This is a genomic window from Caldivirga sp. MU80 (assembly GCF_001663375.1).
Classification (GTDB): Archaea; Thermoproteota; Thermoprotei; order Thermoproteales; family Thermocladiaceae; genus Caldivirga.
The window spans coordinates 1-104924 of the sequence record NZ_LCTF01000002.1; the positions used below are offsets into that span (position 1 = coordinate 1).

Consider the following 104924-nt stretch of genomic DNA (forward strand, 5'->3'; position numbering starts at 1 on the left):
CTGGTGAGACCCCGGGCGGCACCCTCATGTCTAGTTCCAGTTCTGCATAGTCTGGGACCATGTTTATCTTTGATCCGCCCCTAATAACCCCTGGGTTGAAGGAGACTGAGCCTATCACACCCCTTAAGTCGGCTTCACTCAGCCTTAACCCACCCCTTAGGGCACCCTCCAGGTAGACCTTGGCTGAGTTGTTAACCGCCTCCACTAGGTCCTGGGGTAACTTAATCCCCCTATTCACCTCCTCAATGATACCCTGCGCCGCCTCAATAGCCTTAATAAGCCTCATTATTGCGTTATCTCCAAGCACAGGTAGACTACCGTGGGCCGGCCTACCCCTAGCCACAAGCCTAACTTGGCTAAGCCCCTTCTCCGCTATGCAGTACCTACTGAAGCCCGTTGGCTCAGCCACTATGGCCGCGTCACCCATCAGGACATTATCCTTAACCAGGGCCTCAACCCCAGCATGACCCCCAACCTCCTCATCCGCCGTTGCGGAGAAGACCAGCGTCCCAGAACCCTTGCCCTCAATCACGTGACCCAACTCGGCGAAGACCATCATTATCACGGCTAGGCCACCCTTCATGTCCGTTGAGCCCCTCCCGTAAACCTTACCCTCAATTATTTTCCCCGAAAATGGTGGGTAAGTCCACCGGGATGTGTCGCCAGGTGGAACAACATCAGTGTGCCCATTGAGTATTAGTATTGGTCTACCACTGCCCACCTTAGCCACCAGGTTGGGCTTACCCTTAACGTACTCGTAGATGCTGCTTGAGAAGCCACGCGCACTAAGCCAGTCCCTAATGAAGCCGACAACCCCAGTCACATCACCAGGCGGGTTAGTGCTGTCTATTTGAACTAGGCGTGAGGTTAACTCGGCCAATTGATCACCCAAATTACCCCGCATCGTTAAGCTTATTGCACAGTATAATATAAGTTTTTCTTATTTATTTCATTAAATTAATGATCAATTTAATAAAGAGGTAACGCTTAAAAATTTGCTAAGAATAACTTATTTTTGATGGCCATCAACACCAGGAATGTGATTAAGGTTGTTTTACTAATGCTTGTGCCTTGGATATTCATAGTGTTTGCTGCGCCGCTTTACAATAAGCCCTACCCTGAGTTGGGTGGTTGGCCATTCCTATGGTGGTACCTCTTCGCCTGGGTCTTTATACAGCCTGTGATAACCTACATAGTGTACAGGTTTGTGGATAAGAAGGGTGGTGAGTCATAATGTTCACGGTAATTGACTACACGGTCTTCTTCACCCTAGTCGGCTTAACCGTGGTTGCGGGTTTTTTGGGCAGTAAGTGGAGGGCGCCCGACTTCAGTAAAATAGCGGAGTGGAGTCTTGGGGGTATGAGGTTCGGCTCCTTCATAGTCTGGTTCCTAATGGGTGCCGATATTTATACAGCCTATTCGTTAATATCAATACCGGGTGCGGCCTATTCCCTAGGTGGCTTCATACTTTACGCCGTCGTTTACGGTTCAGTGTCTTACCCATTCCTCTACATAGTGGCCACTAAGTTCTACAGGATAGCCAAGCGCCGCGGCTACATCACAGCGGGTGATTATGTTAGGGATAGGTTTGATAGTGGCGTATTGTCGCTGTTAATCTCATTAACAGGTATAATAGCGATGCTGCCTTACATTGCACTTCAAATAGTTGGGATAAGGTACGTGCTTGATGCCATGGGCTTCCCGGTGATTCCAAGCTTCATAATAGCCTACATAATAGTGGCGTTGTTTGTGGCGTTCAGTGGGTTAAGGGGCCCGGCCTTAAGTTCACTGATTAAGGATGCTGTACTATGGGCCGTGATATTAACAGTTGTTGTTGCATTAGGTATACGCTTCAGCGGCTTCGGCCCCATTTTCACTCAACTTGGTCCCTCACACTACCTGATACCTAGTAAGTTAATGGTGGGTTACATAACGTTGGCCTTTGGAAGTGGGATATCGTGGTTACTCTTCCCTAACCTACTGGTTGGCTTATTAGGCTCTAAGAGTGAGGATGTTATTAGGAAGAATTCCGTTTTCCTGCCACTTTACCAAGTTTGGCTAGTCTTCCTAGCCATAATGGGCCTAGTCGCCTTAGCTAAGAACCTAGTGCCAAGCGGTGTATCAAGTCTGGCATTCCCATCAGTGTTGAATGCGTACTTCCCAAGCAGCTTTGTTGCGATTGCATTTGCGGGTATTGTAATCGGGAGCATGGTTCCAGCTGGTCTTCAGAGCCTTGGTGCGGCTAATCTCATAACCAGGAACATTTACCTAGATTTCATAAATAGGAGGGCTAATGAGAGGCAGCAGGTATTTTGGGGTAGGGTAGCCGTGTTTATAATGATAGTGGCATCCCTAATATTTGCCCTAGTCCCAGCCGCAAGTGGCTTAATATTCTATCTACTAACCTTCTCATACGCCTGGCTACTGCAAACATTACCCGCAATAATACTCTCAATGTACTGGTATGACTTAGATAAGTATAGCGTGGCCGCTGGATGGGCTGTGGGTACTGGGTTAGTTACGTATGGTTTAGTCACAGTTAAATTCTCATCATCATTACTGCCATGGTTCTACTACATGTACGTTGGTCTACTAGGTCTCATAGTTAACCTAGCGGTAATGCTAATTGTTTATGCGGTGGTTAAAGTCCTTAATGTTAAGGTAAGTAGCAGGTTAACACCACAGGAGTTGGTGTAATTCTGCCCCACGGTTAAAGCCTTCAAAAGCAAGGCCTTTTCCATTTCCATGCCTAAGATTTCCATCCATACCGCATACATGTTGACTATGTAGGTCTATTTATTGAACGTAGTTGGCCAGTTGGCATATTTAGCCTAACATTTATTAGCTACCTCAGGTGACTATACTTGAAATGGGTGGAATATTCGGTCTTGTATCCAATATTAGACCCGTGGCACCCGTAATTAGGATTGGCCTAGAAAGGTTAATCCACAGGGGTATTGATGGTGCCGGTGTTGCCACGGTTTACAATGGGGTTATTCATGTTAAGAAGGATGCTGGGAAGGTGACTGATGTGCACAGTAGGCTTAATCTAGATGATTTACCGGGCTACGTCGGCATAGGCCACGTTAGGTCAGCCACACACGGCAGGCCCGTGTACGAGAACACACACCCAGTCCAGGACTGCACAGGCACCGTGGCCCTCGTCATGGATGGGGTTGTTTCGGATTACGACGAGATTAGGAAGAGGCTTATGAAGAGGCATAGGTTAGTCTCGAGGACTGATGCTGAAGCCCTAGCCCACATGCTTGAGGATGAGTTAAGCAGCGGTAAGTCAATGGCTGAGGCCTTATCATCTGTGACCAGGCAGGTTAAGGGGTATTACACGGTAGCCGTGCTTCATAAGGATGAGGAGAGGATCTACGCCTTAAGCATGGGTAACCCACTGGTCATAGGGGTTGGTGATGGGGAATACTTCGTGTCCTCGGAGGAGCAGGCCATACCGGTTAAACTGAACTCAGTCTACTTCATGGAGCCCAACCAACTGGCCGTGGTTAGTAGGGATGGGGTTGTCTTCCTCAACGCCTCAACACTGGGTAGGATTGAACCCACGCCCCAGGTGGCGTCTCAAGTGGTTGTGGAGGTTGTTAAGGGTTCATTCCCACACTACATGGTTAAGGAGATTTATGAGGAGCCTGAGGTTTTAGCCAGGGCCGTTAACCTACTCCAGAGGGAGTACCTGAACGATGCAGCTATGATAGTTGCCAAGGCCAGGAACATAATATTCACGGGTTCCGGCACCTCCTACTACGCCTCACTGATAGGTAAGTACTACCTCGAGGAGTTGGCTGGGGTTAGGGCTGATGCGGTTCCAGCCGGTGAATTCCCCTACATTGGGGCTAGGTATATTGAACCAGGTACGTTGATAATAGCCGTTAGCCAATCGGGTGAGTCAACGGACGTCATTAGGGCTATTAGGTGGGCTAAGAGGAAGGGGGCTATAATACTAGGCATTGTTAATAGGCTTGGCTCAGCATTAATGAGGGAGTCAAACGTCTACCTACCAATGGGTGCAGGGCCTGAGTTAGCTGTGCCAGCCACCAAGTCCTTCGTGGCCTCCGTGGTTATGATGCTTCAACTGGCCTACGCGGTTAAGGGTAATGTAGCCGAGGCTAGGGAGCTTGTCAATAAGACCATAGGCGTGTTAATAAACCAATTGGATAAGGTTAGGGATGACATCAGGAAAGTTGCCAAGTCACTTTCCAGCCACGGCAATGCATACGTCATATCAGGAGGCCCTGTTGGTTTACCCATAGCCATGGAGACCGCCCTAAAGCTTAAGGAGGCTGCTCAAATCCACTCGGAAGCATTCAGCTTCAGGGAGTTTAAACACGGCCCAATAACCCTGGTTTCGAGGGAATTCCCAACAATAGCCATAATGCCCGGCAACGACATAGACGAGGAGATCGTTAACGTAATCTCCGAGGTGTGGTCAAGGGGAGGGTACACGGTAGTCATAACGCAGAGAGGTAGGGAGGTTACGGGTGACCAGGTAATATACGTTGAGAGGGTTGGTAATAGGCTAATGGTGCCACTGGTTTACCCATCGGTCATCCAACTACTGGCCTACGAACTCGGGGTGGCGAGGGGCGTTGACGTGGATAACCCACACAACTTAAGCAAGGTAGTCACCACTTAAGGTAACTAGAAGCTTATGGGAAAGTGAAATAAATAACTACACATGGGTTGGTGCAATGAAGTGCCCCTACTGGGTTGTTAAGGGTGAGTTGGCTGGCTCCTGCGCACCGAGGGGTGTTAAGGATGTTGAGAACTGGGCTAGGATGGGGGTTAAGGCGGTGGTGTCGTTGATGGAGGATTTCGAGTTCGATGAATTGGGGTTCCCCCTCAGCGATTACGTTGATGCGTTAAGGAGGTTCAACATCAGGTTCCTGCACGCACCCACCACTGATGGCGAACCCCCACCCAGCGACGTTTTCATGGCCATTTTAAGGTGGATCAGCGATAGGGTTAATGGAGGTGAGCCCGTCCTAGTCCACTGCAATGCTGGTGTCGGTAGGTCACCCACGGTCATAATAGGTTACCTGATGTATAAGGGGTATAGCCTGAGGGATGCGTATAGGCTAGTGTCCAGTATTAACGACGAGGTTTCACTCAGCCTAACCCAGGCCCTAGCCCTGGAGAGACTTGAGGAATCCCTGAGAAGGCGAACCTAGCCTACATTATCCAAGCAACAAAAATGAATGGCAAGTCTTGCCTTTTATGGCGGGTTGTTCTACTGTGTGGTTCGTAGTAATGGGGTTTTAAATCAACGCTAGGCAGGGTATTCATTAACCCCACAATAGACGGAGCAACAACCAAACCCAAAGCAAAAACTAACCCGGGGAAGGGGGTCATTAACCTCTGCGGCACGTTTAAAGCCTAGGAGCCAGAGCATTAGTAAGTGGGTAGAAATAGGCTCAGGGATGTCTTCAACAGGATAATCTGGACCAATGCAAGGGATGAGTACGAGGTAGTCATAGTGTCCAGGGGGGAGCCCGGCAACGTTAAGGTCATACCCCTTAGGGGTTTAATTAGAGCTAGCAGGGATGGCGTAATCATAAGACTTGGAGGGGGTGAATCATTCATACCCTACCACAGGGTACTGCTGGTGAGGGGGATTAATGGGGTTGTGGTTTACGAGAAGGGTAAGGGGCATTAACCAGTTAACCAGCTTCTCAACAGTTCCCTAGCCCCCTTAACCACATCCTCGTTAACCCTAACCCCCATCTCACTTAGTCTCCTCACAAGTTCGCTCGGTTCTAGGGATAGGTCAAGCCCCATTGCAGCTAGGGCGGCGGCAACCTTAACACCATCAAGCCCACCCGTCCTAGCCAGGGCCTTGACGTTTAGGTACAGTTTAACCCGCCCCTCATCGACGCCTAGTTCACTGGCCACGCCTCCTAAACCAAGGCTCCTGAGGGCGTTCACTAAGCCATTAAGGTCACCGTACCTCTGCGTCACCAACCAGTCAACGTGGAGAACTAGTGCCGTTAGGTACTTCGTGAATAACCTACCTTTATCATCATCATTGTTGGCTAGTTGAAGTGCAGAGCCGTAGGCCACCTCAGCTTCCTCCGCGGCTTCTGGTATTTCCTGAGCGACGTTAAGTAGCATGTCCCCAGCCTCCTCGTAGTAATCCTGTTCCCCATCCTCAATGGCCTCAATCAACCTAGCCATTGCGGCGCACCTAGTGACTTCGGTTAAATACCCATCAACCCACCTAGCCGCTGAGGCGCATTGCAGGTAGGTTGACCTAGCCTCATCCAGGTTGCCGTGGGTTAGGTGATACCTGGCCAGTTCCATTAAGCCGAGCAGCCTAACGTTAACGGCATCGTCAAGTTCCCTTAACTCACTGTAGTGGTTATATGCGGCCGAGAGGTGCATCATGGCATCCTCGATTAACCTATACTCAGCCTCATGGTTACCCCTCTCATGCTCAAGTTCAGACGACTTAATGTCAATTAAACCCTCACCAAGCTCAATTAGGGCTTTAAGCCTTAGCGAATCCTCGCCCACAGCCACGTTAACCTTACTTCTAAGCAGCTCCACGGCCCTCCCCAACTCCCCATGCTCCATCATTAGTTCACTCAACCTGATGGCCAACCCAATGCTATTCACGTTAACCGGGTCTATGCCGGCTATCAACGCTATAACCTTGCCACTTGGTTTAATGCTGAGCAGCAATTCGGCATCGTGTTCACTAAGCCCCTTGCCAATATCTCTAAGCAGGTTTTCAGGTAGCTCGTTTAGGTGCCTAAGCAGTGTGCCTTTACTGGCTGGTAGCTGCCTAACATCCTTTATGATCCTGCTCCTAATGCACTCAAGGTCCCATAGGCACTCCTCAGCTAACCCCATACCCAGTTGTGGGTTTAGTAGGGGGTTTAAATAATCATTTACCTGAGTCCCATGCTTAACCATATTCTGCGTTATTAAATGTTTATTAATCAGAATTCGCTATTTAAGTATGGTTAGCGTGATAATACTGGCTGGGGGGTATGCCACTAGGCTTAGGCCACTTACCTTCACCAAGCCTAAGCCCCTACTCCCCATACTGAATAAGGCTGTGATAGATTGGATCCTGGACTCCGTCACAGCTATTAAACCAAGCAGCATCTTCCTGTCCGTTAGATACATGAGTGAGCTCATTGAGAAGCACATTAACCATAGGTGGGCTTCATTAATGGGTATTATTAACGTTGTTAGGGAGGATAAGCCCCTAGGTGACGGTGGCCCGGTCTCGTACATAGCCAGTAATTATAAGCTTGACGACATCATAGTGGTCTTCAATGGTGACATATTCACCAGGGTTAACCTGGAGGAGGTTATTAATGAGCATGTTAGCAAGGGCGCCTTAGCCACAATATGCCTAACCCAGGTCAGCGACGTATCGCAGTACGGCGTGGTCACGCTGGGTAAGGATAACCTCGTGACTGGTTTCGTTGAGAAGCCTGAACCAGGTAGCGCACCATCAAACCTGATAAACGCCGGCATATACGTGTTCAGTAAGGAGGCACTTAGGTACTTTCCAAAGCCTGGCGAATTCGGTAAGTTAGCCCTGGACGTCTTACCCAGGATAATTAAGGACCGTGGGGCCTATGGGTATGCCTTAAAGGGGTATTGGTATGACATAGGGACTGTGTCATCATACCTGGACGCTAATTTCAGGGCCCTTGACGAGTACTGTAGGGACTGCCCCATGCCCAATGGTAACGATGTTTCAATAAAGCCACCCGTCTTCATAGGTGAGGGTGTTTCAATAGGGCCTGGGGCTGAGGTGGGGCCTTACGTGGTTATCCTGCCTAATTCCAAGATTGGCGCCCATAGTAGGATTAAGTACTCGGTTATAATGGACAACACCACGGTTGAGAGGGGGGCTTACGTTGACCTCGCGGTGCTTGGCTCCGATGTTTTCGTGGGTAGGTGGGCTAGGATTGAGAAGGGGGTTGTTGTGGGTGATGGTAGCTACATCAGCGACCACGTGCTTATAAACAGGGATTCGATAATAGGCCCCTTCAGGGAGGTTAACCAAAGCGTATATGAGGTTGGCAGGATACTGCTTTAAACAACCCTAATGAATGTTCAGTATAATAGCAACTATAAGCAGAACCCAGCCTATTGCTATTAAAACCCCGAGAACCTTCTTAAAAGCAGACACAAACACCAGCAACAGGTATATAGCCGTTAATGATACCAACAGAGCTATGGCATTGCCGTAGGTGTTTGCTAGAGTTGGGTTGGCTTTAAACACCGTTTCCTGCAGTATGTATTGAAGTAGGTTAACTAACCCATTGTAGGCGTAGACGAACAGCTTAAATGCCTCGTTAATTATCACCACCGTGTTTATTGCCATAATAACTAGGCATTGCGGCTGCTTAATAAGTATTGCATTTAACGCTGAGTACTACTCAATTGTGTATATCACGTCGAGGGTTGCCCCATTAATCCTGTTCTTAACAGTCTTAACCACGTCCCTACTTGCAGCCACCAGTATTGATACACCCACTAGGCTTGCCCCAGCCTGCCTTATTATGCTAAGGAGGGCATCCACAGTCCTACCTGACCTCACTATGTCATCCACTATTATCACCGAGTCCTCCTTAGTCAAGAGTAGTCTAGGTATGTATAGGCTAACCTTCCTGGGGGGTGAGTCAGCCATGTATGCGGCCTCGTAGTGCTGCTCAAAGCCTGCATCCATGTACTGCTTAGCTATGGTTAAACCAGCGTTTAAGGCGTATGAAGCCGCCATGGCCAGTGGAATGCCGTCTACGGCGGCTGTTAGAACCCTGGTTACCCTTAACCCCGAGAAGACCTCAAGTATGTGCCTCTCGTAGAGTTTAAGCACCGTGGGGTTTAGGACTATTGAACTTAGGTCTATGTAATTGCTGTTAACCTTAATCAGCCTTGAAACGACATTCCTAATGTCTGCCATGGGCCTAAGCGCCTTGACTATATCAGCCGCAGCCTTGGCTGATGGTAAAACCTCCATGTTGGCGTAGCGGCATAGTGTGGATTCAGGTATCTTAAGCATACTAGCCAATTGCTTAAACGACAGCGAGTAAATGCCCCTAACGGCATTTATGTAGAATACGGCATCCAACTGCAGATTAATCCTCTCCCTCCTCATCATTAAATCAATTGAATACAGGGATTATTAAACCTAACTGATTCAATGACAACCAATAACGCTTAAAAACTAGGCTAGACGTAGGTTACTGGTGGTCGGCGCCGGCTAAGGTGGGCCTTTCGAGCCCGTGACCCGGGTTCAAATCCCGGCCGGGGCACCAGGCAAATGGCCCTTCTCCGCATTTCCCTTAATCCCCCTAACTAAGTTTACCTCCCGGGTCAGGTATTGGGAACAATTGCCAGGAATCCCTCCTAGGGTTATTCAACGTGTTTAGTTGTCTTTGTGTAATTAGTTTCCTAAGTTCATTAACCACCCTGTAGACGGATAACGGCCCCTCCATGGCGAAGGCGGTCACCATGCCCACCAGGTCAGCCCCTGCCTCTAGGCCCCTTAAGACATCACCTCCGCTCATGAATCCACCTAGGCCTATGATCAACCCGCCATACCCCATGCCTCTGGTTAATTTAATGAGCCTGGTAACTATTTTAAGCAGTGGCGCCCCACTTACCCCACCGTAGCCCACAGGTAAGTCTGACTTTACCATTATGGTGTTTGCTATTGTTAGGCCAAGGGGGTTATGGTTGATTATGGTTTTAAGCACCTTAACCTCATCATTAACGTTGGGCAGTAGGGGTACCTTAACCACCACCTTATCGTGTCTCTTAAGTAATCTTAGCAGGTTACTGAGTCTCTGGGGTTCGACCCATGATCCGCCGTATGTTGGGCTACTCACGTTAATCTCTATGAAGTCCACGCAGCCTAGGTAGGGGGTTAGTGAATCAAGCATTATTTTAAACTCTACTTCGCTAAAGCCCGCTAGGCTAATGCCCAGTAGCTTACCCCTGGGCCACCTTGGGCACTCGCCATTAAGCACCTCCCTTATGAACCAGAACCCCCTTGACGGAAGCCCCATGGCGTTCACCATGGCCTTTAACCCAGGGTACCTCCTCATCCTCGGCCTTGGGTTACCCCGCCTTGGCCTAAGGGTTACTGAGCCGATGGTGTGGAAGCCTACGGGTAGGTTGGCCATTAGGCCTACCAGTAGGCCATCCTTATCAACGCCAGCCCCAATACCCACTGGAGAGTCGAGAACCCTATTAACCAGCCTAGGCCTATAGGGGAGGTTACCCATTAACTTAGTTAAAACCCTCATCGCAGCTCTAACTGGGTATGTCCTTAGGATTAGGTTGGATGCATCGTGGGTTAGGTCTGGTGGTAGGTAGGCTAGGGGCTGGTTAAGCAGCATTATTAGTCCCCATTGCGCTGAACAGGTCCTTAATCGTCAATATTGACCAAGCCCTATACCCAGCCCTCCTAATGGCTTCAAGCCCACCCTCAAGCCTATCCACTATTACACCAACCTCAAGCACCCTTAACCCACTGCCCTCAAGCACCTTTATCGAGTCCATTATTGTGCCACCCGTGGTCACTACATCATCTATGAGGAGCACACCTTCTCCACCCTTAAAGTATCCCTCAACCCTCTTACCCGTGCCATGGCTCTTCTCCGCCTTCCTAACGTATATAACCCCCTTACCCAGCCTGTAGGCTAGCATGGAGGCCCAGGGTATGCTACCACTCTCAATACCCGCTATCAGGTCAATGGGGCCGCTTACCCTCCTAGCCATCTCCTCGATTATTGGCCCGTAGACCTCTGGTATGGATATGGCCATCCTCATATCCACGTAATAATTACTCTTCCTCCCACTGGCCAGTGTGAATTCCCCAAACTTAACCACGCCATACTTAACCAGGAGCCTGACCAGTTCAGTCATTTACCTTTCACCTGCCAATTGCGCGTTGATGTCATCTATGGTTAAGTATGTTCCGCAGTATAGGCACTGCAGGAGTGGTTGATCACTGCGGATAACCTTAAACGTGGCCACGGCGTCCTCCCTGGGCTGATTGGTTATGCACCTGGGGTTTCTGCACTTAACAACACCCTTAACTGCGTCAGGTAGCTTAACCTGGAACTTCTTAATCACTGCGTAATCCTTAATCACGTTTATGGTGGCTGTTGGGGCTATTAGGGATATTAAGTTGAGTTCATCATCACCCAGCTCCTTACCCTCAATCTTAACTATGTCCTTCCTACCTAGCCTACGGCTCTCAACATTCATGACAAGTGCAATCCTTCCCTCACCGCCCCTTAACCTAAGAACCCTAAGCACCATTAAGGCCCTCCCAACGGGTATGTGGTCTATGACTATTCCATCCCTAATCTTACTAACTATGAGTTCCTTACCCTTAACCTCAGTTGACATCATTATTCTCGAGGGTTGGTGCTAATTAACCTTTCGTTCATTTAACATCGGGTTAAATTAAAAACTATTGAATTATTTTAAGGCTGAGTAAAAGTGCCTTATGCGGTGACTGGATTGCCGGTTATGCCGTACTTCTTCCTCCACTCCTCAAATATCTTCTGCTCCTCAGGGGTTAATTGCCTAGTTATCCTATACCAGTCATTCTTAGCCTTAGATTCGGCTGGGGCATCACCACTCTTCCATATGCAGTTCACTGGGCAGACTGGTATGCACTCGAAGTCATCCTTACAGAAGTCCCATATTAACCTGGCCTTACCGTTCTCATTAAGTTCAAGGGCATTGTAGGGGCATACACTTATGCATGCGCCGCAACCGATGCACGTATCCATATCCACAACTACCCTCTGGTACTTGGCCAATTCAGGCCCAGTCACTGTTGACATACCTATCACTCTGGGGGTTGCCTGTGTTCTAAATAATATTTAATCCGTGGACTGCAACGTGCAGCTGCACATGAAGGTTCACGGTTAATTCACATTTAGCCAACGGAGTGAGACAACCCGTTATAAACCTGTTAACTGGTTTAACCCCATTAAACGTGGTATCAATAACACCCAGCATAATGTAGCCTAAACTCCACATCGATTATTTTTTAACACATTCCCTATACAACCCTAGCTTATAGTAGCACTACCTGAATGTACTTATCCCCCTTCCTCTTAACCCTGTACTTGTGTGTTGAACCATCCTTAAGCACGACGAGCTCCCCCCTAATACCCTTCTTAACCGCCCTCCAGCTTGTTGAGAAGTAGAACTCACCCTCAGCATACTTGGACTTAGCTATTGGGTAAGCCGAATTATTATACACTATTACTCCTGCACTCCACTCAGGCGCCTTCTTGGCAACCTCCCTAATGTCTAATTCACCACCCTCCCCCTCCTCTTCATCCTCTGAATGTTCCTCGTCCTCAGCCACCATTAAGTCTCAGCCGGCTTATTTATAACTGTTACTTAAAAGTTACTTTAAGCATGGTGACGGCTGCTGCATTAAACCTCGGTTAACGGTGACTTAACTAGGTGAGAAAGAAATTTAACCACAGTACATAGGGGTCAGGCATGAAGCTTAGTGGACAGAAGGCTTGGGGAGGTGAGGTCAATCTAGGTAACCTATGGCAGCTGATAGAGGGTAACACCTTGACACTGGTCAAGTGTGTCCCGGATACAAGCGATATTAGGCAGATTGGCCCCCAGGAATTTGAGTTTAAGATAATGGTTCAAATGGGACCCGTGAGGGGTACCTTCAATTCGAGGGTTAAGATAACCAGCATAGATAGAGACACGGGTAAGGTAACCATGACACTCAACTCTAAGGGCCCTGGGGCAGTCATGGATGCGTCGATAACCGCCATTATAGGTGAATCAGGGGTCACCTACGACGCTGACGTCAAGTTAACTGGGCTATTGGCGGCGGTTGGGGAGAGGATAATTAGGAATTACATTGATGGTAAACTTAACGAATTCCTAAACAATCTGGTGAAGCTAGCTAAGACGGGGCAATGTTAAGACCATTCTTCAACCCCTTAACCTTAAGCTTACGGTCTCGTCTATATCACACGCGGTTTTTATGAATTATAGTTATGAGTGAAGACGCTACTTTTCGATATGCAATATCATAATTGCCGCTTCTAGGATACCTAATGGTGCTGCTTCATAACTAATAAAATTGCAAATATTTACCCTTTCATGTATAGAATTTTTCTGTAAACATTAATTAAATACTTTTGAAAATAAAAATTATTAATTATGTAAGTGTTAAATTCGTGTGAGTGGGTTTGGGAAAATTTATTAAATGGCGACTTGATCTTGGTTCTGATGATAGACCTGGTATTGCTTATATTGTTTAAGGCTGGTGGATTACCTTTCATTAATTACACAGTCTACTTTCCATTAAATACAACGGTGATTAATGTTAGCCTTCCTGTTGTGCCCATTCCCGACACTATAGAGGCTGTTAATGACTCAACAGGCGCCCCTATACCCGTTAGCCTATATCCAAACGATACACTGGTTATCTTCGCCTTTGGCGGTGGCTACGTGTCAATTATGTATTACGGCAACTACACGTTTAACGGTAAGGTACTCCTCTACTCCTTTAACGTAAGCTCCACTACCAACGTGACCATAGTCTTCCCACCGTACGTAATACCATTTAACCTACCCTTAAGCATAGTTAGCTACAGGATCATTAATGGGTCAACGTTGGTGGTTACGCTTCCACCTGGACGCTACACGATACAGTACGCCTACGTACCCAAAGGCCTGTTAACCTCAACGACGACAACCACACCCACAACTACGGCATCCACCACGACCACTACCATGACTACTACATCCACAAGCACCAGCACCACCAGCAGCATTACCAGTAGCCCAACCAGTACAGTAACGCAAACGGCAGTGGTGACTTCATCTACGACTTCATCCATAACCACCACTAGCCCACAGTCAACATCAACAGTTACGTCAACGGCACCCAGCACCACTTCAACTTCAACCTCAGCCACTAGGCCGCCGCCTGTTAGTAACTCGGTCTCACCACTCTACATTACAGTGGCCGTAGCCTTGATAGTGATAGTGTCTGTGGTAGTTATGTTGAGTAGGCGTAGGGCCATTGAGGCTGTTGAAGGACGTAACCTCGATGATGTAGATAAGTTGATAATAGCGACCCTTAGACAGTACGGTGGCTCACTGTACCAGTCACAACTGCAGCAGTTGACTAACCTACCTAAGACAACCCTCTGGCGCCACGTCATGAAGCTTAGGGATATGGGCATTGTACGCGTGGATAAAGTTAATGGTTTGAATAAGGTCACGTTATTAACACCATAACCTACATAACTTCAGTGATTTTACCTTTTAAGGTAAGTGAACTTCGAGGCGGCAAACTATCAATGCCACTTGATACCTTTGGTGTTGGATGTGGGTGAGACTAATGCCTAGCGGACTCGCATTCGCCACGATGCCGATGGTAATGTCCTAAGCATATACTAACCTGGTGAGGGCTTTAAACCAATAGGAAGCCGTCTCTCTGGAGGCGGCGGAGGTGTTAAACCTCCACCATCTCCTTCTCGACGGTCGCCCCGAGCCCCCTCACCGTAGTGGCTCCCCAACGGTCACCCGCGGCTCCCAGCCACTGCGGACCTCGGAAACCCAGGGGTACGGTTAGGGGTGTTGGAGATGGGTTAATAACCCCATCGCTTTATCACCAATGGTAACAAACCCTACGAATAATCATGAAAAACCGAAACTACCCCTAGGAGCAGTTTTCCTTACCTTAGAGGGTGGTGAGCGGTTAACAAACTCTAAGAATGGGTAGGTTTACTGACTTCACTGCTCATTACTGTAAACATGTCTTCTATTGAATTAATGCTTTAAGAGTGTGGGGTTTAGAACCTAGTTGTGATAATTGAAACCTACGATACCGGTGGTAGGAGGCTACTAGTTGCTTTCACGGAGTCCAGCGTTGCCTACAGGGATATAACCAACGTGTACAGGTGGTATAGGGGTATATTCATACCTGGTATTGTGGCTGGTGTGGTTCTCGTAATCGGTTCAATAGCCTACTCCATATTAATGTATCAAAATACGGCGGTACGTTACCCCTATCAGCCTTACTACATACTAATAGGTGGCTTCGCCGCATCGATAATTATCCTAATTGCGGTGAGGTTAAGTAGGCCTAAGGTTGAGTGGCAGGCAACGGTTATACCAGCCGCCCAGGTGTGGGTCATTAACGTCTACTCTAAGAGTGGTATAGTTCACGTGTACAGGTATGGTTCACAGACTCCTGAGTTATCGCTAAAGTTAAGCGGTAAGGACTTGGTAAGGTTACTCAACTCCCTTGGGGTTGAGCCGTGGGTAAGGAAGGTTACAGTTTATGAGCAGTAGGTTGACGTTAATCAGCTTGATTGTTAACTTTTCACTGAAGTGTAAAATCTATGTAGGGCTCCTTCAAATCCACCATAGCGTTAACTACTAATTCAGCCAAGCCCCCGTAGTGAATGTTGTATAGTTCAGTGGCCCTGTAGTGGGTTAATAGGTCCCTTAACTCACCCTTGCAGTTTGAGCAGGGGGCGCAGACGTACTTAGGTATCTTGGGGTCCATGGTGTCTTTGAAGGCTTCGAGTATCTGCTTAAGCTTCATCCTGGATGCAACCTTAATCCTCCACTCAGGGAAGTTAAGGGAGGTCATTATTGCGAAGCCACTACCACCACCGCAGCAGTAATTATAAACCCCATGTGGCTCCATCTCCCTAAACAACGGCGCTACGGCCCTGAGAACCTCCCTCTGGGGCTCCACTATGCCTGCCAGCCTAACTATGTTGCATGGGTCATGTAGCGTAACCGGGAAGTTATTCCTGGATGGGTCGAGATTAAGCTTACCACTTTTAACAATATCCCTCAGTATCGGTAGGACACTCTCCCTAGGCACCCTATCACCACCCTTAAGTAGCCTATCTGCAACAACAAGCAGGGCCTTGGTTGCGTGGCCGCATTCACCGATAACTATCCTTTTAACCTCAAGCTTCCTAGCAACCTCAACATGCCTCATGACTATCCTGGATAACTGAACATCATCATACCACACCCCATAGTTAACGGCATCATAGCCGAGTAGTTCACTGCTAAGGGTCCAGCTTAACCCAGCCTCCTCAAATATTATTGCGTAGGCAGCTGGGTTCTCAGGCCATGAAATGTACTCCCCGGCGTTGTGTATGAGCAGTATGTCCGCACCCTTCTCATCAACAGGTATCTTAATTCTCCTGCCGAGTTTCTCGTAAATCAAGTCCTCCATGAACTTAACCATGTTCATGAAGGCCTTGGGGCTCATACCCGTTGATGAACCCGACTTAAGTTGAAGCACAGTACCCTTCTCATGTATGGCGGTGGGTGCTATGCCAAGTTCCTCGCTGAACAGTTTCCTTATCTCATGGGCTATTAAGCCATTGTCAATGCCGAGTGGGCAGACTTGGACACATCTTCTGCATAAGGTGCACCTGTAGGCTAATTCACCAAGCCTGAGTATAGTGTATGCGTTTAACTCAATACCGGGGCCCGGCTTTTTGGCTATGTACTTGTTGTAAATCCTCCTCAATACCTCAGCTCTATACGTTGGCCTGTATATATCCTTCCTCCCACTCGCCATGTATATGGGACATGCCTCTGCGCAGTTTTGGCACTTTGCGCAGTAGTCTAGTGAGAGTAGTAGGGGTTGTAGGAACGTCCAGTTACCCTCCTTTGAGGTCAATTTTCTTAAACCCTCAAGGAACCTTTTAACCAACTGCTCCTCCTCATCCCTATTCCTCGGCTTCCATGGAACGTCAATGGCCACGTAACCATCCAGCTCCGTGACGTAGCTCTTCACCCAATCCGATTTAGGCCCCGTCATTGGTGGTTCCATACCTGGTTTATCGTAGGGTGGTGGAAGTGGCATTAGGTCGTTAATGGTTAACTTAATTAGCTGATCACTAGGCTTACCCATATCCCTAATCCTCACAATATCCCCCTTCCTCATCAGGAACCACCCATTACGTTGCCTTCCCATGATTCACCATGTTTAATGTGTGTTGCATTCCACGGTAGCCTCAACGCTGTTAAATCCCCTATTTCATCATCAAGTTGACCTAAATTGGGTTCATCATCCCAAAGAACCTTATGGTACGTGAAGTACTTACCTATGAAGTGTGTTATTTTCGTGAACGGTATATAAGCTATAAGCACCTGGGTAAACACGACGTTAACTATTACCGCTGGAGGTAAGTACGGCACTGTTGATGCGCTTACCAGGCTTACCATGAATTCCCTCGCCAGGTTGAAGTATGGGTCATAGGTCCATGCAACCATTCCACTGATTAACGGTAACAATACAAGGATGAGGTTAAGGTAATCGGGCCATGTTGTGTAATCCCTCAGCACAGGGTTAATGAGCCTCCTGGTAAGTAAACCAACACCCCCTATTATCCCTAATACGTCACCAGTACCGCCAATAATTAAGGTAGCGTATAGGAGGAAGGTTGCCCAGGGGCTGCTTGATGGTATTGGTACATGCATGTAGGCGATTGTTACGGCTCCCAGGAGTATTAGTAGGAACCACACTAGTATTAGGTATATGCCTAAGTGGAATGAGTACGATAATGCCCATAGCCTCCTATTGTTGTTATAAATCCTCTTTATGAAGAGCATCTCCTTAAGCAGCTCCTTAAGTTCACCAATAGTGGAGACTTTACGCCCCCTACTCCACCAAGAAGCCTCCTCCAGGTAACCACCGCCATACTCAGCCTTACCTGCTTCATGGGGGACAGGGTAAAGTTCCCATCTAAGGTGTATGGGCATTGTTGACCACCTCCACCACCTATATGAAATACCGGCGATGAATATTAACAGGGTGATGTAGGATGAAAACTTAAGAAGCTGCGTAATCATGGTTAATCACCCTAACAGTCTTAGCGCTACCTAGGGCTGCCGCCACGTTCACTTTACTTACTGGGGGTAGGTTCATGCGTAGCCCTCATGTTAATTATTAAAATTAATTATTTCACTTGAGCCGTGAAATGGTGAAAGGGATGAATGGTGAGAAGTTAAGTGGTAGGTAGTCCTCGTGATGTAGCCTTACACTTGTAGATGCACATTACAGGTGCATTACACACCATATAGCCTATAGCATGAAATACACTGCTGTGGCGGTAAATATTCGAATGCGTAATCCTCCACAAGGTTCATTAGCTCACCCTCTAGTAGGCTCCTTCTACTGAACTTAACCCTGAAGTCTATGTAATCCTTACTTAGCCATACATCAATCAAATGCTTATCATTAATGTTACCGAAGCTTACTTTACCTAACTTAAAGCACCTGCCCATGAAGCACCTGGGTATTTCATGGCCATTAACTGGGAGGTTCAGGAAGACGCATGGCGACACCTCACCATTCACATTTATGAATACGGTCTCTGTTGGCTTCTCTGGGCATTCTATCAATTCCCAGCATGTTAATGAGTAGCTGAAGGCCTTAATGCCAAGCTCCTTAGCCCTCCTCATGGCCATGTCCACTATGCGTTTAACATGCTTTGACTCCTCCTCGTAAGGGTCGCTGAAAGCCCTCCATGTAATCATGTTCCTGCTAAGTACATAGGATAGGTTATCTAAGGTAACTTCCTCAATACCTAGCCCGCTGCAGAGTTCCATGAACTCTGGAAGTTCATGAATATTCATGGGAAGCATTATGAAACTTGCAATGACCCTAACATCACTACCCACACTCCTTTTCACAGCTATTAAATCCTTAACGTTCCTTATGATTTTATTAAAATCGCAGCCCCTTCTTATTAAGTCATGAGTTGCCGCGTGGGCCCCTGCAAATGAAATCGCTATCACGCTGATGCCCCTACTGAGTAGTTTCTCCGCATGGTCCCTATGCAGTAGGGTTGCATTGGTTGTAAAGCCGAAGTTCACCTTACCAGAGATCTCATTAACCAGGTCCATGAAGTTTGGGTGAAGCATTGGTTCACCCCACCCCTGCAGGTGCATGTACTCTATAGTCCTGACCTCGAGGGCTTCCTTAATTATTTTATGAAACAACTTAGGGTTCATAAATGTGGATGTCCACCTATCCCTAAGTATCGTCCTTGGGCAGTAAACGCAGTTTGCATTACATGAACTTGAGATTTCCACCTGCAGGATTCTTGGGAGTGAAGAATCATGTTTTTTAACTGAAATGGACACGCATACCTCCCCTACTTCGGTGGTGGTAGACCTGCGAAGAGGGCTATGGATAAGCCTAGGGCTATTAGTATTATTATAGTCAGGGACACCACGTAGGCCACAATCATGCGCCCAGCCCCTATCTCCCTAAATGTCCTGAACCTGGTTGTTAAACCTATGGACATGAATGTTAGTGCGAAGAAGAAGTATCTAAATAACTCAGTCTGGGGCGTTACACCGCCTGTCATGAACTTAGCCGCTGTTACTGTACCAACACTGAAGCCAATACCCCAGAGTATTAGCCAGGTCCCTATGTAACCGAGGACGAATTTGGGGAACCTGAACCATATTTGTATTGCTGGGACTTTCTCACCAGGCTTCCTCTCAACCCTCGTAACCCAAATCACAGCTAGTATGAACGCCCACAGGCCGATCCATATATCAATGAACACCTTATTCATAACAGCTGTGCTCATGACCCAGGTCTTATAGGCGGCAAGCCCAGGCTGAGCACTAATTAAGGCATCAGCTAACGCACCGCTCGCGGCAGCTGCGCCATCAGTCTTAACGGCAAGCCCCATCCAGGCGCCCGCGGCGTATGGTGCCCACTTTAGGATTGTGGCGGCTATGAATGGTAGTATGACTAGTTCCACTGCAGCGAATAGCACAATTATAGATGATACGGTTGCTGGGATTATACTTGGGGCACCTATTGCCGCGGCCGTGGCTATTGCGGCAGATACACCACATATACTGACACCCGACGCCAGTGTTACTGCCCACTTTGTGTCAAGCTTGAATAGTCTACGCGATACTAAGTAGGAAATGGGCCAGTATATTAAATAGGCGGCCACTATGGCTATTAAGGACCTCTCCACGAGCGTTACCGCCAGTGACATGTAACTAAGCGATGTGGCGCCCACTAGTGCACCGAGTAGCACTATGGCTGTCTTTATGTACCACTCAGTCCTTGCACCAGTCTCCAGTACAGTAGGTAGTTTCTTATAGAATACTAAATTGGATATTAAGAGACCAATTATTAAGAGGTATATTAATATGCCATCCTTACCCACAGGTATTGACCAGGTGATGTGCAACTTCGCGTATTGGTTAGGGGTTGCATTAAAGTAAGCATAGCCGAACAACCACCAGAAGCCGAAGGTTAGTATGAACATTATTGTAAAGCCAGCTACAAACCTTCTGACGCTATGCCCCATAGCCTTAGCTGCGGCGGTCAATATAGCTAAGAGGAATAGATAGAAGAATACTATACTTAGTATTGGATTAAGTCCCACATATGCCTTTGTCATGGTTGACTGCCCAACAACCACCACGCTCTTCAATGGGTCCATCCATGGGGCATTAACATTTGGAACCCAGCCAAGTAGGTAAACACCGTAGTAGCCTGGTAATGACAGGAAGAATATTAAGAGCCCTATCCAGAGTGCCCACCAATCCTCCTTCTTCCATAACGAACTCCAGGAGATAGATTTACTCATAGTAATCATTTGATGGCTTTCAAGCAGTCTTTTATACTTTACTTTAGTTAAAAGCAACCTAAGTCAGTCATAAATGAAATTTAAATATTCAACTACATCTATTATTATACTTATATATGTAATATTTCATTTATATAGTGAAATAATTTTTAACGACAAATTCATTATCACTATGAAAATTCAAGTATTAATAATCTAGGTATTGATTTAAATTGTTGATAACTACTGAATTATCATAATTATATTAATACTCATAGTATCATTTATAAGCTTAGCCCAGTCTAGTTTGCAGTAGGTCAGTGTCTGTGAGGTAAGTTTCACAACTGGGTCCTATGAAACCATCGGTAGCCATGGATCGTCCAGTGGTAATGCTAAGATCGCATTGAGTGAGGGTTTATTAAGGGGATTATTTCCAAGTTGCTTGGTTATCTTGTTTCCGAGATCCGTGGGGTTAGGGACCCCCGGCGACGGGTGGGGAGCCGCTGCGGTGAGGGGGCTCGGGGAGACCGCTGGGAAGCAGACAGTGGGAAAGCCATAAAACCGCCGCCTGCTGAGGGACAGTGAGGTATGAGGTTGTTTAAATGTAGTCTTTGCGGATCTGAGGTACCTTTTAGTGAAGTTGCCTATATTAGAGGTAGTGTTGTTATTTGCAAGAAGTGCTTCCCAACGTACTACGTCAAAAACTGCACCTTCTTGAGGAGAAGACTTGTCGGTGAGAATCCCCCAGCCTGTTCATTCTGCCAATATAGGAAGGCATGTGACTCCTACATAGAGTCTCTTAAGGAGTCTACAGGATGAGGAGCCTAATCTCCACCTTTTCATATGATACTAGGCTTTTTCATCATGGCAAGCGTGGTTGGGGGGTTTGTATCCTTACCACGTAGACCTCCACCGTCCTCCTGGGTTTCCTGTGGTGCCTATAGGTGAATGGTATTGTTAATTTAAATCCAAGCATAACCTCAACATTACAACCACACACCTTGGCCACGTTGATGATGTGGTTCTCGGTGCCGGCCTTATGCACGCTGTACGTAACTTTAGATAGGCTTAGTGAATTAAGCAGTATCTTAGTGTCAATACCCCTGGGGCCCCATATTCCAAAGGGTGGGTTTTGAAACACCGTGTCCATTGCCCTGGCTAGGGCCGGCATTGTGAAGTCCATGACCACTATGTCAACTAAACCCAATAGGTTCAGTTCACCAAGATACCTATACGCATCCCTTGCCGCATCCTCATCAATATCAATGCACAGCACCTGGGTTGAGCCAAGTAGTGCGGCTGCGGCTGAGAACCTGCCTGTACCGCATACTGGGTCAATAATCCTCTTCCCATTAACGTCACCCCTGAGGTAGGCTAGCCAGACGATATCAGCCACCATGCCGGCGTCTGTTACGTACTGCTCAAGGTTAAGCTTAGGCTTACTATAGCCACCTATACCCTGGATTATGATCTCAAGCTCCCTCTTACTACTGACACCATGCCACACCATACCCATTATTACCCATGGGAAGTGCGGAGGGGGATTAATACGAATTTTAAGCGCAGCTACCCATCGGCTTAAGTGACTGTGAAACCTTGCGGCAAGTCTCCTTAAGCTCCCTGGCTTTATCCTCAGGTGATGAGTCGTAGGTGAACGTCCATAGCCCCCACTCAACCCCAGCAGCATACTTAAGCTTGTTGGCGTCCCTAAGCATTGGGTAGAATTCAACGTGCATGTGGTATGATTCATCGTTCTTAACGGGCCCCTGGTGCAGTGCCATTATGTAGGGCATGTCCCTCACAAGTACGTTATCGAGGATTGCCGTTGTTACCCTAAGTGCATCGGCAAGTGTTGTTAATTCGCCGTCGCTTAACTGGGTCATCTTCTGCACATGCCTCCTCGGTATTACGTGAACCTCGTAGGGCCACATCGAGTAGTAGGGTTTGATGACGTAGTAGTCGCTATTGGCGTAGAGGACTCTTTCACTAAGCTTAACCTCCTCCTCAAGTACACTGCACAGTAGGCACTTACCAGTCCTCTTCATGTATCTCCTCATGTTCCTTAACTCGAGCCTAACCCTAAGCGGTACGTAGGGTAATGCATACATTTGGCTATGTGGGTGCGTTAAGGATACCCCAATCTCCTTACCCTTATTCCTGAAGAAATAGATGTACCTAATGAAGCTAACCTCCTCAAGCTCCCTCATCTTATCCCTAACACCCCTCAGCACCAGGGTAAGGTCCTCAAGGGGTATTTCGTGGAGGTCGGATAGGTCGTGCTTAGGGGTCTCCACTATGACGAAGCAGTAGCCCAGGGAGCGCCTGGCCCTAAAACCATCAACCTTATGTGCCTCAGGGGCGTTGGGGGTCAGCATTGGGAACCTATTGGGCAGTATTAGGAAGCGCCAACCCGTGCCAGTCTCCTCATTACCCTCGTCAAAGGGGCACTGGTTACTGGGTTGCCATGGCCTAGTCTCCCTAACGCTGGACACCATTACCCACTCCCCTATTAACGGGTTATACCTAAGCTCCATCACCATGTGCTAGTGCTTATTAAGCGCCCAGTTATATGCATTGTTAATGATAGTCTCATCAGCCCCAGGTAGGGTTGACTTATTTAACACGCACCAGGACTACAAGGGATTGCCTGTGATCCCAGCCGCCGTGGACCTTAGGACTTACGTTGAGGGTGAGTTAAGGATGGGTAACGTTGTTAAGGTGCGTTCAGTCAACATGGGTGAGGAGGTTGAGTTGAGGGTTGATGATAAGTTGAGCGTTGGATCATGGAGCAGCTACGTGCTGGCTGCATTAAAGGTACTTTCAATGCACGGCTACTACATAGGCGGCGCCGAGTTAACCATCAGGAGTGACGTACCCATTGGTTCAGGGTTAGCCAGCAGTGCGGCATTACTGGTGGCTGTGGTAAACTGGTTTAACAAGGCCTATGGATTAGGGCTGAGTAGGAGGGATATTGCGGAGTTCGCATATGAGGCGGAGCACAACGTAATGGGTATACCATGTGGTAGGCTTGACCAATACTCCTCATCATACGGGGGTTTGATAATACTTGAAACTAGGCCACCCTACAGGGTTGAGGAATTGGGGGTTAAGGGGCTTGACTTCATAGTTGTTGATTCAGGCGTTAGGCACAGCACCATGAGCGTCCACACCGTTAGGCAGAGGGAGCTTAGGGAGGCCTTAAGCATGCTCAGGGAGTCCATGCCTAGGGAGTACTGGGGTGAGCTTAGTAAGCCCCTTGAAGAGGTTAACTGGGACTTAATAGCTAATGCGACTAAGGACTACTTAAGCACCCTTGACGATACGCACAGGAAGAGACTTGAATTCACGATACTTATGAATGAATCCACGAAGAGGGCAATAGCTGAGTTAAGGAAGGGTGAGCCGGATAGGAGGGTCCTGGGTGAGGTAATGAATGAGCAGCATAGGCTACTAAGGGACCTGTACGAGGTCAGTATACCTGAGCTTGAGGAAATTAAGAGGCACCTGGACTCAAACGGCGCCCTTGGGTCTAAGATAAGTGGCGCTGGGATGGGTGGTTCAATGGTTGCGTTGGCTGAGAGTAGGGAGGACGCTAAGAGGATTGTTGAATCCATTAAGGGTAGGTGGAGGGCTTGGGTAGTATCCATTGATCAAGGCGTATCCTAACGCCTACCATTAGGTTTACTTTAAAAGGGGATTTAGGCTGGGTTAGCAATGGCCAATAAGGTTAAGATTGTCGCCACAATTGGCCCTTCATCGGAAAGGCCCGAGGTGGCCGGTAGGTTAATTAAACTTATCGATGGGGCTAGGGTTAACTTCTCACATGGGGACGTGAGTACTTGGGTGAGTAGGATTGAGTTAATCAGGAGGGTTAACCCAGATATACCGATACTAGGTGACCTACCTGGCCCGGGGGTTAGAACTGGTGAGATGAGTGACCTAGCCTTTAACAAGGGTGACATGCTAACCTTCAGGTTAGCCAATGAGGGCAAGGGCTACGTGCCAGTACCAGTTAGGGAGTTCTTCAACATTGTGGATGAGGGCGACGTGATAGTGATGGATGATGGTAGGGTTAAGCTTGAGGTGGTTAACAAGCGTGACGATGAAGTCTCCTTAAAGGCCCTAACCAACGGTATCATTAAGTCCCATAAGTCAATAACGGTGATGAATAAGGACTACCCCCTGCCGATACTTGGCGATAGGGATAAGGAGGCCATTAACGTAGCCGCTAAGTACAACCTGGAGTACCTTGGTTTAAGCCATGTGAGGAGTGTTGAGGATATTGAGAACGTTAGAGACTACCTGAGGAGGATAGGGTACTCGCCAGCCATAGTGGTTAAGGTTGAGACGGCTAGTGCAGTTAACAGGATTAGGGATATCGCCTGCAGCGCCGACTATGTAATGGTGGCTAGGGGTGACTTGGGCATGGTGTTTAACCTAGAGGAGGTCCCTAAGATACAGGAAAAAATAATCATAACCGCTCATTCATGTGGTAAACCGGTTATGGTAGCCACGCAGCTACTTGAATCCATGGTCAACAACCCTGTGCCAACCAGGGCTGAGGTGGTTGACGTAATGACCAGTGTACTTCAGGGCGTTGACTCACTGCTGCTCACCGATGAAACAACCATGGGTAATTACCCAGTTGAGGCTGTTGAGTGGCTTAGGAGGATAGTCAGCAATTACGAGGGTCAAGTCGCCCCAGGGCCTAGGGTTGACTTAAACGCCTTTGATGATAGGATGAGGTTCGCCCTGGGGATTGCCGGGCTAGCCGACAGCATCAACGCTAAGATAGTTGTCTTCACTAAGAGCGGTTTAACGGCGATAAGGCTATCGAGGTATAGGCCAAGGGTCCAGATACTGGCTGGCACACCCAGTGAGACCATTGCCCGTAGGCTTAGGTTACTGTGGGGTGTGGAGTCTAGGGTTGTTAAGGATGATGATTACGATAAAGGTATGGTCGACACGCTTAACGCCTACATTAAGGATGGCCTGGTGAACCAAGGGGACTTGGTCATATTGACCTATGGCCTTAGGCCGGATTTAAAGGAGTATGAGCATGTCATTAAGTTGATTAGGGCACGGTGAACAACACCACAGTGCCACTCTCAGTAATTTTATGAAAAATAACTAATTTAAACACCCTCAGCCTTAGTAGGTGCGTGGTGGATTTAGAGGATATAACAGTTAGGGAGTTGGAGTACCTAAGGGTCATTAATGAGGAGGATTCACCAATATCAATAACATCCCTATCCAGGAAGTTGGGTAGGTCGGCCTCAAGTGTGTACGAGGAGGTTAACCACCTAATTTCCAAGGGCTTAGTCTGCAAGGGCCCTGAGGGTGTCTACTTAAGTAGTGATGGTAAGATGCTCCTTGAGCTCGTTGACAATAGCCACAGGATAATTGAGACCTGGCTAGTTGGCCTTGGGTTTAGCGTTGATGAGGCGTGTAGACTGGCGTCAAAGATGGAGACCACCATGCCCATTGAGGTCCTCAGGAAGCTTTACGAGAAAATAGGTAAGCCGAGGTCATGCCCCCACGGTAAACCAATAACGTTCAGCAGTACAGTCATTAACAAGGCTTAATGCAGAGACCTAAGCCCTCCTGGGGGTCCTGGCCCCACAGGCAGTGCAGACGAGCACGTAAATCCTATCCTCCTTAACTAGGTACGTGTCGATGGAGCCGCAGACTGGGCAAGTTACGTAAAGCCTAATGTACCTCTCGTAAACGGCCTCTAGGGTTCTTGGGGTACGTTCAGCGTATATGACCAGTGACCCATTTGGATCAACATTGCCCGGCACCGCCAACTCCTTAATGAAGAACCTGGCCATGTGGGTGACGTCCCTGTTCAACCTATCGGCTATCTCCTTAAAATTCCTTATTATGGTTCTCCTGGGCTCAACCTCAACATTAAGCTTAGGTATCTCCCCCCTCCTCTCAACCCTGGGTGCCACTATCTTATACGCCCTCTCAAGCAGCTTGAGGTAAAGTGGATCAACGGACATAACCCCGGTTCCACTGGGTCTGCTTATAAAATACTCGTCAACACGGCTCCTTAACCACCGCTTAGCCAAGGTATTGGAACCTCGTCAAGCCTCCACCTCTGCCTAATTACACTATCCTCGATGCTAACCCTCACCCCACTCCTGTAGGCTAGTAAACCAGTCCACGCAATCATCGCCCCATTGTCACCTGCATACTCTGGAGGAACAACATGCAGGATGACTGAGTACTCAGAGGCCACCGTCTCCATTATACCCCTTAGGATTGGGCTCCTAGCCACGCCACCCGCCAACACCAATTCCCTCTTACCCAGCAGTGCTAAAGCCCTCTCGGTCACCTCGGCAAGCATGTAGTAGGCCGTGTTAACTATAGATAGGCAAACATCCTCAACTCTCCTCCCCTCCTTAACAAGCCTCACAGCGGCCGTGTATAAGCCGGCAAAGGACATGTCCTGCCCCTTGACGGTGTAGGGTAGCTCAAGCATGACCTTACCCCTCCTGGCACACTCCTCAAGGTGAGGAACACCTGGGTTTGGTAAGCCTAGGAACCTGGCGAACATGTCTAGGCAGTTACCCACGGATATGTCCATGGTTTCACCAAACACCCTATACCTACCCCCCGAGTAGGCGGTCACCATGGTGTGCCCACCCGAAACCAGGAGGACTAGGGGATCCCTAGCCCCCGTGGCCATTTTAGCCACCTCAATGTGGGCAACCCCATGGTGGACCGGTACCAGGGGCTTGTTAAACCTAGCCGATATGAACCTAGCCACAGTGGCCCCAACCCTGAGGGCTGGACCAAGGCCAGGGCCCTGTGAAAAGGCGACTGCGTCAATGTCGCTTAACCTAACCCCAGCCTTATCTAGCGCCCTATTGAGTAAACTAGACACGACTAGTATATGGTGGTCAGCGGCCTCCCTGGGGTGAATCCCAGAGCCCTGAGGGGGTGTGTACGTGTCGTTCTCGTTAGCCAATACGCCGTGTTCATCAACTATGCCTATCCCTATCGTGTGGGCTGTGGACTCAATACCTAGGATTATCACCAGGATTAACCATCTCTGCGCGCTATTTAACGCTTACCCAACTAAATTTAACCACCACTGCTTCAAGGCAGGTAAAGGTTCGTAAACGTTTATTAAGGTTCAATGGGTGACGTGCTATTGACCATGGAGCCAAGGGTGTTTAGCTAATCTAAGGATGGCGTTGACGTTACCTACCCCTACCAGTTGCCCTCTGCCTGGGGGCCTGGCCCTCGAATATCGTGTAGCCGCATTTACCGCAGTGCCACCTGGGCACGGGTTCCCTGTGGTAAGCCATAACGGAGCCGCACCTGGGGCATAGCCTCCTATTGAACCTAAACACACCCTTCTCCATGTCGATTATGTACCATGTGTGCGCCCTAGCCTTAACCGATGCCTTACCCATGGTTAACTTGGTTCAGTTCCCTTTTTAAAGATAGCTGGATCAACACCGTTTCTCAGTAGGTGGTGGTTTACGTTCACCGCCATCTACCTCTCAACGGTCGCCAGGGACTTCCCAGCCACTACGGATCTCGGAAACCCAGGGCAACCAATCAAAGGTATTAAGGCTAGTTTTATAAATTTTATAAATCTAACCAGGGATTTAGCAGTCAACGAAAAATAAACACCACAAACAATCATGAAAACCGAAACACCCCAAGTTAAGCAATATTTATAGGTGTAACCCAGTGCCCACCACGTGAAGAACCCCATTGAGGTTAGGAAGATTCAGATGGCTGGGAAGTCATCCCTAGCCGTGACCATACCCAAGAGGTGGGCTGAGGTACTTGGCATCAGTGCCGGTAATCCTGTTTACCTGGAGTTCAGGGGTTATGAGGTAGCTATTTTACCCGCCTTAATGGTTCATGAGATTGAGGTCCAGAGGATAATTGAGGTTAAGCCTAATGAAACCTCGGACTCGGTGATTAGGAGGGTAATCAGCGCATTTATCAAAGGTGCGCAGATAATTAGGGTTAAGTTCCTTAATGGCACCAATAAGGAGCTCATTGATGAGGTTACCAGGGAGATAAGTGTACGTGTGCCTATAGTTGAAACCATAAGCCACGGTAATGGGGAGATTAAGGTTACTGTACTGTCACCCACCAGTAGTATGCCCATTAAAAGCTTCATAAGTAGGATGAGTAACGTGGTCTCAGGTATGTTTAAGGACGCTTTGAGCTTGATTAAAATGAACCCTGAGGAGAGGTTAAGCATAGCTAGAGATATAATGGACAGGGATTACGACGTTGACAGGAACTACATGCTTATACACAGGTTGATAAACATGGCCGTGAACGGGGTGATAAACATCAGGAGCATTGAAATTGACGATAGGTCGGAGCTCCTATCCTGCCTACTCGTCTCGAAGTCGCTGGAGAGGTCAGGTGACCACTCTTGGAGGGTCGCCCAGTGGATGCTTGAGGTAGGTGCCGTTAATGTTGACGTAGCTGACACAATACTTAAGCTGGGGGATGAGGTAAGTAATCTCCATAAATCCGCAGTGTTAGCCTTCCTAAGCAAGGATGTTGATAAGGCGCAGGAGGTCTTGGACATGAGAAATGAGGTCACTAATGCGAGGGTTAAGGTTAATAACCTGCTTAAGCTACACGGCATAAGTGGGCCATTAAACTTGGTCATAGAGTCCATAGGTAGGTTAGCCGCCTACGCCTACGACATAGCTGAAATAACCCTAGACACCTACCTCTAACCCGGCCTGAAGCATGGGATTAATTGATAAGCCACTGGTGTTGGGTTATATTTGCCTAAAGTTTAAAAGTTAGGCCTATTAAGGTTCATGATGTCGAGCCTATTCGACAATATTAAGCCCCTTACCATTGGGCAGGAGAGGCTCATCAACGTGCTTAAGGATGACAGCAACGAGGTGGTCGGTGTCTTTGGCCCCACTGGGACAGGTAAGAGCTTCATAACCGTTATCTACGGCATATCGGCTGTGCTTGGCGGCAAGTTTAAGAGGTTGATAATAGCCAGGCCGCTCATAGATATAACCAGCGGTAGGTTGGAGTCACCTGAGGAGTTGGGTGACTTATACTACAGGGTTGCTGGCCAGTACCTCTACGACATAATGGGCGACATGGTGCCTAGGGATGATATGGAGAAGATGCTTAGGGATGGTAAGGTGATTGTTACTGATGTGAACTACCTGAGGGGTAGGACATTCGATGAATCCCTAATACTCCTAGATGATGCCCAACACGCACCACCTGAAAACGCCGCTGAGGTACTCATGAGGATGGGTAGGAACGCCAGGTTGATAATTGCGGGTGACCCAATACTACAAAGACCATTGGGTATTGAGAAGGATGGGGCAACATTGATGAGGGAGGTTTTGCTTAACGAGGAGAGGGCTATGGTGGTTGACCTGGGTTTGAAGGACATAGTTAGGCCGGGGGCTAAGAGGGGGCTTAAGCTGATGTTTGAGCTTAGGTTGAGGAAGAGGAGCCTAAGTGATGAGGAGAGGAAACTGGTGGACACAATAAGGGTGCATGCGCCGGACGCCGACGTGGTCACCGTGGCCAGCTTTAGGGATATTAAGGAGAGCCTTGAAATTAAGTCTGAAAACGCCCCAGACGCCCTGATAGTGGCTAAGGAGGGTTACCTAGGTAGGGTTGTGGGTAAGGGTGGTGAGAGGATTAAGGCCATTGAGAATGACTCAGGCTTCAGGTTAATAAGAACAGTTGAAATGAGCCTAGACTTCAGGCAGTGGATACGCACAATGCACCCTGTGGGTTGGATAACCAAGCACATAGTTGACGTGGACTTTGCGGGGCCTGAACTACAGGTGATGCTGAGGAAGGAGATGGGGGCCTTCGTAGGCCCTAGGGGGGTTTACATTAGGCTACTTGATAGGGCATTTAAGAGGCTACTCAACATAGGGGTTAGGGCCATTGAAGAGGGGCAGCCCTCCGAATCCAAGTAATTACCGCAAATTCGTCTATTGCCGTATAAATATTCTGCAGTTGAAAAAGTTTATCTACCCAAGCGCCAAGTCCCCCTCATGTCGATTAAGGTATCCCAACTCATAAGAGGAGGTGTGATAACGGTTGACGCATCAGCCACGATAAGGGACGCCGCCAGGGTAATGGCCAATAACAACATCGGCCTCTTGGTGGTTATGGATCGTGGAAGGATGGTTGGCGTGGTGAGTGAAAGGGATGTGGTTAGGGCTGTGGCTAGGGGTATTGATTTAAGCGAACCAGTGATAAATATATCAACCAGGGAGGTGATAACTGTTGGCGTCAGCGCCTCGCTTTACGAGGCAGCTGACCTAATGCATAAGTCAAACATAAGGCACTTAGTCGTTGTTGATGAGTCAAGAAATCCAGTGGGCGTATTGTCAGTTAGGGATATTGTCGGTGAGGTTGCCAGGTTAAGAACCTTAGCCGAGCAGGGTGCATCAGGCACCATTGAGGAACAGCCCATACCCCACACTGATTAGCACTCTTCATTAAGCCCTTAAAACCAATGCACGACTTAAAGTTTATAAAACCAAGGCATCCGACGCCCTGTGCCGCATAGGTCTAGGCATAAGCGTGGCAGTAGTGGATCAACTAGGCCAGCCACTAAGACCATACCGCCATGGCTAAGCTACTTCCCGGAGGACGTGGAGAGGCTTGTTGTTGAACTTGCTAGGAGGGGCTTTACACCGTCAATGATAGGTGTCATTCTTAGGGACCAGTACGGTATCCCCCTCGTTAAGGTTGTCACCAACAAGAGGATTACTGAGATACTGAGTGAGAATGGACTTAAGCCTCAGATACCGGAGGACCTAATGGCGCTTATTAGGAGGGCTGTAAACATTAGGAGGCACCTTGAGGAGCACCCCAAGGATGCTTCAGCCAAGAAGGGCCTGATATTAACTGAGTCTAAGATACATAGGTTAATAAAGTACTACAAGAGGACTGGTGTACTCCCCCAGGACTTCACCTATAGCCCAGAGAGGTTTGCCATGGCGACATAGGCGGTTTTTAACTTAATCCCTTACGGTGCTAACATTTAAAAGGGTGACCCTTGAAAGTTAGGGTATGCGTTACGTTAAGCTTGGTTGGTCTGGGGTTAAGGTTTCTCAAATATGCCTTGGTACATGGCACCTCCCCCCATTAAGGGAGAAGGATGAGTACGGAGTGTATAAGGTTGATGTTGAGGAAACGAGGAGGATTGTTAAGAGGGCCATTGACCTCGGGATAAACTTCATAGATACGGCTAACGTCTACCACGGTACAATGTCTGGACCAGACTACATCCATGCTGGCAATGCTGAAAGGATCCTTAGTGACATTCTCAAGGGTTATGATAGGGAATCCCTTGTAATAGCCACCAAGGTTAGGTGGAGGATGGCTCCTTGGCCTAATGGTGAGGGGTTGTCGAGGAAGCACATTAGGTGGCAGATCAAGGAGTCACTGAAGAGGCTTGGCTTGGATTACGTTGATTTATACCAGATACATGCACCAGATCCAGATACGCCTAAGATTGAGACCCTTAGGACACTTAATCAACTGGTGGAGCAGGGCCTTGTTAATTATATTGGTGAGAGTAATCACCCAGCTCATGACATTGTTGAGTTCATGGAGTTAGCCGAGAGGCACAACCTAGAACCCTTCACAACAATGCAGGAACCTTACAATTACATTGAGAGACAGATTGAGAGGGATAAGATACCCGTAGCAAAAAGATACGGAATGGCAATACTAGCCTACATACCCCTGGCACAGGGTGTGTTAACTGGGAAGTACGTGGACTTTGAGAATAAGACCTGGAGGATCCCTGAAATGTCTAGGGCCGACTACATAGAGGGTATGAGGCGTAGGTACTTTAACGATAGGAACCTTAAGATGCTCATAGAGTTCCACGAGGTGGCTAGGGAGTTGGGGGTAAGTGACGCACAGTTGGCACTAGCCTGGATGCTTAAGAGGGGTGAGGATCTTGGGGTGACGATAATACCGATAATAGGCGCCACCAGCGTCAAGCAGCTTGAGGATGACTTAGAGAGCTTGAACGTTAACATCAGCGGTGACGTTATGAAGAGACTTGAGGATATATATAAGAATTACACCCAATGACGTTCAGCCATGGGTGAAACCGTTTAAAGACCACCCTAATTAACCCAGTTATGAGCATTTCAAGTAAGGTTAGGGAGCTTGCCAACAGTATGCTTGAGGAGTCTAAGAAGCAGGTTTTAGCTAAGGTTCAGGATGCTAAGGGTAGGATCACTGAGTACATAGAGTCCAAGAGGAGGGAGCTTCTGAAGTTGGCTGAGGGTAGTTAGGCACGCTCTCCCAACGTTGATTGGTTTTTAAAGGGGTGCAGGCTGCGGCTTGTTGCTATGGTGGTTGATAAGCAGTTGATTAAGCAGGCTGTCAGGCAGATACTGCTGGCCATTGGTGAGGATCCTGATAGGGAGGGGTTGAGGAGGACTCCCGACAGGGTTGCCAATATGCTTGAGGAGTTGACAAGTGGACGGGAGGATAATGTACAGTACACGCTGTTCGAGGGGTCAAGCAACATGGTTATTGTAGCTGGGGTAAGGTTCTCAACACTGTGTGAACACCACCTACTACCAATGTTTGGCCTAGCCCACGTGGCCTACGTGCCTAAGGATCATGTGATTGGGGCGAGTAAGATACCTAGATTAATCATTAAGTACTCCAAGATGCTTCAACTCCAGGAGAGGTTCACTAGGCAGGTAATGGATGAGATATCAAGGGCCACTGGATCAATGGATGTCATGGTCCTCACTGAGGCTTACCACACCTGCATGATGGTTAGGGGTGTTAAGGTTCCCTCACCCTTGGTCTCAATAGCGTATAAAGGTAAGTTTAATGACCAATCCCTAAGGATGGAGTTCCTGGAGTACATAAGGCCCTTTAGGCTTAATAAACTGACGATATAAAGCGGCATATGTTTGGTTGAAACCGAGTAAAATATTTAATATCCAGCAGCACCCTTATCGACACAATGATTAACGACTACTTGAGGTTGATGAAGCCGCATGTGATATGGCTGCTAGTCCTCTCAGCGATAGTGGGTTACATAGCCGCAGCCCCCTCAATAAACCTAGTTAAATTAGTAGAGTTAACCGTGGTTGGCTTCCTATCCACGGGGGGTTCAGCGGCGTTCAACATGTACTATGAGAGGGATATTGACAGCTTGATGACAAGGACCATGAGACGCCCAATACCCAGTGGTAGGGTGAACCCGCAGGGCGCATTGTCATTCTCCATGGCCATTAGCCTAGTTGGCTTTACACTATCCTACGTGTGGCTTGGTGTATGGGTAACGTTAATGGTGGCTTTAGGTTGGTTCTTCTACGTGGTGCTCTACACAATCATGCTTAAGAGGAGGACCTGGCTAAACATAGTTATAGGGGGCTTCGCTGGGAATGCAGCCTTACTTTCAGGTTGGGTGATGGCTAAGCCAATTGATACTGAGGCTATCCTACTGTCAATGGTGATATACCTCTGGATCCCAGCCCACATATGGTCATTAGCCTACTACGCAAGGGATGACTACAGGAGGGCTAATGTACCAATGCTACCTGCCGTAGTTAGTGAGGAGGTGAGCGTCAGGGTTATATCAATACTTAACCTAGCTTCAATAGTATACATGCTTATTCTTTATTACGTATACATAAATAGCGTAATGGGCTATGCGTTAATCGCACCAGCAGCCCTAGCCGGTGTGGTAATAACAATTAGGGCCCTTGTTAAGCCAACTAACAGTAACTTCAGGACCATGTTTAAGACCTCGAGTCCAATCCTACTACTATTCCTAGTGGCAGTCATAATATCAAGAATTTAAGTAAAATGAACGTGAATGATTTAATTTTAATAACCGGCCTCAATGTACTTGTCCAGCAGCCTAATCCTCTTAGCTGGGTGTGGGTGATCTGAGAAGGCCTCCTCGAGTATTGACGGCTTATAATTCCTCCAATACTCAATCAGCTCATCAACATCAGACTCCGGTATCTCCTTCCAATCCTTAGGTAGTGGTGAGAAGAATAGCATGTGGCTTAGGTTTGAACCGGCATTCCTCCTTATCACCTTACCGATCCTGGGATCCACGCTGAGGTATATTTTAGCCAAGGCCCTCTGCAGGTTCCTGGCAGCCCCCGGTATTGTTATCGCAGAGTTAATGTCCGCATAGGCCTCCCTCATCCTGTTTAGGGCTAGTAGGAATAGGTTGAACAGGAAGCTTACGGCCAGTAATCCTAAGCCTATTAGCATCAACACTACCGGTGAATCGGATCCACGCCCCTCACCCCACCACGAGCCCCATAGCCCACTGAACCATAGGCTATAACCCAGCCAGTATATTAAGGCTGGTATTAGGCCTATGAACATCAGAAACTCGACATCCCTATGCCTCAAGTGGCCTAGCTCATGGCCAAGCACTGCCTTTATCTCATCCTTGTTCAGTATCTTAAGGAGCGGCGTGGTTATGGCAACCCTCTTACCGGCTATTGGGCTACCGTAGGCGAAGGCGTTTGGAAATGGCGCATCCGCTATGTAAACCTTAGGCGTCTTAATCCCATTAGCCTCGGCAACTTCGTTAACAATGTCCACTAGCCAACCGTACCTAGGGTCATCTGGGCTAACCTCCCTGGCGTGGTACATGGCGTTTATTATGTATGGTCCGAAGAGCCATTGGAGTATGTTTATGAAGAGTATGAATATTAAAATGCCCGTTATAGCGTACACCGTAAGCATTGTTGGACCATACAGAAGCGCCAACACGCCCAAGGCCAACGCTAAGCCAAGTCCAACTATCACCATGGCTACGCCAGCCATTGTTAACCTAAGCTTAACCAACTCCCAATCCATGACGGCAACTTAAGCTTTAACTCTTATAAACCTTTCTCACATCAGGTAATTATCTTAGTGTAGGGGATGGTTGATTCATCATGCGTGTATCTGCCTTAAATTCGCTCATGCTAATTTAACTTAACCATTTAATTAACATTAAAATAAAGTATTTAGGGCGTCTTAAATCAGTCAGCCATGGTTGACTCAATAGGGGGTAAAATAGCCCTAGTTACAGGTGGTTCAAGTAGGATAGGTAGGGTCATATGTAGGCGCCTAGCCAAGGAGGGGGTTAACGTGGTGGTTCACTATAATTCATCAATGGATGAGGCGTTGAAACTTAGGGATGAGTTGATTAGGCTGGGTGTTAAGGCATGGGCCATTAGGGCTGACTTGGCTAGGCCCAGTGAGGTAATGGGCCTGGTTGATGAGGCCTTTAGACAGGCTGGTGAGGTAAATTACCTGGTGAATAACGCCTCAGTGTTCCCCAGAGTTAGCATCAGGAACGTTAACTTCGATGACTTAAACCTGGTCACACAGGTTAACGCCTGGGCACCACTAATACTTAGTCTCAGGTTCTCGCAGATGGTTAAGGAGGGTAAGATAGTTAACGTCATTGACTCAATAGTTGATGGGTACAACTTTGAGAGATGCCGTCTCTCCGGAGGCGGTGGTTAACCCACCGTCTCCTTCTCGGCGGCTTTTTCGTGGATGCCGCCTCCAGCTGCGGGAGTGGTTGCCGCTAGTTGCCTAGTGGTTCACACCACTCCCCTCGCCGAAGGCGGCATCGAGATCCCCCTCGCCAAGCTCATCGGGTTCACTTATGCAATTAGTTACTGCAGAAAACTTTATAAGTTTTTCTGTATTTTTTGGTCTTGGTGTACATATGCCTGAGGAGTATGTGTTTCATGCTAGGGTGTCGAAGACTAGCCACGGCCTCCTCTGCATTTACATACCCAAGGAGTTGAGCGTGAGGATGAGGCATCTTCATGGGAGGCAGGTGGTTATCCGTGTTACAGTCCCAGACAGGTAACGTTGTGGATGCATTCGCAATGGTGAATTACGTTACCATTACTGGCAAGCTCCACCCGGCCTCAGGCGAGGACTACATGCGCCTAGTGAGACTGGCATGGGACTTCAAAAATGCTGTCCGAATAACCACTAGGATGATTGCTAAGGGGGTGGGAAGAAGCAATATTCTTAAGGAGCTTAGGGGAGTGCTGAACAAGGCATACGCCGACTCAGCGTATAAGCTAGCCAAGGCGATGGTTGAGGGGTGCTTATTCAACGGTTGCAATCCACTGCATATAGAGGTGAGGAGGCCCTTCATTGTTAGTGAGGGTGAGTCTTCAAGGCTTGGGAACAGAAACGTGAGGCTGGAGGACACGAACATAGTCAAGGTCAAGTACCCATACGATGGCTCATGGATAACGCTACGGGCTGAATTCGGGGAGAGGTACCTACCACTACTCAGGGAGTTAGCGGAGCTTGCTAGGCGGAAGAAGGTGAGTTATGGGGCTAGGATAGTCTTTAGGGAAGGCAGCATATACCTGCACTTATCAATCCCGATAAAGCTCTACCTCAAGTACTTCAAGAGGGGTGAAGCCAAGGGAGGGCTGGTGGCTGGCTTCGACATTAACAGCGATAGGGTGAACCTGGTAATCATTGATAGGTATGGGAGGATAGTGGACACTAGGACTGCGTGGTTCACCGAGGCGGTCTCACACGGTTTTTCGAGGAATAGGGCTAGGGCTTTGAGGCTCGGTGCATTGGCGAAACTGTTGAAGTACTGCTACACGCATAGCGTTGGCGTAGTAGTGTTTGAAAACCTCTCACTGATTAAGAGGAGGAGGTATACGAGGAGTAAGACGGGTAATAGGAAGATAACACTCTTCGCCAAGAGGCAACTAATACAGTACGGCGTAGTAATGGCGCTGAAGTACGGGTTCAAAGTCATCCTCACCAACCCAAGGGGAACAACAAACTCCAAGGAACACAGCGAAGTAATGAAAAAATACGGATTGGATAGACACACAGCATCAGCATACCTAACAGCCCTAAGAGGACTCACCCACCAACAGAAATAAACACCACAAATGATTATGAAAACCAAAACAACTCCACAACCCCCAGGTATAACGGTTAACGCCGTTGCCCCTGGCATAATACTACCCGCAGCCGATGAGGATGAGGGTAAGGTTAACTTAATGGTTAACCAAGTACCCCTAAGGAGGCGCGGTACGCCTGAGGATGTGGCTGAGGCCGTAGTGTTTCTCCTTAAGAGTAGCTACATAACTGGCCAGGTGATTTACGTGGGTGGTGGCGAACACCTTAAGCCAAGGGTGGTTTACGATGAGTAGCAGCTTATTTAAAATAAGCATTAGGGGGCTTAAGGTTAAGACCATTATAGGTGTTAAGCCTAGTGAAAGGGTTAAACAGCAGGAGGTAGTCATAGACGTTGACCTCTGGGCTGACTTAAGCAGGGGGGTTGCGGGTGACTCCATTGAGTGCACAGTGGATTACAAGGTTATTAAGGATGAGTTAATATCATACGTGGGTAACGTTGACTTCAAGCTAATTGAGACCCTAGCCGACAGGGTGGCTAAGGTTTGCCTACAGGACCACAGGGTGAGGATGGTTAGGGTTAGGGTTGAGAAGCCAGGCGCCTTAACCGGGGCTGAGGCGGCCAGTGTTGAGGTTGTTAGAAGCAGAGCTAGTAGGCTTGCGGATGCCTTCATAGCGGTTGGCTCAAATATAGACCCAGGCCAAAACGTTAAGAGGGCCATAGTCAGGCTTGTTAATGAATTCGGCCCCCTGGAGGTTTCTACGGTCTACCTAACGGAGCCAATACCCGAGGGCCAGCCACCCTACTACAACTGCGTCGTTAGGGTCAAAACGGCCCTAAGCCCCCTCAGCGTCAAGAAGATCCTGAGGGGCATTGAGGATGAGCTTGGGAGGGTCAGGTCCAGCGACAAGTATGCCCCAAGGACAATAGACCTGGATTTAATAGTCTACGGAAACCTCGTGATTAAAAACAGTGAATTAACAATACCAGACCCGGAGATAGCTAACAGGCCCTTTCTAGCAATACCACTATTCGAATTAGAACCAGACCTGGTTATACCCGGTTTAAACAAGTCCATTAGGGAGTTGGTTAAGGGAATTAGTAATGTGGGCATGAAGCCGCTACCCGAATACACTAGGGAGTTGAGGAAAATAGCCATGCATGCTAATCCACAGCAGGATAAATGCACCACAGCTTAAGGTACAGGGTTAAAGCTATAATAACAGAGTTAACTAGCCTGACCTCTCTCCGCCTTGAAGGGCGAGGCTTAACCATTATGTCATGCCCCACGTACCGAGTATATCCTGTCGTTACCTGGGCCACAGTAGATGACGGCTGGTTCAGGCTCAATGCGTTCACCAGTGGCTGGGTCTGTTGTGTGCGCTTCAAATAATTCCCTAGCCGTTAATTGCCTATACACAATCTTACCCTCACTCATGTTAACCACGTAGCCCCTCAACTCCTTAACTGGAAGCCCGGTGAGGTCATCAATCTCCCTCCTGAAGGACCTTAGGATAATGCTCAACACATTACTTAACCTAGCCGACTCCACGAACCACCTGTAAAACTCGGGCCATAGGTACGGGTTTGCGCCATACACAATCTCACTCGGCCCTATTCTCGTCATATCCCACTTAATCGCCTCCCAATCACCAGCCTTCTCCAGCCCCATGTCCATAGCCATTACGACTCCATCATCGAGGTCCCTCCAGGTGCTTGGCCTAGCTAATTTAGGGCCCGTTACTGTCAGTATTGCCGTCTCAATGACGTGGGACTCCAGCTCGGAAAGAAGCTTCGACAAGCCATCAACCTTGCCAGTCCAGCTACTTCTTTCACTCCTCGCCTTATTAACGAGGTTGTAAATCTCCCTGGACTCCTTCCTCACAGTCCTCTTAAAGAACTCTATTAATTCGTCAAATGTACCCTCGAACTCGTCTAGGTACTTGTGAGCGCCGATCTCCGCCTTGAAGATGAAGTGGTACCTATCTCCCCATAGGCGGAATCTGTCATACTCCAGTATTGAGAATGGGACGTAAACCCCAAGGGACTTCGCATACTCCCTAACCGCCCTCTCTATCCTACCTATCTCTTCACTTAACTTCCTTCTCCTCCTTAATTCCCTCAGTAACTCCCTCCTAAAGACCTCCAGTTGCCCCGGCTGCGCCTCCTTGAGGAATCTCAGGACGTCCTCAGCATCAAAACTAACCTCCCTACCTCTCCCAATGTAGATCGACTCCTCCGGAATAACAACCTCCCCCCTCCTAGCCTCCTCAACAGTCTCCTCAAGCCTATCCCTCACCTGCGCCACCAAGTCCCCATTCTCATCTAACTCTATACCAATTAAGTCGAGAACATAATCCACGTACCACTTAATCCTCCTCAAATCCCCGGCATCACGCCCCGGCATCTAAATTAAAAGTACTAACTAAGGCCTTAATAAACCATTGTCCTAGCGTACTAGATTCATCATGGCGACTTATTAAATTTTAGCATGACGGCGGGGACTGAGCAGTGATGCCGCATCTGTGAGGGCTTTGAAGGAATGAGCGGTAGTCTCAGAGGGTGCAGAAACCCGCCTCCTCAGGGCGGGGAGCCGTCAACAAGAACCTTTATAGGGGTTGCATTACCCGTATTGTTAATGACGCAGCCGCTTGATTGCGATGAGTACAGTAGGTGGATTAGGCAGGCGGAATACACTTTAAGGTCCATAGATGCGGACATGAATTCAAGTAATTACTCATGGGTATGCTTTAAGGCTCAGCAGACAGCTGAGTTAGCGCTTAAGGCATTATTAAGGGCCATGGGTAAGCCAGCCTATGGCCATAACCTGGTGGCTTTATTCAACGACCTAGTTAATTACTGCAGTAATGTGAGCGATAGGTTAAGGTTTTGCGTTGGTTATCTCGATAAGATGTACGTAACACCACGCTACCCAGATGCCTTCGTTGAGGGTGTGCCCTTTGAAAGGTACACGAGGGAGGAGGCCGTGGAAGCCTCAAATTGCGCTGGGCTAATCGTGAATTGGGTAAGGGGGTGTTCACCATGTCGTTAGATGAGGTAATTAGGGAGAGGGCCGTTGAACGGGAGCGCGTCATCAGGGGGCTGCGTATTTACGCAGATAGATTGAGGATTAGGCTTGGTGGGTTAACAATGATACTCTATGGTTCATACGCCAGAGGGGACTTTAATCTATGGAGCGATGTAGACGTGCTCATAATATCTGAATACTTTAGGGGGAGGAATTTCGTAACCAGGTGTATAATCCTTGATGATGCACCACCGAGACTTGAACCAATATGTTGGACACCTGAGGAAGCCGTCAAGGCATTGACCAAGCCCTGGTGGTGTGAAGCCCTTAAGCACCACGTAGTCATCGTGGATGATTATGGGGTAACTAGGTTGTTAAAAGCACACTAGGTTATAGCGACTACCCGTAGTCTTCGTAATGCCGTTGAATTGATAATGATAAGGAGCAGTAAACCTAGCCCCTTCAGGGTGGGGAAGGGGTCAAATAATACCCCCTCAGCTATCACTACCGGCATTCTACAATTATCCTCCTGGGTAATCATCTTCATGGGCTTTCTAACTTTTACTCAATTTCCCTAACTAAGTAATCAACCTGACTTTACCCGCGGCTAAAGCCGATCACTAAGACACCGCCAACGTTAGGTTCTTAGCAGTACTCACCAAGGTGCCGGAGGATAATGCAGTTATTATTAGGGGATTTACGGAAAAGGCTGAGAGGAAAGTGGGGAAGGGTAGAAATGAAAGTCTAGAGGAAGGATGAAGTAGGAGCCGTAGACCTAGGAGTTTCCCACCCAGCGGTGTTTATTGGTACTTTATTGAGACTTAATGATTACCACCTAGTGGGAAACGTGACCCTTGCTTACCGCAGTAACTTATTAAAATTAACACGTAATGCTTTAATTGTATGAGTAGGGTTAAGGTTGGTAGGATTAGGCATAGGTACTTCGCCTACGTGGGCAGGATAAGGGTGGTTACTGGTGGCGGTGAGACTAAGACTAAGGATAAAGGTGAGGGAGAGGGTTACGGAGGAGGTAGCACTACTCAATAGCGGCTTTGAAGCCCCAACCCCACAGTTGCTAATACCAATAAGTACAGCTAAGGCTCTCGAGCTGTGGCCCCCAACTGGTGAGTCTAAGGAATTAATCGTGGATACGGCAGGCGGTCCGTTGAGGGTTTGGTTTTACCCACGAATAGCCCTCGTCAAGGTCATTACCAGTGATGCAGAGTCTAGGGAGGTCCTCACGGACCTGTTGGTATCGCCACTAGCCGATGAACCGCTGATAAGCGATATGTTGGCTGAGGAGTTGGAAATCGTAGTTGAATCCTTTGGTAGGGGGCTATGGAGATTCAGGAGCGAGGCGCCAGGTAAGTTGAGACCCTCGGAGAGGCGCTAAAGCTATATTGTGCTTAAGCGTAAACAGTTGCGTGGGTTTAACCAGGGTTAAGGTGTTGGTTATAAACCCGGAGTCGGGTGCTAATGCCGAGGTTGAGTTAATAGTCGATACTGGGTCGATCTTCACCTGGATTGATGGGAGGGTGCTTGATGGTATTGGCATAAGGCCTAGGAGGGTTAGGTCGTTTAGGACGATCGATGGTAAGGTTGTGAGTAGGAGGGTTGGCGTGGCCGTCATTAGGTATGGGGAGTACGAGGGCGATGTCGAGGTTGTATTTGCCGAGGATGGCGATGCCCAAGTACTCGGGGTGACGGCTCTCGAGACCCTGGGACTGGAGGTGGATCCATTAACGGGTACGCTGAAGTATGTAGGACATTTAACAGTTTAAGCTAAGGGTATGTGCCGAGTTGTTTCGTACAATGCCCTACCTTTGTTAATTCATAGGTGTTTACGCATGGTGGTCATTGTTAATTCCGGGTGAAATACCGTAGCCAACATGGCATTCTCCTAAGCTGCAACTATGATCTCCTTAACCCTCGGGTGCCTAAGCTTCATGAGGGGATTTACATCCCTAAGCTCTAACCATCGCGGGCGCCCTTATGAACATGGTCCTCAAAGTGCCAACTGCATCAACGTTGACATTCACCTTGAAGGAGTCCCCTTGCTTACCGAAGGCATTCCCACACGGTTATATCCATAACACCAAGTATTGGTTGCCTCACCAACCACGGAGTCCCTATCCTTAGCTATGAATATGACGCCGGCGTAGGTGCCAAACGTTAGTAATCCATCAATGATACGTCCCCTCAAGGCATTGAGTAGCTTAGCCCTATTAACCAATGAACCTATTGTCGTTAATTCACTAGGTATTACCATTGCCCTTACATCACTCAATTGTTTAATCCTCCCCACCCTAACTACATTAACGGTCAACCCTATTCCTTACATCTTTAATAAAAGAAATAAGGCAGAGTATGGTCACGGTATGTCTATCCGACAATAATGGTTAAGCCTCGCCCTTAAGGGCGGGGTTGCACCAATACGTGGGATGGGCTCATAAACCCCAGCTCCGTTGAATTATTCAATAACCCTCAAAGAGGGAGTAACAATTAAGACCCCCAAGGTGAAAACCCACCCCTTTAGGCGGGGAGGGGTCATTTACTGAGAGTAATCCTTAATAATGCCTTTAAGTTTGGTTAGTCATATGAGTAGTGGCGTTCTTGGTCTGTCCCTGGTTCACTGGTCTATTTATTCAACGGTTTTTGATTTACCCTCAGAGTACTAAGTAGACTTGTTGGTCTGGGTTACTCGGTGGGTAGGGCTCAGTTTGTTGGTGGTGACGTGGTTGTTGAGTACCTCGTTGATGAGGCTATGAATAATGTTGTTGCGAAGAGGAGGTTTGAGAATGATACTATTAGGGTCCTGTATGACGGTGGTAGGAGGGCTATTGGTGTCATGGGTGGTAGTAAGGATTCCTTAACAGTGGGTCTTGCCGAGCTTTACAGGGCGTTGAATGAGTCTAAGGTGCCTGAGCCCCAAGTTACGGAACTCCTAGTGAGTTATACGGATAGACTTACGGTATGTCCCGATAGGAGCATCGAGTTTGGAAACTTCAAGCTCCAGCAGAGGGGCTATAGTGACGGCAATTATTGCGGGCCTTGCCTGGGCTATCATTTATTACTTCGCAGTATTGCAATTACCATGGTAGTACACCGAATTCATCAAAGTTATGGACGAACTTCATTGGAACTTAGCTATTGCCATATATAACCTAATCGTATGGGATTATGCCATAGGTACCCTGTATTGTATATTAACAATAATAATGGGGCTTTGCTGGTCGTACTGGGTCCTGGGGGTACCTCGCAGTTTTTGGTAGGGAGGCAGGGCTTTGGGTTAAGTTGAAGAGGGTCGGGTCACCAATGATTAAGAGGTGGAATCCGTGGCAAAGGGCTCAGCACATATTGGTGTTCATTACATTCGCCATCTGCGACTTCACGGGCTTCGTGACTTGGCTCGATATGAACCCATTATGGAGGCAGGTGTACATAGAAAGCTTGGTGAGTTTTAGCGGGTCTCTGCCGTACTTCCTATGGCCATCATTCAGCGGTCCCTATCAATTAATCCTATATTCACATAATTTCTGAAATAATAATGGGCTTCATCATGTTGTTGCGCTTTGGTTATTATGGAGCTGGGGTAATAGTTGACAAGATCAGGGGCTACAGCGTTCGGGAGAAATGGTTCCTTCTGCAAATATTCTCGCTGGTCTTTGTTAAGTACATGTTGCATAGGTCCATATGGTTAATCAATCCCAAGCATCCATTGCCAGAGTGGGTTCATAAGTACGACTCAGAGGAGCTGTTTGAGTACTGGGGCGAGTTTGCCGGTAGTATCATCATAAGTGTTACCGGCGTATTAATGGCGTTTTGGAGCCCATCAGTTGATGCCGACTTGGCGTTTATATTTCATACTAGGGAGGCGATACTTGCAGTTATGTTTTTGCTACTAGTCCACATGGCGTATACGCATCTCAGCCCAATAATATTCCCATATAACGAGGTATTCCACAGCGGTAAGAGCAGCTTGACGTGGTTAAGGAGCACTCAAGGTGGTACGAGCAATTAAAGAGGGAAGGCGTTGTGAAGGAGGATGAGTCAAAGTAAACCTGGTTGTTGAGAATTCACGTTTTAAAACCCTGTTATTATCGCTATTTATTATCACTATGAATAATAAAAAAGTATTTTAACACGGTTCATATAAGCATGGTGTGGTTAATCAATTAACTAATAACCAAGCACGCCTAAACGGCGTCTGTCTTCCTCAACAGAGTATTGATTGTTGGAATTGCCCCGTGATTAAGGATAGGATTAACGTGGCTGAGTTAATCTTCAGGAGGAACATTGCCATAACCAGGAGACTGAGGGAGTACATATTCAAGTTCTCCGATATACTAAGACGGAGCTATGGTGAGGATTACGTGTTCAAGATAATGGACTTCTGCGGTACCCATGAGTGGACTATAGTTCACTTTGGCATTAGATCCCTAGTACCCAACAATGTGGAGCTTGTGGCAGGACCTGGTTGTCCTGTATGCGTCACTCCATCATACTACATAGAGCAGACGATTAAGTTAGCGCTGGAGGGCGTGGTTGTGTATACGTATGGCGATGTGTTTAGGTTACCGGCTCTTAAGCCCGTAAATGACGCCCGCAGCCTTGCAGAGGCTAAGGCATTGGGTGCCGATGTTAGGATAGTGCATAGCATAGTCCATGCAGCCATTGACGCTGGGAAACATGGTAAGGATTCCGTGTTCGTGGGAATAGGCTTTGAAACCGTTGCGCCTGGTTACGCAGAAGCTGCGTTAAAGAACCTACTGCCGAGCAATCTTAAGTTAATGAGCCTGGTAAAACTAACGCCACCTGCTGCCTTCTATTCACTCGACATACTTAGAGAGAAGCCCAATGATTGCCCCGTCATGGGCGTCATAGCACCAGGCCATGTCTCAACAATAATAGGTGGCAAGGCCTGGACACCGATAGTTGAGAACTACGGTATACCAGTGGTTGTGGCTGGTTTTGAACCTAACGATGTTTTGATGGCAATAGCGGAGATCCTTAGGCAATTGGCTAGGAATGATATTAGGGTGGTTATTGAGTACACAAGGGCTGTGAAATGGGAAGGCGATGTGAAGGCTCAATCCTCAATTAGGACCGTGTTCGAGACCGTGGACTCAGCATGGAGGGGTATTGGTTATATACCCAAGAGCGGCTTAGCCCTTAGGCCCATGTTTAGTAAATTCGATGCATTTGAGTACTTCGGTATAAAGGACTTAACGCCTGAAGAGTGGAGATACGACTTACCACCTGGTTGTAAGTGTGCCGAGGTCACCCTGGGTAAGGCTAAGCCGACGGATTGCCCACTGTTCATGAAGCAGTGCACATCAGATCACCCAGTTGGACCATGCATGGTCTCCATGGAGGGTGCCTGCGCCGTTTGGGCTAGGTTTGGTGGGGGTGGTTTATCGATGGAGATAGCTAAAGACCTAGGCTTGGTGATGTGACATGTGTTGGGCTGTACCTGCCGTGGTCCTAGACATAGATGAAAAGAACTCCTTAGCCTACGTTGATATAGGCGACGGTATACCTAGGCCGGTGGTTATTGGTATAGCCAACGAGAGGGTGAACAGGGGTGACTTGGTCATGGTACATGCAGGCGTGATAATAACGAGGCTTGACCTAGATGCTATTAACCAATTCATTGAGGAGAAGAAGGAGTTAGCTAGGGAGTTGGCACTTATGGCTGGTGATGACCCTGAGAAGGCCGTTAGGGAGGTTGAGGAGGAGTTCGATAAGATATTTGAGATAGCCAGGAGGGCTAGGGAAGGAGAGAGGGGTGTTGTTAGGGAGATGTGGTGAGCGTGAGTTACATAGCTAAGAACATAAGGGTTGTGGGTATAGTACAGGGAGTTGGTTTCAGGCCATACGTTAAGTTATTGGCCGATAAATACGGGATCAAGGGTTTCGTTAGGAACCTCGGCGGTGGTGAGGTTGAGATACACATCGAGGGTCCGGGGGACTCCGTAAATTCCTTCATAAACGAGTTCCTCACGAGCAGGCCCAGCGCCATATACATTGAGGAGTATGAAATAACGGAGGCCAAACCCCTGGGGTATGGTGACTTCAAGATACTTGAGAGTAGGGTTGAGAGGAGCGCCATATCCATGATACCGCCTGACATGGCGATATGCGAGGACTGCCTCAGGGAGATTCTGGATAACAATAACCCCAGGAGGTATAGGTACCTATTCAACTCCTGCAGCTTCTGTGGACCTCGCTTCGCGGTGATTAAAGCATTACCATACGATAGGCACAATACCTCATGGAGTAGCTTTAGGATGTGCCCACATTGTGAGCGTGAGTACTGGGAGCCAGAGGTAGGTGGTATTAGGAGGTATTATTACCAGGGGTTGTCCTGCAAATACTGCGGTCCAGGGGTTAGATTACTAAGTATTGATGGTGAGCCCATAGGTACTAGGGATATTATTCACGATACAGCGAAACTCATTGATGAGGGCTACATAGTGGCTGTTAAGGGTGTTGGTGGTTACCACATAGCTGCCCTAGCCTCATTGGACGATGTGGTACTTAAATTAAGAAGGCGAAAGAAGAGGCCGACACAGCCATTCGCGGTAATGGCGCTTGACCTAGATATTGCAGGGAGGCTCGTCGAATTGAATGATAGTGCTAAGGATTTATTGAAATCGTCGCAAAGACCCATAGTCCTCCTACCTAAGAAGCCTGATACGCCAGTTTCAAAATACGTATCCCCAAACCTGGATAAGGAAGGCGTATTCCTACCTTACACTGCACTCCATTACCTACTGCTCAGCGAGGTTGAAGATCACTTCCTAATAATGACCAGCGGTAATGTCCACGGGCACCCCATGTGCGCAAGCATCAATTGCGTGATGAATAAGTTGAGGGGGGTTGTTGATTACGTACTTGATCATGACCTGGAAATTGCGCATAGGGTCGATGACAGTGTTGTTAGGTTCACGGGGGATAAGGTCGTGATTCTCAGGAGGTCCAGGGGCTATGCACCAATGTGGGTTAGGATTCGTAGGAGACTGCGCAGGCCCATTATTGCATTTGGCGCAGACCTGCAGATGGCTGGTGCAGTTGCGGTTGAGGATAAGGTAATCCTCACGCAGTACATAGGTGACCTGGACGAGTACGAGACCCTTGAGGACCTGGACAGGGAACTTTTGGTTCATGAAGACTTACGGTATTAAGGACCCATTATTAATGTGCGATGCTAACCCATCATACGCATCAACGTGGTTATGCCATAGGTGGGCTGAGAAGTACGGACTGGATTACGTGAGTGTTTATCATCACCACGCGCATGCGTTGGCCACGGCTGCTGAGTGGGGCGAAGTTGAGCCTTTCGTTTCAATAGCAATTGACGGTGTGGGCTATGGATCAGATGGCATGGTTTGGGGTGGTGAGGTGCTTATTGTAGATGGCGATGATTTCGTGAGATTCGGACACCTTAGGTACGTACCAATGTCAGGCGGTGATTTGGCATCAATGTACCCTGTGAGGATGGTTATCTCCTACCTATCCCAGTTCCTCAGTGATGGTGAGGTCCTCGATGCCGTGGGTAGGTTGGGCCTCACAACGAAGCTGCCAGGCGGTGAGTTGGAAGTTAGGGTTATTCTTAGGCAGTTACGTAATTCATTAATGACGTCAAGCATTGGAAGGTTCCTGGACGCAGTATCGGCATTGCTCGGCTTAAGCACGTACAGGAGTTATGAGGGTGAGCCAGCAATAGCTCTCGAAGCCCATGCCAGGGGTGGTTCATACATAGGCAATGGAGTTATTAGGGATGTCGTTGTGAGGGATGGTGGAGCTTACATAGTCGACACAGCGAGGCTCTTTAGGTGGGCCTATGAGGCTTTGATTAGTGGTGTTAGCACGAAGGATATAGCCTACACGGTTCAGTATGGTGTTGGTAAGGCTTTGGGAGATGTGGCGTGCATTGCAGCTAGGGAGGTTGGTAACCCAAGGATTTACCTGGCAGGTGGTGCTGCGGTTAATGATTATGTATATGCGGGCATAAACTCGGCAGTTAACAATTGCGGAGGTACCGTCGTGCTGCCACGTAAGGTGCCGCCTGGCGATGGTGGTATTGCACTAGGTCAAGCCTATTACGCGGCATTTAACAACAATATTTAAAATTCGGCACTAAATAATCAATGGACATGGAGTTTGATAAGTACATCAGGCTTGCCCATGGGTCTGGTGGTGTCGAAACCTCGGCAATCCTTGAAAAATTAATTTTCAGTAGGGTAGAGGAATCGCTTAAGAGAGTTGGTAATGGCGTTGGTATAGACTTCCCAGACGATGCTGCCGCCATACCGCTACCAAGCGGTGATTACTTAATAGTGACCATAGACGCCTACACCGTAAACCCACCCTTCTTCCCAGGAGGGGATATTGGCGTGCTGGCGGCATCCGGTTCAATAAATGATGTACTCATGATGGGCGGAAAACCCTTGGCGATGCTGGACTCGGTGGTTGTTGAGGAGGGATTCCCCATGGATGACCTATCGAAAATCATCGACTCATTTATAGACATACTTAAAAAAGAGGGTATAGCACTCATTGGTGGTGACTTTAAAGTAATGCCCAAGGGGCAACTGGATAAAATAGTTATTACTACCGTTGGTATCGGATTAGCGAAGAAACCCATTGTTGATGTGCCGAGGGTTGGCGATAAAATCATAGTTAGTGATTACGTAGGCGACCATGGCGCGGTGATCCTGGCGTACCAATTAGGTAGTGATGTGTCGACAGAGCTCCTTGAGAAGTCAAGGTTGAGGAGCGATGTTAGGCCCTTGACAAAGCTCATGTTACCATTAATCGAAAAGTATGGTGATTACATACACGCAGCTAGGGACCCGACCAGGGGTGGCCTGTCGATGGTCCTTAATGATTGGGCCAAAGCAAGTAATGCCATAATTGTGGTTGATGAATCTGCAATACCGGTACGCCCAGAGGTCTCATTCTTCGCAGGTATGCTCGGCATAGACCCCTTATACCTAGCCAGTGAGGGTGTCGCGGTCCTAGCGGTTGATCCACAGGTAGCGGATGAAGTAATGGCGTATATGCATTCACTGGGCTTTGTTAACGCCAGAATCATCGGTGAGGTTAGGAAGAGTGAGAAGTACAGTGGGTATGTCCTTATGAGGACAGTGTCAGGCGGATTTAGAATACTTGAACCGCCAAGAGGTGACTTAGTGCCGAGAATTTGCTAGCATATTTTGAGAAAAATGAACTATTAAATCGAATACTTTATTAGTTATATAGTCAAGCTTTTTCTTTAATTTCTCAGATAAATCACTAGATAACGTTACTAAATCTCTTATTCCTATACCAATAATTATTATCTCCTTAGGTGGACCTAAATTATACATCTTAGCAATATCTAGTAAATCTCTTAAACTCAATGTATGTGGCGCCTTAATACTATTCCCATAGTAACTATTTAAACTTAATATTAGCACCTCGCCCCAAAGTTCATCATTATCGACATACACACTATCAACAATAATCAGTAAATCAACTCCAATAATTAAATCTAGGAGGTTTATTCCAATCCTTTCAGTTATCACAACTTCTAAACCTAAGGATTCAAGATTCTCCCTTAATCTTTCTCCAACTAAAAGCCCTATTTTATCCTCTAAAAATAAACTATTTCCCAAAAAAATGACTCTTATCTTTTGCATATTTTTGAAGAGAAAGAAGATTATTTTTAATCGATGTTGCACGCTGTGGTAAAATTAGCATCAAGATATTTCTTACCTAAGTAACCACCTTTGGAATCGTAGAACTCTGCAACGAGCTTTAGCCCCCCGGGCCATGCATGTGTAGCGCATGCAAAGCATGGATCGTAAGCTCTAAATGCAATCTCAACCATATTAAGCATACCCTCTGAAATCTCGGTGCCTCTTACGAACATCTTAGCTGCTTTGTCAATATCTAAGCTTATCCTTGCGGCGTTGAACTGCGTAGCCACTAGTAAGTTAGCCTTCGTTAAAATACCCCTTTCATCACTCTCATAATGATGTATTAAGGTTCCTCTTGGTGCCTCGACTGCGCCAATGCCGATTGGCCCCGGTGTTTTAGTTGGTATGTTTAAGACCTCCTTGGATAGTATGTCTGGGTCTTCGAGTAATTCCTTTATTCTTTCCGCAGAGTAAATCATCTCTATCGCCCTAGCCCAATGCATAGCTAATGTGTAATGCACAGGTTTTTCTCCCATAAATTTAATCATCTCTTCAAACGCTTCCTGAGCCCTTGGTGTTGGCATAGAGTCTGAAACATTAAGTCTTGCCAACGGTGCTACACAAAGCACACCACTATCTATACCATCCTTAAAGCCGCGCCATCCAATAGTCTTAAAATACGGGAATTTAACGTACGTCCATGGTTCTACGTGTTCGGCAATATAGTTCAGGTAATCATGCGCATCAAACTTCGCAACTTCACGTCCCTTAGGATCTACAATCCTTATCTTTCCATCATAAAAGTTCAGTCTATTCTTATCATCAACTATACCCATGTAGTAAGTCTCTTCCCTATAGATATCACTCTTTAGATATTTTGCTACTTCATTATTTGTTTCTATAATTTTCTTAAATACATTCTCTGTCGTAACGGCTAACCAAAGTGCCTGATCAATAATTTCCTTAAGTTCCTTAACTACATCCTCGCTCAACGGTTTAGAAATACCACCGGGCCTACCGAAAGTTGGATGAACGACCTTACCCATTATTTCTTCATTGATTAATCGTAATTTCCTTCTTACGGAAATAATCTTAAGCCCTAAATCGCCAACCTTCTTTAATACACCTAGTATATTTCTTTCTTCCTTAGGTGCCGTGGGTCCTACAATAAAGTCTGGCCCGGCTAATACGTAGAAGTGTAATGCGTGATCCTCAAGCATGAATATGTTATATACTAACTCACGTATTTTCTTAGCCGCAGGCGGTGGTTCGGCATGGAATAAATCATCGAGTGCTTTTGTTGATGCCATGTGATGAGCTGTTGGGCATACACCGCATATCCTAGGCGTTATAATATTCGCATCCTCTGCCATTCTACCTTCAAGGAATTTCTCGAAACCTCTCAGTTCAGGTATTTGGAGATATGCCTTAATGACATTCTTGTTTTCGTCAAGCACGACTATGATCTTACCATGGCCCTCGAGTCTTGTTATTGGATCAATAATTATCTTTTCGAACCTTGCTGGCTTCATTTGTGTTCACCCCTTTTCAGATTAACTTTTAGTCTTGATGCTGGTAGCGTAAATTTATGGACAAGGCCTGCGGGATCCGGTATACCGTTATCTAAGGCTTTCTTTATCTCGTTTTCATCATTTAAATCTAAAATGCTTGCTATAAATGAGATTGCCTTAGCCCCATAATCAATGTGCTTATCTAACGGTCCATAACAACCTATACAGGGTGATCCAACCCTTGGACACTTGGCATTACAGCCACCTCTAGTAACTGGGCCTAGGCAGGGTATTCCCTGCACTAATAAGCACTTGCTTGGATCTATCTTCGTATTGTAAATTCTTCTGATCTCTTTTATAAGGACTTTATCAGGTTTTGTCTTATTTAGAGGGCATTCCTCACATAAAGCCCTCGTCGAAGCGCCAATCACTGACTTCCTTGGGGGTAGATTCCCGCTTAGTAGCGTCTCTAACGCCTTTAAAAATGTCTCTGGGGTTGGTGGGCATCCAGGTATATAATAATCAACATCGATGACGGCATCGAGAGGTAAAAGCATTGGCAACACCTCGGTTAATTCTATCTCCATACCCTCATTAGTTACGCTTTTAGGCCTTGGCATAACTCCTTTTTCCTGGAGTGTAGGCACTTCTGAGTAAACTCTAGAAAGTACTTCATTAATGTCGTAAAGGTTCGCAAGTCCTGGTATTCCTCCCCAGGAGGCACAGCTACCATAAGCAATAACGATCTTTGATTTCCTTCTGAGAAGCTTCACCATCTCCACGTGCTCCTTCAATCTCACACCACCATTTATAACAGCCACATCGATTGATTCGTCAGGTAGTTTCTCAACATCTTCTTTCTTAAAGTCCATGGCTACGGGCCAAAAAACTATTTCCAGGTTACTAATAATGTCTATCTTATCGCTAATAGCGTCGACTTGTGACTCCTCGCAACCACCGCAGCTTGCGAGCCAGTACAGAGCTACACGTACCTTCGGGCTCATTTAACCACCTCTTCCATAATCTTACGTACATAATCAAGACGTGGCTTTAAAGGACCGAGTTTTCTTAGTTTCTCGACTGTGTCGGTTGTGATTTCAACGAATTTCCTAGCCTCCGAGGCAGATATCCACTCTAGTCTAAGTCTCTCTGGTTCTATTCCTAGCTGCTCTAATAACTTCCTTAATAATAACATCCTTCTTAATGCTTTGTAATTACCTTCCATGTAATGGCAATCACCAGGGTGGCAACCCGACACTATGACACCATCAGCACCCTGCGCAAAGGCCTCCATTATGAACTGCGGATCGACTCTGCCCGAGCACATAACCCTAACTATCCTGATGTTATGTGGTGTCTTCATTCTACTGGTGCCGGCTAGGTCCGCGGCAGCGTAGCTGCACCAATTACATGTAAACATCAGTACCTTAGGTTCGTATTCGCTACTCATACTACCACCCCAGCAAAAGCCCTTACCTGTGCTAGAATTTGTTTATCCTTAAAACCGTTATGTTCCATGGCGCCTGATGGGCATGCGGCAGCGCATGTACCACATCCCATGCATAATAATGGATTAACTGTGGCAACTCTTCTTTCACCTACATACTTAACAGAAATTGCGTTGAACGGGCACATACCAACGCATATTAAACAGCCGCTACATAGTTCTTCGTCCACCTTCGCTACGAGGGGCTCCCTGAGTATATATTTCTTATTTAATAATAGTGCCAGTGCTTTGGATGCCGCGGCTGCACCGTGGATCACGCTTTCCATTACCCCCTTAGGACCTGCGGCTGCGCCAGCCAGGAATATGCCTTCAGTGGGGGTCTCGGCGGGTCTTAGTTTTAGGTGGGCTTCCCTAATGAAGCCATCGGCTGTACGGCTTAATTTAAAGATGCGAACTATCTCACCTGCGTTACTCGGGGTCATGCCAACGAATAAAACAACTAGGTCTGCGGGTATTACTATGTTTTTATTTATCGTGGCTTCTCTAACATACACCATTATCTTATCGCCCATAACCTCGACTTTGGGTGGTTCTTCGAACTTAACAAATACGACCCCATTCTCCAGGGCTTTCCAATATAACTCCTCCTCAAAACCATAGGTTCTAATATCCCTATAGAGAATGTATATATGAGAATCTGGGTTTTTGCTGAGTATTTTTAATGTGTCGTAAGTTATAGTTGAGCAGCATCTTCTGCTGCATGCATTTGTAGTTTTATTACCAATCAACGAGCCAACGCATGATATGAAGACTATGGTCTTAGGAACTTTACCGTCAATAATAAATCTTCCTCCAGTAGGTCCCTCCTCATCTAATAATCTCTCAAGCTGTAATGATGTTATGACCCTCCTGGTTAAGCCGTAACCAAATTCCCCCTTATCTGGTTCATAAGGTTCATGCCCTACTGCAATTATTATAGCCCCTACATTTAAATCGATGTATCGCTCCTTTACCGATAAATCTATAGCCTTTACCGGACATGCATCAATGCACTTTCCGCACTTGGTGCATGCATTTTCATCAATCACATACTTAGGTGGGTATGCCTCCTTGAACGGCAGGTAGATAGCCTTTCTCATGGTTAGTTTACCTTCATATTCATTAGGTACTTCGATGGGACATGCCTTTTCGCAATAGCCACATAATGTACAGAGGTCACTTATGTAAGTAGGTCTTTGGCGTATCCTTACCTTAAAGTTACCGACCCCTCCTTCAACCGAAATGACTTCGGCATTTGTTAATACTTTAACGTTAGGCATCTCGACTAACTCATCAATCATGGGTTTCACAAATTCCCTACCCCTAATTCCAATGGGGGCTATATTGACTAATCGAGTTACGAAGCCGCCTAATACGGGTCTTTTATCAATAATGTATACGGTAAGCCCAGCCCGTGCTAGCGTTAACGCGGCACTTAAGCCAGCAACACCACTACCTACTACGAGCACGCTATTAACTACCTCAGCCTTTACCTCCTCTAGGGGCTCTAGCTCTTTAACCTTAGCGATAGCCATCCTGACTAAGTCCTTCGCCTTTTCAGTGGCTAACCTCCTATCCGTGTGCGTCCATGAACAGTGTTCCCTTATGTTAACCATTTCAAATAAATATGGGTTAAGACCCGCCTCCTTAACGGCGTTTTTAAACGTGACCTCATGCAACGCCGGCGAGCATGCTGCAACAACTACCCCATTAAGCTTAAGGTTTTTGATGTCGTCCTTAATCATGTTTTGGCCGGTCTCCGAGCACATGAATGTGTAGTGCCGGGCAACAACCACGCCGGGGATTGATGATGCGTACCTAGCAACCTCCTCCACATCAACTATACCTGCAATATTAGTTCCACAGTGACAGATATACACCCCAATTCTTACATCTTTATCTCTCATGACCTCATCACCTCAAATGGAGTTTTTCTCCTGAGAACATGCTCAGTAACTCTTGCAGCAGCTGCACTACCCTGAAGTACAGCGTCAGGTATGTCTGTGGGATTTAAAGTAGCACCGATTACGAATATACCATCTACGTACGTGGATATGGGATCTCCAGGTCTTGTAATGACCCTCCCATTGCGAACAACACCTAGTCTATTCAGGAAACTTGGTATGTTAGGAACAATACCTAATGCAAGTACCACCATGTCAGTCTCCATGGTCTCTATGGTACCGCGCATAACATCCTCATACTTAACAATGAGCTTCTTTTTGCTTGGATCCTCGGTAATACCAGCAGTCCTTCCCTTTATAAAGCGTATTCCATATTCATTCTCGGCTCTGTTGTAGAAGTCCTGGAATCCCTTTCCATAAGCCCTTATGTCCATGTATAATATGGTAACGTCGACCTTAGGCTCATGCTCCTTAGCTAGGATTGCTTGTTTGATCGATGCCATGCAGCAATACGCCGAACAATAGGGATTTATCTTGTAATGCCTCGAACCAACACACTGTATAAACACTATCCTCTCAGGATGCGATCCATCCTTTTTGATTAATGCACCACCAGTTGGTCCTCTAGCATCAAGTATTCTTTCAAACTCAATATTCGTGTAAACCTCTGGGTATTTACCATACCCATAAATCGACAATTCAGGAAGTCTAGGGTCTATGAACTTATAACCTGTGGCAACTATTACGGCGTCTACAGTGAGGTTAAGTATTCTTTCAGTATCATTAAAGTTTATGGCATTGGCGGGACATACCTTCTCGCATATCCCGCATCCCCTCTTATAACGTAAGCGCAAGCATATGTTTGGGTCTATCACAGCTTTTTTCGGCACGGCCTGCGGGAATGGGATATATACAGCTGTTCTCGTACTAAGGCCCTCATTAAACTCATCAGGTGCGCCAAGCTTACCACGAGCAGTGCACTTCTCAACACACGTCCCACAACCGGTGCATTTATTTGTGTCTACATACCTTGGGCGTTGCTTTATGGTAAGCTTGAACTTATTTCCATTCTTAATAACATCTACAACCTCCGCAAGGGTTAACAATTCTATATTATCCTTCCTTAACACTTCAGCCATCTTTGGGGTTAATATACATGATGCACAATCAAGCGTTGGAAATGTCTTGTCCAGTTGGGCCATTCTACCCCCAATACTTGGGCTTCGTTCTATTAAGTATACCTTAAATTCGGTATCGGCTAAATCCAATGCTGCTTGAATACCAGCTATACCCCCTCCAACTACCGCCACCTCACCAAGCTTTGCCCCCTCCATAACGCTCACCTCTTAAGTAAATAATTTTGTATGATGTAGGTTTTCAATGCATGCATAGTCTCAGCCGGATTCGCACCCTTAGGGCAGTATTCTGAGCACTCACCGCAATGTAGACATAACAAAATCTCCTTCGAGTTTACTAAATCCTCTTCAAGACCCAGCATTATGTACCTAATGATTTTTCGTGAAAAAGGCACAATACCTAACACCTCAGCGATGGGGCAAGCGACCGTACATGTTCCGCAATTAAAGCATTTTATAAAATCGTCAGCACCAAGCTTCTTCATAAAATCCCTTATCTTGGTATATATCTCTGGTCTTACCTCTATATGTTTACTCATATAACGAACACTCGTCGTGTATTATTTACCTCTAGTCATATAAGCTTTGTTTCCCATGCCATGAAATAATATTTACATGAAATAAAATTTATATATTTTAATTTTAATTATCAAGAATCGAGAAACAATGGGGAATGTCTCAATAACGCCCGTGGGGGATCTTTTGGTCCTAATGTCTAAGTTTTTGGATAAAACGAATAATCCACTCGGTCTTACTAAAGAATGCTATGAATGGGAGGATGAGCATATATTTCCGCGAAGAGGTCCGAGCATTTTGTACACATCATGTTTTTACCAGATGATGCCTTATATGAAAGCGTTTGCTAAGGCTCTTAAGTTACTTGAAGGAATAGAGGGTATTCCTGTCCCAATTAAATTTATTCTTTATTTAAGTAGTAAAATAAATTTACACGATTTTATACCATTTTTCTTCTTAACTAAGGAAGAATTAGGTAGGTTGAAAAACACTGTACCGAAGATATTAAAGAATATAGCGATGATTATTAAGCAGTATGACCCTCAGGTTGCCTATCTCTATGAGGATGAACCATACAGTGGTGCAATTCTTTATGACTTAGGATTTGAGGAAGCATTTAAGGAATACGCCAGAAAGGTTGCGAATTACTTTAAGTCGTTAGGTATTAAGAGAATTTATACAATAGATCCCCATACTTACCATGCCCTTAAGTATCTATACCCAAAGTACGTGGATAATTTTGATTTTGAGGTTTTGCATTACCTCGAGATCCTTTCCGAAAAACCAGACCTCATTAAAACAAGAGACTCTGAGTTGGAATATGTAATCCACGACTCATGTATTTTGGCTAGATACGCTAACATGTCTGAGACAATAAGGAAAGCGTTGGATACTATGAAAGTGCGGTATAAAGAACCTATTAAGGCTGGACGAAGAACCAGGTGTTGTGGTGGCCCTATTGAGTCTATAAGTCCAAGTGCCACTAATATTCTTTCTGAAAGTAGGATGAAAATGCTGACTGAGGTTTCAAGGAACGTGTTGGTAATGTGTCCAATATGTTATATAAATCTAATGAGTCATGAAAATAAGTTTGGTGCACGAGTTTTCGACATAGCTGAATTACTTTAATCTTATAAGGATCTATAAAACCGTAAACGGCGAATTTATATGGTTAGGCTGGTATATAGTAGCATGGAAATAGAGCGTAGAGATCTAGCTGGAATTTTTATTAAGTATGATAATAAGAAGATTTGTATAGATATACTAACCGATATAAATTGTGATTATTTACTTTATACCCATAATCATAGTAATCATGCGCCAAGCGTGGAACTACTCCATGATAGGCATGTAATTTCGCCCTTTTATGGAATTAAAGTACATCCCGGCGATACCATAAAGCTTAGTTCAAATATTGTAATTGAAATTGTCAACGCTTACAATATTACTAAGATAGTAAATGGTTCGATACCTCACCCTAAGGGTTTTGGTGTTGGTTACGTAATTAACATTGACGGGAAGGTTCTTTACCACATGGGTGATACGGACCTAATAGAGGAGGTGGCTGTGCTTAGGAATAGAAAGATAAATATTCTCTTTGCACCAATAGGCGGTAATACAGTAATGACGCCTGAGGAGGCTGCCGATGCCGTGATGCTCCTTAGACCCACCATCTCAATACCGATACACTTCACGGATAGGGGGTTTTTCGTGAAGTTCAGGGATATAGTGCAACCATACACACAGGTAATATTGCTGTAATGCCACCGTAATTAAACATTTATAATCCAGGGATAACTTAATAATCCGTGGGTAGAGCTAGGAGGGTATCACTGGCTTTAGATGAGGAGTTATTAAGGACAGTCGACGGCTTAATGGTTAAGCAAGGCGAGATCAATAGGTCTAGGTTCATAAACTCATTACTTGCCAACGCCCTGGCAGGCATTATAGAGGAGACAACCGGGGGTTACGTACTCTCGCTTGTGGTGTTGATGTACGACCATGAGCTTGGTGATGTGGAGAAGAACGTGACGGATCTACAGCACGAGTTCAAGGATTTAATTAGGGTCACAACGCACGTCCACGTTGGTGACAGGGATTGCGTAGAGGTCATACATGCCATGGGCGAGTACGGTAAGGTTCAGGAGCTCGTGAGTAGGCTCTCGGCAATTAAGAAGGGCATTAAGTTCATGAGGGTAATTAATATACCTCTCAAGACCCAATAAGTCCCTTAATAACTGGGTCCTCAACAATACCCCAGAGATGCTGCTTAAGCCTCATCCTTAACTCATCAACTGGTATGTCTGGCAACTCCCTCGTTATCACAACCCTGCCTGGATCAGCTATGGGACCCACCTCAGCCCTAATGACCCTCCTAACCGTCGTCTCATCAACATCACCCTCAATTAGGACAAACGGCACCTCGAACTTCTGCTCATCCAATGAGCCTGCAACCACGACCTTCCGCACGCCTGGGACCTTCCTAAGCGCGGACTCCAAATCACCTGGGCTAATCCTATAACCATTTATCTTCATTACAGCGTCAGACCTACCCACTGCGTAGATGTTCATGTCGTAATCCATGAGTGCGTAATCACCAACGTAGTAAACCCCATTAACCCACCTCCTAACGAATTCGATTGGGTACTCAATGGGCATTGCAGGCCATGGAGACCTAGTCACTAAGTACCCAACCGTACTCCTTACGCTGTTACCTAGCCCATCAACTACATCAAAATCAAAGCCAGGTATTGGCGGCCCCACCGAACCCGGAACTAGTGGGACGAAGGTGTAATTAGGTAGGCTACCTGTTACGAATGTGCCAAACTCGGATTGTATGAACATGTGTATTATCGGAACCCTACCACTTAACTTACTCGGTATAGAGTCTATCGTGGGTACAGTACCCGTGCCCACGTACTCATAAGCCCAACGCCAAACACTAACCTCGAGAGGCTCAGCCGTGGTTAACACAAGCCTCAGCATGTCAAGGTTATGTGCCCTCAATAACCCAGCGTCCTGCCTAGAGAGTATCCTTAAGGCACCACCTGTCGTTAAGAACACGGTTACGGCATACCTCTCAAGTATCGACCACCACCTATCCCAATGTGGGTAGTCAGGCCCACCCTCGTAAATCACCACGGTTGATCCAACCATGAACGGACCAAATAGAACGTAGGTTATACCCGTTATCCAACCTGGCATTACTGTGCATAGGTAGGTGTCACGTGGCCTAAGCCCCATCCACCTCGTCGTTGAGTACGTCTGCGTTAAGTAGCCACCAACTCCGTGAGTCAACGGCCTACTGCCGTTATCATACCCAGCGTGAATGCCGAATAATGGATCGTTAGCATCATGAACGTAGGCCTCGCCAGGATCCATCGTCGGAACCTCGTCTAGGTAATAATCACGTCCTTTAACAAGCCTCACATCAATATTAAGCCTCGGTATTACAACAACCTTTACGTCCAAAGCTAAATCACTCAACGCCTTATCAACGGTGTCCTTAACCATAATTGGCTTACCCTTCCTTGGAAACGCATCGACAGTAATCAATACCCTGGGCCTCCTATTCATTAATCGCCCCCTAAGCTCATAGGCGCCGAACCCCGTGAAGACAAATTCAAAGGGCGCGCCAAGTCTCACGGAGGCTAGGGCCGCGGCTATTACCTCGGGAATTGGCGGTGCGTAGAGCATGACCCAATCATGATCTTTTACCCCTAATCCGCGCAATACCTTCGACATCGAGATGACTAGGTCGTGAAGCTCGCCGTAGGTTAACACCCTGGCGATCTCCTCCTCACCCTCCCAAATAATTGCAACCTTGTCCCAAACCCACGTATTCCTATGTTTCTCAATGATGTTCCTATACGCACTTAATTTACCACCGACGAACCACCTCGACTCAGGCCCCTGACCAACAAGTACCTTGTCCCAGGGTCTCTCCCAAATTAATTGCTTAGCCTCCCTGGCCCAAAAGCCCGCTAAATCCCTAATACTGTCGCTGTGTATTCTCTTATACTCAGGAAAGCCTATGGCCTTGTACTTCATGGTCGGCGGCACAATCCTACCACCATTAAGTAACTTCTCGAGTACTTTCTTCATCACCGTTGAAACGGCACTAGGGTTTAATGAGTATTTTTCACGGAAATGAGTACACTACTTAAATAAGGCTTCCCTGCTTAGTGGCTGTGCATGAGTGGTCGCTTGCGGCAGCCATAGTAGAGAGCGTGGATAGGTGGGCCAGGGATAATAATGTTGATTCAGTAATTAAGGTCGTGGTTGAGATCCCGACCATAGCAATGATAGATCTCGAAGTACTTAGAGATGCCTTCAACATGCTCAAGCAGGAATCGAGACTTGTAAATGCCGAGCTGGAGGTTAGGCAGGTAAGTCCTAGGTTTAGGTGCAGAGCCTGCGGTTACGTGTTCTCCGAGAACGATGTAAATAAACAACTAAAGGAATTAATGGGTGAGTACGGTGAGGAGTACCCGCTGCACTTAATGCCCGACCTAGCACCAACACTCCTTAAATGCCCCAGGTGCGGGTCTCACGATATTGAAATGCTGGAGTCCCAGATAAGGGTTGTTGAGGTGGTTACGAAATGAGGGTAGAATCAATAAGTACGGAGCCTTTAAGGGAGTTAGCGAGGAAGAGGTTGAGCGGTAAGGTTGTTGTGGCCGTAATGAGCGGTAAGGGCGGCGTAGGCAAATCAACCATAGCCTCGTTAATAGCAATATTGACGGCGCGGTACGGCGAAACCACGCTCGTTGATTTAGACGTACATGGCACGTCCATACCCAGGGCCATGGGCGTTCAGGATAGGATGCATGAGGTTAGTAAGGAGGGGATTGAACCAATAAAGGTCCTCGACAACCTAGGTGTCATAAGCATAAGGGGTATAGTAGGGTCTAAGTACGTAGTACTGCCTGGGGAGCGCGAGGGCAATGTTATGGAGGCTTTACTGGCATTCGCAAACTATGGCGATTCAAGGTTCGTGATAATCGATATGCCGCCCGGGATGAGCGATGAGTTGCTGGTCCTAGGCAGGGTGACCAGATTCACGCCTATTATAGTCACGACACCATCAAAGCAATCACTATACGTTGTTGAGGACTTAATAAGGTACTTAATCGATGCCAAGCAACAACCCAGGTACCTCATAGTAAACATGTCCTACATACAACACGGCGCAAGTATCATAAGACCCTTCGGGGATGTAGGTATGGCTTACGAACTAGGTAAGAAATACGGTTTAAGCATCATAGAGCTACCCATAGACCCATCGCTAGAGAACTACATAGGCTCAATAATTAATTACAGGGGAGAGCTATTGAGTAAGCTGGAGCAGATTGTGAGAGCAATCATTGAGAAATGACGCCTTTAATTACTCAATCATCGCTATGTAGGGTTTACCTAAGTAACTATGGGTGATTAAAGACACGTAATTACCGAGCTTAAGGTGTGAAATTGCACGGTCCACATCCGTAAACAATATTGACGCTATAGCATGTATACCAATCCCCTTCAACGCCTTAGGCAGTACGCTCACGCTAGGCCCAGCAACGATGTTGAGGCCCCTGGACATTCGTAATAATGCATCTAACGTGAAATTGAGCAGCGCCATGCCGGTGATCACATTAACCCTGCACTTAGGCACGAGTAGGAACTCCTCAACCTCTGAATAAGCATCGCCCCTCATTAATTGGGACTTCTCAAAAACGTAGCACTCAATACCGCGTTTACGTAACTCACGCACCAATGGGTCGAGCCTACCAATAATACAGACGGGCCCCTCCGTTATTAAATTCAGAATCCCCTTGTCGAAATTTAGCTCCTTATCGAAGCCCCTATAAATCATTAAGTATTGAGAAATTGCGTTGACGGTGGCTAACCCGAGGACCCTATTAAGCGTATTTAAATCAATAACCATGTCAACAAGTCTATCGATGCTTGGTGCCTTGACGATCCCAACCCCATGCACTTCCTCATGGGGTATGTGCGCCATACCCAACGCCTTCCTGCCAAACCGATCCTTAACGACTACGTAAGCCGCCCTGAGGCACACGCAATAATCATCTATAGAAAGTTCTTCGCCATAAATCTCACCAACCACGCGCTCGGCTATGGTTTGAATAATGGGCTTAAGCATCACGTGCGCAATCCCTATTTAACCCCAATAAATCACTTACATACTCGTCATTGTACGCCTCAGTTACGCTCATGGTCTCGGTTATGCCATTCCGCAAAACAACCACGGACTTTGCAATCGAGAGTAGGCACGGATCATGGGTGGCGATTATCAGTGTTTTCGAATTACTTAATAATTGTTTTATTATTGATATTATCCTCCTCGCATGCCTCCTTGAGAGGAATGCCGTCGGTTCGTCCAGCAGGACGACCTCTGGGTCATGCACCAGGGCTGAGGCTATTGTAACGAGCTTCTTCTCACCATAACTTAACCTGAGGGGGTTTCTATCCAGTAGGTGCTTTATCCCCAGCAATTCCGAGACCTCAGTGATTCGCCTCCTTATGTAATCCTCGCTAAACCCCATCTGTCTTATTGTGTATGCTAACTCATCATAAACGGTGAAGTTGAATAATTGGTCGTCCGGGTCTTGAAATACGACACCCATTATACCCCTAACATGCCTTATTTCTTTAAATATATCCATACCATTAAAAAGGACCTTGCCCCTCTCGGGCCTTAGTAACCCCGCCATTATCATTAAAAGCGTTGTTTTACCACTGCCATTCTCGCCAACAATGACCGTGAGACCGTTGGTAATTTTGAGGTTAACGCCCCTAAGTACGTAATCGCTAAGTCCTGGGTACCTGAACCAGACGTCCACGAGTTCCAGGGCCACGCTTCTCATCGATCCTACAGCATCGGTGTTGGTCCCCATGGGATCACCATCAACGTTACATAGATTATGAATGGTGTGAGGATTACCATTAGTATTAGGTAATCACGCTTGCTTAGTGTAAATGCATAGGTAGTACTATAGCGTGCACCAGGACTCCTCGCCTCAATAGCCATGCCCAGTCTCTGTGATCTTTCAATTGAGCGCAATATTAAGTCACTAACTACGGTAGAGAGGATGCGCCAAGTCTCACTGCGGCTACTCTTAATGAGCCTAACCTCCCTAGCGGCGAGCATCTTCACGGTCTCCCTGGCCATTATGGGTATGTAAAGCAGAAAGAACATCAACGACCTAGTTAAGAAACTGGGCATTCTTAAAATAATGAGCGCCCTCACAATATTCATCCACCCCAGATACGACACAGTACCTACAAGCACGAGCGTCGATACGGAGACCCTGAGAATAAACGCCACTATTTGGTAAATAACCAAGTACTTAATGCCAGGCAGGCCCAGCTTATATAAATCATTAACAATGGCAGGTAGAGCCACGATTAACGTGAAGGATGTGGCTACTGTGAAGGGCTTGATTAACCTTAATAACTCAACACCAAGGGCTAGTAAAAAGGATATTGATGATATGGCCGTTAATAATAAAAGCAATAAGTTATTCGTTGACGAAGCCGCCACAGTTAATGCTAACCCTGCAACGAGCGTCAGGGCTGGGTTCGTACGTACATCACTGCCGAGCATTAGGTCCTCGTAGATCCTCGATAGTTCATCGATGAATAATTGAAGAAGAGAGCTTCGATAATTTTTAAACAAGAGCTTCACCTCCCTTACTTTCTACCTCCTGCTACGTTTATTATGCACCCAGTTAATTAAGTAACCAATGCCCAGTATTATTAAGAAGCCCATGACCCCGGCAATGGCGTACCCAACCATGTCGGGTAAGCCGGGTACTGTGTAGTCTATGAATGGGGTCCAATTAATTTGATACCTTATGTCCTTAAGGTGTAAGAGGTCACCAGCAACATCCAGGGGCTCATGATACCCAACCAGGTTTGCCAAGTAAACGCCAAACAATGGGGACAGCGCTATCAACACTATTATAGGGATTAACTGCTTTTTACTAATCATGACGCCCTCACCCCAACCTTCACCACCTGCGTCAGCTCAGGGTGCTTGGTGAGTAGGTATTGGGCTACAAAGGCCGTTATCGCCCCCTCAACAATACCCAGTAATGCATGCCACGAAGCCATGACAGGTAGGCTTATGTATATACCGTATGGAAACCACGGGCTAAGACCTATTTCAGTACCCGCCGCGGCACCCGCAATGGTTATACCAGCCCAACCACCGAGAAAGGCCCCTAGGAAAATACCCCTGCTACCTCCTACATACCTCGTCACTAACCTATAGATTAGATAGCCAACCCAGACGTCTATTATGCCCATGTTCAAAACATTAGCGCCTAACGTCGTTATACCACCATCATGAAACACCAGGGCTTGAACCAACAGCACTAGGAACATTACGTAGGACGCTAAGTAGGGCCCTAAAACAATAGCCGACAACGCACCACCAACGAAATGCAGACTTGTACCCCCTGGAATGGGCCAATTGAGCATTTGGGCAACGAATATGCCGGCAGCGAAAACCGTCATTAACGGTATTACCCTGGAAACATCGTAGTTTGCCCTGACACGCCTATAGGCGTAGATTAAGTAAGCTATAGTTACCGCGTAAGTACCCGCGCACCAAATGGGGTCGAGGTATCCATCTGGGATATGCATCGTTGCTACGCTGGTTCTGTATTTATAAACTTTATTATCATTATTGTAATAATTTACTATGTAAATATTATTACATAATTATTTTCAATTTGTTGAGAAATGTATTTATGTATAGGATTGAAAATAATGCATGTGTCGTCTATAATAGATTTGATTCGATTAACTAAGGATTTGTTGAAGGGCGATGTATCGATTAAGATTGACTCGGGAGAAATAGCATTTAGGGGTGCTAGGTTTGTACTTATTGATGCGGAGTTGGTTAGGGAGTTATGGGGCATTTACTATAACTACTTCGGCTCAGCAACTGCCGTGCTCTTCGAAAGCCTTGACGAGGCCACGGGTAGGGTATTAAGGAGGAGGATTGGTCTTGAGAGATTCAGTAATGTTAAGGATGTGCTTGAGTATTTAAAGGATGCGGTGAGGCTTGGCGGTTACGGCGTAATGAAGTACAGGGTTAAGGACCAGGCGGTGGAGATCGTTGTGGAGAACCTGCCAATAGATCTTAGCTTCAGTGATGAGTTTAGGAATGCGATATTCGCATTCACGAAAACCATGATCGCTTCACTACTCAATGCTGAGGTGAAGAAACTCTCGGCCGAGGGCAACAATAAATTAATTATAGAAGCAATAATGAAGTAATTTCAAATTAAACGGTTATGGGTCACGAAGGTCTTGCATATTTATAAATCCTCAACCTATATATTGTGTATGAGATTGCCCATGTCGCTGTAAATATGAATACGATTATGACCCCTATAAATGACCATAGGGTCTCACCATTTACCGCGGCTATCCAATCCCAGAATGGCCCAGCTAGGTTGAACTCCGATTGTACCAATCCTAGTAATTCAAGGGTTCCCACTACCCAAGCCACCATTATCGATATCAGGGTCATTGTTAGGTTGTACCAAAGCTTCCTGAGGGCGTCCCTAAACGCCCAGTTGTAGGCGTAGTTCATGAAGAAGCCGTCCGTGGTGTCCGTGAGTACCATCCCGACGGTGAAGAGCATGGGAAACACCAGTAGGTACCAGAGTGGGATGTTTACGAAGACCCCCGCCACCGCTGCGGATATCGCCAATGTGGCAACCTCGGTCGCGGTGTCGAAACCAAGGCCGAACAGGAAGCCTATTGGGTACATGTAGTAATCCCTGTCGACTATTTTAAACAAACCCCTGAAGAACTTATTCATGAACCCCCTCCTCATCAACGCATCCTCAAGCCTAGTCTCATCAAGCCTTCCCCTCCTGAATTCCCTATATATGTCGTAAATCTCCAGCAGCACTAGGAAGTTTAGGAACCCTATTATGTATAGGAAACCACCACTGACTAGCGTACCGATTATTGAACCGTAGTTCTCAAATAAGGCTAGGTTCTTCACTATGTACCTAGTGGCAACCATCAATGCTATAGCCATCAATACAACCACCGTGGAGTGCCCGAGACTGAAGAAGGTCCCCGTGAACAGAGACCTCTTCCTCTCCTGAACCAATTTCCTAGTTGAATTGTCTATGGCCGCTAGGTGGTCTGCGTCGAGGCCATGCCTGAGCCCGAATAGGTAGGCTAGAATGCCAAGTATGGCTAATGTGACGGCACCATGGATATGGGCCACATTGGCTAGGGCCGAAAGGGCCTTACCAGTTAGGGCAATGTTGTGCGTTAACTGAATAAGGTCATAGAACCAAAGCCAGGCAAGCCCCGTAGCGATTAGTATTGCAGCGTATGTTGAGCCCATTATAACCCAAGCCTTCCTTGATACTTCATCCCTCATTGCATGCCATGTCACTCTACTTCTTAAAGAAATTATTCTCACATTTGTGATAAGTAATTACGTAATACTTATTACGAATAAATGTAATACATAACTGAGTAATGGTTAAATGGCCATGCGCCACGTAATTTCACGGAATGCGTTATTTCTAAAATTCACTGCATTTCTATGGCAACTACCGTTGCCTCACCGTCTCATGGCGTAATGCAGCCGCGTTCCTTTTACCTCCCGTACGCATTAGGGCTGATATCAATGTTGTCACTATCCTGGCACCACTGGCGCTGAGTAGGTGTCCTAAGGCTATTGCTCTGCCGAATATGTTCATTGTTCTCGTAAGGTATTCCCCAACTCCTTGCGATGGGCAAGCATACTAACTACAGCAAAGGCTTTGTCTACCTCAAAACATCAGCATCACTTATTGACTAACTAAGAGTAGCTAAAACACAGAGACAGATCCTAACCTCCTATTCCTTTGGCAAATGTGCGTAACATTTAGGCTCATTTATAAAGGGGCTGTCTTGGTTATTGGGTTCAATATGTATGGTTTTAAAACATTAGCCTGTAACTCTGGGTAGTGAAATGTTGTGAATAGTACTCTGAATAGTACTCTGGGAGGAACTCTATTTAATCTAGAAACCTTGACCATCAACTCACCCGCAGGTGATATCAACTTAACAATATCACCATCCTTAATACCTCCCTCGCCATATCCTCACTATTCATCTCAATAACAGGTCCTCTCCAGGTGACGATTCTAAACCTAGCCTTACCCCTACTTTCCTGGTTAGTTGAACCCTCCTCTCCGTGTTTGTAAATGTTTCATAATTCTCCAGGGCAGATGATGCTGCAGGTAACACGACATCTGCGTACTCGGCTGTTTCCGTAAGGAATATGAGCTGTGTGGCTAATGACCAGGCAGATGGCTCGTGGCACAGCGTAGCTGATTAGTCAATATTATCCGAACCAATTGCACACTTCATAAGTTTCTGGAATGCATAAAGACTCTCGTTTGTGCTTCTATACACTTATTATTCCACCTACTGCTGCAGGACCGTATTTACTAACTATCTATTTTCTTAATTCGGGAGACTATGATATTAAAGGCTTCATCCCAGCTAACCTCCATAAAATACCTCATGAATACCCTTACCACCTAATGGACCCTTAGGAACACTCAACAGCCGCAGGTAATACCTATCTTACTATCAGTTTTTGCATAGGTATGCATTCTAACATCAGATCTTAAGTTCTCAAATGCGTAGGTAATCATAATTGCTAAGATCTAAGGCTCTATTACTTAAAAGCTACGGCGTAAATCACATAAGAACTCAATCCCGCGGCACATCGATTGGAGCCACGTACCTCTTAAGCAACACCAGGGCTATTAGGACTGGTGGAATTAGGACAAGGAATGTTGATCTGATACCTATCAGGTCGGCTATGTATCCTGTAATTGTGGGTATGATAATCCCTATTACCATCATCATGGAGAAAAATAGGCTATTGGCTGCATTTCTTTGCTCGGGCTTAAAGGCCCTTGATATCGAGACCACGGATAATGGGTAGGTGGTGCCGTGGGGTATTCCAAGTGCGAGTAATGCAATGGCGTATATCAATGGGTTATTTATTAGGGCTATTGCCAATACACCCATGGTTGTTATAGCCACTGCGGATGCCATGTAGGGCCATAGCCTCCTGGCAGGCCTTATTGATAGATATAATCTACCTAGGAATGAGGTTACGAAAAACACCGAGAATAATATCTCAATCTCTGAGTAATCAAGGCCGAAGGATTCCCTGGCATAGACACCTCCAAACGTCATTAAGAATGAGAAGACCACATTATAAGTTAATATGTTGAGTACGGCCGCTATGAAGCCTGGATTATTAACAACCTGCCTAAACCCAGTACTTTCACGCCTAACCTCCTCCTCAGGAAACCTTAGCATGAATGCCGTTACCACGCCTATTATTGGAAATGCTGTGAAAAATATGAAGGACTCCCTAAGGCTACAGTACTTAAGTATTAAGGACTCTATTGCAGGGCCTATAATCAATGCCGTACTCAGGGATAGGGTGTATATGTTAAGCAGTCTCTCCCGATCAACTCTGTTGGGTAATAGGCTTGCTGAGGTTATTACATTGGGCATGAGGAAACCAAGCACAAAACCAGCCATAGCAGATAGGGCCCATATGGATACGGCACTTGAGAGGGCAAAGAGGGGGAATACTATGGCGTAGATTATGGACGAAACTATGAAAACAAACCTTCTCGTGCCAGTATGTAACTTTGAATTTATGATACCACTACTCACGAATGTCATCAACGATACTAAGGCGGAGATAAGCCCAACCAAGGTATTACTGAAACCAAAATCATACCTCGCCAAGAGCGGTATAGTGGTTATCAACATATTATTAGAGGCTCTTATTGCTATGGTCAGTGGAAGTATTGTAGATACAGCCTGAAGAAGACCTGCATAATACTGACCCTTCGTCATTCGCGGTCTACACCATACTTATCGGCAATACTTAATTAACCTATCTGCATCACGATTGATTGGTTAAATATCCTGTAATCAACCTTAGTCTTGCTATGAAAAATCATTTATTGGGGTTAACGCATCAAGTTGGTGAGTCAATGTATGGCAGTGTTTCCTTCAGCATCTGTATGGCATCATCTCCGGCATCTTTTAACACTATACCATTACTAAACTTATAGACTAAGACCTTAACACCGAACTGCTATTGAAGAAACGCCCTTACTAAATTCGCTTCATAGATATCATCTTTGCTGAACATAATGGAAAATACACATCCTATACGCAACACCAAGACTTCAGTACCTCATAACCACCAGCTCTCCTCACATCATACAGTAACTTATCAGGCACCATAACACCAACCTTTGTTACATTCATAATCACACCATCCTTAAGCATTGCCGGGAACCAACCTTAACCGTACCAATGGCTACGCCATCAAACGGGTACGGTCTAGACTAGGTGAAGCCCCTCTCCCTCAGCCTATCCTTGAGCTCTAGCATGCCATAGAAGAAGTCTCTAAGTTTCTCCAGGTACTCAAAGGATTGGTTCACCACATCGATATAGTGTTGGCAAGGAGTTACTTATTTTTGTTAAACGTTTAATAACTATTGCTTGATGAATTCTTTCAATTTGTTGATTAACTTGAGCACGTAATCCCTATGGAGTTCAAAGGTCTCCTTGCTCATGAAGTTGTTGTAGAAATTAGCATGTAGTCTTTCGGCCATGCCGAAGTAAAGTACCAATTCCTTATCACTAGTCTCTTCGTATAGGTTCTGCACTATTACGTCATAGTCCCTATGGCTATAGTGCTCCCAACCCCTAACCTCGGCTATTGCATTGAGCAGTGAGGCGACTGAGCCCCAAAGCTTCTCGCTGGCCTGAATCAAATCACCCCTCGCATACTCCTCCTCAGCCCCCCTCAGGAGTGCCTCATGAAGTTTCAGGTATACACTTACCCTCTCCTTTGGGTCAAGCCTCTGCACTATTAAGTCTGCTAGGAAGAGCTCTGGGCTCATACCCCTCTTCCTACTCTCCTCACTTATCAACCTCAGTAATTCCTGCACACCAATACTTAACCTTTAAGTTTATAAGCCTTGAAATAATAATGTAGCTATCAAAATAATTTACCACATATAATTATAATGTGAAGAGCACTGCAATGACTTAGGGCCTTACCAGAGCCCTAATACTCATTACATTATCCCCTGTTTTCTCTCCTATGCCATACACCAATTATTTAATCCTCTAGCATACTAATCCCCTCGTAACGTAGTTGATGCCTGAGGTTAAGGCTGAGCACCGTGGCGTAGTCTCTGAAGGGTAATAATTACATGAATGTTAGTAAGATTTATATCCCACGTACAGCGTATAGGGTTAGGTACTACATGGCTACTCAGGGGAATGAGACAACTCATGGTGGGAGGGGTAGGATAGGCCACATATATAGGTTGAGGAGGGGTAGGATAGGCCACATATATCCCCTGAGGTGGAGATATGGCCGTGAGGGTGAGGCTAAGGCTTAGGTCTAAGACCTCGCAAGAGACCATTGAGACCTCCGCCCTGGTCAACAGTGGCTTTGAGGCCGAGAGTCCACAACTCCTCATACCCACATCGCTGGCTCGGCGGCTCTCGCTCTACCCTCCACCACCTACATCAAGCGTAATTGAAGTTGGGACTGCGGGTGGCCCGGTGAGGGTGTTCCTTGTCAGGGAGGCTTTACAGGCCTGGGTTGTTACCGGCGATAGGGAGGTGGGCCCTAAGCTCGTTGATGTAATGATATCACCAACGGAGGAGGAGGTTTTGATAAGCGACGTGCTGGCTGAGGAGTTCGGCATAGTTATATTGGCTGCTGGTTCAGGGAAGTGGAGGTTCACCGATGACCCTCCGGATAAGGTAAGATACAGCGAGAGACCCCAATACTGGTGAGTTAATAGTGCGTTTAATCGGAAAAGGTGCTGGGGTTAGATTAAAGATTTAATTAAAGATTTAATCGATTTAATCTTAGTGCCTTTTCTGCTATTTCAACCACGTTATTCAGGGATCTTAGGAATTACCTTGATCCTAGAGGCTGCAAGCCTTGCCCTTTCCCTAGCCTCCTCAACAGTATTCCCGACGGCTAAAACCACGCCCATTCTCCTACCCCTATACGTGCTTGGTTTACCGAAAAGCCTAACCTGAACGCCTGGTATTGCCAAGGCTTCCTCAATGCCTATGAACCTCGGTGCGTAGCCCTCGTTATCGGCAATTATTACATGTGATGCTGCTGGGGTTACGAGCTTAACTTCGGGTATTTGAAGCCCCAGCGCTGCCCTGACATGTATTTGGAATTCATTTATGTCCGTGCTCACCAGCGTCACGAGCCCGGTATCGTGTGGTCTAGGCGCAACTTCGCTGAATAGTAGCCTACCATCCCTCGTTAGTATCAGTTCCACGCCGTAGATCCCGAGTCCACCCAACTCATCTACAACCTTAGTCGCTATTTCCCTAGCTGTCCTTAACACCGTTTCCTCGGCGGTTGGTGGGTGCCAGGACTCCACGTAATGGAAGACCCCCCTGGGCCTTTGATGTTCAATGGGTATCAGAGTCCTTATCTCAGCCTTGTCCCAAACCCTGTGCCTATACGTCAATACCGTGAACTCCCTATCTATCTCCACGAACTCCTCTACCAGTAACTGTTTACTTACTCCTCTGGCGTGTTGAATGGCTTGCTTAAACCCCTTCTCGACCTCATCCCTATTTCTGATAACCACGTGCCCATGTCCACTTGAACTCATCTCAGGCTTTACTAGGCATGGGTAACCCAAATCCCTACAGGCGCTTTCCACGTCGCTAGGTGACTCAGCTATATGGTACCTAGTCGTCGGTAACCCCAGCTTCTCAGCGGCCAGAATCCTCAATTCCACCCTATTCATGCATACCTTAACTGCCCTGGCGTTAGGCACCACCCTGAACCCCTCCTCCTCAAGTTTCATGAGAGCGTCGGTGTTTATGGCCTCTATCTCGGCTATAATGGCGTCCGGGGCCTCCCTCCTCACCACCGCCCTAACGGCGTCCCCATCCATCATGTTGACCACATACCTCCTGTGGGCTATGTGCATCGCGGGCGCCATATCGTACCTATCCACAGCTACAACCTCAACGCCAAGTCTCTGGGCCTCTATGGCCATCTCCTTACCCAACTCACCACTACCCAGCAGGAGAACCTTCCTAGCCCCCTCCATTAGCGGTGTGCCGAACTCCATCACCACCCCCTCGATAAGCTCTCCTTAAGACTCAACCATAGCTTCAAACCACCCTTACCATGCCCCCTAGGCACCAGTGCATCCTCAGAGGCCCTCTCAGGGTGTGGCATTAAACCAACCACATTACCGTCACCACTAGCTACGCCGGCGATACTGTTGATAGACCCGTTTGGGTTCTCGCCGTGGTAGGTGAATACAGCGTTGACGCTAATGGGATCGTCGATGTAGTACCTTCCCTCACCGTGGGCTATGGGCATTGAAGCCACCTCGCCGTCGTTATACATGGCGGTGAAGGGTGTCTTGGTATTGAGTACCTTAACCCTAACCCACCTCGCCATGAACCTGGGTGGGTCGTTGGGTAACAGTGCACCTGGCAATAGCCCTGACTCGACGAGTATCTGAAAGCCATTGCATATGCCTAGGATGGGCTTTCCATCACTGGCCATTTCCCTAATCTCCTTTAGAGCTGGGCTTCTTGAGGCTATGGCCCCTGCCCTGAGCCAATCACCATAGCTAAAGCCGCCTGGTATTACAACCGCATCGTAACCCTCGCCTTCGAATTTCTCATGCCACACTACGTCAGCCCTAAGGCCCACTACCCTATTGAGCACATGAGCAACATCTAAGTCCCCGTTAGTCCCCGGGAACCTAATCACCGCTACCCTCATCCTCAACACCCAACATCAGTAATTCGTGGACCGTTGGGTTGTAGATCCTAAGCCTATAGCATAGGTCAGCCACTGCCTTAACCGCCCCCTCGGCGTTTGGTGCTGAGATTACGAAGCCCAGGTACTTGCCACTACGTACCTTTAATACGCCACTGAGGCCTGATGCCGTAACCACATCCTTAAGTATTGTCTCACCCTCAGGGTCCCTTGAACCCTTGAGGGTTATGGCTACGTGAACTAGGTACCTTCCACCCTTAACCCCATTCATGGGCATTGTTTAGGTGAATAATTAAAAATTTTATAAATGTTACGCCTAATATTTATGATATATTTAAATAAACAATTAAATGTAGAGTAGTCATGAGTAGTCGTAGACTATGGGCCCCCTACCAGGCACCCAATCCACCCTAACCTTACCAAGTCCATGCAGCCGTCTCCATGTGTAAACCTGCCTAATGGTCTCAGCCTCGGCAATCCTCCTACTCACAAGCTCAGGGCTCCCAATGTCTAGCCTATGGAACAGTTGCCAATCAGGCGATGAAACCTGGGACACGCACCTTTCAACAGTGCTATACGCATCCTGGTACGTGTTGCCCAGGGCCATTACCTCCACAGCTCTTGAACCTAAAGTCCTGTAGGCACCATTAATCCTCTCGATGGAGCCGTAGAATAGGGAACAGCCTAGTTTGGCTATTGCACTCTCATTTATGGTTATTGTCCTGTTAATCGCCATATCCCTATTGTGTGGGTAACCCACGGGCGCCACAGCCTTAGTTATAGCCACAGTGTTATCCCTGAAGCTATACTTAACGCTGGATAACCTACCCTCAACCGCAGCCTCAATCAACTCCAGGAGGTCGGCCTCAAGGAGAGCTAGGGCATTTGTAACCTCCGGGTCACCGAACCTACTGTAGTACTCAATCAGTGTTGGTCCGTAAGTCGTAAGCATGAATTGACCTGAGAGGACGCCTACATACCTATCACCAACCTCCCTTTGCAACGCCTCTATCGTCCGCTTGACAATATCGACACTCTCCCAATACTCATCATCTAGTAGGAATGGCAACCTAGGTCCTGGCCCCACAATACTTCCCATACCACCGCACTCTGGTCCTACATCGTAATCAAAGGCGTGTGGGTGATCCTGGATTGGCGGTAGCGCGATAATGCTGTAGCCATCGGTTATGACCTGTACTGTATACTCAACCCCCGTCACTGCTTCCTCGATTATTATCAAATCCTCAATATCGCTGTATTTGGAGACGGACCTCGCGGCGTCGATGACTTGCGATGCCTTGGCCATACCCATTGCATCTCTGAGGTAGGCTAGGTTTTCCCAGAAGACCCGGACACCCTTACCACCAGCTTGTCTAGCTGGCTTTATGGCTACAGAACCAGCGTTTTTAATGTACTCCACCGCATCTCCTGCATCCTTAAATGCCCTGAAGGCTAGTCTACCTGGTATTTTATGCTTCCACATCAACTCCCTAGCAAATGCCTTGTTCTGCTCAATCACTGCTAACCTACGGGGTACCCCGAAGGTTGGTACACCCATTTCAATGGCCTTATCAGCGGCGCCGGCGAATTGAGACTCCTCTGGCCCAATCACCACAATGTCTGGGTTAACCTCATTGATAGCCTTAGCAACGCCCTTGGCATCCAGGCTACTAATGATGACGCGGCCACCCGTTTGCCTTACAATAGACTCAATACCAGGGTTCCTATGGGTCATTAATGCATGTATTCTCGGTTCGTGAACGCTATCAGCCAGTTTAACGGCTATGGCGTGTTCACGGGCCCCATCTCCGACTATCAACACCTCATCTTTTAACATAATTAATTAAATAATTTAGCATTTATAAGCTTAACTCGTACGAAACCATTAGATTAAATGATAAAATTTATAAACGCGCTAGGGGAGTAACCTGGTGAATATGGTGGAGTTGATTTATGAGGGGAAGGCTAAGAGAGTGTATAGGCTTAATGATGATGAATTAATCATAGAGTTTAAGGATGAGGTAACTGCACTTGATGGGTTAAGGAGGGAGGCGGCTGCTGGTAAGGGTAGGTTGGCGGCTGCCCAGACAGCCTTTTTCATGAACTACCTAGAGAGGAACGGCGTAAGAACACACTTCATTAATTGGGATGGTGATAGGAGGATAACCGTTAGGGCCTTGAGGATGGTGCCGATAGAGGTTATTGTTAGGAATTACGCCTACGGTTCATTCCTGAGGAGGATGCCAATGGTTAAGCCATTGACTAGGTTTTCAAAGCCGCTGGTGGAATTTCACCTAAAGAGTGATGAGCTTCACGACCCATTATTAACTACTGATGATTTAATTGAGGCGGGGTTATTGGGGAGGGAGGATCTCCAGGAAGTCATTAACACATCACTTAAGGTAAATGACCTATTAATGGGGCTACTGGGCATGCATGGCCTTACCCTCCTTGATTTTAAGCTGGAGTTTGGCTTTAGTAGGGATGGTAGGTTGCTGTTGGCTGACGAGTTGAGTGGCGATACGATGAGGATCCTTAAGGAGGGTAGGCACCTGGATAAGGAATTGTTTAGGAAGGGCGCTTCAGCAGTGGATTTGGTTAAGGCATATGCTGAGTTAAATACACTGCTTGGAATTAGTTGAAGGCTAAATCTTAACCCTTAAGCCGTTCCATAGGTTAAGGCTTAAAACACCCTGATAATCCTCAGTAACCATACCGAGGACCCAGGGGTTAAGGTTCCAACGCCTAACGGCCTTAACCACATCATCAACGTTATTTGGGTCAGTAATTAACACCAGCCCAACACCCATGTTAAACACCCGGTACATTTCACCCCAATCCACACCACCAACACTTTGAATCTCCTGGAAAATGCAAGGTGGCTCGGGCATTTCGAGACTAAGCCCCTGGCCCGGCCCCAGAACCCTCCTCAGCTTCGTGAATGCACCACCGGTTACGTGTACAGCCCTCTTAATTAGCCGTGAATCGTATAGGTCAAGGATTAGCCCACTGTAATCGGCAGTCGGCTTAAGTAAGAGGTTTGAGAGCTCCTCACCGCACACTTGGTCATTAAGCCTGTACTTACCTAGTAGTACCCTGCGTGCCAGTGAGTAACCGTTCATGTGGAGGCCATTTGATGAAACCCCAATAACCACATCACTGGTTTTAACGTTTCCCGTAGGTCCAACCCTAATGCCAAGCACGGCGCATGCCACGTCAATCCCATTCACCAGGTCCGGCATTATGGCGGTTTCACCGCCAAGGAGCATGGCATTGACCTTACTTGAGGCATCAATAATCCCATCGATCACACCCCTGACAGCGTCCACATCGTTGTCCCTTAGGGCTACGTAGTCGACCACGGCAAGTGGTTTTGCGTTATCGCAGGCAACATCATTAGTGTTACCTATGACGCAGTCCCAGCCAAGGACCTTAAACCTGTGGGTGGCCAAGGCTATCATGGACTTCGTACCCACGCCATCAACGTGGAGCGTGAGTTGCATGTTATTGAGACTTAGGAACCTGGTGAAGGCCCCCTCGCTAACCTCAATGTTCAATTCCCTCGCTAACCGCCTTATTGAGTCGATGGCGTAGTTGTGCATTTCGTGATGTGCATTGAGATCAACCCCAGCCCTCCTGTAGGTCCAACCCACGTTAATCACCGTAGGAAGCATTCTAGGCATAACTCCTCCATTATCCCAGCCTCCCTGGCTGCATTAACCAGGTCGTCAATTGAGACCCAGGTTATTGAGTCAACCTCAAGGACCTTAATCAACTCCTCATCAATGTGAAAAACCCTTGTTAACAGCATCTCCGTTGGCGGCATGGTGACACCGTAGGGGCATGACTTGGTTATCCTGGGGCTGGCTATGCCCACGTGAACCTCCTTAACCCCAGCCCTATGTCTCAACACCTGCGACACCTCCTTAATGGTTAAGCCACTTAACAGTGAGTCATCAATAAGTAGAACTCTCTTGCCCCTTAGCTCCTTAACGACAGGAGTTATCTTTAGGTGCACCGTAGCCTGCCTCATTGTGGCCTCATCTATGAGCGCAGACCTGCGCCTCTCTATGTTCATTAAAGCCAGTTCCACGGGTTTACCTAACGCCTCACCGACCTTCAATGCGTAGAGGATACCCGTATCTGGTACACCAATGACTATGTCCACATCCCTTGCGGTTTTACCCCTTAACCTAGTGGCTAGTCTCCGGGCTAGGGCTTTCCTAAATGCATAAACGGAGTATCCATTAACCTCAGAGTCAGCCCTGCTTAGGTAGATTAATTCAAGGGGGCATAACCTAGGGTTCTCCACATGGTTAACAACCCTTGTTTCCCTAACCACGTACCTGGAGATGTCTATTACCGAGCCGGGTCTTATGAAGGTCCTGACTGCACCACCCACTGCATTTATGGCCGCCGTCTCATTGGAGATGTAGGCTAGGTCGAAGCCATAGGCACCTAAAGCCAGGGTCCTACGCCCATCAACAGATCTATAACCCACCAGGCGACCGTTGCTTGTTAAGGCCAGTAATGTCAAGCTCTTTTCAATTGCTCTACCGTTAAGGACTATATCACATACCTCACCTTCACTGATCCCCTGCCCCTCGTAGCAGTAAGCCACATCCACATCACCGCACTTAACGACCCTAAATAGTGAGTCATCAGTAGTGGAGCAAGCTATGCCGGCCCATCCATTAACATCAATATCGCCTACCTCGTCGAGTTTCTTCGCCGCTAGCCCACTATTGGTTAAGACGGAAACCCAGTGGGTTTCACCCCTATGTCTCAGCGCCAGTAACCCATACTTAAGCACCTTACCCACATCCCAGCCATCATGGAATGATAAAACCCCCAGGAACCCAGCCGTACCCATAGTGCATCACCTGGTGAAATCCCCCTCAACCTCATCGATGTTGATGTTGAATGGGTAATTGCCCGTGAAACATGCGGTGCAGACCTCATCAACGCCTATGGACCATAACAATTCATCCACGGTGAGGTAGATAAGTGAATCCGAACCAAGGGCCTTCCTAACATCCTCAATGGCCTTACCATGGGCTATTAACTCACGCCGTGTGGGGAAGTCCATACCCATGAAGCACGGGTACCTTATTGGTGGTGAAGAAATCCTCACATGAATGGCCCGTGCACCATAACCCCTTAACTTAGGTATCAGTAGCCTTAGGGTATCACCCCTTATTATTGAATCGTCAACGACGACGAGAGACTTCCCCCTAATCCCCTCCTTAATGACCCCGTAAAGCTCCTGGTTTCTCTCCATGGGCGGCTTGATGAAGTTCCTACCAAGGAACCTATTCTTCACTATTAAATCCTCCATGGGCTTACCCAATGCCCTTGCGTAGCTCTGGGCTGCTACCCTAGCTGATTCGGGTATTGAGGTCACTGTATCAATATCCTTAATTGGCTCCTTCCTAGCCAGCGATAACCCAAGTCTCTGTCTGACGCTGTACACGCTTATTCCGTTAAAGTAAGAGTCGGGTCTCATGAAGTAGATGTACTCAAGGGCGCAATAGGCCCTTTTAACACCCCTGGTTCCATCCCCATAAACCTCAGCATTACCCCTGGGGTTAATCACCACGGCTCTTCCAGGCTCCAATTCACGCCATCTCATGCCTAACACCTCAAGGGCGCTAGTCTCTGAGGCCGCGGCAATGCCATCGTCGTTGAAGCCAATGCTCAATGGCCTTATCCCCCAGGGATCCCTAATTAGCAGTAGCTGCTCCTTCCATGCAGCGATTATTGCATAACCCCCCTTAACTGTCGTGAACAGTCTCCTAACCGCCCCATCAATGTCGTGCCTCATTAACAGGTGCCTTAGGTACATTGCCAAGACCCAAGCATCGTAATGATCATTGGTAACCTCCAGACCCCAGCCCCTCATTATCTTGACCAGTTCCTTGTAGTTGGCTATGGTACCATTAAAGACCATTGCCATGTCGCCTAGTACTATAGGCTGGAGCTCCATACCATAAGGTCCGCTTGTCGAGTACCTGGCATGGCCTAGGCATAACGTAGATGCCAGGTTGCCCGTATTACCAAGTTTCATTAAAACACCGTTAACATTACAGGCATACGACACACCCTCCTGGCCCCTATGCATGTGCCAGGGTGCCATCTTAGCCACGTAACCTGGGGCTTTGGAACCCGAGAAGGCCCATATACCGCACATTAAAATACACCCCATAGTGATGAGTAATACCCCATTACTTCGCTCACCCTCAACGAGGCTAGTTCATCACCCATCCACAGAAACCTGGCTGAATCACCCCCGGAGACGCCTATTACAGCGTGGGGTACACCCACCTCCCTAAGGATACTCATTACCTCGCTGGCGTGGTGGGTTTCGATCACATACCTTGCATTGGTTTCTGAGAAGGCCACCGCCACAGGGTCCATGGTGCCGTTGGTAGGGGTCTTCGATAAGTCGACGTTAAAACCTACGCCACCGGTGGCTGACATCTTTAACAGTGTTGTTGCCAATCCCCCCAGTCCAATGTCCATGCAGGAGTTCACGAGTCCCCGCTCAATTAACCTAAGTACAACCTCAGCGTTACGCAGTTCCTCCTCCGGTTTGGGCCTTGGTGGTAAACCCCTAACCATCCCATGAACCCTATGCAGGTACTCGGAACCGCCAAGCTCATTATCTGTTAATCCAATCACTATAAGTGATCCATTACCCTTAAGCCCACCGCTGATGCTCCTATCTATGTCATCCAATACGCCAAGCATGGCCACGGCGACCACGGGCTTTATCACAGTGTTTGCCGTTGAGTCCTCATTGTAGAAGCTCACCTTACCGCCAACTATGGGTACCCCCAACGACTTAGCTATCCATGAAAGGCCCTTAACCGACATGACGAAGTACCAGTACCTATCAGGTAATTCAGGATTCCCCACGTTTATCGAGTCCACGGCTGCTATGGGCCTGCCGCCGACGGCAACCACATTCCTATACGCCTTAGCCAGCGAATTAGCCGCCCCAATATATGGGTCTAGGAATGAATACCTGGGGTTTGCATCAGCCTTTATGGCAAGGCCCAACTTCCCGTTGTCACCATCCTCCTCAAGGACCCTTAAAACGGCTGCCCCAGCTTGCCCTGGCTTAATTACGGTCCTAACCCCAACCTCATGGTCATACAGCGTGTAAATGGGTTCCTTAGAGGCTACATTGGGGCTAGACAGCACCTTAATCAAGGCATCCCTAAACGGTATTGGCGTTAACTGAGGTAGCTCCCAAAGGCCCCTGAGCCAGGCTGGTTCTGAGAGTTCATGGTTAGCCTCCGGGGCGCCTGTGATTAACTTAACCGGCAGGTCAGCTACCAGCTCACCCCTGTAATACACCTCGAACCTTCCACCTTCGGTTAACTCACCTATTACGTCGTAATCTACACCATAGCTGCCTAGCAGCGACTCCACTTCACGTAATCGCCCTGGGTCCACCACCACTACCATCCTCTCCTGGGACTCGGAGACGAGTATCTCCCCTGGGCTTAACTCATCCCTAAGCCTAATCCTGTCTAGGTAAACCCTAATGCCTAGGTTAAATTGTGAAGCCAACTCACTCAACGCCGTTGCTAAGCCTCCACCGCCCACGTCCTTAATGGCCTTGATAAGTCTCCTTTGGGCTAGTTCTGTGATTACGTCTATTAGTAGCTTCTCAAGTAGTGGATTACCAACCTGCACGGCTGACATTTCATCACTCCCACCTAACGCCTTTGAGGCGAAGGAGCTTCCAAGCATACCATCCTTACCCGTATCATTACCAATTACCATAACCACATCGCCTGGGTCTGCCTTACCCCACACAACTTGCCCCTCAACTCCAACGCCAAGGCATGTGATGAGTACTATTGGGTTCCTGGCGAATGACTCATCGAACCACACCTCACCCCCAACGACGGGAACCCCAATCCTATTTCCATAGTCGGATATACCCTTGACCACACCCCTGGCTATCCAAAGTGAGTAGCTATCGCCTGGGTCACCGAAATGTAGGTTATTAAGTAGTGCAATGGGCCTTAAACCCGTGGTTAAGATATCCCTAACAATACCACCAACACCCGTGGCCGCCCCATCATATGGGTCTATGGCTGATGGGTGATTATGGCTCTCTATCTTAAACGAGATGAAGACTTTACCAACCTTAATTAGGGGTGCGTCTAGGCCAGGCCCCCTAACAACATGAATGGACTCTGAGGGTAGCTCCCTCAGCCACCTTCTGCTACTCTTGTATGAGCAGTGTTCACTCCACTCGGCCTCGAATATGAGCAGTTCCACTTCATTCGGCTCCCTGCCTAGGGATTCCCTAATCGCCTTGATTTCATGGCTCTTAAGCGTCGTGTTAACCGTATGTTTAATTGATTGATTTAATTGACTACTTTCCACAAAGGGATTATGAGCGCAACTTTTTAAAGCTTTTCTTTAAATGGGAAAATAATGAGTCAGGTAAAACCATTAGTCGGGGTAATAATGGGCAGTAAAAGCGACTGGGACGTGATGAAGGAGACCGTGGATGAGTTGAGGAGGCTTAACATACCCTACGAGGTTAGGGTTGTCTCAGCACATAGAACACCAGAGCTCATGTTTGAGTACGCTAGGACGGCTGCAGATAGGGGCCTTGAGGTCATAATAGCGGGTGCTGGTGGTGCTGCTCACCTACCTGGAATGACATCATCACTAACCCCATTACCCGTAGTGGGTATTCCCATAATGTCTAGGCAGTTGAACGGTATCGATTCCCTCCTATCCATTGTCCAAATGCCGTATGGAATCCCCGTGGCCACGGTAGCCATAAATGGGGCTAGGAATGCTGCATTATTAGCCGCCAGGATACTGGGTATTAAGTACCCTGAGTTTAGGCAAAGGGTTATCGAATTCATGAATACCATGAGAGATGAGGTGTTAAGGACGGTGTTGGGGGATGCCTAACAGGGTGCTGGGTATCCTAGGTGGTGGACAGTTAGGCCTCATGATGATCATCGAGGGTAGGGCACTAGGTATCAGGTTTTATGTCTATGATGAACATGGGAATGCGCCAGCACTTCAAGTTGCTGATAGAGCGTTTGTGGGTGATGATTGGCGGGAATTGGTGCTAAGTAGTGATGTAGTCACGTTTGAGTTCGAGCACGTGAACCCAAAGGCCCTTGCTAATGCGCATGAACTCGGCAAACTAAGGCCAAGCATAACCTCGGTCATGGTTAAACAAGATAAGATAAAGGAGAGAGAGTTCCTAAGGGAAATTGGGTTACCGACACCCAAGTTCAAGATTGTTGAATCAAGGGATGAACTGAAGTCAATCGTGAAGCGGTTAGGTAAGTGCGTGGTTAAGGCCCCCTACGGCGCCTATGATGGAAAGGGGCAGTACTACATTAACAACCCCAGTGAGTTAAGTGAGGTCCCCAATAAATACCCACTGCTGGTGGATGAGTTTGTGAGGTTTAGTAGGGAAATATCCGTGATACTAGTTAGGTCAGCCAGCGGTGAAACCAAGTTTTACCCTGTTATTGAGAACTACAACCATGAGGGAATTTTAATATACAGCATAGTACCTGCTCAAATACCCGATGAAGTGGGGGCTAGGGCATTAAGCCTGGCTAAGCAGTTGGCTGAGGCATTAAACTACGTGGGGGTACTGGCGGTTGAGTTCTTCGTAACTAGCGATGGTGATGTGTTGATAAATGAATTTGCACCCAGAGTTCACAATACGGGCCACTGGACACTGCTTGGGTCCATCACGAGCCAGTTTGAAAACCACGTGAGGGCCATACTAGATTATCCGCTTGGTGATACGGAGTTACTGAGACCCTCGGCCATTGTTAACATACTCGGTAAACCGTGGGATGAGGACATGGTGAATAAGATACTGTCAATACCGGGCACTAAGATTTGGTGGTACAATAAGGCTGAGGTGAGGCCCAGGAGAAAGATGGGGCACGTTAACATAATAGCCAACTCAATAGGCGAGGTAAGGAAGAGGGTCTTTGAGGTAATGAACATAATATACGGTGAAGAGACCGAGAAAATACTAAAATCACCATGGCCCAAGCCAGACATGTAAAATAGCCATGCCTCACTGCGAAATACTTAATTATAGGGCATCTAATCAGCCTCGGTTATGGAATACACCATCCACCTAGGGGATTTTGAGCCCTTCATTAATGCCATCAAACAGGGCTTCATCTTTACCCTAACAATAGGCACAACTGACGTAAGCCTAATCCCTGGCATCACAATAGCCGGAGCAAAACCCGAACTAACGCATTTTACGCCCGCCGCAGACGCCGAGTACCTACTGCTCGGTAAGTGTAGAGTGATCAATACCGTACCAATGACCCCTGACGGTAAGCCCACGCCGGCGCTCATTACGAGAGCCGCGCTTAGGCTCATCAATGCGGGCGTGCTCGTTGTTAATGCCGGCTCACGCGTCAAGCCGTTGATACCGCATGTGGATTTACAGGGTGAACCGGGTCTCGACATAATTAAAAGCGATGCCCTTAGGAGGAATGTTGTTGAGAGAATGGTTGATAATGGATTGGTGCTTGGTGAGAACCTAGGTAGGTCATTTAGGGTCCTAATCATTGGTGAGTCCATCCCCGCTGGCACAACAACTGCTATGGCGTTCCTAGTAGCTATGGGTTATGATGCTTGGCACAAAATGTCGAGCGCCTCACCGACTAATCCTAGGGAGTTGAAAATAAGCGTTGTAAAGAGGGCGCTGGAGAGGGCGGGTGTTTCAAAGGCCCTTGACGACCCAATTCTCGCGGTCTCGAAGGTTGGCGATCCCGTGATACCTGCCATGGCCTCAATAGCCATTGGGGCAGCTAGGGCTGAGTCCCACGTAATACTGGCTGGGGGTACGCAGATGGGCGCCGTACTAGCCTTCATAAAGGCCTTCGATAAATCCGCGCTGTCGAGGCTCGCCATAGCCACAACCAGGTGGTTAATTAATGATAAATCGGCGGATTTGGTAGGGCTCGTTAAGGAGATTCACCCAATACCCGTGGTATCCTCAAACCTAAATTTTGACGATATGCCCTATGAGGGCTTAAGGGCGTTTGAGGAGGGCTTCGTTAAGGAAGGGGTCGGCGCAGGCGGCTCGTTGGTGGCTGCATCAATAATGGGCTTTGACCTGGGCAGGGTCAAGATGGCGATATTGAGGGACTACGAGGAATTACTGAAAACGCTTAGGGTGCAGGGCATGTGAAACCTAATAAATTCGCCGCATGGCGGTAAAGCGTGGTTATTGACCTAGCCGAAGTAGCGAAGACACGTGGATGCAATGAGTATTGCCTGAATATAGCTAGTAGGCTTAGGGCACTCATTCTACGTAAGTACCAGGATAAATTCAGGCTCGTAATGCTCTTCGGTTCCCTAGTTCGCGGTAGGTTTACGCAATTGAGCGATATCGATATTGCGTTGAAGTGGGGAATCCCGAGAACCTAGTTGATGTATTACCACCATTCATAATCGATGCGGCGCTGGAGTTGGGTGTTGTTGAGGATAAAGAAACTCCCTAAAGGGAGTAGAAGGTGTTTTTCATAAATTCCCCGTAGCTTTGTGGTAAATAAAAAGCAACCCTTAATAATGCATTTCATGCATTAAAGCGTGGATTTTGACCTGGTTAGCATCGCTAAATCACGTGGATACTATGAGGACTGCCTAGGCGTAGCTGGTAGTCTTGCCCTTATTCTTGGGGGTATCACGGCTCAGTGCCCGTGGGGGGCTAGGTCTGGACTCACTGCCATCCCAGGTGCCTTACCTTCGGCAGTGGGCTAGTAACGAGGGCGAGGAGACTGTTTATAGATGGTTCCCTATAACTATCAGATGTGTTGAGGATAGCCGTTAGGCTTTATGAATTTTCACTAAGTAGGGGTATTGATTTTAAAAGTTGAAATGCACGGTTGCTTCACAATTGCCCTGCGGCTAACCTATAAACTGGGTCACTTATGGCGTATTCGCCACCTTTCTCCTCGATTACACCAAGTCTGATTAATGTGCCTAGTAGTTGCGACACAGTGGCTGGGTTTATGCTTCTCCCCTCGTGATCCTCAAGCCTGTGCCTAATAACCCTCCACGGCGCTGGTCCCTGGGCTAGGGTCCTCAGGATGATGATGTACCTACTGCTCCTCAACGCAGATATGAGGCTTCTCAACTCCTCAAGGGCTAGTGATGAGGCTGCCCTCAGTATTTCATCGAAGTCCCTCATGTTGTTCACGGAGTATGAGTAGCCGAAGTAGGTTAACCAACCTATTATGCCATCAAAGGCGTCCACAGCCCTCCTCATTAAATCCCTGGGGCAGTTAACCCTAACCTCACTAAACCCCCTCTCAAGGAAGTCCAGAGCTTCATCTGGGCTAAGCCTCCTAGTCCTCACCTCCAGGTAAGCCCTACCAAATAAGGGTGACCTTGGGTTGTTTAAGCCCAGGAAGTCATACATTAAGCCGAATTGTGAACCAGAGACCAGGAGCTTTACGTTAGGCAGGTTATCGTATATGTAAGCGAATAACCTATCAAACCTAAGCCAATTCACCCTCCTCAACTCCTGAGCCTCATCAAAGGCCACTATGACTGGCTCACCGATTTCATTAAGCCTAACGAATAAGTCACTGATGCTTAGTTTCCCCTTACCCCTGAACCTAACCCTAATGCCGGGTGGGTTTAGGGAAACCTCAATACCATTAAGCCCCTTAAGGGCATCACGCACCTTACCGAGCATGGAAGTCCTCTTAAGTATAAAGTCGTTTAGGGATTTCGCAATTAAGTTCACTAAGTCACCGTAATTGGCATAGATGCTTAACCTAACGTCAATGTAAAGGTAATTGATGCCTGACTCATTAAGGGCAACCCTCATTAACGAGGTCTTCCCGGTCCTCCTTAGGCCAGTTACAGCAATTAACCTACCACTACCCCTTAAGGCATTGGTTAGGTTCGCTAGTTCATAGTTGAAGTTGAATAAATCCTCCCTCCTTGACTTAGGCTCTAAGCTAAATAACATTTAGGGTACCCAAAATAATTAGGGTACCCTAAATGCTAATAAACCTTTGCGCCTCCTAGGCGGTTAAACAGTATGGCTAGGGGTTGCGTGCCTGGTGAGTTAATTGGTAGGGTTATTAACCTGTTTAGGAATGCGCATGCGATATACGTGTACGGTGGTTCCCTTGACTGTAGTGGTGGTGACGTGGACGTGGCAGTGTTCACCAATAACCCACCAGTTGAGCTACCGAACCTAAGTGGTGTTGACCTGCAGGTCTTTAAGAAGCCACGAAACACGTTGTTCTTCGCCTACGTTGTTGAGACTGGGTTACTGGTCCACGGTAAGCCGCTTCACATTGATGTTAATGAGGCCGTGAGGAATGAGGTAGGTAAGATTGGGGAGAGGGTCTTAACCTTCAGGAACAGTGATGATGAGGTCATGGTTTGTAAGTCGCTTAAGGAGTTAATGTTCCTACTGGCGGCGTTAAGGTGCGGCTTAGATGGTTCAAGCAACTGGTACAGGATGAGCCACTGCCTCATGAGCATGGGCATTGAGACACCGCTTGAGTTTAAGAACTGCCTAAGCCCACCAAGCCTAGGCACATTGAGGACCATTGGTGAGCCTGTGCTTAACAGGGTTATCAATGAGTTAACGCAACTCACGAATAGACTGAGACTTGAGGTGTAGGGCCTTAGGTCTGTTTCCTATAGGAAACAGCTTCCTCATAAATCTGTTTCCTATACTTACCGTGGGGTTTGAGGGTTTGCTTAGGGAGGTCATTGAGGAGTGGTTTGCCTTCAACATACCCACGGTCCTGCCCAGGGACACTAGCCCTAGTTGGCCCTAGGAGGGCTGGTAAGACGTACTTCATGTACTGGATAGCGCGGGACCTGGTAAACAGGGGTTGGCCACATAGGAGTATAGTGTATCTGGACTTTGAGGATGTTAGGTTAATGGGCATTAGGCCCTCGGACTTTGACTCATTCATTAAGGTTATTAATGAGGAGGCTAAGGCTTGGAACGGCAGAGTGGTACTACTACTTGACGAGGTTCAGAACATACATGAGTGGGGTCGTTGGGTTAGGACACTTCTCAACAGGGGTAGGTACCTAGTTGTTGTTTCAGGCTCCTCGTCTAGGCTTAGGGCTAGTGAAGTCTCCACGGAGCTTAGGGGTAGGTACATTGAGAGGTTGGTTCTACCCTTCTCCTTTAGGGAGTTCCTTAGGGTTAGGGTTTTCAAACCGATTACCTAAGGGTGCCTGAAAGGCATGGAGAATTACTAAGCCACTTAAGGGACTACGTACTCAATGGCGCATTACCAGAGGTGGTGCTTAAGCCTGAACTAGCCGGTGAATTGGTTAAGGCTTATAGGCAGACCATAGTTTACAGGGATGTAATCGACAGATACCGTATAAGGGATGCATCATTCTTCGAGACGTTCCTTGAGCTAGTTGAGGATAGCTTCGGCAAATACGTATGACCCCCTCCCCGCCTCTTTGAGGTGGGGTTTCACGCTGGGGGTCTCGAGCGTTACCCCCTCTTTGGGGGTTGCTAATGTTTATAAACCTATCCCACGTAGTGGGGCAACCCCGCCCTGAAGGGCGAAGCTTGGCATGCCTGTCAATAACGAGGCTAAGTAACTACTTCAAGAGTCTCGGCGTTAGGAAGAGTAAGAGGACCCTAGCCAATTACCTAAGGTGCCTCGAGGAATCATACTATGCAATACTCATTAGGCGATTTGGGTTTTCCAGGAAGGCCAGCATCCAACAGCCTAGGAAGGTTTTCCCAATAGATACGGCCTACTTCAGGAGGAAGTCAATGGGGAGTATGATGGAGTGTGCTGTTGCGGTTGAATTGATGAGGAGGGGGTTAGCCTACTCATACTTTAAGAACGGCGATTACGAGGATGACTTCGTTGTTGAGACTGAGCCTAGGGAGTTGATTCAAGTAACCTATGCCTCAGCCATGGATGAGGTGGATAGGAGGGAGTTGAGGGCCTTACTGAAGGCTAGGCAGGCGCTGGGTGGTGGTAAACTTAGGATCATAAGCTGGGACCTTGAGAGTGAAGTGGAGGTTGAGGGCCTCAGGGTCGCCATAACCCCACTGTGGATGTGGTTGATGAATCCCAGTACATAGTTTAATTAGACTCATGCATATGTTTAAAACAATATCCTTCAATTGTATAGATGTGAGTAATACTAATTTTGATGTCAAGTACCAGGGGATACCTGAAGTTAATCTGATGGTGTTTCTTTAAATTTGAAGAGGTTTAGCGGTGGGCATGGTCTTAGCCATATCCTTAGATCTCTTATACACATTAATACTAGTAGGATTGAATGAAGTAAAAATAATGTTAGGCGGCTCCTATACTTAGGTGGTTAAACTTTACCTTTAGATGTATTATCAGAATAAAGACTTAAGGACTTAACACCAATGCATTACATATAATTGGTTTCACATAGCATATCAATCCCTCATTAATCGTGGGTAATGTTGTTGGTAATTGCCTATCCCTCGTTGAAGTGTTCATCCAGTACCCAAATCCTTATAATCTACTACTCCGTGGGTGGTTCAATAGCTAAAGTCATTGTGGACTACACGGGACTGGCCATGCAGTCCCTATCAATAATAGCGGCATTAATAGAGGCATATAGGTTATTAACAAAGTTAAAAATATTTACCTCTATACCTGCATGCTGCCCATAATTTCCCTATACCTTCTATTAAACCACCTATCGACGTAACGCCTGATTAGTGGGTAAAGTGGCCTAATGAGTGAACCGGCCACGCGGTAGGTGAAGCCTGGCACAACATCACCGTTAAAGTTTGGGTCATCTATCTTCTCAGCAATCCTCCTAGCCACGTAGGTTGGATCCATCACCGGCCCCATGGGACCCTCCCTAGCCCTTAAAGCCGTTGGGCTGACTATGGTGTTGTTGTGGAAGTTCGTCCTCATGTAGCCTGGGTAAACGCCAATTACCCTAATGCCAAGCGGCTTAAGCTCAATCCTTAATGCATCAGTTATGTTAGCCAAGGCGGCCTTGGTTGAAGTGTAGATTCCAAACCAAGGTACTGGTATGTGGGCTGCAAGGCTAGTTACATTAACCACGCAACCCCTCTCACCGGCTAAATCACCCAGGAAACCCTTAATGAGAAGTATTGGGGCAATGTAGTTTAAGTTCACTACCCTTACAATATCCGTCTCATTAAGCTCACTCAACGGCCCATAAATACCCATGCCTGCGTTATTGACAAGCACATTGACCTTAACCCCAAGGTTCTTCACCTTACCCACTAGTTCACTTATCTTGCCCAGGTCAGATAGGTCTTGGTCAATGGCCCAGGCATCCACATTATACTTACCCTTCAGTTCACCGGCCAGTTCCTCTAGGGTCTCTCTCCTCCTACCCACGAGAACTAGGTCATAGCCCTTAACTGCTAATTCCCTAGCCAATCCCTTACCAAGGCCTGAGGATGCGCCAGTAACCAAGGCAACTCTACCCATCGCAGGTTCGGCTAAGTAGAGGGGAAAGGAAATTTAAACATTAAGCATGGTTACTTAACATAGGTTAATGAGATACCTACAAGCAATTTCATCATTAATAAAAGATGCTCACATGCGCTAAGATTAGCGTTACTCATCCCTCTCTTAATCACCAAGTTTCCGTGAAAATTCAAATTTCAAGTTGCCAAGGAATGGGTAATCGAATTTAAATGCAGCCAACAACTCCGGGATCATGATTTCCTTCAAGAGTTAAATGTTAAATTAGAACTTGAATTAATGCTTAAATAAGAAGGATGCTAAGTCCCTGCTATGTACGTGGGCAATGTAAGTAATGTTCCCCAGCAGGACGTGTCAAGTATACTTAAGGGGACTAGGGGCTTTTACGTGCAGTGGCTGGTGACTAAGGATAATGGTTCATTTAAATACGCCGTTAGGAGGTTTGTGGTTAAGCCCAACGGCTACATGCCCCTTCACAACCACAAGTACACCGAGGCCGTGGTTATACTCAAGGGTAAGCTTAGGGTTAAGGGGGATGGCGTCACCTATGAGCTTGGACCTGGGGACTTCTTCTTCACAGGCCCCTATGAACCACACTCCATTGAGAACATTGGTAATGAGGATGCGGAGTTCATATGCGTGATATCGTATGAGGATGACATGACCCTGAAGCCCCTTCTAGGGGCGGGGTAAGGTTTTTAAGTCTGGTTGTTTGTTTTTGTTGCGGATGTTGTGTAGGGCTGTTGCTGTTGAGCTTGAGGTCACTAGAGAACTCAATAAGCTACTCTACTCCGTTGAAACCATGTACCTTAACATTGTTCGTGAGGTTGTTGAGTACGCTGTTGTGAACAATGTTACGAGTGCAACACAACTTCAGAGGTTGTTCTACAGCAAGTATAGGAGTGAGTACCAGGGCTTGCATGCACATTTAATAATTCAAGCAATTAGACAAGCCGCAGAGATCGCCAAGTCATTCATGGAGAGGAGGAGGAAGGGCTTGGTGGACAAGCCCTACCCAGAGGTTAAGGCTGTGTCGATTAGGTTTACAGAGCAGGCATGGAGTTATGAACAGTTCGTTAAATCAATAGCCCCAGTCAGGCTTAATCTATCGTTACTTGGCGAGAGAAGGGAGGTTTGGCTCAGACCACATAAACGTTTCTGGCTTTACTGGTGGAAAGTGTTGAATGGGGAAGCAGAATTAGCATCAACGCTGATTATTAGGCGTAGGTTGAATAAGTGGTACGCAGTATTCATCTTCGAGTTGAAGCCCAGGGAGGAAGAGCCAAAATCAATTGTTTCATTCGACATCAACGAGAACACCGTGGCTGTTGGTAAAATCGACTTAGCATCTACAGTTGGTATGGTGGTTAATTGGAACAGGCAATACGTAACGCCACAATTGTATGAAATAAGGACAGACTTCGGTAAACTAGCCAAGAGGTATGAAAAGACTAGGAATATGATTATCGATAGGCTCAAGCCACTGTATGCATTACCAAACGGTAAGTACGTGAACATAATGAACACCAGGGAGTTTAGGAAGCGTGTTAAGAGGTTGAGGGAGAGGGGTAGGAAGGTTGGTAGGGTTAGGCAAATCGCTAATGAATTAACAAAAACACCGGCAATCATTGTAACAGAGGAGCTTGGCGAAAATCCGCAGGAATCGATGATTAATGAAATTGAGAAGGATGAGTTAAGGCATAGGATTAAGCAGACGCCGTTCAAGAGCATTGAGAAGGCGGTTGAGGATAAGGCCTTGGAGAGGGGTTCAAGGATATTCCACGTATCATCCTACAGGAACAGTAGGGTTTGCCCGATACACTTCACAAGGCTTGGGGAGACCAACGACTGGCACACCCTAAAATGCCCATTTGGGCACCTCGTGGATAGGGATCATGCCTCAGTCATGAACATGGCTTGGAAGCTAACACCAGAAGCGTGGACAAAAGGCGTATGGTGGGACTTGAAGAGTCTGAGCAAGAACATGAACTGGAGAAAGCACGAAGGAAAATCAAACCCACTTGTTCCGTACGAAATCGTGAAGTACATACACGCCACACTCAAGGAATTCAAGGCCAGCTTTGAACAAAGCCCCGCAGTGCTGGCCCGGGGCAGCCCCATGAACCCAGCCGGAGAAGCCAATGAAGACTGGGCAAGGAAACCTCCCCGTTTTAAGGCAACACCCACCCCTCAGGACGGGGAGGAGGTCAGTATGCCTAGTTCCCTGGCATACTCGTAAGCCCTCCTCATCTCCTCCTCAGTAACCCTCCTATTCAATTCCCTGTACCTACTTAGCCTTGGGACTAGGTAGTCTGGGTGATACTGATCCATCACATTTACTATGGCCCTTGGGCAATTGTGCGCTATCCACCTTAGTACTGGCCTGGTGCAGCACTCAACATGCCCAGGCAGGACCAGGTGCCTTATTATAATGTCCTCGTCCCTATCACAAATCATCTTTAGATTCCTCGACACAACCTCAACGTACCTAGGTGCTACTGAGTACCTTAATGCGCATTGGTCATTGCCATACTTGAAGTCCGGTAGCCAAATGTCCATTAGGTGAATGATGAGTCTCATGCCTTCGGGGGTTAGGTATAGGTTACTGTTCCAAAGTTGAGGTACATTGATGCCCTTCTCAGCCAGTATCCTCAGGGATGGTATTATTACGTGTAGGTTTGGGGTTGGTTCACCCCCAACCCAGTTGATGTTTCTGGCCTCGGAGGCCCTAAGCTCAATTTGCATTGAGGCCAAGTCGGCTTCATCAACCTCAATCCCGTTCTCTGGCCTCTGTGAAATATCCCAATTCTGGCAGTAGACGCACCTCAGGTTACACCCTGTGAAGAATATTGTTCCGCTGGGCACTAGTGATGCTTCTTCACCTATGTGTATGAAGTATGATGCAACTCTAGACCTCCGATCAAGCATACAGGCTCCCTTACCTTTAGTTCTATCTATGCCACACCTCCTCTCGCATAAGTTGCAGTTCCTAATGATCCTACTGACAAGCTCGATCTTAACATCTAAGAATGACGACTTGGGTAAACTGGACTTAATAATGCTTGACCTTGGCTTAACCCTCTGCTCACCCCAGGCCTTATCAAACTCCTCACCCACCTTATCGTGGAGTCTCCACAACTCCTCGGTACTCATCGACCTGTAGTCCTCATTAACCTCGAGCCTGGCTGCTATGTGGAATTTAGCGGGGGCTTGGTCATTCATGACTACGTAGTACCAGCTTAGCCTATTCCTAATCAAAGGATTGTCAAAGGCCACTACGGCATCCGGCCTATATAGGCGCCATATGCTTATATTCAGCCTATTCATGATACCTCTAGGCCATATAAACTGGGAGGCCCTTAATTACCCTTGCTGCTAATCCTCACCTCATTGCTTCATTAACAAGCCATGCCTTCGGTGAATTAGGCATGGTTATTGTTATAAAGCCCCGTCAACTATTAACCTATGCCTAGGGATTTGTCGGAGGTTTTCGTGGATTACGCCATAAACATTAAGTTCGATGACTTACCCATTAACGTAGTCAATGAGGTTAAGAGGAGGGTGCTTGATAGCCTCGGCGTAGCCCTTGCCTCGTACACTGCTGAGCCAGTTAAGTACGCTAGGTCAGCTGCATTGGGCTTCAAGGGCTCCGTACCCATAATAGGCTCCAGTCAATCAACTACAGTAGACTGGGCCGCCTTCATAGATACACTCATGGTTAGGTACCTCGACTTCAACGATACCTACCTATCCAGGGAGCCCCTACACCCCTCCGACATGGTGGGTACCGCCTTAGCCGTGGGTTCATACTCTGGGTCAGGTGGTAGGGACTTGGTGACGGCTTTAGCCATTGGCTATGAGGTTGGGGTTAGGTTGTGCGACTCAGCTTCACTTAGGGCTCACGGGTGGGATCACGTTAACTACACGGGCATTGGGCACCTCCTGGTTACTGGTAAGTTAATGAGGGTTGGTAGGGAACAGTTCATAAATGCCATGGCCATACACACAACCTCCCACCTATCAACTAGGCAGAGTAGGGTTGGTGAATTATCCCACTGGAAGGCGGCAACCACGGCTAATCAAGCCAGGAACGCGGTCTTCTCAGTAATAGCTGCGGCGCATGGTTTAACAGGGCCTGATAAGCCCATGGAGGGGGAGATGGGGTTCATTAGGCAGCTCCTCGGTGGGGAGTTTGACTACGGCCCCATTAAGGATCTTGAGAACCTGGCTAAGCCCTCGGCAATACTGAGGACCTACATTAAGCCCTACCCTGTCGAGTACCATGCTCAATCCGCCGTGGAGGCGGCGTTGAGGATTAGGGGCGAGTTAGGGTTAACAGACCCTAATGAAGTGGAGCTGATCAACATTAGGACGTTTAAGGCCGCCTACGACATTATTGTTAAGGATCCTGAGAAATGGGATCCAAGGACCAAGGAGACCGCTGACCACAGCCTAATGTGGGCGGTCGCAACGGCCCTAGTTAACGGTGACCTATGGTTAAACCACTATGAGCCAGGTAGGATTAGGGATCCAAGGGTCCTAGGCCTAATAAAGAGGACTAGGGTTGAGGTTGACCCAGAGTTGGATAAGCTCTACCCCCAGGCGACACCAACGGTGGTTACGGTTAAGCTTAGAGGTGGTAGGGAAGCTGAGGCTAGGGTTGATTACCCAAAGGGCCATCCCATGAACCCCATGAGTGATGGTGAGGTTGAGGATAAATTCAGGAGGTTAACCACTGGTCTTCTCACCAAGAGGCAGCAGGATGAAGTGGCTAAGATGGTTTGGAGCCTTGAGGAGCTTAAGGATGCGAACACGCTCATTAAGGCACTCCTCATATGAGGATGCATTTTTAGCCGCAGTGGTTGAGTCTTTAAACTATATTCCTAAAAGCTCAAGCTATGGTGAGTAAGGATACCTACATTGCGGTGCTGGCCGGCATGGGAGGATTCTCAGACGGCTTCGCACTACTGCTAGGTGGCTCGGCGCTACTATCCCTAAGCCATTACTTCAGGCTAACGGCGGGTGCCGAAGGTTTGATAATATCGGCCCCCTTCCTGGGCTCGATAATAGGTGCAGTGGCCTTCGGTAGGTTAGCTGACTTACTGGGTAGGAGGGTAATATTCCTAAACGTACTTCTCTTCTTCCTCCTAGGCTCAATGATCAGTGCCCTAGCCCCCTCAATACTAGTGCTAATAGCAGGTAGGCTAATGGTGGGGATGGGTATAGGCGGTGACATACCGTCAGGACTAGCCTTAGTGGCTGAGCTATCAGATAGTAGAAAGAGGGGTGGTTTATTGGCCATCCAAAGTATACTGTGGGGGCTTGGGGGAGCATCCGCGGCCCTAGTGGCCCTACCTCTACTCTCCCTCAGTAACATAGCGTGGAGGCCATTATTTGGCTTGGGCGCCATACCACCCCTGGTTACCCTTGTGTTGAGGAGGGAGATCAGCGAGAGTTGGGTTTGGAAGGTTAAGAGGAGTGAGGTAGAGGTTAGGATTAGGAACAGAGGTAGGTACGCATTAATGTTAGCCTTCACGTCAGCGTCCCTCTTCGCCTGGACCTTCATACTGGCTATATTCGCTAATTATACGCCGTCAATAATGGTATCAACCATGGGGTTGAGTAAAGCCTACGCCCTTTTAATTGGTGGCGCCCAGTGGCTTGGCTTCGTGGCCGGTGGATTAATGGTTTTAAGGTACTGTGATAGATTGGTAGGAGGATATTGCTAATGCCAGCGACGGTGGGTGAGGCCGCCCTGCTCTATGCCTCAATCTTCCTATTAAGGAATCCATTATGGATCTCGCTAACACTGGTGGTATTATGGATCCTAGGTGGCGTGGGTTACGTGGTGAATAGCGTATACTCAGCTGAGCTATTTCCAACACTACTCAGGGGTACGTCAAGTGGAGTTGCATTCTCAATGGGTAGGTTAGGCGGCTACGTAAGCACGTTAATACTGCCGATGCTTCTTCTTTCAATAAGGTTGGCTGGGGTCTTTGCGCTACTGGCGGTTTTAATGACCCCACTGGCCTTAACATGCCCATTAATTGCGCCGCGCAGTGAGGGTAAGGGTATTGATGAGCTGGAGCGTGAGTACTATTGACTACCCTTAACGTACCTAAGCATGCTTCCCTGCTCCCTAAGCTTACTTACTATTGCCTTAACCCTATTTAACAGCAATGCCAGGTCCTTCTCATCATACTTCCTACACTCCTTCTCGTAAACCTCATCGTCAGGGTGCCTTTCGTTGCTTAGGGCCTCCTCAATAGTTCCCTTAGCCACGACCTCATAAACCCTAGCCTCAACCTTACCCTCAGTCTGCCTAACCACACGCCCAACCCTCTGTATCATTTGCCTAGGTGAGCCGGTTCCAGAAACCACTATGGCCACGTCCGCATCAGGGACGTCGATTCCCTCATCCAGTACTGTGGTGGTTACGAGGACCTTAATGTTGCCTAGTCTAAACCTCTCAAATATCTCATCCCTATTGCTGGTCTTGGACGTTATCAAAGCCACCTTAGCCCCAAGCTCCCTCTTAAGCTCCTCGTAAATCTCCTCAGCCTGCTCAATGTACTGGGTGAAGACTATGACCTTACTGCCCAGTGACTGCTCAAGCTTAGCCAGTTGAACAGCCACGGGTACCTTAGCCTTAGCCTGGGCTGCCGTGTTCCTGAGCATTATTGCGTTATCCTCCCCAATCGACCTATACTCCTTAAGCTCCTCCTCGCTAAGCTTCACGTAAACCCTGAAGTGCCTAATGGGTACCACAAGGCCTGCATGGACCATATCCAGGTAGGTGACCTTATGCACAATGCCACCGCTGGTTAGGTAAATCAACTCCTCGTTGCCATCCTTCCTGGTTGGTGTGGCTGATAGGGCTAGCCTGTAGGGTGCAGTTAACTTAAAGGCCACGTTCTTAAAGGTCTCTGCCGGTACGTGGTGGCACTCGTCGAATACGGCTAGGTCGAACCTATCCCTAATCTCGTCTATTTTCTTAACTGCCGAGTTGTATATGGCCACGGTAACATCCCTAACATCATCAAAGCCCCCACCTAGCCTACCAGCCTCAACCCCAAGCATCCTTCTAATCCTCTCATACCACTGGTTCATCAACTCCTCGGTGACCACTAGGACTATTGCGGGGGCCTTGACGGTGGCCATGGCCTTCAGGGCTATGTAAGTCTTCCCACCACCGGTGGGTATTACCACAGTCCCCCTGTAGCCATTCTTGACCCAGGCATCTAATGCATGCTTCTGGAAGTCGAGGAGGGTGACGTCATCCTTAGGGACCTTAATCTGCCTAGGCCTCCACTCAACTTCCTTAACCACGTAGCCCAGTTTCCTGAGCAGTGAGGCGATGGTCTGTTTCTCGAAGACTGGGAACCTAATTACCCACTTATCTCCCTCTCTGTAGACATCACCTCTACCTATGACTGGTATCTCGTACCTATTTATGTTGCCCTTCCTATCAACCGTGTTGTAGGGTACTCTAATTTCCCTAAGGCTACTCATAAGCCCCTTAGCGAGGAAGTTCAGGGTTACCTTACCATTCCCCAGTATGGCCAGTCTCCACTCAATGCGCCTCCCATAGGTCTCCTTCAGTGAATAGTCGCTTAGCAGTATCCTCCTAGCCTCCTCAGCGGCGGCTTCATCCTTAACCCCAAGTTTCTCAAGGGCGTTAGCTATGAGCTTACCCACGTACTCTTCGAAGGAATCAGCCTCAACGTAACCACCCTCCATTATTAACCTAACCACGCATGGTAGGTTAACCCTGTTCCCCATTGAGCATTGCCTAAACTCCTCGGGGACCTTTGGGACCTTGACCGAGGCCTTGAGTAGTGGTTGAATGAGGGTTTCATACTCCCTTGCGCTTAACCTGAGCAGTTCCCTTAACCTCTCAAGGTCACTTACCTTGCTTAGCCTGCCAACCCAGGTGGTGCTACCGCTATCCCACCTGAACCCCATCCTCTTCAACTCGTCCTTAACCTTAACCACCGTGCCCCAGCTCCACTGCCTCTTAATCAAAACGCCGTTGACGTCTACCTTAAACTCCACCACTGGGTAACCATTGCCTAAGCCTAAGTTATAAACCTATGGCTAAACTCGCCCAGTATTAGTGCGCTATGCCTCGTAGGCCCTCCTCAACTCGTCCCAGGGTATCTTCCTGCCGCACTTGGGGCAGTACTCCCAGTCCTCGTTGAGCAGCGCACCGCAGTATGGGCACCTATACTCCCTCGGCTTCTCAACCTCTGCCTCGGTGCGTTTAACCTCCTCAACCTTAACCTGGGCTTCAAAGTACTTACTTACGTACTTCTCCCAAATCCCCCTCGGATCTCTGGCGTATATCCTAAGCCTACGGTACGGTATGGTGCTGGTTGGCTTCTTAAGCGTTATCTCAACGAACCTCCTCCTCTCATCCACGGTGACACTGTCCGCGTCAAGGGGTGCCTTTAGTACGTAGAGGTCGTCGAAAATGATGGCGTCCTTGTAGAAGGCAATACCCTTGGTGGGTATGTATGGTATGTTCTGCATCATTGACGTGCTTTGGCTTAGGTAGGGTAAGCCTGTGTACTTAGCCACCACGTAGAACACGGCGAACCATATGCCGAACATTATTAGGTAGGTTATGAAGTACCTGAGGAACTCGAGCGTAGATTGGGCCATTGATGGGTAATTACCTAGGAGTATTGATATTGCGGCTGATATCCTGTTGAAGAGGGCTGAGTAAACCACTAGGACTGCTATGAGCAAGGCTAGCATTATCCCCAGGTTCAGGAACATCTTCTTGCTTAGGGCTGAGTACTCCCTGGGTAGTTCATAGTCCCTCTCCATGGCCTTCCTAATATCCTCACCGGTTAACCTACTCAAAGCCTGCCTCCTCCTGTACTGCTCACTCTCACTCCTATTCTTGGAATAGGACTTATAGCCCATGAATATGGATGCGCCGAATATGATTATGAAGTAGGCTATGAAGAGGCCTATGGATATCCAGTAATTCCTAATGACCTGGCCCCAGGCGAAGATGGCTGCGAAGGCAACTGGGGTAACTACCCAAAGCAGGTACATCATTGGCTTTGACATTGTGGTGTATGACATGGTTAAGCATCTATATGGTTCGCCTCGTTTTAAACTTTTCCACAAATTATTAATCCCTTAAGCCAGGTGTTAACCTAACCACAACCCTGTGCAGCGCCTTAACCTCATCCGGAAAGTCGCTTAGGCTTACTCCACCATTCTCAACGGCTTCATTAACCCATGGGCAATCCTTCGAAACAACCACCTCCCCAGTCCTTGGGTTGTAGAGCAGTGGGTACATTTTACAAGCCAGCGGCTTAACCGGGTGTATCGTGCATAGTTTACTTTCCCTATCGTAAAATGGGCAATAACCCAATATAACCCACCTATACATTGTGACCCCATTAACCTTAACTTCCTTGAACGTTAACTCAACTCCCCTCTCCCTGGCAAGTCTCCTAAGTCTCCTAGCCTCATCGCTGAATACGAGTGGACCCTGCTCCTCACGCTCAAAGAAGCAGCAGTTGTCGCAGTGGAGACATGTGAATTTAGCCACAAGTACCCCTAAGCAGGCCCTTAATAAGCAGTTTAGGCCCATTGAGATAGGAGAGGTATTTCTAGGGATTTGCGAGAAGAATTTTAATAACACCTAAGTTAACTGAACTAGGTGGTGAAGGATTTGTTAACCATTAGTAAGGATAGGTACATAGGGGCCGTGGACCTACCCATAAGGATATTCAATACGGCCACTAAAACCGTTGAGCAGTTCAGGTTGATGAAGGCTGGGGTGGCTAGGGGCTATGTATGCGGCCTAACACCGTATGATGAGGCCCACGTTGGTCATGCAAGGGTGGCTGTGTTCTTCGACCTATTTAGGAGGTACCTAGAGTACCTTGGGGTCAACGTTAGGCTTGTCACCAACTTCACAGACATTGATGATAAGATCATTGAGGTTGCTAGGAGGGAGTACGGTAATGACTTGGTTAGCCGCTGGTATGAGGTGCCGTCGAGGTACATTAAGAAGTACCTGGACTACATGGATGCGTTGTACGTGAAGAGGGCCTACGCATACCCCAAGGTGACCGAGAACGTGCAGGACATGGTCAAGTGGATTGATGAACTTGTTAAAAGGGGTGACGCCTACGTTGTGGATGGGTCTGTCTACTTCGACATAACTAAGGTGCCCAACTACGGCGAATTCTCAGGACAAAAGATAGATGAGTTAATGGCCGGGGCCAGGGTTGAGCCGGAACCCGGTAAGAGGAATCCACTGGATTTCGCCCTATGGAAGTCCTGGAAGCCGGGTGAACCCTGGTGGGATAGCCCATGGGGGCCTGGTAGACCTGGTTGGCACCTGGAGTGCGTGGTGATGTCATCCAAATACCTCGGCGTACCCTTCGACTTCCATGGAGGAGGCCAGGACTTAGTATTCCCACACCACGAGAATGAGGTAGCCATAGCCAAGGTTTACTATGGGCTTAGGTTATTCGCCAGGTACTGGATACACGTGGGGTTGGTTAATGTTAAAGGTGAGAAGATGAGTAAGTCGCTAGGTAACATAATACCTATAGGGGATGTGCTTAATAAATATGACCCAGAGGCCATTAGGCTCTACTTCCTCAACACCCACTACAGAAAACCCATTGACTTCAACTTCAGCAGCATTGAGGCCATGGAAAACGTGCTCAGGGGTATTTACGCAAGCCATGACTACCTACTCCAACTCATGGATGAGGCCCCGGAGAGGGGTTCAGGTGATGATGAGGTTGTTAATGAGGCCTTCAGGTTCATGGTTAACTTCGAGAATGCACTGAATGACGACTTAAACACCCCAGCCGCAATATCGGAGTTGGTTAACCTAAGCAACTACATAAACTCCAGGGTCGTTTACCAACCTGAGAGGGTTTCAAAGTACTCAATATCACAGTTGCTGAACGTGCTATCCTACATGGGGCAGGTCCTCGGGGTTCTTAACAAGGTCACGGTTAACCCAACGTTGGTGAGCATAATAAACACCATAATCAGGGTTAGGCAGAGTTTGAGGGAGAGGAAACTTTACGACGCCGCTGACTTAATCAGGGATGAATTGGGTAAGTTGGGTATTGTGCTGGGTGATTACGGTGGCAGGACGTATTGGTTCGTAGATAGGAGGAGGATTAAACTACCTTAACCACCCTGAACCCTCTCAAAGACCAGTAGGTCATCTGAGAATTTCACAACACCTCTCCTCTGAAGCTCCCAAAGCACGTCAACAACCATGGGCCTCAACCTGGCCTCATCATCCTCACTCAACTTAACCCCCCTACCATACTCCTCCATAACCTTATTAACGAATTCAATGGTCCTAACCTTATCCCCAGGTTTAAGTCTACTCAACTCCTCACCCACAATCCTACTAATGGTCTCAAACTCACCGCTGGACACGACCCTGAGGGGGATTGCTGCTTAATAATCCATTCTGCATTAGGAACCTAGAGGCCGTAGGTGGGAAGCAATTTAAATTGGTATTACTAGAAGTGGTTTGTGCATTACTACGCTGAGGTGCATCCAAGGGTTAGTGGGAATTTAAGCCTAGTGAGGAGCCTTGAGGGTTACGACGGCTTCAACATACCAGACTCACCTTTCGGAAACCCCGCGCCATTGCCATTGGTGGCCGCATGCCTAATCAGGAGGGTTTACGATGAGAAGAGGATTATAGTCAACCAGAGGCTACTTGACATAAATGAACTTCACCTGATCTCAATAGCCCAGGGTGCCCTCCTGATTAGCGCTGACGTAGCCTTAACCAGGGGTGATAAGCCGAGGGTTGGTAGGGATGTAGGTTACCTAGCCTCCGAGGAGGCCCTGGGGCTTCTGAGGAGGAGTGTGAGGGGTATTAGGGTTGGGTTAATGCTGAGCATGAGGTATGGTAGGGGACTCATTGAGGAGAGGATGAGGGTTGGAGCTGATTTTTACCTAGTCCTAAGGTTAAGTAGGCCGGATGAGTTAAAGGGTCTTGAGGTAGGTAAGCTAATACCCTACATCATAGTTGAGACTAAGAACAACGTGGACATCATCAGGAAGATTAATCAACCCCACTTCAAGGAGGATGAATTGAAGGGCCTATTCACCGAGTTGAGGGATCTTGGCGTTGAGGGTGTTTTATTATCAACACCGGGGGATCATAAGGCCTTAATTGGGTTAACCAGGTACTTCGTTTAACTTCACCTAATGGGCATGTTCCTATCCCTCCACGTGGCCACATTCTCAAGCACAATCATGGTCTCCGACTTAACGACATCTGGGTGGGTTGGCAGGTACTTTATTAGGAAGTTTGAGAGTTGCCTAAGGTCTCTGGCCCAAACCTTAAGTACAATGTCGTATTGCCCAGTCACCACCTGCGCCTCCTCAACCCACGGGAGGTCCCTCTCATTATCTGAATCGTATATTATCCTCTCGGCCAGGGCAACTTGACTAGGCTTAGTAGCGCCAGGTACCCTCCTAACGGTTAGTAGGACGTATGCCTGTATGTTGTAACCCATTTGGGCTGGGTCTATGATAGCCTTGTAGCCCAGTATGGCTTTACTCGACTCAAGCCTAGCCAGCCTACTCATTATCGTTGTCCTAGGCTTATTAAGCACCTCTGCCAGCCTTGAGACAGTAATTCTCCCATTCCTCTGTAGGTAATCCAGTATTCTGGCATCCAACTCATCCATCATTAGCTAGCCTAGGTTGGGAGATTAATTAACGTTATTGCTTCACATAGACGACCAGTGGTCATCCTGTCCCTCAACCTTAGCCGAACCGCGTATGAACTGGATGGGATTCTTGACACCGCAACCTAGGTTTGTTGGGCATAGGCCTAGACTATTCAATTCCTGGCATGAAGGTGGTATGTAGAACTTCTTACCACCCCTAAGCCCAGCCAGGTGCTCCACCTGGTACCTGGCTATCTTCTCGTTATAATCAGCGGCATGCTTGAAGGGTTCAAGGGCTTCCTCAACGCACTCCTCCCTCTCCTTACCCTCGGCTACGCATTTATGAAGGAGGTAGGTGGCTAGGGTGAACCTGGCCATGTGGCTTGGGTTACCACCAGCCTTAAGCTCGTTTAGGACAGCGGTCACGCAGGGTGGGTCACCCCTCGGCGCCACCCTAACGCTTGGCCTGTGCCTAACCTGGGGTGACGCCCCCTCAATGGCCTTTAACCTATCCCTAACCGAGTTTATGAGCGGGGTGAATAGGTCTATGTTAGCATTAAACCTATTAATCATGGCCATTACCCTGTTTTCAACGGCCTCCTCAAGCACCCTGTAGGCATCGTGTTGAGTTAGCAGCACGTACCCGTGTATAATTGGCCTAGTGCCCAACACCCAATTTGGGTCATTCCTGGGGCTGTTCCTTAGGTAATCCCAAATGGGCATTGCGTAGAGGAAGGGCTTAAGCATCAGCACCTGACCCTGAACACCCCCAACCCTCCTAGCCACCGTTGAGGCTAATTCACCGACGCCTATTACCCTCAACCCAAGTTCATTGAACAGACCCTTAATGCACTCAAGACTCACCCCACTGACCCTGCTAATGGACTCCACACCCCTTGAAAATACCTTACTCTCTGAGTCGGCTATCCTCCTCCAAACCCTCCTATCCATTGACGCGGCCAGCGCATAGGCAATGTACCTAACCATGGGTGCATCCTCAGCGTTGAGGCTGAGTTTAGCCCCCTCCCCCTCCTTAATGAGGGTGTTAAGCATGTTTAATGCCCCCTCAACAATCCCCCTAAACCCCTCACCAGCTAGGTCACTGACCTTAACATTAGCCTTCTCAATAATCCTCCTGCCAATACCGGTAAAGGGGTATTGCCCAATCAACCTAACCAGCTCACCACATTGGGCTACGCTCACTAAGCTGGAGGAGCAGAATCCCTTTAATAGCTAAGTGATAATTAACTTAAAGTATTACCCAACTCACCCATTGAAGGCTCCATGTCAGTGAAGGTAATAGACCAGTTGGTTAATCATAATCTACGCCATTAAAGGATATCTCAATGCACATAATGGCTAGCTAACATTTTAAGGTAAAGGCATAGTTAAGTAGAGCTGAACTAGCCAGGGAGGGTAAAACCTCTAACGCCTTATTAAGTAACCCAACCCAGCTAATAAGGTTGTTTCCCTGGGCAACTGCAATAAAACCTTATAAATTAAGTGGAGGACACATTTCCTCAATGAGGAGAACTATCCTCATTATCGCCATAATCGTAATTGCAGTAATAGCAGTCACATTTGCAGTAATGTACTTAGTAACTCCGAAGCCCAATGTGGTAATCATGGCTAAACCATACAGCGAATTTAAAATATGCATTAGAACCCCATCTGGTCTAACAACAATAGTAGTGTCTCCACGCGCTATACTTGAGAAAGGATCGTTAACCGGCGACGTTAAAGTTAGTTACTCTTGGCGTACATACTATGTAAAGACCTTATTACCTAATGGCACGGTTATCACAATCATGGTTAAACTACAATTGGTTAAGCTCCAGGTCGACGGCTCCAATACCTATGTGCCACCAGGCTTCTTACTGCCGCTCAATGCTAGTATTTCCTCTGATAATATACTTAATACTCCCTGCCTTGGTTATGATGTAAACTGGGTTACTGGTGTTTATCTTGGGAATAATCATTATTACAACATTACCGTAATTAAGGGCGTGGATGTCCTGGTTCAAACCGTGAATTTAATCCGGTTG

General features: G+C 47.5%; 120 protein-coding genes and 2 pseudogenes. 64 read left to right on the forward strand and 58 right to left on the reverse strand.

The genetic code is table 11. The annotated features are described in order from the left end of the window. The coding region (locus AAX04_RS00555) for an ArgE/DapE family deacylase (protein ID WP_066792720.1) at positions 1–904 on the reverse strand (904 nt) is incomplete at its 3' end. Positions 905–1018: 114 nt separating this feature from the next. Here AAX04_RS00555 and AAX04_RS00560 point away from each other — a divergent pair. The 5 genes from AAX04_RS00560 (at position 1019) to AAX04_RS00585 (ending at position 5677) form a co-directional block, all read left to right on the forward strand. After that, on the forward strand, positions 1019–1234 hold the full coding sequence (locus AAX04_RS00560) for a DUF3311 domain-containing protein (RefSeq protein WP_066792722.1): 216 nt from the start codon (positions 1019–1021) through the stop codon (positions 1232–1234). Further along, positions 1234–2697, forward strand: coding sequence for a sodium:solute symporter (locus AAX04_RS00565; RefSeq protein ID WP_238377739.1), 1464 nt, complete (start codon positions 1234–1236; stop codon positions 2695–2697). The genes AAX04_RS00560 and AAX04_RS00565 overlap by 1 nt, the downstream gene beginning before the upstream one ends. A gap of 172 nt (positions 2698–2869) precedes the next feature. Continuing rightward, a complete protein-coding gene (gene glmS, locus AAX04_RS00570) occupies positions 2870–4657 on the forward strand; it encodes a glutamine--fructose-6-phosphate transaminase (isomerizing) (RefSeq protein WP_066792727.1) in 1788 nt (595 codons plus the stop codon). A gap of 55 nt (positions 4658–4712) precedes the next feature. Beyond that, entirely contained in the window at positions 4713–5192 is a 480-nt protein-coding gene (locus tag AAX04_RS00575) for a dual specificity protein phosphatase family protein (RefSeq protein WP_066792729.1), read from the forward strand. Between the two features lie 227 nt (positions 5193–5419). Further along, entirely contained in the window at positions 5420–5677 is a 258-nt protein-coding gene (locus AAX04_RS00585) for a DUF504 domain-containing protein (RefSeq protein WP_066792733.1), read from the forward strand. Here AAX04_RS00585 and AAX04_RS00590 read toward each other — a convergent pair. Next, positions 5674–6873 (reverse strand): hypothetical protein, encoded by a 1200-nt coding sequence (locus AAX04_RS00590; RefSeq protein WP_162270097.1) that lies wholly within the window; start codon positions 6871–6873, stop codon positions 5674–5676. The genes AAX04_RS00585 and AAX04_RS00590 overlap by 4 nt on opposite strands. 109 nt (positions 6874–6982) lie before the next feature. Between AAX04_RS00590 and AAX04_RS00595 the strand changes: the two genes are divergently transcribed. Next, positions 6983–8080, forward strand: a complete 1098-nt coding sequence (locus AAX04_RS00595) for a sugar phosphate nucleotidyltransferase (protein ID WP_066792737.1) — start codon at positions 6983–6985, stop codon at positions 8078–8080. A 6-nt stretch (positions 8081–8086) separates the two neighbouring features. Here AAX04_RS00595 and AAX04_RS00600 read toward each other — a convergent pair whose 3' ends face one another. The 7 genes from AAX04_RS00600 to AAX04_RS00630 form a co-directional block, all read right to left on the reverse strand. Further along, positions 8087–8368: a hypothetical protein gene (locus AAX04_RS00600; RefSeq protein WP_066792739.1), complete on the reverse strand. Its 282-nt coding sequence runs from the start codon at positions 8366–8368 to the stop codon at positions 8087–8089. 51 nt (positions 8369–8419) lie between these two features. Continuing rightward, on the reverse strand, positions 8420–9145 hold the full coding sequence (locus tag AAX04_RS00605) for a phosphoribosyltransferase family protein (protein WP_066792741.1): 726 nt from the start codon (positions 9143–9145) through the stop codon (positions 8420–8422). Between the two features lie 193 nt (positions 9146–9338). Further along, positions 9339–10388, reverse strand: a complete 1050-nt coding sequence (locus AAX04_RS00610) for a hypothetical protein (RefSeq protein ID WP_066792743.1) — start codon at positions 10386–10388, stop codon at positions 9339–9341. Beyond that, positions 10378–10917 (reverse strand): orotate phosphoribosyltransferase, encoded by a 540-nt coding sequence (pyrE, locus tag AAX04_RS00615; protein ID WP_066792745.1) that lies wholly within the window; start codon positions 10915–10917, stop codon positions 10378–10380. Before pyrE ends, AAX04_RS00610 begins: the two co-directional genes overlap by 11 nt. Continuing rightward, positions 10918–11409 (reverse strand): aspartate carbamoyltransferase regulatory subunit, encoded by a 492-nt coding sequence (gene pyrI / locus AAX04_RS00620; RefSeq protein ID WP_202904397.1) that lies wholly within the window; start codon positions 11407–11409, stop codon positions 10918–10920. A gap of 95 nt (positions 11410–11504) precedes the next feature. Beyond that, positions 11505–11849 carry a 4Fe-4S dicluster domain-containing protein gene (locus AAX04_RS00625; protein WP_066792913.1) on the reverse strand — a complete coding sequence of 115 codons (345 nt, stop codon included), beginning with the start codon at positions 11847–11849 and terminating at the stop codon, positions 11505–11507. A 236-nt stretch (positions 11850–12085) separates the two neighbouring features. Next, positions 12086–12385 carry a hypothetical protein gene (locus AAX04_RS00630; protein WP_066792749.1) on the reverse strand — a complete coding sequence of 100 codons (300 nt, stop codon included), beginning with the start codon at positions 12383–12385 and terminating at the stop codon, positions 12086–12088. Between the two features lie 137 nt (positions 12386–12522). Between AAX04_RS00630 and AAX04_RS00635 the strand changes: the two genes are divergently transcribed. The 3 genes from AAX04_RS00635 (at position 12523) to AAX04_RS00645 (ending at position 15354) form a co-directional block, all read left to right on the forward strand. Next, entirely contained in the window at positions 12523–12969 is a 447-nt protein-coding gene (locus tag AAX04_RS00635; RefSeq protein WP_066792750.1) for an SRPBCC domain-containing protein, read from the forward strand. 309 nt (positions 12970–13278) lie between these two features. Next, a complete protein-coding gene (locus AAX04_RS00640; RefSeq protein WP_066792751.1) occupies positions 13279–14295 on the forward strand; it encodes a winged helix-turn-helix transcriptional regulator in 1017 nt (338 codons plus the stop codon). Between the two features lie 570 nt (positions 14296–14865). After that, the gene (locus tag AAX04_RS00645; protein WP_066792752.1) at positions 14866–15354 is read left to right on the forward strand and encodes a hypothetical protein; all 489 of its coding nucleotides are present in this window, start codon (positions 14866–14868) and stop codon (positions 15352–15354) included. 31 nt (positions 15355–15385) lie between these two features. On the opposite strand, the gene AAX04_RS00650 is transcribed toward AAX04_RS00645, so the two are convergent. From AAX04_RS00650 to galT, 6 genes are all read right to left on the reverse strand, one after another. After that, on the reverse strand, positions 15386–16981 hold the full coding sequence (locus tag AAX04_RS00650) for a (Fe-S)-binding protein (RefSeq protein WP_066792915.1): 1596 nt from the start codon (positions 16979–16981) through the stop codon (positions 15386–15388). Beyond that, positions 16981–17889, reverse strand: a complete 909-nt coding sequence (locus AAX04_RS00655; protein WP_066792754.1) for a respiratory nitrate reductase subunit gamma — start codon at positions 17887–17889, stop codon at positions 16981–16983. The genes AAX04_RS00650 and AAX04_RS00655 overlap by 1 nt, the downstream gene beginning before the upstream one ends. A 216-nt stretch (positions 17890–18105) precedes the next feature. Further along, positions 18106–19185, reverse strand: coding sequence for a radical SAM protein (locus tag AAX04_RS00660; RefSeq protein ID WP_238377740.1), 1080 nt, complete (start codon positions 19183–19185; stop codon positions 18106–18108). Between the two features lie 11 nt (positions 19186–19196). Further along, positions 19197–20663, reverse strand: coding sequence for a putative sulfate exporter family transporter (locus AAX04_RS00665; protein WP_238377741.1), 1467 nt, complete (start codon positions 20661–20663; stop codon positions 19197–19199). Between the two features lie 841 nt (positions 20664–21504). Then, on the reverse strand, positions 21505–22158 hold the full coding sequence (locus AAX04_RS00670; RefSeq protein WP_066792760.1) for an METTL5 family protein: 654 nt from the start codon (positions 22156–22158) through the stop codon (positions 21505–21507). A gap of 40 nt (positions 22159–22198) precedes the next feature. Next, complete coding sequence (gene galT / locus AAX04_RS00675) at positions 22199–23182, reverse strand: galactose-1-phosphate uridylyltransferase (RefSeq protein ID WP_202904398.1); 984 nt, start codon at positions 23180–23182, stop codon at positions 22199–22201. Between the two features lie 40 nt (positions 23183–23222). Here galT and AAX04_RS00680 point away from each other — a divergent pair, with 40 nt between their 5' ends. The 3 genes from AAX04_RS00680 to AAX04_RS00690 all read left to right on the forward strand — a co-directional run bounded on the left by AAX04_RS00680 (position 23223) and on the right by AAX04_RS00690 (position 26227). Beyond that, positions 23223–24308, forward strand: a complete 1086-nt coding sequence (locus AAX04_RS00680) for a galactokinase family protein (protein ID WP_066792762.1) — start codon at positions 23223–23225, stop codon at positions 24306–24308. A 48-nt stretch (positions 24309–24356) separates the two neighbouring features. Beyond that, the gene (gene pyk, locus AAX04_RS00685) at positions 24357–25730 is read left to right on the forward strand and encodes a pyruvate kinase (RefSeq protein WP_066792764.1); all 1374 of its coding nucleotides are present in this window, start codon (positions 24357–24359) and stop codon (positions 25728–25730) included. 74 nt (positions 25731–25804) lie between these two features. Then, complete coding sequence (locus AAX04_RS00690) at positions 25805–26227, forward strand: metal-dependent transcriptional regulator (protein WP_084761111.1); 423 nt, start codon at positions 25805–25807, stop codon at positions 26225–26227. A gap of 9 nt (positions 26228–26236) precedes the next feature. On the opposite strand, the gene AAX04_RS00695 is transcribed toward AAX04_RS00690, so the two are convergent. The 3 genes from AAX04_RS00695 to AAX04_RS00705 all read right to left on the reverse strand — a co-directional run bounded on the left by AAX04_RS00695 (position 26237) and on the right by AAX04_RS00705 (position 28069). Continuing rightward, a complete protein-coding gene (locus tag AAX04_RS00695; RefSeq protein WP_066792767.1) occupies positions 26237–26647 on the reverse strand; it encodes a translation initiation factor IF-2 subunit beta in 411 nt (136 codons plus the stop codon). Between the two features lie 50 nt (positions 26648–26697). Further along, positions 26698–27687, reverse strand: a complete 990-nt coding sequence (gene kae1 / locus AAX04_RS00700) for a KEOPS complex N(6)-L-threonylcarbamoyladenine synthase Kae1 (RefSeq protein ID WP_066792769.1) — start codon at positions 27685–27687, stop codon at positions 26698–26700. Positions 27688–27853: 166 nt separating this feature from the next. Continuing rightward, positions 27854–28069 (reverse strand): 30S ribosomal protein S27ae, encoded by a 216-nt coding sequence (locus AAX04_RS00705; RefSeq protein WP_066792771.1) that lies wholly within the window; start codon positions 28067–28069, stop codon positions 27854–27856. 294 nt (positions 28070–28363) lie between these two features. Here AAX04_RS00705 and AAX04_RS00710 point away from each other — a divergent pair, with 294 nt between their 5' ends. The 8 genes from AAX04_RS00710 (at position 28364) to cyoE (ending at position 34479) form a co-directional block, all read left to right on the forward strand. Continuing rightward, positions 28364–29371, forward strand: a complete 1008-nt coding sequence (locus AAX04_RS00710) for a phosphate uptake regulator PhoU (protein WP_066792773.1) — start codon at positions 28364–28366, stop codon at positions 29369–29371. Between the two features lie 90 nt (positions 29372–29461). Then, positions 29462–30601 carry a PhoH family protein gene (locus AAX04_RS00715; protein WP_066792775.1) on the forward strand — a complete coding sequence of 380 codons (1140 nt, stop codon included), beginning with the start codon at positions 29462–29464 and terminating at the stop codon, positions 30599–30601. Positions 30602–30679: 78 nt separating this feature from the next. Beyond that, entirely contained in the window at positions 30680–31120 is a 441-nt protein-coding gene (locus AAX04_RS00720) for a CBS domain-containing protein (protein WP_066792776.1), read from the forward strand. Positions 31121–31189: 69 nt separating this feature from the next. Further along, on the forward strand, positions 31190–31642 hold the full coding sequence (locus AAX04_RS00725; RefSeq protein WP_066792777.1) for a 30S ribosomal protein S15: 453 nt from the start codon (positions 31190–31192) through the stop codon (positions 31640–31642). Between the two features lie 64 nt (positions 31643–31706). Next, on the forward strand, positions 31707–32741 hold the full coding sequence (locus AAX04_RS00730; RefSeq protein ID WP_066792780.1) for an aldo/keto reductase: 1035 nt from the start codon (positions 31707–31709) through the stop codon (positions 32739–32741). 50 nt (positions 32742–32791) lie between these two features. After that, positions 32792–32947, forward strand: a complete 156-nt coding sequence (locus AAX04_RS11740) for a hypothetical protein (protein WP_156519617.1) — start codon at positions 32792–32794, stop codon at positions 32945–32947. Between the two features lie 57 nt (positions 32948–33004). Beyond that, a complete protein-coding gene (gene folE, locus AAX04_RS00735; RefSeq protein ID WP_066792782.1) occupies positions 33005–33571 on the forward strand; it encodes a GTP cyclohydrolase I in 567 nt (188 codons plus the stop codon). Between the two features lie 65 nt (positions 33572–33636). Beyond that, a complete protein-coding gene (gene cyoE / locus AAX04_RS00740) occupies positions 33637–34479 on the forward strand; it encodes a heme o synthase (protein ID WP_066792783.1) in 843 nt (280 codons plus the stop codon). Positions 34480–34505: 26 nt separating this feature from the next. Here the strand turns inward: cyoE and htpX are convergent, their stop codons facing one another. Then, positions 34506–35501, reverse strand: coding sequence for a zinc metalloprotease HtpX (htpX, locus tag AAX04_RS00745; RefSeq protein ID WP_066792786.1), 996 nt, complete (start codon positions 35499–35501; stop codon positions 34506–34508). A gap of 177 nt (positions 35502–35678) precedes the next feature. Between htpX and AAX04_RS00750 the strand changes: the two genes are divergently transcribed. The 5 genes from AAX04_RS00750 to folK all read left to right on the forward strand — a co-directional run bounded on the left by AAX04_RS00750 (position 35679) and on the right by folK (position 38744). Next, the gene (locus AAX04_RS00750; RefSeq protein ID WP_066792788.1) at positions 35679–36158 is read left to right on the forward strand and encodes an SDR family NAD(P)-dependent oxidoreductase; all 480 of its coding nucleotides are present in this window, start codon (positions 35679–35681) and stop codon (positions 36156–36158) included. A gap of 208 nt (positions 36159–36366) precedes the next feature. Further along, the gene (locus AAX04_RS11745) at positions 36367–36513 is read left to right on the forward strand and encodes a hypothetical protein (protein ID WP_156519618.1); all 147 of its coding nucleotides are present in this window, start codon (positions 36367–36369) and stop codon (positions 36511–36513) included. Next, the gene (locus AAX04_RS00755; RefSeq protein WP_156519619.1) at positions 36491–37567 is read left to right on the forward strand and encodes a hypothetical protein; all 1077 of its coding nucleotides are present in this window, start codon (positions 36491–36493) and stop codon (positions 37565–37567) included. Before AAX04_RS11745 ends, AAX04_RS00755 begins: the two co-directional genes overlap by 23 nt. A 15-nt stretch (positions 37568–37582) precedes the next feature. Then, positions 37583–37840 carry an SDR family NAD(P)-dependent oxidoreductase gene (locus AAX04_RS00760; protein WP_238377742.1) on the forward strand — a complete coding sequence of 86 codons (258 nt, stop codon included), beginning with the start codon at positions 37583–37585 and terminating at the stop codon, positions 37838–37840. Then, positions 37833–38744: a 2-amino-4-hydroxy-6-hydroxymethyldihydropteridine diphosphokinase gene (gene folK, locus AAX04_RS00765; RefSeq protein WP_066792792.1), complete on the forward strand. Its 912-nt coding sequence runs from the start codon at positions 37833–37835 to the stop codon at positions 38742–38744. Before AAX04_RS00760 ends, folK begins: the two co-directional genes overlap by 8 nt. An 80-nt stretch (positions 38745–38824) precedes the next feature. On the opposite strand, the gene AAX04_RS00770 is transcribed toward folK, so the two are convergent. Then, positions 38825–39952, reverse strand: a complete 1128-nt coding sequence (locus AAX04_RS00770; RefSeq protein WP_066792794.1) for a hypothetical protein — start codon at positions 39950–39952, stop codon at positions 38825–38827. Positions 39953–40183: 231 nt separating this feature from the next. Between AAX04_RS00770 and AAX04_RS00775 the strand changes: the two genes are divergently transcribed. The 5 genes from AAX04_RS00775 (at position 40184) to AAX04_RS00790 (ending at position 42354) form a co-directional block, all read left to right on the forward strand. Then, complete coding sequence (locus AAX04_RS00775; protein WP_066792796.1) at positions 40184–40597, forward strand: HEPN domain-containing protein; 414 nt, start codon at positions 40184–40186, stop codon at positions 40595–40597. Continuing rightward, positions 40588–40962 (forward strand): nucleotidyltransferase domain-containing protein, encoded by a 375-nt coding sequence (locus AAX04_RS00780; RefSeq protein WP_066792798.1) that lies wholly within the window; start codon positions 40588–40590, stop codon positions 40960–40962. The genes AAX04_RS00775 and AAX04_RS00780 overlap by 10 nt, the downstream gene beginning before the upstream one ends. A gap of 514 nt (positions 40963–41476) precedes the next feature. After that, on the forward strand, positions 41477–41620 hold the full coding sequence (locus AAX04_RS11750) for a hypothetical protein (RefSeq protein ID WP_156519620.1): 144 nt from the start codon (positions 41477–41479) through the stop codon (positions 41618–41620). Then, complete coding sequence (locus AAX04_RS12310) at positions 41550–41966, forward strand: hypothetical protein (protein ID WP_238377743.1); 417 nt, start codon at positions 41550–41552, stop codon at positions 41964–41966. Before AAX04_RS11750 ends, AAX04_RS12310 begins: the two co-directional genes overlap by 71 nt. A gap of 31 nt (positions 41967–41997) precedes the next feature. Beyond that, the gene (locus AAX04_RS00790; RefSeq protein ID WP_066792800.1) at positions 41998–42354 is read left to right on the forward strand and encodes an aspartyl protease family protein; all 357 of its coding nucleotides are present in this window, start codon (positions 41998–42000) and stop codon (positions 42352–42354) included. Positions 42355–42608: 254 nt separating this feature from the next. On the opposite strand, the gene AAX04_RS00795 is transcribed toward AAX04_RS00790, so the two are convergent. Further along, a complete protein-coding gene (locus AAX04_RS00795) occupies positions 42609–42878 on the reverse strand; it encodes a hypothetical protein (RefSeq protein WP_255363403.1) in 270 nt (89 codons plus the stop codon). 399 nt (positions 42879–43277) lie between these two features. Here AAX04_RS00795 and AAX04_RS00800 point away from each other — a divergent pair, with 399 nt between their 5' ends. From AAX04_RS00800 to hypE, 7 genes are all read left to right on the forward strand, one after another. Further along, positions 43278–43736 (forward strand): hypothetical protein, encoded by a 459-nt coding sequence (locus AAX04_RS00800; RefSeq protein ID WP_066792804.1) that lies wholly within the window; start codon positions 43278–43280, stop codon positions 43734–43736. Positions 43737–44138: 402 nt separating this feature from the next. Beyond that, positions 44139–44594, forward strand: a complete 456-nt coding sequence (locus AAX04_RS00805; RefSeq protein ID WP_156519622.1) for a hypothetical protein — start codon at positions 44139–44141, stop codon at positions 44592–44594. Positions 44595–44736: 142 nt separating this feature from the next. Continuing rightward, a complete protein-coding gene (hypD, locus tag AAX04_RS00810) occupies positions 44737–46029 on the forward strand; it encodes a hydrogenase formation protein HypD (protein ID WP_369818395.1) in 1293 nt (430 codons plus the stop codon). 1 nt (position 46030) lies between these two features. After that, complete coding sequence (locus AAX04_RS00815; RefSeq protein WP_066792808.1) at positions 46031–46384, forward strand: HypC/HybG/HupF family hydrogenase formation chaperone; 354 nt, start codon at positions 46031–46033, stop codon at positions 46382–46384. Continuing rightward, positions 46378–47760, forward strand: coding sequence for a carbamoyltransferase HypF (gene hypF / locus AAX04_RS12555; RefSeq protein ID WP_369818396.1), 1383 nt, complete (start codon positions 46378–46380; stop codon positions 47758–47760). The genes AAX04_RS00815 and hypF overlap by 7 nt, the downstream gene beginning before the upstream one ends. Next, positions 47741–48706: a hypothetical protein gene (locus AAX04_RS12560; RefSeq protein ID WP_369818397.1), complete on the forward strand. Its 966-nt coding sequence runs from the start codon at positions 47741–47743 to the stop codon at positions 48704–48706. The genes hypF and AAX04_RS12560 overlap by 20 nt, the downstream gene beginning before the upstream one ends. A 26-nt stretch (positions 48707–48732) precedes the next feature. After that, the gene (hypE, locus tag AAX04_RS00825; RefSeq protein ID WP_066792810.1) at positions 48733–49788 is read left to right on the forward strand and encodes a hydrogenase expression/formation protein HypE; all 1056 of its coding nucleotides are present in this window, start codon (positions 48733–48735) and stop codon (positions 49786–49788) included. On the opposite strand, the gene AAX04_RS00830 is transcribed toward hypE, so the two are convergent. From AAX04_RS00830 to AAX04_RS00860, 7 genes are read right to left on the reverse strand one after another with little or no spacing between them, the layout of a single operon-like run. Next, positions 49768–50259 (reverse strand): hydrogenase maturation protease, encoded by a 492-nt coding sequence (locus AAX04_RS00830; protein ID WP_066792813.1) that lies wholly within the window; start codon positions 50257–50259, stop codon positions 49768–49770. The two genes, hypE and AAX04_RS00830, sit on opposite strands and share 21 nt — an antisense overlap. 26 nt (positions 50260–50285) lie before the next feature. Further along, positions 50286–51791, reverse strand: a complete 1506-nt coding sequence (locus AAX04_RS00835) for a Ni/Fe hydrogenase subunit alpha (protein ID WP_066792814.1) — start codon at positions 51789–51791, stop codon at positions 50286–50288. Next, the gene (locus AAX04_RS00840) at positions 51788–52774 is read right to left on the reverse strand and encodes an oxidoreductase (RefSeq protein WP_066792817.1); all 987 of its coding nucleotides are present in this window, start codon (positions 52772–52774) and stop codon (positions 51788–51790) included. Before AAX04_RS00840 ends, AAX04_RS00835 begins: the two co-directional genes overlap by 4 nt. Continuing rightward, positions 52771–53220, reverse strand: coding sequence for a hydrogenase iron-sulfur subunit (locus AAX04_RS00845; protein ID WP_066792823.1), 450 nt, complete (start codon positions 53218–53220; stop codon positions 52771–52773). The genes AAX04_RS00840 and AAX04_RS00845 overlap by 4 nt, the downstream gene beginning before the upstream one ends. Continuing rightward, positions 53217–55163, reverse strand: a complete 1947-nt coding sequence (locus AAX04_RS00850; RefSeq protein WP_066792825.1) for a CoB--CoM heterodisulfide reductase iron-sulfur subunit A family protein — start codon at positions 55161–55163, stop codon at positions 53217–53219. The genes AAX04_RS00845 and AAX04_RS00850 overlap by 4 nt, the downstream gene beginning before the upstream one ends. Beyond that, entirely contained in the window at positions 55160–56494 is a 1335-nt protein-coding gene (locus AAX04_RS00855; protein WP_156519623.1) for a CoB--CoM heterodisulfide reductase iron-sulfur subunit A family protein, read from the reverse strand. Before AAX04_RS00855 ends, AAX04_RS00850 begins: the two co-directional genes overlap by 4 nt. Positions 56495–56499: 5 nt before the next feature. After that, a complete protein-coding gene (locus tag AAX04_RS00860; RefSeq protein ID WP_066792831.1) occupies positions 56500–56835 on the reverse strand; it encodes a 4Fe-4S dicluster domain-containing protein in 336 nt (111 codons plus the stop codon). Positions 56836–56962: 127 nt separating this feature from the next. Between AAX04_RS00860 and AAX04_RS00865 the strand changes: the two genes are divergently transcribed. From AAX04_RS00865 to AAX04_RS00875, 3 genes are read left to right on the forward strand one after another with little or no spacing between them, the layout of a single operon-like run. After that, positions 56963–57940 (forward strand): (Fe-S)-binding protein, encoded by a 978-nt coding sequence (locus AAX04_RS00865; protein ID WP_066792832.1) that lies wholly within the window; start codon positions 56963–56965, stop codon positions 57938–57940. Between the two features lie 39 nt (positions 57941–57979). Beyond that, the gene (locus tag AAX04_RS00870) at positions 57980–58573 is read left to right on the forward strand and encodes an MBL fold metallo-hydrolase (protein WP_066792833.1); all 594 of its coding nucleotides are present in this window, start codon (positions 57980–57982) and stop codon (positions 58571–58573) included. A gap of 47 nt (positions 58574–58620) precedes the next feature. After that, on the forward strand, positions 58621–59037 hold the full coding sequence (locus AAX04_RS00875) for a CopG family ribbon-helix-helix protein (RefSeq protein WP_084761115.1): 417 nt from the start codon (positions 58621–58623) through the stop codon (positions 59035–59037). Here the strand turns inward: AAX04_RS00875 and AAX04_RS00880 are convergent. Continuing rightward, complete coding sequence (locus AAX04_RS00880) at positions 59024–60916, reverse strand: AMP-binding protein (RefSeq protein WP_084761116.1); 1893 nt, start codon at positions 60914–60916, stop codon at positions 59024–59026. The genes AAX04_RS00875 and AAX04_RS00880 overlap by 14 nt on opposite strands. A gap of 86 nt (positions 60917–61002) precedes the next feature. Here AAX04_RS00880 and AAX04_RS00885 point away from each other — a divergent pair, with 86 nt between their 5' ends. Then, positions 61003–61419: a hydrogenase maturation nickel metallochaperone HypA gene (locus tag AAX04_RS00885; protein ID WP_066792839.1), complete on the forward strand. Its 417-nt coding sequence runs from the start codon at positions 61003–61005 to the stop codon at positions 61417–61419. Beyond that, a complete protein-coding gene (locus AAX04_RS00890; protein WP_066792841.1) occupies positions 61416–62189 on the forward strand; it encodes a P-loop NTPase in 774 nt (257 codons plus the stop codon). Before AAX04_RS00885 ends, AAX04_RS00890 begins: the two co-directional genes overlap by 4 nt. Before the next feature lie 9 nt (positions 62190–62198). On the opposite strand, the gene AAX04_RS00895 is transcribed toward AAX04_RS00890, so the two are convergent. The 5 genes from AAX04_RS00895 to AAX04_RS00920 are packed head-to-tail and all read right to left on the reverse strand — an operon-like array spanning position 62199 to position 65470. Continuing rightward, on the reverse strand, positions 62199–62963 hold the full coding sequence (locus tag AAX04_RS00895) for a Rossmann-like domain-containing protein (protein ID WP_066792928.1): 765 nt from the start codon (positions 62961–62963) through the stop codon (positions 62199–62201). Then, the gene (locus AAX04_RS00900; protein WP_066792843.1) at positions 62956–63717 is read right to left on the reverse strand and encodes an energy-coupling factor ABC transporter ATP-binding protein; all 762 of its coding nucleotides are present in this window, start codon (positions 63715–63717) and stop codon (positions 62956–62958) included. The genes AAX04_RS00895 and AAX04_RS00900 overlap by 8 nt, the downstream gene beginning before the upstream one ends. Next, positions 63693–64499 (reverse strand): energy-coupling factor transporter transmembrane protein EcfT, encoded by an 807-nt coding sequence (locus tag AAX04_RS11575; RefSeq protein ID WP_156519624.1) that lies wholly within the window; start codon positions 64497–64499, stop codon positions 63693–63695. Before AAX04_RS11575 ends, AAX04_RS00900 begins: the two co-directional genes overlap by 25 nt. A 21-nt stretch (positions 64500–64520) precedes the next feature. Further along, entirely contained in the window at positions 64521–64814 is a 294-nt protein-coding gene (locus tag AAX04_RS00915; RefSeq protein ID WP_066792849.1) for a PDGLE domain-containing protein, read from the reverse strand. Beyond that, entirely contained in the window at positions 64811–65470 is a 660-nt protein-coding gene (locus tag AAX04_RS00920; protein WP_066792850.1) for an energy-coupling factor ABC transporter permease, read from the reverse strand. The genes AAX04_RS00915 and AAX04_RS00920 overlap by 4 nt, the downstream gene beginning before the upstream one ends. Positions 65471–65602: 132 nt before the next feature. Between AAX04_RS00920 and AAX04_RS00925 the strand changes: the two genes are divergently transcribed. Then, the gene (locus AAX04_RS00925; RefSeq protein ID WP_156519625.1) at positions 65603–66109 is read left to right on the forward strand and encodes a hypothetical protein; all 507 of its coding nucleotides are present in this window, start codon (positions 65603–65605) and stop codon (positions 66107–66109) included. Between the two features lie 22 nt (positions 66110–66131). Here AAX04_RS00925 and AAX04_RS00930 read toward each other — a convergent pair whose 3' ends face one another. From AAX04_RS00930 to AAX04_RS00940, 7 genes and pseudogenes are all read right to left on the reverse strand, one after another. Further along, on the reverse strand, positions 66132–67238 hold the full coding sequence (locus AAX04_RS00930; protein WP_084761118.1) for a HoxN/HupN/NixA family nickel/cobalt transporter: 1107 nt from the start codon (positions 67236–67238) through the stop codon (positions 66132–66134). Between the two features lie 175 nt (positions 67239–67413). Next, entirely contained in the window at positions 67414–67563 is a 150-nt protein-coding gene (locus AAX04_RS11580; protein ID WP_238377744.1) for a hypothetical protein, read from the reverse strand. Positions 67564–67740: 177 nt separating this feature from the next. Further along, the gene (locus AAX04_RS11585) at positions 67741–67884 is read right to left on the reverse strand and encodes a hypothetical protein (RefSeq protein WP_238377745.1); all 144 of its coding nucleotides are present in this window, start codon (positions 67882–67884) and stop codon (positions 67741–67743) included. Positions 67885–68026: 142 nt separating this feature from the next. Beyond that, positions 68027–68146, reverse strand: a pseudogene (locus AAX04_RS12450) (molybdopterin-dependent oxidoreductase); the annotation flags it as partial. Between the two features lie 420 nt (positions 68147–68566). After that, the gene (locus AAX04_RS00935; RefSeq protein WP_066792856.1) at positions 68567–69739 is read right to left on the reverse strand and encodes an MFS transporter; all 1173 of its coding nucleotides are present in this window, start codon (positions 69737–69739) and stop codon (positions 68567–68569) included. Between the two features lie 351 nt (positions 69740–70090). Continuing rightward, a pseudogene (locus AAX04_RS11590) lies at positions 70091–70284 on the reverse strand (pyridoxal 5'-phosphate synthase lyase subunit PdxS); the annotation flags it as partial. A 105-nt stretch (positions 70285–70389) separates the two neighbouring features. Further along, positions 70390–70800: a PaREP1 family protein gene (locus tag AAX04_RS00940; protein ID WP_066792931.1), complete on the reverse strand. Its 411-nt coding sequence runs from the start codon at positions 70798–70800 to the stop codon at positions 70390–70392. Positions 70801–71115: 315 nt separating this feature from the next. Here AAX04_RS00940 and AAX04_RS00945 point away from each other — a divergent pair, with 315 nt between their 5' ends. Further along, entirely contained in the window at positions 71116–71307 is a 192-nt protein-coding gene (locus AAX04_RS00945) for a hypothetical protein (RefSeq protein ID WP_066792858.1), read from the forward strand. After that, complete coding sequence (locus AAX04_RS00950) at positions 71279–71710, forward strand: hypothetical protein (protein ID WP_066792860.1); 432 nt, start codon at positions 71279–71281, stop codon at positions 71708–71710. Before AAX04_RS00945 ends, AAX04_RS00950 begins: the two co-directional genes overlap by 29 nt. Before the next feature lie 104 nt (positions 71711–71814). On the opposite strand, the gene purT is transcribed toward AAX04_RS00950, so the two are convergent. The 4 genes from purT to purD form a co-directional block, all read right to left on the reverse strand. Further along, positions 71815–73026, reverse strand: coding sequence for a formate-dependent phosphoribosylglycinamide formyltransferase (purT, locus tag AAX04_RS00955; protein WP_066792862.1), 1212 nt, complete (start codon positions 73024–73026; stop codon positions 71815–71817). Continuing rightward, positions 73026–73694 (reverse strand): phosphoribosylformylglycinamidine synthase subunit PurQ, encoded by a 669-nt coding sequence (gene purQ / locus AAX04_RS00960; RefSeq protein WP_066792864.1) that lies wholly within the window; start codon positions 73692–73694, stop codon positions 73026–73028. Before purQ ends, purT begins: the two co-directional genes overlap by 1 nt. Then, positions 73675–73968 carry a phosphoribosylformylglycinamidine synthase subunit PurS gene (locus AAX04_RS00965; RefSeq protein WP_238377747.1) on the reverse strand — a complete coding sequence of 98 codons (294 nt, stop codon included), beginning with the start codon at positions 73966–73968 and terminating at the stop codon, positions 73675–73677. Before AAX04_RS00965 ends, purQ begins: the two co-directional genes overlap by 20 nt. An 84-nt stretch (positions 73969–74052) precedes the next feature. Continuing rightward, positions 74053–75528, reverse strand: coding sequence for a phosphoribosylamine--glycine ligase (purD, locus tag AAX04_RS00970; protein WP_066792866.1), 1476 nt, complete (start codon positions 75526–75528; stop codon positions 74053–74055). A gap of 100 nt (positions 75529–75628) precedes the next feature. Here purD and AAX04_RS00975 point away from each other — a divergent pair, with 100 nt between their 5' ends. After that, positions 75629–76333, forward strand: coding sequence for a phosphoribosylaminoimidazolesuccinocarboxamide synthase (locus tag AAX04_RS00975; RefSeq protein WP_066792934.1), 705 nt, complete (start codon positions 75629–75631; stop codon positions 76331–76333). Between the two features lie 3 nt (positions 76334–76336). On the opposite strand, the gene AAX04_RS00980 is transcribed toward AAX04_RS00975, so the two are convergent. The 4 genes from AAX04_RS00980 to purL are packed head-to-tail and all read right to left on the reverse strand — an operon-like array spanning position 76337 to position 82097. Beyond that, positions 76337–77344: a phosphoribosylformylglycinamidine cyclo-ligase gene (locus AAX04_RS00980; RefSeq protein ID WP_084761125.1), complete on the reverse strand. Its 1008-nt coding sequence runs from the start codon at positions 77342–77344 to the stop codon at positions 76337–76339. Positions 77345–77349: 5 nt separating this feature from the next. Continuing rightward, on the reverse strand, positions 77350–78564 hold the full coding sequence (locus AAX04_RS00985) for a phosphoribosyltransferase family protein (RefSeq protein ID WP_066792868.1): 1215 nt from the start codon (positions 78562–78564) through the stop codon (positions 77350–77352). Between the two features lie 6 nt (positions 78565–78570). Next, positions 78571–79881 carry an amidophosphoribosyltransferase gene (locus AAX04_RS00990; RefSeq protein ID WP_066792870.1) on the reverse strand — a complete coding sequence of 437 codons (1311 nt, stop codon included), beginning with the start codon at positions 79879–79881 and terminating at the stop codon, positions 78571–78573. Then, a complete protein-coding gene (gene purL, locus AAX04_RS00995) occupies positions 79881–82097 on the reverse strand; it encodes a phosphoribosylformylglycinamidine synthase subunit PurL (RefSeq protein ID WP_238377748.1) in 2217 nt (738 codons plus the stop codon). Before purL ends, AAX04_RS00990 begins: the two co-directional genes overlap by 1 nt. A 51-nt stretch (positions 82098–82148) precedes the next feature. Between purL and purE the strand changes: the two genes are divergently transcribed. From purE to AAX04_RS11765, 5 genes are all read left to right on the forward strand, one after another. After that, on the forward strand, positions 82149–82640 hold the full coding sequence (gene purE, locus AAX04_RS01000; RefSeq protein WP_066792872.1) for a 5-(carboxyamino)imidazole ribonucleotide mutase: 492 nt from the start codon (positions 82149–82151) through the stop codon (positions 82638–82640). Then, the gene (locus AAX04_RS01005) at positions 82633–83769 is read left to right on the forward strand and encodes a 5-(carboxyamino)imidazole ribonucleotide synthase (RefSeq protein ID WP_066792874.1); all 1137 of its coding nucleotides are present in this window, start codon (positions 82633–82635) and stop codon (positions 83767–83769) included. Before purE ends, AAX04_RS01005 begins: the two co-directional genes overlap by 8 nt. Positions 83770–83826: 57 nt before the next feature. Continuing rightward, the gene (gene cobT, locus AAX04_RS01010) at positions 83827–84915 is read left to right on the forward strand and encodes a nicotinate mononucleotide-dependent phosphoribosyltransferase CobT (protein WP_066792876.1); all 1089 of its coding nucleotides are present in this window, start codon (positions 83827–83829) and stop codon (positions 84913–84915) included. Positions 84916–84947: 32 nt separating this feature from the next. Beyond that, positions 84948–85154: a nucleotidyltransferase domain-containing protein gene (locus tag AAX04_RS12565; RefSeq protein WP_066792879.1), complete on the forward strand. Its 207-nt coding sequence runs from the start codon at positions 84948–84950 to the stop codon at positions 85152–85154. Between the two features lie 162 nt (positions 85155–85316). Continuing rightward, positions 85317–85487, forward strand: coding sequence for a hypothetical protein (locus AAX04_RS11765; RefSeq protein ID WP_156519626.1), 171 nt, complete (start codon positions 85317–85319; stop codon positions 85485–85487). 130 nt (positions 85488–85617) lie between these two features. On the opposite strand, the gene AAX04_RS01020 is transcribed toward AAX04_RS11765, so the two are convergent. Beyond that, the gene (locus AAX04_RS01020) at positions 85618–86706 is read right to left on the reverse strand and encodes an ATP-binding protein (RefSeq protein ID WP_066792881.1); all 1089 of its coding nucleotides are present in this window, start codon (positions 86704–86706) and stop codon (positions 85618–85620) included. A 72-nt stretch (positions 86707–86778) separates the two neighbouring features. Between AAX04_RS01020 and AAX04_RS01025 the strand changes: the two genes are divergently transcribed. The 5 genes from AAX04_RS01025 (at position 86779) to AAX04_RS11770 (ending at position 89391) form a co-directional block, all read left to right on the forward strand. Further along, the gene (locus tag AAX04_RS01025) at positions 86779–87372 is read left to right on the forward strand and encodes a hypothetical protein (RefSeq protein ID WP_066792882.1); all 594 of its coding nucleotides are present in this window, start codon (positions 86779–86781) and stop codon (positions 87370–87372) included. Positions 87373–87464: 92 nt separating this feature from the next. After that, a complete protein-coding gene (locus tag AAX04_RS01030) occupies positions 87465–87938 on the forward strand; it encodes an AAA family ATPase (protein WP_156519627.1) in 474 nt (157 codons plus the stop codon). 2 nt (positions 87939–87940) lie between these two features. Beyond that, the gene (locus AAX04_RS01035; protein ID WP_066792885.1) at positions 87941–88165 is read left to right on the forward strand and encodes a hypothetical protein; all 225 of its coding nucleotides are present in this window, start codon (positions 87941–87943) and stop codon (positions 88163–88165) included. 98 nt (positions 88166–88263) lie between these two features. Beyond that, positions 88264–88821: an ATP-binding protein gene (locus tag AAX04_RS01040; protein ID WP_066792887.1), complete on the forward strand. Its 558-nt coding sequence runs from the start codon at positions 88264–88266 to the stop codon at positions 88819–88821. 354 nt (positions 88822–89175) lie between these two features. Further along, on the forward strand, positions 89176–89391 hold the full coding sequence (locus tag AAX04_RS11770) for a hypothetical protein (RefSeq protein WP_156519628.1): 216 nt from the start codon (positions 89176–89178) through the stop codon (positions 89389–89391). Here AAX04_RS11770 and AAX04_RS01045 read toward each other — a convergent pair. Next, on the reverse strand, positions 89369–90190 hold the full coding sequence (locus AAX04_RS01045; RefSeq protein ID WP_066792889.1) for an SDR family oxidoreductase: 822 nt from the start codon (positions 90188–90190) through the stop codon (positions 89369–89371). The genes AAX04_RS11770 and AAX04_RS01045 overlap by 23 nt on opposite strands. A 309-nt stretch (positions 90191–90499) precedes the next feature. Here AAX04_RS01045 and AAX04_RS01050 point away from each other — a divergent pair, with 309 nt between their 5' ends. Next, a complete protein-coding gene (locus AAX04_RS01050) occupies positions 90500–90880 on the forward strand; it encodes a cupin domain-containing protein (RefSeq protein WP_066792891.1) in 381 nt (126 codons plus the stop codon). Positions 90881–90914: 34 nt separating this feature from the next. Continuing rightward, positions 90915–92426: a zinc ribbon domain-containing protein gene (locus AAX04_RS01055; protein ID WP_066792893.1), complete on the forward strand. Its 1512-nt coding sequence runs from the start codon at positions 90915–90917 to the stop codon at positions 92424–92426. On the opposite strand, the gene AAX04_RS01060 is transcribed toward AAX04_RS01055, so the two are convergent. Beyond that, complete coding sequence (locus AAX04_RS01060) at positions 92378–93514, reverse strand: radical SAM protein (RefSeq protein ID WP_202904399.1); 1137 nt, start codon at positions 93512–93514, stop codon at positions 92378–92380. The two genes, AAX04_RS01055 and AAX04_RS01060, sit on opposite strands and share 49 nt — an antisense overlap. Positions 93515–93652: 138 nt before the next feature. Between AAX04_RS01060 and AAX04_RS01065 the strand changes: the two genes are divergently transcribed. From AAX04_RS01065 to AAX04_RS01075, 3 genes are read left to right on the forward strand one after another with little or no spacing between them, the layout of a single operon-like run. Next, positions 93653–95026, forward strand: a complete 1374-nt coding sequence (locus AAX04_RS01065) for an MmgE/PrpD family protein (RefSeq protein WP_066792895.1) — start codon at positions 93653–93655, stop codon at positions 95024–95026. Positions 95027–95085: 59 nt separating this feature from the next. Beyond that, positions 95086–95916 (forward strand): MFS transporter, encoded by an 831-nt coding sequence (locus AAX04_RS01070; RefSeq protein ID WP_066792896.1) that lies wholly within the window; start codon positions 95086–95088, stop codon positions 95914–95916. Then, the gene (locus AAX04_RS01075) at positions 95916–96290 is read left to right on the forward strand and encodes an MFS transporter (protein ID WP_066792898.1); all 375 of its coding nucleotides are present in this window, start codon (positions 95916–95918) and stop codon (positions 96288–96290) included. The genes AAX04_RS01070 and AAX04_RS01075 overlap by 1 nt, the downstream gene beginning before the upstream one ends. On the opposite strand, the gene AAX04_RS01080 is transcribed toward AAX04_RS01075, so the two are convergent. The 3 genes from AAX04_RS01080 to AAX04_RS01090 form a co-directional block, all read right to left on the reverse strand. Beyond that, positions 96284–98242, reverse strand: a complete 1959-nt coding sequence (locus tag AAX04_RS01080) for a DEAD/DEAH box helicase (protein ID WP_084761126.1) — start codon at positions 98240–98242, stop codon at positions 96284–96286. The two genes, AAX04_RS01075 and AAX04_RS01080, sit on opposite strands and share 7 nt — an antisense overlap. Positions 98243–98308: 66 nt before the next feature. Continuing rightward, the gene (locus AAX04_RS01085; RefSeq protein ID WP_066792902.1) at positions 98309–99283 is read right to left on the reverse strand and encodes a DUF2208 family protein; all 975 of its coding nucleotides are present in this window, start codon (positions 99281–99283) and stop codon (positions 98309–98311) included. 49 nt (positions 99284–99332) lie between these two features. Continuing rightward, positions 99333–99758: a YkgJ family cysteine cluster protein gene (locus AAX04_RS01090; protein WP_084761121.1), complete on the reverse strand. Its 426-nt coding sequence runs from the start codon at positions 99756–99758 to the stop codon at positions 99333–99335. Positions 99759–99869: 111 nt separating this feature from the next. On the opposite strand from AAX04_RS01090, the gene cysS reads away from it, so the two are divergent. Then, a complete protein-coding gene (gene cysS, locus AAX04_RS01095) occupies positions 99870–101372 on the forward strand; it encodes a cysteine--tRNA ligase (protein ID WP_084761122.1) in 1503 nt (500 codons plus the stop codon). Here cysS and AAX04_RS01100 read toward each other — a convergent pair. After that, a complete protein-coding gene (locus tag AAX04_RS01100) occupies positions 101369–101626 on the reverse strand; it encodes a hypothetical protein (RefSeq protein WP_066792905.1) in 258 nt (85 codons plus the stop codon). The two genes, cysS and AAX04_RS01100, sit on opposite strands and share 4 nt — an antisense overlap. A gap of 99 nt (positions 101627–101725) precedes the next feature. Here AAX04_RS01100 and AAX04_RS01105 point away from each other — a divergent pair, with 99 nt between their 5' ends. Beyond that, positions 101726–102403 (forward strand): hypothetical protein, encoded by a 678-nt coding sequence (locus AAX04_RS01105; protein WP_066792907.1) that lies wholly within the window; start codon positions 101726–101728, stop codon positions 102401–102403. A gap of 2 nt (positions 102404–102405) precedes the next feature. On the opposite strand, the gene AAX04_RS01110 is transcribed toward AAX04_RS01105, so the two are convergent. Both AAX04_RS01110 and AAX04_RS01115 read right to left on the reverse strand, forming a co-directional pair. Beyond that, a complete protein-coding gene (locus AAX04_RS01110; protein ID WP_084761123.1) occupies positions 102406–102900 on the reverse strand; it encodes an Lrp/AsnC family transcriptional regulator in 495 nt (164 codons plus the stop codon). 39 nt (positions 102901–102939) lie between these two features. Beyond that, positions 102940–104082 carry a hypothetical protein gene (locus AAX04_RS01115; protein ID WP_066792911.1) on the reverse strand — a complete coding sequence of 381 codons (1143 nt, stop codon included), beginning with the start codon at positions 104080–104082 and terminating at the stop codon, positions 102940–102942. A 320-nt stretch (positions 104083–104402) separates the two neighbouring features. Here AAX04_RS01115 and AAX04_RS01120 point away from each other — a divergent pair. After that, the coding region (locus AAX04_RS01120; RefSeq protein ID WP_156519629.1) for a hypothetical protein at positions 104403–104924 on the forward strand (522 nt) is incomplete at its 3' end.

Excerpts from the sequence above, each read along its gene's own strand:
- AAX04_RS00560 (WP_066792722.1), top strand. The coding sequence starts at position 1,019 with ATGGCCATCAACACCAGGAATGTGATTAAGGTTGTTTTACTAATGCTT.
- AAX04_RS00565 (WP_238377739.1), top strand. The coding sequence starts at position 1,234 with ATGTTCACGGTAATTGACTACACGGTCTTCTTCACCCTAGTCGGCTTA.
- glmS (WP_066792727.1), top strand. The coding sequence starts at position 2,870 with ATGGGTGGAATATTCGGTCTTGTATCCAATATTAGACCCGTGGCACCC.
- AAX04_RS00575 (WP_066792729.1), top strand. The coding sequence starts at position 4,713 with ATGAAGTGCCCCTACTGGGTTGTTAAGGGTGAGTTGGCTGGCTCCTGC.
- AAX04_RS00590 (WP_162270097.1), bottom strand. The coding sequence starts at position 6,873 with ATGGGGTTAGCTGAGGAGTGCCTATGGGACCTTGAGTGCATTAGGAGC.
- AAX04_RS00595 (WP_066792737.1), top strand. The coding sequence starts at position 6,983 with ATGGTTAGCGTGATAATACTGGCTGGGGGGTATGCCACTAGGCTTAGG.
- AAX04_RS00600 (WP_066792739.1), bottom strand. The coding sequence starts at position 8,368 with ATGGCAATAAACACGGTGGTGATAATTAACGAGGCATTTAAGCTGTTC.
- AAX04_RS00605 (WP_066792741.1), bottom strand. The coding sequence starts at position 9,145 with ATGATGAGGAGGGAGAGGATTAATCTGCAGTTGGATGCCGTATTCTAC.
- AAX04_RS00610 (WP_066792743.1), bottom strand. The coding sequence starts at position 10,388 with ATGCTGCTTAACCAGCCCCTAGCCTACCTACCACCAGACCTAACCCAC.
- pyrE (WP_066792745.1), bottom strand. The coding sequence starts at position 10,917 with ATGACTGAACTGGTCAGGCTCCTGGTTAAGTATGGCGTGGTTAAGTTT.
- pyrI (WP_202904397.1), bottom strand. The coding sequence starts at position 11,409 with ATGATGTCAACTGAGGTTAAGGGTAAGGAACTCATAGTTAGTAAGATT.
- AAX04_RS00625 (WP_066792913.1), bottom strand. The coding sequence starts at position 11,849 with ATGTCAACAGTGACTGGGCCTGAATTGGCCAAGTACCAGAGGGTAGTT.
- AAX04_RS00630 (WP_066792749.1), bottom strand. The coding sequence starts at position 12,385 with ATGGTGGCTGAGGACGAGGAACATTCAGAGGATGAAGAGGAGGGGGAG.
- AAX04_RS00635 (WP_066792750.1), top strand. The coding sequence starts at position 12,523 with ATGAAGCTTAGTGGACAGAAGGCTTGGGGAGGTGAGGTCAATCTAGGT.
- AAX04_RS00640 (WP_066792751.1), top strand. The coding sequence starts at position 13,279 with ATGATAGACCTGGTATTGCTTATATTGTTTAAGGCTGGTGGATTACCT.
- AAX04_RS00650 (WP_066792915.1), bottom strand. The coding sequence starts at position 16,981 with ATGAGGAAGGGGGATATTGTGAGGATTAGGGATATGGGTAAGCCTAGT.
- AAX04_RS00655 (WP_066792754.1), bottom strand. The coding sequence starts at position 17,889 with ATGATTACGCAGCTTCTTAAGTTTTCATCCTACATCACCCTGTTAATA.
- AAX04_RS00665 (WP_238377741.1), bottom strand. The coding sequence starts at position 20,663 with ATGAGTAAATCTATCTCCTGGAGTTCGTTATGGAAGAAGGAGGATTGG.
- AAX04_RS00670 (WP_066792760.1), bottom strand. The coding sequence starts at position 22,158 with ATGGGTATGGTGTGGCATGGTGTCAGTAGTAAGAGGGAGCTTGAGATC.
- galT (WP_202904398.1), bottom strand. The coding sequence starts at position 23,182 with ATGGTGATGGAGCTTAGGTATAACCCGTTAATAGGGGAGTGGGTAATG.
- AAX04_RS00680 (WP_066792762.1), top strand. The coding sequence starts at position 23,223 with ATGATAGTCTCATCAGCCCCAGGTAGGGTTGACTTATTTAACACGCAC.
- pyk (WP_066792764.1), top strand. The coding sequence starts at position 24,357 with ATGGCCAATAAGGTTAAGATTGTCGCCACAATTGGCCCTTCATCGGAA.
- AAX04_RS00695 (WP_066792767.1), bottom strand. The coding sequence starts at position 26,647 with ATGTCCGTTGATCCACTTTACCTCAAGCTGCTTGAGAGGGCGTATAAG.
- AAX04_RS00705 (WP_066792771.1), bottom strand. The coding sequence starts at position 28,069 with ATGGGTAAGGCATCGGTTAAGGCTAGGGCGCACACATGGTACATAATC.
- AAX04_RS00715 (WP_066792775.1), top strand. The coding sequence starts at position 29,462 with ATGTCGAGCCTATTCGACAATATTAAGCCCCTTACCATTGGGCAGGAG.
- AAX04_RS00720 (WP_066792776.1), top strand. The coding sequence starts at position 30,680 with ATGTCGATTAAGGTATCCCAACTCATAAGAGGAGGTGTGATAACGGTT.
- AAX04_RS00730 (WP_066792780.1), top strand. The coding sequence starts at position 31,707 with ATGCGTTACGTTAAGCTTGGTTGGTCTGGGGTTAAGGTTTCTCAAATA.
- AAX04_RS11740 (WP_156519617.1), top strand. The coding sequence starts at position 32,792 with ATGAGCATTTCAAGTAAGGTTAGGGAGCTTGCCAACAGTATGCTTGAG.
- folE (WP_066792782.1), top strand. The coding sequence starts at position 33,005 with ATGGTGGTTGATAAGCAGTTGATTAAGCAGGCTGTCAGGCAGATACTG.
- cyoE (WP_066792783.1), top strand. The coding sequence starts at position 33,637 with ATGATTAACGACTACTTGAGGTTGATGAAGCCGCATGTGATATGGCTG.
- htpX (WP_066792786.1), bottom strand. The coding sequence starts at position 35,501 with ATGGATTGGGAGTTGGTTAAGCTTAGGTTAACAATGGCTGGCGTAGCC.
- AAX04_RS00750 (WP_066792788.1), top strand. The coding sequence starts at position 35,679 with ATGGTTGACTCAATAGGGGGTAAAATAGCCCTAGTTACAGGTGGTTCA.
- AAX04_RS11745 (WP_156519618.1), top strand. The coding sequence starts at position 36,367 with ATGCCTGAGGAGTATGTGTTTCATGCTAGGGTGTCGAAGACTAGCCAC.
- AAX04_RS00760 (WP_238377742.1), top strand. The coding sequence starts at position 37,583 with ATGAAAACCAAAACAACTCCACAACCCCCAGGTATAACGGTTAACGCC.
- folK (WP_066792792.1), top strand. The coding sequence starts at position 37,833 with ATGAGTAGCAGCTTATTTAAAATAAGCATTAGGGGGCTTAAGGTTAAG.
- AAX04_RS00770 (WP_066792794.1), bottom strand. The coding sequence starts at position 39,952 with ATGCCGGGGCGTGATGCCGGGGATTTGAGGAGGATTAAGTGGTACGTG.
- AAX04_RS00775 (WP_066792796.1), top strand. The coding sequence starts at position 40,184 with ATGACGCAGCCGCTTGATTGCGATGAGTACAGTAGGTGGATTAGGCAG.
- AAX04_RS00780 (WP_066792798.1), top strand. The coding sequence starts at position 40,588 with ATGTCGTTAGATGAGGTAATTAGGGAGAGGGCCGTTGAACGGGAGCGC.
- AAX04_RS11750 (WP_156519620.1), top strand. The coding sequence starts at position 41,477 with ATGAGTAGGGTTAAGGTTGGTAGGATTAGGCATAGGTACTTCGCCTAC.
- AAX04_RS00815 (WP_066792808.1), top strand. The coding sequence starts at position 46,031 with ATGTGTTGGGCTGTACCTGCCGTGGTCCTAGACATAGATGAAAAGAAC.
- AAX04_RS12560 (WP_369818397.1), top strand. The coding sequence starts at position 47,741 with ATGAAGACTTACGGTATTAAGGACCCATTATTAATGTGCGATGCTAAC.
- hypE (WP_066792810.1), top strand. The coding sequence starts at position 48,733 with ATGGAGTTTGATAAGTACATCAGGCTTGCCCATGGGTCTGGTGGTGTC.
- AAX04_RS00830 (WP_066792813.1), bottom strand. The coding sequence starts at position 50,259 with ATGCAAAAGATAAGAGTCATTTTTTTGGGAAATAGTTTATTTTTAGAG.
- AAX04_RS00835 (WP_066792814.1), bottom strand. The coding sequence starts at position 51,791 with ATGAAGCCAGCAAGGTTCGAAAAGATAATTATTGATCCAATAACAAGA.
- AAX04_RS00840 (WP_066792817.1), bottom strand. The coding sequence starts at position 52,774 with ATGAGCCCGAAGGTACGTGTAGCTCTGTACTGGCTCGCAAGCTGCGGT.
- AAX04_RS00845 (WP_066792823.1), bottom strand. The coding sequence starts at position 53,220 with ATGAGTAGCGAATACGAACCTAAGGTACTGATGTTTACATGTAATTGG.
- AAX04_RS00850 (WP_066792825.1), bottom strand. The coding sequence starts at position 55,163 with ATGAGAGATAAAGATGTAAGAATTGGGGTGTATATCTGTCACTGTGGA.
- AAX04_RS00855 (WP_156519623.1), bottom strand. The coding sequence starts at position 56,494 with ATGGAGGGGGCAAAGCTTGGTGAGGTGGCGGTAGTTGGAGGGGGTATA.
- AAX04_RS00860 (WP_066792831.1), bottom strand. The coding sequence starts at position 56,835 with ATGAGTAAACATATAGAGGTAAGACCAGAGATATATACCAAGATAAGG.
- AAX04_RS00865 (WP_066792832.1), top strand. The coding sequence starts at position 56,963 with ATGGGGAATGTCTCAATAACGCCCGTGGGGGATCTTTTGGTCCTAATG.
- AAX04_RS00870 (WP_066792833.1), top strand. The coding sequence starts at position 57,980 with ATGGTTAGGCTGGTATATAGTAGCATGGAAATAGAGCGTAGAGATCTA.
- AAX04_RS00880 (WP_084761116.1), bottom strand. The coding sequence starts at position 60,916 with ATGAAGAAAGTACTCGAGAAGTTACTTAATGGTGGTAGGATTGTGCCG.
- AAX04_RS00890 (WP_066792841.1), top strand. The coding sequence starts at position 61,416 with ATGAGGGTAGAATCAATAAGTACGGAGCCTTTAAGGGAGTTAGCGAGG.
- AAX04_RS00895 (WP_066792928.1), bottom strand. The coding sequence starts at position 62,963 with ATGCTTAAGCCCATTATTCAAACCATAGCCGAGCGCGTGGTTGGTGAG.
- AAX04_RS00900 (WP_066792843.1), bottom strand. The coding sequence starts at position 63,717 with ATGGGGACCAACACCGATGCTGTAGGATCGATGAGAAGCGTGGCCCTG.
- AAX04_RS00915 (WP_066792849.1), bottom strand. The coding sequence starts at position 64,814 with ATGATTAGTAAAAAGCAGTTAATCCCTATAATAGTGTTGATAGCGCTG.
- AAX04_RS00920 (WP_066792850.1), bottom strand. The coding sequence starts at position 65,470 with ATGCATATCCCAGATGGATACCTCGACCCCATTTGGTGCGCGGGTACT.
- AAX04_RS00930 (WP_084761118.1), bottom strand. The coding sequence starts at position 67,238 with ATGAGGGATGAAGTATCAAGGAAGGCTTGGGTTATAATGGGCTCAACA.
- AAX04_RS11580 (WP_238377744.1), bottom strand. The coding sequence starts at position 67,563 with ATGAACATATTCGGCAGAGCAATAGCCTTAGGACACCTACTCAGCGCC.
- AAX04_RS11585 (WP_238377745.1), bottom strand. The coding sequence starts at position 67,884 with ATGGTCAAGGTTTCTAGATTAAATAGAGTTCCTCCCAGAGTACTATTC.
- AAX04_RS00935 (WP_066792856.1), bottom strand. The coding sequence starts at position 69,739 with ATGACGAAGGGTCAGTATTATGCAGGTCTTCTTCAGGCTGTATCTACA.
- AAX04_RS00940 (WP_066792931.1), bottom strand. The coding sequence starts at position 70,800 with ATGAGCCCAGAGCTCTTCCTAGCAGACTTAATAGTGCAGAGGCTTGAC.
- AAX04_RS00945 (WP_066792858.1), top strand. The coding sequence starts at position 71,116 with ATGAATGTTAGTAAGATTTATATCCCACGTACAGCGTATAGGGTTAGG.
- AAX04_RS00950 (WP_066792860.1), top strand. The coding sequence starts at position 71,279 with ATGGCCGTGAGGGTGAGGCTAAGGCTTAGGTCTAAGACCTCGCAAGAG.
- purT (WP_066792862.1), bottom strand. The coding sequence starts at position 73,026 with ATGGAGTTCGGCACACCGCTAATGGAGGGGGCTAGGAAGGTTCTCCTG.
- purQ (WP_066792864.1), bottom strand. The coding sequence starts at position 73,694 with ATGAGGGTAGCGGTGATTAGGTTCCCGGGGACTAACGGGGACTTAGAT.
- AAX04_RS00965 (WP_238377747.1), bottom strand. The coding sequence starts at position 73,968 with ATGCCCATGAATGGGGTTAAGGGTGGAAGGTACCTAGTTCACGTAGCC.
- purD (WP_066792866.1), bottom strand. The coding sequence starts at position 75,528 with ATGTTAAAAGATGAGGTGTTGATAGTCGGAGATGGGGCCCGTGAACAC.
- AAX04_RS00975 (WP_066792934.1), top strand. The coding sequence starts at position 75,629 with ATGGTGGAGTTGATTTATGAGGGGAAGGCTAAGAGAGTGTATAGGCTT.
- AAX04_RS00985 (WP_066792868.1), bottom strand. The coding sequence starts at position 78,564 with ATGGGTACGGCTGGGTTCCTGGGGGTTTTATCATTCCATGATGGCTGG.
- AAX04_RS00990 (WP_066792870.1), bottom strand. The coding sequence starts at position 79,881 with ATGTGCGGTATATGGGCCTTCTCGGGTTCCAAAGCCCCAGGTTACGTG.
- purE (WP_066792872.1), top strand. The coding sequence starts at position 82,149 with ATGAGTCAGGTAAAACCATTAGTCGGGGTAATAATGGGCAGTAAAAGC.
- AAX04_RS01005 (WP_066792874.1), top strand. The coding sequence starts at position 82,633 with ATGCCTAACAGGGTGCTGGGTATCCTAGGTGGTGGACAGTTAGGCCTC.
- cobT (WP_066792876.1), top strand. The coding sequence starts at position 83,827 with ATGGAATACACCATCCACCTAGGGGATTTTGAGCCCTTCATTAATGCC.
- AAX04_RS01020 (WP_066792881.1), bottom strand. The coding sequence starts at position 86,706 with ATGTTATTTAGCTTAGAGCCTAAGTCAAGGAGGGAGGATTTATTCAAC.
- AAX04_RS01025 (WP_066792882.1), top strand. The coding sequence starts at position 86,779 with ATGGCTAGGGGTTGCGTGCCTGGTGAGTTAATTGGTAGGGTTATTAAC.
- AAX04_RS11770 (WP_156519628.1), top strand. The coding sequence starts at position 89,176 with ATGTTGTTGGTAATTGCCTATCCCTCGTTGAAGTGTTCATCCAGTACC.
- AAX04_RS01045 (WP_066792889.1), bottom strand. The coding sequence starts at position 90,190 with ATGGGTAGAGTTGCCTTGGTTACTGGCGCATCCTCAGGCCTTGGTAAG.
- AAX04_RS01050 (WP_066792891.1), top strand. The coding sequence starts at position 90,500 with ATGTACGTGGGCAATGTAAGTAATGTTCCCCAGCAGGACGTGTCAAGT.
- AAX04_RS01055 (WP_066792893.1), top strand. The coding sequence starts at position 90,915 with ATGTTGTGTAGGGCTGTTGCTGTTGAGCTTGAGGTCACTAGAGAACTC.
- AAX04_RS01060 (WP_202904399.1), bottom strand. The coding sequence starts at position 93,514 with ATGAATAGGCTGAATATAAGCATATGGCGCCTATATAGGCCGGATGCC.
- AAX04_RS01065 (WP_066792895.1), top strand. The coding sequence starts at position 93,653 with ATGCCTAGGGATTTGTCGGAGGTTTTCGTGGATTACGCCATAAACATT.
- AAX04_RS01070 (WP_066792896.1), top strand. The coding sequence starts at position 95,086 with ATGGTGAGTAAGGATACCTACATTGCGGTGCTGGCCGGCATGGGAGGA.
- AAX04_RS01075 (WP_066792898.1), top strand. The coding sequence starts at position 95,916 with ATGCCAGCGACGGTGGGTGAGGCCGCCCTGCTCTATGCCTCAATCTTC.
- AAX04_RS01085 (WP_066792902.1), bottom strand. The coding sequence starts at position 99,283 with ATGTCATACACCACAATGTCAAAGCCAATGATGTACCTGCTTTGGGTA.
- AAX04_RS01110 (WP_084761123.1), bottom strand. The coding sequence starts at position 102,900 with ATGATGGATGAGTTGGATGCCAGAATACTGGATTACCTACAGAGGAAT.